Below are 113394 nucleotides of genomic sequence, written 5' to 3'. Positions count from 1 at the left end.
CAAGCTGCTGGAGACGGTCAACTACCTGGAGCACTACGGGCTGCTGCGGCAGAAACTCGACAGTGGCCGCTACGAGCGCTGCACGCCGGAGCACAGCTGGAACTCCGACCACATCGTCACCAACCTGTTCCTGTACCACCTGCAGCGGCACAGCGATCACCACGCCAACCCGACGCGGCGGTACCAGACGCTGCGCAGCATGGATGGCGCGCCGAACCTGCCCAGCGGCTACGCGTCGATGATCGCGCTGACCTACTTCCCGCCGCTGTGGCGCAAGGTGATGGACCACCGGGTGATCGAGCACTACGACGGCGACATCGACCGGGTCAACGTGCATCCGCGGGTCCGCGACAAGGTGCTCGCCACCTATGGTGGGAGCACAGCATGAGCATCTACCGGTGTCCCGGCTGTGGATATGTCTACGACGAGACGAAAGGCGCTCCACGGGAGGGCTTTCCCGCGGGCACGCCGTTCGACGAGATACCCGACGACTGGTGCTGCCCGGACTGTGCGGTGCGGGAGAAGGTCGACTTCGAAAGGACACCGAGATGACCGACTACAGACAGTTCGTCTGCTTGCAGTGCGGTTTCGAGTACGACGAGGCCAAGGGCTGGCCCGAGGACGGCATCGCCCCGGGCACCCGCTGGGACGACATTCCCGATGACTGGAGTTGCCCCGACTGCGGCGCCGCCAAGTCCGACTTCGAGATGGTCGAGGTGGCCCGTTCGTGACGGTGGCCGGCGCCGCGGTGAGCGCTAGGGTCGCGCGTGTGAACACCCCGCGGGTGCCGCAGCGCATTCCCTACGCCGAGGCGTCGCGCACGTTGCTGCGGGACTCGATCCTCGACGGCATGCGTGATCTGCTGGCCACCCGCGACTGGTCTGCGATCACGCTGTCGCATGTCGCCGAGGCCGCGGGCATCAGCCGCCAGACCATCTACAACGAGTTCGGCTCGCGGCAGGGCCTGGCGCAGGCCTATGCGCTTCGCCTCGCCGACCGCCTGGTGGACCGGATCCACGGCGCGATCGAGGCCAACACCGGCGACATCTACGCGGCGTTTCTGCAGGGTTTCCGCGACTTCTTCACCGAATCGGCCGCCGACCCGTTGGTCATCTCGCTGCTGACCGGCGAGGTCAAGCCCGACCTGCTGCAGTTGATCACCACCGACAGTGGGGCCATTCTGACCCACTGCTCAGCGCGGTTGACGGCGATCTTCGCCGACAGCTGGCTGCGGTGCTCCGATCAGGACGCCGGAATCCTGGCCCGCGCGATCGTGCGGCTGGCGATGAGCTACATCTCGATGCCGCCAGAGGCAGATCACGACGTCGCCGCGGACTTGGCTAGGCTGCTAACGCCGGCGGCCGAACACTACGGTGCGATCGCCACCGATTAGCAACGTTGCTGCCGGGCTGACTACCCTGTCCGCAGGCTTGACAACTGCGCGCACCGCGAGCAACCCCCCGAGGAAGAAGAACATCATGACGACGACTGAGCAGCGGATGACCGTTGACGTCCGCAACGGCATCGACTACAAGGTGGCCGACCTGTCCCTGGCCGAATACGGCCGCAACGAGATCCGGCTGGCCGAGCACGAGATGCCGGGCCTGATGGAGCTGCGCCGCGAGTACCACGACGTGCAGCCGCTCAAGGGCGCGCGGATCTCGGGTTCGCTGCACATGACCGTGCAGACCGCGGTGCTCATCGAGACGCTGACGGCCCTCGGTGCTGAAGTTCGATGGGCGAGCTGCAACATTTTCTCCACCCAGGACCACGCCGCGGCGGCCGTCGTCGTGGGTCCGCACGGCACCGTGGAGGAGCCCAAGGGCACCCCGGTGTTCGCCTGGAAGGGTGAGACGCTCGAGGAGTACTGGTGGGCCGCCGAGCAGATGCTCACCTGGCCGGATGAGCCCGCCAACATGATCCTCGACGACGGCGGCGACGCCACCATGATGGTGCTGCGCGGCGCGCAGTACGAGAAGCAGGGCGTGGTGCCGCCCGCCGAGGACGACGACTCCGCCGAGTGGAAGGTCTTCCTGTCGGTGCTGCGGCAGCGTTTCGAGACCGACAAGACCAAGTGGACCAAGATCGCAGAGTCGGTCAAGGGGGTCACCGAGGAGACCACCACCGGTGTGCTGCGGCTGTACCAGTTCGAGGCTGCCGGTGAGTTGCCGTTCCCGGCGATCAACGTCAACGACTCGGTGACCAAGTCCAAGTTCGACAACAAGTACGGCACCCGGCACTCGCTGATCGACGGCATCAACCGCGGTACCGACGTGCTGATCGGCGGCAAGAAGGCGCTGATCTGCGGCTACGGCGACGTCGGCAAGGGCTGCGCGGAATCGCTTGCCGGGCAGGGTGCGCGGGTCGCGGTCACCGAGATCGACCCGATCAACGCACTGCAGGCGCTGATGGACGGGTTCGACGTGGTGACCGTCGAGCAGGGCATCGGCGAGGCCGACATCGTGATCACCTCGACGGGCAACAAGGACATCATCACCCTCGAGCACATGCGGGCGATGAAGGACCAGGCGATCCTGGGCAACATCGGCCACTTCGACAACGAGATCGACATGGCCGCGCTGGAGCGCTCGGGTGCCAAGCGGCTCACCATCAAGCCGCAGGTCGACCAGTGGACCTTCGACGACGGCAAGTCGATCATCGTGCTGAGCGAGGGACGGCTGCTCAACCTGGGCAACGCGACCGGGCACCCGTCGTTCGTGATGAGCAACAGCTTCTCCAACCAGGTGATCGCCCAGATCGAGCTGTGGACCAAGAACGACGAGTACGACAACGCGGTGTACCGGCTGGCCAAGCACCTCGACGAGAAGGTCGCCAAGATCCACGTCGAGGCGCTGGGCGGCACGCTGACCAAGCTCACCAAGGAGCAGGCGGAGTACATCGGCGTCGACGTCGAGGGCCCGTACAAGCCCGAGCACTACCGCTACTGAGTGGCGGCGCGCCGAATCCGGTCGGCATCCCAACCGCGGCGTTAGTCTCGTAGGCAGCTACGCGCTGCGAGCCGAAGCCCCGAGGTAGGAGGCGCATGAGCACACCCGGACCGGACCGGTCGGTGGTGGCCCGCGGGCTGTTCACCGGTGTCAGCGCGCAGGTCCCCGACGAGCTGTACGTGCAGGTCCGGGGTAGGGGATTGACCGAGCGCACCGCACTCACCCTCGAGAAGGGTGCGCGGGCTTCGACGAACACCTACTTCGGGCGCCTGCCGGTCAGTTACTTCCAGCGGTGGACGCGGGTGACCGAGTTCGCGCTCAAGCTGGCCTACGACGCCGTCGGCCCGGCCCGTGTGTTGCTGCGTGGCTGCGACTCCCACGGTGTGGAACGCACGATCGCGGCCGCCGACCTCGACGGCGCCGGGGTCGTGACGTTGACCGCCGCGCTCGACGAATACGTCGACGGCGGCGCGATCTGGATGGACTGCAAGGCATCCGGCGGTCAGCTCAAGATCACCGACCTGCAGTGGACGGTGGCCGCACCGCGGCAGCCCCGGCCCGCGGTGATCGCGATGACGACGTTCAACCGGGCGGATGCATGCGTCGCCGCGCTGGCCGCGATCGCCGCCGACAAGGGGCTGCTCAGCGGCATCTCCGCGGTGTACCTCGTCGACCAGGGCACCGACCTGATCACCACCCGACCGCTGTTCAACGACGTCGCAACACATCTCGGCGACAAGCTGATCTATCTGCGTCAGCCGAACCTCGGCGGCAGCGGCGGCTTCACCCGCGGCATGTACGAGGCGCTGCGCAACGACGCCGATCCCAACGTCATCCTGATGGACGACGACATCCTTTGCGAACCCGAAACGCTGTTGCGACTCAACGCGTTTGCGAACCTGACCGCCAAACCCGCGATCGTGGGCGCGCAGATGCTGTTTCTGAGGAACACCCGCAGACTGCACATCCAGGCCGAACGCGCCGACATGGAGCGGCTGAGCGCTTCGCAGATGGTGCCCTACGGCATGCGCGACACCGACATGGTCAAGGAGCAGCAGAACAAGCGGGTGGACGCCCAATACAACGCCTGGTGGTCGTGCCTGATCCCGGCCGAAGTGATCGCGTCCGTCGGGCTTCCGCTGCCGATGTTCTTCACCTGGGACGACATCGAATACTCCGTGCGCGCAGGCGCGGTCGGCTTCCCGACGGTCTCGCTGCCCAACGCCGGGGTATGGCACGCGGAATTCCACCTCAAGGACCGCGACGACATCAAGGGTTACTTCGGCATCCGCAACGCGATGATCACCTACGCGCTGCACAACGAGATGAACCTGGTGAAGACCACCTGGTGGCTGTCGCGCAAGATCCTGGAGAACCTGGTGTCGATGCAGTACGGCCTGGGCTACACGATGATTCGCGGTGTCGAGGACTTCCTGGCCGGTCCCTCGGTGCTGCGCGACGGCGGCGTCACCGCGTTGGCCGCGATCCGCGAGGACCGTTCGCGCTACGCGGAAACAAAGGTGCATCCGGCCGTTGAAATCACAGACATGACAGGCACATTGGTGAACATCGCGCCGCCGCACCGGCGGGTGAAGCGCGACCGGTTGCGCTTTGTGCTGCACAACCGGCTGCTGCGCCAGTGGTTCGGCTGGACCAAGGGCGGGCCCGTCGCGGTCCCGGCGGAGAGCAACGTCTGGTGGCATGTCGGGATGTACGACTACGCGGTCGTCACCGACGCGTCGCAGACCGGCGTGCGGGTGCGGCGCAGGGACAAGGCGAACCTGACGCGGCTGACCTGGCGACTGGTCTTGGTCCTGTACCGGTTCGCCACGCAGGCCACCGCCGCCCAGACACGTTGGCGCGAAGCGCTTCCCGAGCTGTCCAGCCGGGAGAACTGGGAGCGGTTGTTCGGCGACTCGGCCGGGCGTTAACGCAGCCGGAACAGCATTTCACCGGCCCGCGGTACCACCAGGGTGTCGGGGTCGGCCTCATAAGCCGCCACGTCGACCGAAGCCGGGTCGAGATAGCCCAGATTGGCTGCGTGGCAGACGTCCTCGGGAATCATCGTGGCCAGCGTGACCCGCACCCGCAGGCGTTCCTGCCCGGTGCCGGCGTCGTAGCTGCCCGCCCCCCGCAGATGTGTCGAGTGGGCGAGCACGCCCCACGGCACCGACTCGAACCTGTCCCAATGTTCGACGAAGTAGTCGCGGCAGTGGTAGCCGATGTCGTAGATCTCCGGATGGGAGGCGCTCAACTCGCTGACATGCGGGGCGTAGAGGATGACCTCGCCGTCGTCGGCGACCACGGGTTCCACCTTGTAGAAGCCCTTGGCCGCGGTCCAGATGTCGTCGTACATCGGCGGGACGATCGAAAACACCCGGGGCACCGGTTCATCCAGATAGGTGACGTGAGTGGCCGCGCACACCTGGGCCGCCGACGCCCACGACGCCCTGGTGTCACCGAACGACAGTGAGTGCAGGCCGCTGGTGCGCACCGGTGAGGTCACCGCCGCGCCGACCGCGCCGTCGGTCGCGCCGTCGGCGGTTTCGGCGGCCACCACGCACAACGCCAACTTCTCGCCAGGAATCAGCGCGGCACCGTCGTCGATCAGCGCGCGCACCGGTGTGATGCCGGTGGTGCCGATGATCTCCGCCGAGGTGATCAACGCGCCCAGCCAGTGCGAGACGTCGATGATCCGCTGGCCGCCAACGCCGGGGAAGAAGTACTTGTTGCCGCCGGAGATCCCGACCACCTCGTGGGGCAGCACCGGCCCGACCACCACGGCGACGTCGTGGTCGACGACGGCCCGGTTGAGCAGCACCGGCACGTCCAGGCTCATCCGGCCCTCGGACAGTTCGGCGATGCGCGCGGCGGAGATGGTGCCGAGGTCGACGAAGGTCTGCGGCTTCCACCATTCGTGGTTGACCACCGCGGTGCCCGGATACGTCTGTTCGAGGCGGCCGGGCGAGTAGCCGAGATGGGCGGCCAGCGCCTCTTCGCTCATCTCGGCGTGGGTGCCCAGCGCGATCAGCACCGTCAGCCGGCTCACCCGACCGTGCAGCGTGCCGTGCACGGCACGCAACAGAAGCGGCAGCGGACACGTGCGCGTTGCGTCCGGCACCAGCAGGCAGACGCTGCGCCCGTCGAACGGGTAGGCGCCGAACTGCTCGTGGATGAACCCGGCGACCTCGTCCTCGCTGAGAACGGTTGTCGCGTCGCCGATCCGTGCGGCGGAGTCGGCCAGCCCGGGCGGTACCTCACCGATCAGCGTCATGGGTCGATCCTTCTGCCCGCTCGACGCGTTGGCAAGACGGGTCGGCACGGCGCGTCGCACAATCGTGCGGTGACCGGAAACGAGGTCCGGCGACTGGACCGGCAGCGCGACGGCAGGCCGGCGGCACCGGTGCGCATCGCCCACCTGGGCCCCGGCCATTTCTTTCGGGCGCACCAGGCCTGGTTCACCGAGCACGCCCCCGACCGCGCGGACTGGGGCATCGCGGCGTTCGCCGGGCGCTCCGGCGCGGCCCGCATCCTTGCCGCGTGGGTGTGCCACCTGCGCGGGTCGGGCGCCCCGGTGCGCGACGTGGCGGCCGGGCAGTTCACCACCCTGGCCGCCGGTGATCTGGACGATGCGGTGGCCAGGGTGCTGGTCGGGCTCGGCGTCGACGACGTCGGCCTGCGCGACGAGGTCGCGATGCTGGCGCGCGAACTGGGCGGCGCGAACTAGAGTTCTCAACATGGTGTTCCCCGACGACTTCGGCGACGACCAGCCGCGGGTCGACCGGGTCACCGCGCAGCTCGCCGGCGTGGGCCGGCTGGGCGTCGCGTTCTCGGGCGGAGTGGACTCCGCGACGCTACTCGCCCTGGCCATCCGCGCGCTGGGGCCCGCGCGGGTGCTCGCGATCATCGGGGTCTCGGCCAGCCTCGCCGCCGACGAGCGGACCGCGGCCCACGACGTCGCCCGCTTCCTCGGTGCCTCGGTGGCCGAGATCGTCACCCACGAAGGAGAGCGGCCCGCCTACCGCGCCAACGGCCCGGACCGCTGCTTTCACTGCAAGGACGAGTTGTTTGCCCGGATCGGCAGCGAGGTGTGCACACAGTATCGGCTCGACGCGGTGGCCTACGGGGAGAACGCCGACGACGTCGCGCGCCCGGACCGTCCCGGTGCGCGCGCGGCGATCGAGCATCGCGTGCTTCGGCCGCTGGCCGACGCCGGTCTGGACAAGGCGGCGGTGCGTCGCATCGCGCGGGCGATGGCGCTGCCGTGTGCGGACAAGCCCGCGGCGCCGTGTCTGGCGTCGCGGATTCCCCACCACGAGCCGGTGACCCCCGAGAAGCTGGCGCAGGTCGAGACCGCCGAACGGGCGCTGAGGTCGCTCGGGTTCACCGACTGCCGGGTGCGCCATCACGGCGAGATCGCCCGGGTGGAGTTGCCGGTAGACGACATCGCCCGCGCCACAGGCGATCTGCGCACCCAGGTGTGCCAGGCCGTCACGTCCGCGGGCTTTCGGTTCGCCACCGTCGACCTGAGCGGAATTCAATCGGGCGCTTTCACCCTTCCGCTGGTGGCCGTGCGCGGTGACTGAGCCCGAGATCGAGTTGGACCTCGACCGTACGCACAGACGCGGCTATCCAGAGGCCGTGCTGTGCGAGGGGAAGACCCCCGCGCAGGTGGCGTCGATCGCGGCGGCGCTACACGCGCACGCGGCCAGGGCGCTGTTCACTCGCGCCACCGCCGAACACGCCCGCGCGGTGCTGGGCGAGTTGCCGGACGCCTTCTACGCCGAGGATTGCGGGCTGCTGGCCTGGCCCGCGGACCCGCCGGCGCCGACCGGCGGCCTGGTGCTGGTGGTGGCCGCGGGCACCTCGGATCACCCGGTCGCGCGCGAGGCGCTGCTGACCGCACACCATCTGGGCCGGCGCGCCGAGCTGATCATGGACGTCGGCGAAGGTGATCGTGGTGGTGGCGGGCATGGACGGGGCGCTACCGGCCGTGGTCGCCGGGCTGGCGGCGCTGCTGGGCATGCTGAACAGCTGCGCGCCCGGTGTCGGCGTGGTCAACATCGACAATGGCTACGGTGCAGGGCATTTAGCGGCCCAGATTGCCGCACCTGGCTGAGACCCGATTGCGATTTCGGCGTGAAAACCAGCGCTGAGTGGAGGAAATCACGCCGAAATCACTCGCGGGGCCACCTCGCCCCGCGCCGGAGTCCACGCGCCGCGGCCGCCGCACTCGCCTCGTCGAGCACCTGCCGCACCGGCGCCCCACGTCGCCGCGCGAGCGCCGCCGCGTCGTCGAACTCGGGGGTGGCCACGTCGATGACCCCGTCGCGCAGCCCCAGCTTGATCCGGATCTGCCCGTCGGGCAACTCGACCGCGAGCACCTCGCGGTCCAGCGCGTTGCGTACCACCTCGGTTACGCGCACGCCCAAAGTGCCTGTGAGCGCGAAAATCTCGGCACGCAGCCGATCGCGAGTCGCCTCGGTCGCCAGCACGCTGAGGGTGTGTGCGGGCCTGCCCTTCTTCATGACGATCGGCACCAACCAGGCGTCGGCGGCGCCGGCGTCCAGCAGCGCGGCCAGCACGGTCGGCCACACGCGCGTGTCGAGATCGTCGATGTTGGTCTCCAGCACCGACATCGTCGAAACACCCGCGCCCGCGGTGTCGGCCAGCGGATCGCCGAGCACGACGCGAACCACGTTGGGCCGACCGGAGATGTCGCGGCTTCCCGCGCCCACCCCCACCGCGGCGACGGTCATCGACGGCATGGGGCCGCACCGCGTCGCCAGCCCGGTGATCAACGCCATCCCTGTCGGTGTCGCGAGTTCTCCTGTGCCGCCGGACAACACCTGCCAACCGCGCGCGAGGTCGAGCACGGCGGGCGCCGGCACCGGCAGCTCACCGTGAGCAGAGGTGACCCGTCCCGATCCCATTAGCACCGGGCTCGCCGTCACAGTGGTGACGCCCAGGTCGGTCAGCGCCGCGGCGACCCCGACCACGTCGGCGATGGCATCCCAGGAACCCACCTCGTGAAAGACCACTTCATCGGGCGCCCGGCCGTGCACGCGTGCCTCGGCCTCGGCGAGCCGGGCGAACACCGCCAGGGCGCTCTCGCGGATGTCCGCGACCAGTCCGGCCCGCCCGATCAGCGCGCGGATCTCGGCCCAGGCCCGGTGCGGGTGGCTCTCGGTGGCGCTGGTGACCTCGGCGCGCACGGCCCGCAGGCCGGCCCGATGGGTGGTGCGGACGTCGATGCCGACCTCGCCGGGCACCACGGCCGTCACCGCCGCGCGCACCGACTCCGGCGCGGCTCCGGCGTCGATCAGCGCACCGAGCAGCATGTCGCCCGCGACCCCCGCGGTCGCGTCGATCCATGCGATACGGCCGGAAGCTCTCACCTGTCGTCAGAACATGTCGTAGAACGAGATCGCGCCCACCGCGAAGATCGCGACCGCGGAGATCAACAGGTAGGCCGTGAACATCCGGCCGTCCCTGATCCGCGGATCGGTCTCCTTGAACGACAGGTACACGCACGCGATCGAAACCGCCACCAGGTAAAGGGCGTTGAGAATCCCGCCGAGCACCACCAACGCCAGCGGTGATGCCGCCACCACGCCCAGCCCGCCCCACAGGATCGGCTGAACGACCATCAGGATGCGCAGCCATCGGTCGCGCGCCTTGGAGTCGGTCCAGTCGAACACGTTGAAGACCGCGAGCGCGTTGGCGACCTGGCGGCTGAGGCTGGGCACATTGGCCAGGATCGTCTTGTAGAGGGCCAGAGCGGCGAAACCCAAGAACACCACACCGACCCAGTCGCCCATCACGTCGGTGAAGATGCGCGAGATCGTGGTGATCACTTCGCTTCCCGCGGGCACCAGCCCCTGCGGGTGAAGCACGGCCGCACCGAGCACATAGAACGACGCGGTCGACGTGGTGTAGATGACCCACGCGACCCAGACGTCCTTCTTCATCACGGCGATCCAGCCGCGGGCCCGGGCCACCCAGGCCTCGGAACCGTCGTTGGGACCCGTCCAGGCGGCGTAGCCCTTCTCGACACACCAGAACGAATACGACGTGATCTCGCCGGCGCCGACACCGGTGAGCCCGAACATCGCCAGCGCCACACCCATGGTGCCCGCCGCGAGTTGGAACTGCATACCGTGCGCAAGGTCGGAGATGCTCCAGGCGAACGGGGTGATCTGGATGCCGAACACCAGCACCACCACTGCCGCGGTGACGATGACGACCAGCACTGTCGACACCTTCTCGACGATCCCGTAGCGGTTGGCGATGTGAATCGCGATGGCGACCAACACCATCAGCAGCACCCAGAACGCGATCGACGCGGTGGTCGGGGAGTCGCCGCCGATCGGCACCAGCAGCGACAGCGCGAGCGCGGCCGCGCTGAGCACACCGGCCTGGCTGGTGAGGAACTGCAGGAACATCAACACCGCGAGATAGGAGACCCAGCCCCGCTTGGCGAACCTCGGGGGCACCCGGTTGTAGCCCTCGATGGCCGACTGTCCGGTGGAGATGGACCCAGCGGGCCACCTCGATCTGGACGGCCACCTTGACGAACGTCGAAACGAACACCAGCCACAGCAACAGGAAGCCGACCTCGGCGCCGAGCGTGGTCGCGGTGATCAGCTCACCCGAACCCACCACCGCGGCGCTGGTGATCATGCCGGGCCCGAGGAAGCGGACGCTGGGTCCCCAGCCCTTGGGGGGTTCCTTGATCTTCGCCGGATCCAGCGCGTAGGGGTCGCCGACGGCATCGCGTGCGCGCATCGGCTCGGAGGCTGTCGTCAAGGCCAACTCCTCACGTAGGTCGAGACCGTCGACGACGATGGGTGCCGGCGGACAATTGGACGATAGTTCGCCCATGCCGCTCGCGCGGTTCAATTCTCGCGGGCACATCCCGCCTTGTCACCGCAGGATCTTGGCCTTGATCAAGTCGAACTCCTCCGGGGTGATGACGCCCTCGTCGAGTAGTCGTTTGGCGTCGGCGATCTCCTGAGCGGGGGAGCGTCCGGTGGCCTCGAGCTCGGCGTCGCTGGTCAGGTGCGCCGCACGCGCGTCGGTGCGGGCCCGCACGGCCATCTCCTGCCCGCGCACGCTGAGGTACACCAGCGCCGTCAGATAGGGCAGGACCACCAGAAACAAGACCCACAGGGCTTTCGTCCAGCCCGGGCTCTGGTGATCACGCACGAAGAGATCGACCAGGATGTTGAACAGGATGAGCAGGTAGGCGATGAAGAGGAAGACCAGCACCGCAATCCAGAAGACCTGCCAGATGTCGTTCCACATATGACTCCTAGTTCACCGCCGGACGCGGCCGGGACACGTCATGGTCGGGTCAGCTTACGTTTCGGTTGCGCGGTCACGGAGATGATGCGGTCTATGGTGATGTACCGCTCGGGATCTATCCGGCAACACTCGAGGAGCATCTCTTGGCCACCGCGTCCAGCACCGACTGACGGTCGCCATGTTCGACTCGCTGCTGGACGTGCTCGGTCACGCGTGGTGGGCCTATCCGCTGATCCTGATCTTCTGCACCTTCGACGCCGTCATCCCCGCGCTGCCCAGCGAGACCGCGCTGCTGACCGGGGGCATCCTCGCGGCGGACGGCGCGATGGCGCTCTGGGGAGTGATCGTGATGGCGGCCGTCGGGGCGTTTCTCGGCGACAACCTCGCCTACTGGATCGGTCGTTCCGGTGAACGCTGGGCGCGGCGCCTGATCGGTCGGGGTGAGAAGGGCCGGCGGCGGATGGACTGGGCGCAAGCGGAGTTGGCCAAGCACGGCGGAGCGCTGGTGATCGTGGCCCGCTTCATCCCCGGTGGTCGCACCGCGACGACGATCGCCTGCGGGGTGCTGCGCTTCCCCTATCGGCAGTTCCTGGCGTTCGATGCGATCGGGGCCGTGCTGTGGGCGACGATCACCACCCTGATCGGCTATGTCGGCGGCCGTGCGTTCGCCGACAACTCGCTCGCGGCATTTCTGGTGTCGTTCGGTGTGGCGCTGGCCCTCGGCGCGGTGGTTGAGTCGATCCGATGGCTTCGTCGGCGACGGGCCCCCGACACCACGAGCGCAAAGGACGCGTGATGACCGACTACGGGCACGACCTTCTGTTCGGCACCTTCGTCACACCGGTCAACGATCCCGCGCGGCGCGCCGTCGAGCGGTCCGTCGTCGCCGACCGCGCGGGGCTGGATCTGGTGACGTTTCAGGATCATCCGTACGTCGCGAAGTTCCACGACACGTGGACGTTGATGTCCTACGTGGCCGCTCGGACCGAAAACGTCCGCCTCGCAGTCAATGTCACCAATCTGCCGCTGCGACCGCCGGCGGTGCTGGCCCGCGCGGTGGCCTCGCTGGATCTGCTCAGTGGGGGACGGGTCGAACTGGGCCTCGGCGCCGGGGCGTTCTGGGACGGCGTCGTCGCGATGGGCGGGCCCCGCCGTACACCGGGGGAGTCGATCGAGGCGCTGCAGGAAGCCATCGCCATCATCCGGGGCATCTGGGACGTCGACGCGTCGGGGCCGTTGGTTGTCGACGGCCACCATTACCGCGTGCAGGGTGCCAAGCGCGGCCCGGCACCCGCCCACGACGTCGGGATCTGGGTGGGCGCATACAAACCGCGCATCTTGCGGGTGGTCGGTCGCGTCGCCGACGGCTGGCTGCCTTCGGTGCAGTATCTGCCGGGCGGCATCACCGACCTGGCGGAGATGAACCGGCACATCGACGAGGCGGCGGCCCAGGCCGGACGGGAACCCCGCGCGATCCGCCGTCTGCTCAACATCGGGGGTCGGTTCTCGGCCAACGGATCCGGCTTCCTGGACGGCCCGCCCCGGCAGTGGGCCGAGGAACTCGCCGACGTCGCACTCGGCTATGGCATCAGCGGCTTCGTGCTCGCCTCCGACGACACCGAGGTCACCGAGCGATACGCCCAGGACGTCGCACCCGCCGTGCGTGAGCAGGTGGCCGCCGAGCGCGGCTGACCCGTCAGGCCTTCACGGTGGCGCCCCTGGCGACACCCGCGGCCGCATACACCTGGTCCTCGTTGAGCGTCTCGTGGACCAGCAGCTCCGCGACGATACCTTCGAGTCGGTCTCTGTTGTTGCGCAACAACTCTCGCGCCTCCGCGTAGCAGTCGTCGATGAGTCGGCGGACTTCCTGGTCGACGGCGCCCAGCATGGAGTCCGAAATGCCTGCCATCCGTGGATCACCCTCACGCGGCAGCACCGACACCGGGCCGACGCGGTCGGACATGCCCCATCTGCCGACCATGCCGCGCGCGACGTTGGTCGCGGTCTCCAGGTCGCTCTCGGAGCCGGTGGTGACCACGCCGTAGATCTCCTCCTCGGCTGCCATCCCGCCCAGCGCCCCGATGATGCGCCCGCGCAGGTAGTCCGCGGTGTATCCGTAGCGGTCCTCGTCGGGGGTGGACAGGGTGACGCCCAACGCATGACCGCGCGGGATGATCGACACCTTGCGCACCGGGTCCGCGCCCGGTTGCAGCATGCCCAGCAGCGCGTGGCCGGCCTCGTGGTAGGCGGTGCGGCGACGTTCCTCCTCGGGCAACACGATGTGGCGGGCGGTGCCCAGTTGTACCTTCTCGAGCGCGTCGAACAGATAGCGGTCCGTGACGTGGGTCAGCCCGTCGCGCGCGGCGGCCAGCGCGGCCTCGTTGACCAGGTTGGCCAGGTCCGCGCCGGTCATTCCGGGTGTCGCGGCGGCGACCTTGTCGAGGTCGACGTCGTCGGCCAGTGGCACCGAACGGGTGTGCACTTCGAGGATGGCGACGCGACCCTTGCGGTCGGGCGGGTTGACGGTGACCTGGCGGTCGAACCGTCCCGGTCGCAGCAGCGCGGGGTCGAGAATGTCGGGTCGGTTCGTCGCGGCGAGCACCACCACACCCTCGGACCCGCTGAAGCCGTCCATTTCGGTGAGGATCTGGTTGAGCGTCTGCTCACGTTCGTCGTGTCCACCCACGGTGGCCGCGTTGCTGCGGGAGCGGCCGATGGTGTCGATCTCGTCGATGAAGATGATCGCGGGGGCGACCTTGCGGGCCTCCTCGAACAGTTCGCGCACCCGGGAAGCGCCGACGCCGACGATCATCTCGATGAACTCGGCGCCGCTGGCGGAGAAGAACGGCACGTTGGCTTCGCCGGCCGTCGCCCTGGCCAGCAGCGTCTTTCCGGTGCCCGGCGGGCCGGTCAGCAGCACCCCCTTGGGCACCTTGGCGCCGAGCTTGCGGTACTTCTCCGGATTGCGCAGATAGTCGACGATCTCGTTGATCTCGGCCTTGACCTCGTCGATGCCCGCGACGTCGTCGAAGGTCGCCCGCACCGATTCCGGGTCGACGGGCTTCTTCTTGCGGGTGCTCACGCCGAACATGCCGGTTCCGCCGCCCATCTTCTGGGCGCGCCGGAACAGCCAGAACCAGAACCCGACCAGCAACAGGATCGGCGCAAACGAGATCAACAGGTTCCAGAAGATGCCCCGGTCGTTGGTCAGGGGGGTCGCCGAAACCTTTGTGCCGCCGTCCTTTAGCTGGGTGAGCAGATCGTCCCGGGCATACGTCGGGCGCTCGGTGGTGAATCGCTCGTAGGTCTTGGCGGGGTCGTCCTGGTCGGGTACGGGCCTGGGTTCTCGCAGGGTGCCCTCGATGGTGTCGCCCCGCGAGAACACCTCGGCGACGTTGTGCTGGTCCACCTGTGCGGTGAACTCGGTGTAGGCGATCTGGGTCGGTCCGCCCAGCGAATCCTGGACCGACAACATGCTGAACACCAGCAGGTAGCCGAGTCCGAGGTAAATCAGGATGATCCACCAGCGTGGTCGCGGACGGTCGCCGTCGGCGCCCTCGCCCTGGGTCGGCAGCCCCTCCGTGCGCCACGGTTTGGGGTCGGCCCTGTCCGAAGGTGCGGACGCTTCTGCCTTGCGTGCGCCGTTGGACCGCGGTGACTCGTTCATCGTCTCCAAATTAGTCGGGTTTTGCCGCCTGCCGGAGGTGAGCGTCGTCTTCCCGACGCTCGGCCGCGCGAGGGGGTGTCAACGCGCTTCGGTGGTGGCCCTGCGGCGGGCCCGCCTCGGGCTGATCGACTCTGCCCGCAGGTAGCCGCTCAGGCCCAGCGCGGTCACGATCGCACCGGCAATCGACGCCGTCGCGCCCGCGGGCTCACCGACGAAACCGACCACCCACGGCGAAACGAACAGCGCAAAGCCCACGATCGCGAGCGTCATGTAGTCACGCGTCGCGTCCGCGGCCAGAAGCGACCAAAGGCCGATCACCGCCGCCATCCCGCCCAGCCCCACGTTGACGACGACGCCGGCGGTGCTGGCGGGCATCACGATGGCCGCGAGCACCGTGGCCACGCCGACGCCCAGGGCCGCTCGGCTGAGCCATGCGATCGGACCGCGCTCGGCACTGCCTGCGGGTTGCGCGCCCGGTGCGACAAGCCCTGCGGGCGGTATGGAACGCAGCCAGCCCACGCCGCCGAGAACCATCGCGGCAAAGCCCGCCACCCAGGCCGTCCACGCGGCGCCGCGATCGGTGACGAACGCTTCGCCCAGAAATGGCATGAGGAACGTCGCCACGCCGACCACGAGCAGGCCGAAGTAGCTCGGCGCGCGGTTGCGAACCAGCAGTGACAGCAATGCGAAGAACGCGATGAATGCGCCGAACCCGAGTGTGAGGCCGGCGCCGACTGCCGTTTCGGTGACCGTGAGAGAGCCCGCCACCGCGGCGGCGCCGGCTGCCAGGCCCAGGCCGCTGATCCACGATCTCGCCGATGGGGCTGCTCTGTCATGTCGCGTCATATACGTCTCGTCCTCCTTGTGACAATTAGTTGGTATTATCCAACTATAAACGATTTAGTTGGGGAAAGCCCAACTATTGTGGCAGGAGAGACCATGGCGGAACGCGAACTGGGCGAAGACCGCTCGATCTACGAGGCGATCAGGCAGATCGCGCGGTGGTCCAACCGTCCGGACACGCGCGTCAAGCTGCTCGGTCGGGCCGGACAGGATCTCTCGCCGATCGACGTGGACCTGCTACGCGCGATCGTCGCGGCCGGCCCGGTGCGGGTCTCGGATCTCGCGCAGTGGCAGGGCGTGGACAAGTCGACCATGTCCCCACAGGTTCGCCGGCTCGAGCTGCGCGAGCTCATCCGGCGCCGGCCGGACCCTGTCGACAAGCGCGCCGTTCTGCTCGCCGCGACCGCGAAGGGACAGCGGACGTGTCAGCGCATGGACATCGCAGGCACCCAGGTCATCGCGCAGGCCTTGGAGCAGTGGCCCGGCCGTGATCGGCAGCTGCTGGCCACACTTCTCAGCCGGTTCGCCGACGATCTCACCGCATCGGACCAACCCCGACGGTCGACCCGATGAGCACTGCTCTGACCGCCGCCCGTCTGTAGCGGATAGGTCAGGGCGCTTCTCACCGTCGAAGCCTCGTCGAAAATGACGTGAGGGTCGTGATACGTCGCCGACCACGACCATGGTGTCGATCTCGCGAATCGCGAACCTGCCGCTAGGGTCACAGCCGTGCTGATCGCGATCGAAGGCGTCGACGGTGCGGGCAAGCGCACGCTGACTGCCGGCCTGCGCGCCGCGCTGGAGGCGGCCGGCAAGTCGGTCGCCAGCCTCGCGTTCCCCCGGTACGGCATCTCGATAGAAGCCGATCTCGCCGCGGAGGCGCTGCACGGCGCACACGGCGACCTGGCCGAATCGGTACACGCGATGGCGGTGCTGTTCGCCCTCGACCGGGCGGGCGCCCGCGACGAGATCGCGCGCCTGAGCGCCGGCAACGACGTCGTCATCCTGGACCGCTATGTCGCATCCAACGCCGCCTACAGCGCCGCCCGGCTGCACCAGGGCGCCGACGGCGAGGTTGTCGAATGGGTGCGCCGACTCGAATACGACCGCCTGGGCCTACCGCCGCCGGCCGCCCAGGTGTTGTTGGCGGTACCCGCCGAGCTGGCCGCCGAACGCGCCGACAACCGGGCTCGCGAGGAGGCCGACCGGGTCAAGGACGCCTACGAACGCGACGACGGTCTGCAGCGACGCACCGGCGAGGTGTACCGGCAGCTGGCCGCGGCCGGCTGGGGCGGCCGGTGGCGTACCGCCGAAGCGGACGTCGACGCCGCCGTATTGGCCACCGAGCTGCTTCAATAGCCGACTTCCAAGCCGACTCGCGGGCGTGCTACCCGGGTTTTATCGCGATTCGGTGACACCATGGACACCATGAGGCAAAGGATTCTGGTTGTCGACGACGACCCGTCGCTGGCTGAGATGCTCACCATCGTGCTGCGGGGAGAGGGCTTCGACACCGCGGTCATAGGTGACGGGACGCAGGCCCTCACGGCGGTCCGCGAGCTGCGGCCCGACCTGGTGCTGCTCGACCTGATGCTGCCCGGCATGAACGGCATCGACGTATGCCGGGTGCTGCGCGCGGACTCGGGCGTGCCGATCGTGATGTTGACGGCCAAGACCGACACCGTCGACGTGGTACTGGGCCTGGAGTCGGGCGCGGACGACTACGTGATGAAGCCGTTCAAACCCAAGGAACTCGTGGCGCGTGTTCGAGCAAGGCTGCGGCGCAACGAAGACGAGCCCGCCGAGATGCTCTCGATCGGCGACGTCGACATCGACGTGCCCGCCCACAAGGTCACCCGGCAGGGCGAGCAGATCTCGCTGACTCCGCTGGAATTCGACCTGTTGGTGGCGTTGGCGCGGAAACCGCGGCAGGTGTTTACTCGTGATGTGCTGCTCGAACAGGTGTGGGGGTATCGACACCCCGCGGACACCCGTTTGGTGAACGTGCATGTCCAGCGCCTGCGGGCCAAGGTCGAGAAGGACCCGGAGAACCCGCAGGTGGTGTTGACCGTTCGAGGAGTGGGGTACAAGGCCGGACCTCCGTGATCGCACCGCTCGCCGCTCGGCGGTGGCCGTGATCTTCAGTTCCAGACGGCGGATCCACCGCCGGTCGGCCCCGCTTGTCCGGGGCCTCGGCGCGCTGGGCCGCGCGCTCGGTCTGGCCTGGCGCCGCTCCCTGCAGTTGCGGGTGGTGACCCTGACCCTCGGGCTGTCGCTGGCCGTCATCCTGGTGCTCGGCTTCGTGCTGACCAGCCAGATCACCGATCGCATCCTCGAGGTCAAGGTGCGCGGGGCCACCGAGGAGGTCGACCGCGCCCGCGCCACGGTCAGCGGCATCGTCGGTGGGGAGGAGACCCGCTCGCTGGACAGCAGCCTGCAACTGGCCCGCAACACGCTGATCGACCGCACCGCCGACGCCAGCCCCGGGCTGGCGGGCACCTTCGACGCGGTGTTGGTGGTGCCCGGTGACGGGCCGCGCGCGGCGACCGCGGCGGGCCCGGTGCAACAGGTGCCCAACGCACTGCGGGAATTCGTCAAGGCCGGTCAGGTCAGTTATCAGTACGCCACCGTGCACACCGACACCTTCTCCGGGCCCGCGCTGATCGTCGGCAGCCCGACTACAGCTTCCACGTCGTCGGTGACCAATCTCGAGCTGTACCTGATCTTCCCGCTGAACAACGAGGAGTCCACGATCGCGCTGGTGCGCGGCACGATGGCCACCGGTGGGGTGGTGCTGCTGGGTCTGCTCGCCGCGATCGCCCTGCTGGTCGCGCGCCAGATCGTGCTGCCCGTGCGCTCGGCGTCGCGCATCGCCGAGCGGTTCGCCGAGGGCCACCTGACCGAGCGCATGCCGGTGCGCGGCGAGGACGACATGGCCCGGCTGGCGGTGTCGTTCAACGACATGGCCGAAAGCCTGTCGCGCCAGATCACCCAGCTCGAGGAGTTCGGCAATCTGCAGCGCCGCTTCACCTCCGACGTCAGCCACGAGTTGCGCACCCCGCTGACCACGGTGCGGATGGCCGCCGACCTGATCCACGACAACAGCGAGGAACTCGACCCGGCGCTGCGCCGCTCGACCGAGCTGCTGGTCAGCGAGCTCGACCGGTTCGAGTCGCTGCTCAACGACCTGCTGGAGATCTCGCGTCACGACGCCGGGGTGGCCGAATTGTCGGTCGAATCGGTGGACCTGCGCGCCACGGTGCAAAGCGCACTGGACAACGTCGGGCACCTCGCCGCCGACGCCGAGGTCGAACTCGTGGTCGACGTGCCCGCCGACGAGGTGATCGCCGAGGTGGACGCGCGCCGGGTGGAGCGCATTTTGCGCAACCTCATCGCCAACGCCATCGATCACGCCGAACGCAAGCCGGTGCGGATCCGGATGGCCGCCGACGAGGACACCGTCGCGGTCACCGTGCGCGATCACGGGGTCGGGCTGCGCCCCGGTGAGGAGAAGCTGGTCTTCAGCCGGTTCTGGCGGTCGGACCCGTCGCGGGTGCGCCGTTCCGGCGGTACCGGGCTGGGGCTGGCGATCAGCATCGAAGACGCCCGGCTGCACCAGGGCCGGCTGGAGGCCTGGGGGGAGCCGGGCAAGGGCGCGTGCTTCCGACTCACCCTGCCCTTGGTGCGCGGCCACAAGGTGACCACCAGCCCGTTGCCGCTCAAACCCATGGAGCCCGAACAGGATTCGCGATCCAATAGACCCAATGGCAACCGCGAACCGGCGCAGGAGAGCGTGTGAAACCCCTGCGACTGTTGTTCGTATGGCTGCTGGTGTTGGGCCTGGCGGGCTGCGCAGGCGTGCCCAGTTCGTCTGCGCCACAAGCCATCGGCACCGTCGACCGGCCCGCGCCGCCCAGTCTGCCCAAGCCGACGCCGGGCATGGACCCCGACGTGTTACTGCGCGAATTCCTCAAGGCCACCGCCGATCCGGCCAACCGGCATCTGGCCGCCCGGCAGTTCCTCACCGAATCGGCCTCGCGGGAATGGGATGACGCGGGCAGCGCGCTGCTGATCGACAACGTGGTGTTCGTCGAGACCCGCGGGCCCGACCGGGTATCGGTGCGCATGCGCGCCGACATCCTCGGATCGCTCTCCGACATGGGCGTTTTCGAGACCGGTGAAGGCGCGCTGCCCGATCCGGAGCCGATCGAACTGGTCAAGACGCCCGACGGGTGGCGCATCGACAAGCTGCCCAACGGGGTCTTTCTGGATTGGCAGCAGTTCCAGTCCACCTACAAGCGCCACACGCTGTATTTCGTCGACCCGACCGGGAGCACGGTGGTGCCCGACCCGCGCTATGTGGCGGTCTCCGATCCCGATCAGTTGGCCACCGAACTGGTGAGCAAGCTGATTGCCGGGCCACGTCCCGAGATGGCCGACACCGTGCGTAACCTGCTCGGGCCGCCGCTGAAGCTGCGCGGTCCGGTGACCCGTGCCGACGGCGGCAAGATGGGGGTCGGACGCGGGTACGGCGGCGCCCGCGTCGACCTGGACAACCTGTCGACCACCGACCCGCACAGCAGGCAACTCCTTGCGGCGCAGATCATCTGGACGTTGAACCGGGCCGGGGTCAGCGGGCCGTACGTGATCAACGCCGACGGCACCGCGCTGGACGACCGGTTCGCCGACGGCTGGGAGACCTCGGATGTGGCCGTCACCGACCCCGGTGCGGTGTCCGGCGCGGCGGCGGGCCTGCACGCGCTGGTGGGCGGTTCACTGGTGGCGTTGGACGGTCAGCGCGCGCCCCCGGTCCCGGGCGCGTTCGGCGCGATGCCCGGGCAGTCGGCGGCCACGGTGTCGCGCTCCGGGCAGGAGGTGGCCTCGGTGGTCACCGTGCGGGCGGGTGCACCCGACATGGCGTCGTCGCTGTGGGTCGGTCCGCTCGGCGGGCAGGCCGCGCAGGTGTTGGACGGGCGCAGCATGTCACGGCCGAGTTGGGCGCTCGACGACGCGATCTGGGTGGTGCTCGACGGCATCAACGTGGTGCGGGTGATTCAGGACGCCTCCGGACGGCCGGCCCGCCTGCCCGTCGACACCGCGATCGTGGCGAACCGGTTTCCCGGCGTGATCACCGAGCTTCAACTGTCGCGCGACGGGACCCGCGCGGCGATGGTCATCGAGGGCCAGGTGGTGCTCGCCGGAGTGCAGCAGACCCCCGACGGCGGATACGCGTTGACCTATCCGCGGCGACTGGGCTTCGGCATGCGCAACACCGTGGTCTCGTTGTCCTGGCGCACCGGTGACGACATCGTCGTCAGCCGCACCGACCCGCGACACCCGGTGTCATATGTCAACCTCGACGGCGTCAACTCCGACGGGCCCAGCCGCAACCTGCTGATGCCGGTCACCACCGTGGTCGCCAATCCCTCGACGGTCTACGTCGCCGACGCGCGCGGGGTGTTGCAGCTGTCGGGTTCGGCCGTCGACGACGATCCCGGCTGGGTGGAGGTCGGTCCGCTGATGGTGGCCGGCGCAGTGCCCGTGCTCCCGGGGTAGGCGCCCCAAGTATTGAGCAGCTGTCAGAGTCGAGCGCGATGATCGGGGCATGCTCGACCTCGTGCTGCCGCTGCAGTGCGGAGGGTGTGGCGCCCCCTCCACCCGGTGGTGCCGGGCATGCGCGCGCGAACTCGTCGTCAGGCCCGATCAACCCCATGTCGTGAGCCCCCGGGTGGATCCGGGCGTGCCCGTGTTCGCGCTGGGCCGCTATGTCGGCCCGCGTCGCGCCGCGATCGTCGCGGTCAAGGAACACGGGCGAGCCGACCTCGTCGACCCGCTGGGCCTCGCGCTGCACGGCGCGCTGGCCAACCTGCTGCGCTGGGGCGTGCTCGGCGCACCGTTGACGGTGGTGGCCGCCCCGACCCGTCGGTCGTCGGCCCGACGCCGGGGCGGCGATCCGGTCACCCGCATCGCCCGCGCCGCCACCGAGGGCCTGACCGGTGTCACCGTCGCGCAGGTGTTGCGCATGCGGGCCTTCGTGGTCGACTCCGTCGGCCTGTCCAGCGTTGACCGCCAACGCAACATCGCCGGCCGGGTGCGGATCACCCGACCCGTCGCGGGGGAGATCGTGGTCGTCGACGACGTCGTCACCACCGGCGCGACGGCCGCCGAATCGGTGCGCGTCCTGCAGGCCGCGGGCGCGTCGGCGGTGGCGGTCCTTGCGATCGCGAACGCCTGAAAGTGAAGAACTGGAAACGGACCAGTGAATCACTGGCACTACCGGATGAACACGGCTACCGTCGGCATCAAGCACCGTGAATGCCTCACGGCGGCGCGCATCATGTTCATCATGTAGCGCCACTTTCGCCGACCAACGGTAGGAGGTGAGCAGTCGACACCTTGCACCGGCGGGCGGCGCAGACATGCCAGCCCCTCGGCGCGTTTTGGAAGTAAGCCGGGCACGCGCACGCGTGCGGACGCAAAGAGAAACGAGTTGTCAAGCATGTCAACCCATTCCCTGGATTCTGACCGCACGATGGTGGTCGAGGACGTCAAGCCCGAACCCGATTCCGAGCCGCGCGCCGAAGTCGCGGTCACGGGTCGCAACGTCGAGGTTCCCGACCATTTCCGCACCTATGTCTCCGAGAAGCTGGCTCGTCTGGAACGTCTCGACCGCACGATCCACCTGTTCGGTGTCGAACTGCACCACGAGCGCAACAGGCGCCAACGCAAGAACTGTCAGAACGTCGAGATCACCGCGCGCGGTCGCGGCCCGGTGGTGCGAGCGGAAGGCTGCGGCGACAGCTTCTACGCCTCGTTCGAGTCGGCGCTGGACAAGTTGGAGGAACGACTGCGCCGCGCGAAGGACCGCCGCAAGATCCACTACGGCGACAAGCGGCCGGTGTCGGTGGCCGAGGCCACCGCGATGACGCCGCTGCCCGACCTGACCGGCGGTTCGGCCGACTCTGGGGTCGGCGGGGCCCAGTCTCAGGTCGACGGCTACGAACCCGGGCGCATCGTGCGGATCAAGGAACACCCGGCCACCCCGATGACCGTGGACGACGCCCTGTCGCAGATGGAACTGGTCGGCCACGACTTCTTCCTGTTCCACGACAAGGAAAGTGACCGGCCGTCGGTGGTCTACCGCCGCCACGCCTACGACTACGGATTGATCCGGCTGGCCTGATTCGGCACGTCTGACCGGCCCGGCTTGCGCGGTCGGGCCGGCAAGGCGCGCACGTCACCTACCATGGGTTGAGCTCATCGATTCCAACCCATAGGGGAACAAGCGTGCTGGATAGGTTGCTGCGCCTCGGCGAGGGCCGCATGGTCAAACGGCTCAAGGGGGTGGCCGACTATGTGGACTCCCTGTCCGACGACATCGAGAAGCTTTCCGACGCCGAACTGCGGGCCAAGACCGACGAGTTCAAGAAGCGGGCGGAGGGCGGCGAAAGCCTCGACGACCTGCTGCCCGAGGCGTTCGCGGTGGCCCGCGAGGCGGCCTGGCGGGTGCTGGGCCAAAAGCCGTTCAAGGTGCAGATCATGGGCGGCGCGGCGCTGCACTTCGGCAACGTCGCCGAGATGAAGACCGGTGAGGGCAAGACCCTGACCTCGGTGCTGCCGGCCTATCTCAACGCGTTGTCCGGCAACGGGGTCCATATCGTCACGGTCAACGACTACCTGGCCAAGCGCGACAGCGAGTGGATGGGCCGCGTGCACCGGTTCCTCGGCCTGGACGTCGGGGTCATCCTGTCGCAGATGACGCCCGATCAGCGTCGCGAGTCCTACGCCGCCGACATCACCTACGGCACCAACAACGAGTTCGGCTTCGACTACCTGCGCGACAACATGGCGCACTCGCTGGCCGACCTGGTGCAGCGCGGCCACAACTTCGCGATCGTCGACGAGGTCGACTCCATCCTCATCGACGAGGCGCGCACCCCGCTGATCATCTCCGGCCCGGCCGACGGCGCGTCGAACTGGTACACCGAGTTCGCGCGGATCGCGCCGCTGATGGAGAAGGACGTGCACTACGAGGTCGACATCCGCAAGCGGACCATCGGCGTGCACGAACTCGGCGTCGAGTTCGTCGAGGACCAGCTCGGCATCGACAACCTCTACGAGGCCGCCAACTCGCCGCTGGTCAGCTACCTCAACAACGCGATCAAGGCCAAGGAGCTGTTCCAGCGCGACAAGGACTACATCGTGCGCGACGGCGAGGTGCTCATCGTCGACGAGTTCACCGGCCGCGTGCTGGTCGGCCGCCGCTACAACGAGGGCATGCACCAGGCCATCGAGGCCAAGGAGCATGTCGAGATCAAGGCCGAGAACCAGACGCTGGCCACGATCACGCTGCAGAACTACTTCCGGCTCTACGACAAGCTCGCCGGCATGACCGGCACGGCCCAGACCGAAGCGGCCGAGCTGCACGAGATCTACAAGCTCGGCGTGGTGCCGATCCCGACCAACAAGCCGATGGTGCGCAGGGATCAGTCCGACCTGATCTACAAGACCGAAGAGGCCAAGTACATCGCGGTCGTCGATGACGTCACCGAGCGTTACGAGAAGGGCCAACCGGTCCTGATCGGCACCACCAGCGTGGAACGCTCCGAGTACCTGTCGCGGCAGTTCACCAAGCGCCGCATCCCGCACAACGTGCTCAACGCGAAGTACCACGAGCAGGAGGCGTCGATCATCGCCGAGGCCGGCCGCCTCGGCGCGGTCACGGTGGCCACCAACATGGCCGGTCGCGGCACCGACATCGTGCTCGGCGGCAACCCCGACTTCCTCACCGACAAGCGGCTGCGTGACCGCGGCCTCGATCCGGTGGAGACACCCGACGAGTACGAGAAGGCCTGGCACGAGGTACTGCCGCAGGTCAAGGCCGAATGCGCGAAGGAGGCCGAGGACGTCATCGCCGCGGGCGGCCTGTACGTGCTGGGCACCGAACGGCACGAGTCGCGCCGCATCGACAACCAGTTGCGGGGCCGGTCCGGCCGCCAGGGCGACCCGGGCGAGTCGCGGTTCTACCTGTCGCTGGGCGATGAGCTGATGCGGCGGTTCAACGGCGCGACGCTGGAGAGCCTGTTGACCCGGCTGAACCTGCCCGACGACGTGCCGATCGAGGCCAAGATGGTGACCCGCGCGATCAAGAGCGCGCAGACCCAGGTCGAGCAGCAGAACTTCGAGGTCCGCAAGAACGTCCTCAAGTACGACGAGGTGATGAACCAGCAGCGCAAGGTCATCTACGCCGAGCGCAGGCGCATCCTGGAGGGCGAGAATCTCGCCGAGCAGGCCCACAACATGCTCGTCGACGTGATCACCGCCTACGTCGACGGCGCCACCGCGGAGGGCTACGCCGAGGACTGGGATCTCGAACAGCTCTGGACCGCGCTGCGCCAGCTGTATCCGGTCGGCATCGACCACCACGACCTCATCGACTCCGACGCGATCGGCGAGCCCGGCGAGCTGACCCGCGAGGAGCTGCTCGAGGTGCTGATCGCCGACGCCGAGCGGGCCTACGCCGACCGCGAGAAGCAGCTCGAGGAGATCGCGGGCGAAGGCGCCATGCGCCAGCTCGAGCGCAACGTTCTGCTCAACGTGCTCGACCGGAAGTGGCGCGAGCACCTCTACGAGATGGACTACCTCAAGGAGGGCATCGGGCTGCGGGCCATGGCGCAGCGCGATCCGCTGGTGGAGTACCAGCGCGAGGGCTACGACATGTTCGTCGGCATGCTCGAGGGCCTCAAGGAGGAGTCGGTGGGCTTCCTGTTCAACGTGGCGGTGGAGCCCGCGCCCGCACCGGCGGTGGCGCCGGTCGCCACCCCGCAGGGGCTCGCCGAGTTCGCCCAGGCCGCAGCGGCCAAGGCGGCCGAGCAGGGCGGCGTCGCCACCAAGGAACGGCCCGCCCCGACGGGGTTGCGCGCCAAGGGAATTGACGACGAGGCACCGCCGCCGCTGACGTACTCCGGGCCGTCCGAGGACGGGTCGGCGCAGGTGCAGCGGTCCGGTGGCGGCGGTGGTAAGCACGCGGCGCCCGGCGGCACGCGCAAGGAGCGCCGGGAGGCCGCGCGGCAGCAGGCCAAGGCCGCCAAGGCCAGCCGCAGGCGGTAAGCCGACCTCAGCCCAGCTGCAGCGCGACCAGCCGCCAGCGGTCGCGGTGCAGTTCGATGCGTGCGGCCAGGGCATGCACGCGCCGACCGCGGGTGTAGGTGCCGAACACCTCGCACTCGGGCACGCACAGCGGTCCGTAACCGTCGACCGTGCGCACCCGCAGCCGACGCAGCGTCGCAGTCGGCGTCTTGGCCCTGGTCGGCCGCGTCATGGCGATGACGCTGTCCAGCAACGCCGGCGCCAGCAACGGACGAAGCTGCGCGACGGGCCTGCGGCGGTCGATCACCTCGAGCACCCGGCGCAGCGCGGCGTCGGCGAACATCACCGCGGTGGGCGGTGGTGCGGCTTCCCGGACCGCGGGCCGGGCTACCCGCGGTGCGCGGGCCGCGCGCCTGCGCAGCGGTGTCACCGACCGGCATGCGGCGGTGCCGATCACCGGCGGCTCATAGTCGATCACTGGGGCGACCAGGGCGGATTGTTCGGATGGGTGCTGCGGGACTGACATTGGTTACTCTCCAGCTGTCGACGTGGCGGGGCGACGTCTGCTGGAGAGTCACAGACCCGTCCATGATCGCACGGTTCGCGGGGGTGTCGATGCACCCGTGATGCGCGCAGGCCGCACCTGCGGATAACGTTGCGTGAGAGGCAAACCGCGGCCGGGCCGCATGAGGACACGGGGAGGAGCGGCGTCGCGATGGTGGCCAGGTTGTCGGCGGCGGACGCATCCTTCTTCCAGCTGGAGAACACGTCGACGCCGATGTACGTCGGTTTGTTGGCGATCCTGCGCAAACCGCGCAGCGGGTTGAGCTACGAGACCCTGCTGCGCACCGTCGAACAGCGGTTGCCGCAGATCCCGCGCTACCGCCAGAAGGTGCGAGAGGTGACGTTGGGCCTGGCGCGCCCGGTGTGGGTCGACGACCCCGACTTCGACATCACCTATCACGTGCGCCGCTCGGCGCTGCCCTCGCCGGGCAGCGAGGCCCAACTGCACGAACTGATCGCGCGGCTCGGCTCGCGGCCGTTGGACAAGTCGCGACCGCTGTGGGAGATGTACCTGATCGAGGGGCTGGCCAAGGGCCGCATCGCGCTGTACACCAAATCTCATCAGGCCCTCGTCAACGGCATGACGGCGCTGGAGATCGGACACGTCATCGCCGATCGCACCGCCAAGCCGCCGGAGTTCGGCGAGGACATCTGGATCCCGGCCCGCGAACCCAGCGACGGTCAACTGCTGCTCGGCGCGGCGGGGGAATGGATCACCCGGCCCGCCGACCAACTCGGCGCGGTGCGCTCGGCGGTCACCGATCTGGCCGCCAGCGGGGGCCAACTGCTCGACGTCGGGCGCCGATTCGTCGAGGTCGCCCGCACCGTCGCGCGCGGCACCGCGCCGAACAGCCCGCTGAACACGACCGTGTCGCGCAATCGCCGATTCACCGTGGCCGGCCACCAACTCGACGACTACCGGCTGGTGCGGGCCCGCTACGACTGCGACGTCAACGACGTGGTGCTTGCGGTGGTGGCCGGCGCGCTGCGCAACTGGTTGCTGTCGCGCGGGGAGCCGGTGACCTCGACGACGATGGTGCGCGCGATGGCGCCGATGGCGGTCTATCCCGACGCCGACCTGGACACCTCGGGTCCGGGCCAGGCGATGAGCGAGGTGTCACCGTTTCTCGTCGACCTGCCGGTCGGGGAGGGGAACCCGGTGGTGCGACTGTCCCAGGTCGCGCACGCCACCGAATCGCATCCGACCGCCGCCAGCCTGGTGGACGCCAGAACCATCGTCACACTGTCCGGTTTCGCCCCGCCGACCTTGCACGCCATGGGAATTCGTGTCGCGACCAGTTTCTCGGCCCGACTGTTCAATCTGTTGATCACCAATGTGCCCGGCGCGCAGAAGCAGATGTATGTCGCGGGGGCCAAACTGCTCGAGACCTATGCGGTGCCGCCGCTGCTGAGCAACCAGGTGCTCGCGATCGGGGTGACGTCCTACAACGGCATGCTCTACTACGGCATCCACGCCGACCGCGAGGCGATGAGCGATATCGACGTGTTGCCAGGGCTGCTGCGTGAGTCGGTGGAAGAACTGATAGAGGCCGCCACGTGAGCCGGCGCCACATTTGCGGGATTGACGGTTCAGGGTCGGGCGGGGTCGAATGACTACCTGATGACACTGCGCAGTGAAAACGAGAAGACCGACGAGGCCGATGAGACCACGGGGGAACTGAGCCCGCCGTCCGATCAAGTCGTCACCCACCCTGTCCTCGATCTACCCATCGACGAAGAGGTCTACCTGCGCTCCCGTGGCGTGGACTGGGTCGTCTTCGGGGTGACCGCCGTCATCGCGGTCGCCTTCCTGGCGTGGGGGTTCGTCAGCACCGAGTCGCTGGCCGAGGCGTCCGGCAGCGCGCTGGGCTGGGTGATGAACAACACCGGCTGGCTGTTCGTCCTGACGGCGTCGGGCTTCGTGCTGTTCGTGCTGTGGTTGGCGATCAGCCGGTACGGCAACATCCCGCTGGGCCGTGACGACGACGAACCCGAATTCCGGACGGTGTCGTGGATCGCGATGATGTTCTCCGCCGGCATGGGCATCGGGCTGATGTTCTTCGGCGTCAGCGAGCCGCTGTCGCACTTCGTGACGCCGCCGCCGGGCACCGGCGAGCCGGGCAACCCGGAGGCCGTGCAGACCGCGATGGCCACCACGCTGTTCCACTGGACGCTGCACCCGTGGGCGATCTACGCGGTGGTGGGCCTGGCGATCGCCTACGGCGTCTATCGCAAGGGCCGGCTGCAACTGATCAGCGCGGCGTTCGAGCCGCTGCTGGGGCCGCGCGCCAACGGCGGGTGGGGCAAGGTCATCGACATGCTGGCGATCTTCGCCACGCTGTTCGGGTCGGCCGCGTCGCTGGGGCTCGGCGCACTGCAGATCCGCAGCGGCCTGCAGATCTTCGCGGGCATCGGCGCCACCGGCAACGCGATCCTGATCGGCATCATCGCGGTACTGACGTGCTGCTTCGTGCTGTCCGCGGTGTCGGGGGTGGCCAGGGGCATCCAGTGGCTGTCCAACATCAACATGGTGCTGGCGATACTTCTGGCGACCTTCCTGTTCGTGGTCGGCCCGACGGTGTTCATCCTCAACCTGATCCCGACGTCGGTGGGCAGCTACTTCCAGGATCTGGCGATGATGTCGGCCCGCACGGGCGCCGAGGGCGCCGACGTGAACACCTGGCTGCAGTCGTGGACGGTCTTCTACTGGGCCTGGTGGATCTCCTGGACCCCGTTCGTCGGCATGTTCATCGCCCGCATCTCCCGGGGCCGCACTATCCGGCAGTTCGTCGCCGGGGTGTTGCTGGTACCGAGCCTGGTGTCGCTGGTGTGGTTCTGCGTGCTCGGCGGGTCGGCGATCAACCAGCAACAATCGGGCGTCGACCTGGCCGGCGAGGGCAGTCTCGAGGAGCAGTTGTTCGGCACGCTCACCCAGTTCCCGTTCGCCGCGGTGGCCACCGTGCTGGTGATGGTGTTGGTGGCGATCTTCTTCGTCTCCGGCGCCGACGCCGCCTCGGTGGTGATGGGGGCGTTGTCCGAGCGCGGCACCATCAAGCCGACCAGGCCGACGGTGATCTTCTGGGGCGTCGCGACCGGCGCGGTCGCGGCGGTGATGCTGCTGGTCGGCGGGGAGGATGCGCTCACCGGTCTGCAGACGATCACGATCCTTGCCGCGGTGCCGTTCGTGGTGGTGATGGCCGGGTTGGCGGTGGCGCTGGTCAGGGACCTGCGTCGCGATCCGATGGTGGTGCGCCGCCAGTACGCGATGGAGGCGGTCAACGACGCGGTGATCACCGGTGTCACCAAGCACGGCGACGACTTCGTGATCGCTGTGCAAAAGGATCCCGACGCCGACAAGTAACCTCGCTTCGTGCGCGTCTACGTCCCGGCCACCCTGGCCATGCTGCAACGGCTCGTCGCCGACGGGTCGCTGCACGCCCGCAGCGGGACGGCGTTCGCGGTGACACCGACGCTGCGCGAGTCCTACGCCGCCGGCGACGACGACGAGTTGGCCGAGGTCGCGCTGCGTGAGGCCGCCCTGGCCTCGCTGCGACTGCTCTCCCACGACGACGGGGCGGCCGGCCTGCCGCCGCGGCGTGCGGTGCTGGTCGCCGACGTCGCCGAGGCCGAAGCCAGACCGGATCTCGACGATGCGGTGGTCCGGCTGTCGGGCCCGGTCGGGCTCGACGACGTGGTCGCGGTCTACGTCGACAACGCCGACGCAGAGGATGCGGTGTCGGCTGCGGTCGAGGCGATCGACGCGGCCGACCTCGGCGACGACGATGCGGATTTCGTGGTCGGCGACGCTCAGGACCATGACCTGGCCTGGTATGCCACCCAGGAACTGCCGTTCCTGCTCGACCTGCTCTGATTTCGGGGGCGAGTGTTGAGTTGTGCGACGCGAGTCGCCCCGCGCGTGACACCACGCGACATTCGCGCCCAAATTTTGCGTCGTCAACGACTTCCCCGACTGGATACGGGACCGTAGGTTACGGTACCGTAGGTTGTTATGGCCAAGAATTCCGTCAAGGTCTCGGCCAACGTCGCCGACACTGTTCGGCCGACCGTCGCAGGCAGGCGCCATCCCGTGTGGCATACGTTGCGCCGGGTCGCCGAGCGGATCACCACGCCGCTGTTGCCCGATGACTACCTCAAGCTGGCCAACCCGCTGTGGTCGGCGCGTGAGCTCCGCGGCCGGGTGCTGGCGGTGCGGCGCGAGACCGAGGATTCGGCCACGCTGGTCATCAAGCCAGGGTGGGGATTCTCCTTCGACTACCAGCCCGGCCAGTACATCGGCATCGGCGTGCCGGTCGAGGGCCGGTGGCGCTGGCGGTCCTATTCGCTGACCTCACCGGCGATCAAGGGCAGCCGCACGATCACGATCACGGTCAAGGCCATGCCCGAAGGCTTCCTGTCGACCCATTTGGTCGGTGGCCTGGCGCCCGGCACGATCGTGCGCCTGGCCGCCCCGCAGGGCAACTTCGTCATGCCCGATCCCGCTCCCGCCAAGGTGCTGTTCATCACCGGCGGCTCGGGCATCACGCCGGTGATGTCGATGCTGCGCACCCTGGCACGCCGCGGGCAGGTCACCGATATTGTTCACTTGCATTCCGCCCCAACGAAATCCGAGGTGATGTTCGCCTCGGAACTGACGCAGCTGGCGGATACCCACGACGGATATCGGCTGCGGCTGCGGCAGACCCGCACCGAGGGGCGCCTCGACCCGGCGCGACTGGACGACGAGGTGCCCGACTGGCGTGAGCGCCAGACCTGGGCGTGCGGGCCCGAGGGCATGCTCGAGGCCGTCGAGAAGCTGTGGTCGGCCGACGGTCGTTCCGACAGTCTGCACCTGGAGCGCTTCGCACTGTCCAAGGTCGCGGTGCACGGACAGGGCGGCACGGTGGAGTTCGCGCGCAGCGGCAAGTCGATCACCGTCGACGCGGCGACACCGCTGATGGACGCGGGCGAGACGGCCGGAATCCGGATGCCGTTCGGCTGCCGGATGGGCATCTGTCAGTCCTGTGTGGTCGGTCTGCTCGAGGGGCATGTCCGCGATCTGCGCACGGGCGCGGAGCACGAACCCGGATCACGGGTACAGACGTGTGTATCTGCGGCTTCGGGCGATTGTGTGCTCGATGTGTGAGGTTTACCGCCCAGTAACCTACGGGTACGTAGGTTACGGTAGCGTAGGTAAGCGAAGGGAGGCTGCCGATGGCAATCACTGACGTTCCCGAATTTGCACATCTGTCCGATGCGGACATCGAGGGACTGGCCGTCGAACTCGACGCCATCCGCCGCGACATCGAGGATTCCCTCGGCGAGCGCGACGCCCGCTACATCCGGCGCGCCATCGCGGCCCAACGGGCCCTGGAGGTGGCCGGGCGGGTGATGCTCGCGGCGAGTTCACGGCGTTCGGCGTGGTGGGCAGGCACCGTCACACTCGGCGTGGCCAAGATCATCGAGAACATGGAGATCGGCCACAACGTCATGCACGGCCAATGGGATTGGATGAACGATCCCGAGATTCACTCCTCGACGTGGGAGTGGGACATGAGCGGTGCGGCCAAGCACTGGCGCTTCACCCACAACTTCATGCACCACAAGTACACCAACATCCTGGGCATGGACGACGACGTCGGCTACGGCCTGCTGCGGGTGACCCGCGACCAGAAATGGAAGCCGCACAACATCTTCAACCTCGCGTACAACACCATGCTCGCGACGTTGTTCGAGTGGGGCGTGGGTCTGCAGCATCTGGAGCTGGGCAAGATCTTCAAGGGTCGCGACGACCGTGCCGCGACGCTGGTCCGGCTCAAGGAGTTCTCCACCAAGGCCGGCCGACAGGTGGTCAAGGACTACGTCGCCTATCCGGCGCTGACGTCACTGTCGCCCTGGGCCAGCTTCGCGTCGACGCTGAAGGCCAATGCGGTGGCCAACATCATCCGCAACCTGTGGTCCAACGCGGTGATCTTCTGCGGTCACTTCCCTGACGGCGCAGAGAAATTCACCAAGACCGACATGGTGGGTGAGACCAAGGGCCAGTGGTACCTGCGGCAGATGTTGGGCAGTGCGAACTTCGAGAACGGCCCGGTGCTGCGGTTCATGAGCGGCAACCTGTGCCACCAGATCGAGCATCATCTGTATCCGGATATTCCGAGCAACCGGCTCTACGAGGCGTCGATCCGGGTGCGCGAGGTGTGCGACAAATACGATCTGCCCTACACCACCGGCTCATTCCTGGTGCAGTACGGCAAGACGTGGCGCACCATCGCCAAACTCTCACTGCCGGACAGGTTCCTGCGTGACACCGCAGACGACGCGCCCGAGACTCGCAGCGAGCGGATGTTCGCCGAACTGGAGCCGGGCCAGCGGCGGGGGCTCAAGTCGGCGATCGCCGCCGTGCGGTCCCGTCGCCGCCAGAAGCGCTCGCAGCCCGCACCCGGCCTGGCCGCCTGACTCTGACGGCGTCCACCTCAGTAGGGGGCGGCGTCGTGCAGCGCGGTGAGCAGTCGCCGCGCCGCGGCCGCACGTGCGGCGGCCGGCCCGTCCAGCGTGTCCAGTGCGCACTCCGGATCGGCGGGCGGGCCCATGTGCCCGCAGCCGCGCGGACAGTCCGTGATCGCCTCGGCGAGATCGGAGAACGCCAACAGCACGTCGTCGGGTTCGATGTGGGCCAGGCCGAAGGACCGGATGCCCGGCGTGTCGATGACCCATCCGCCGAAGCTGAGCGGAAGTGCCACCGACTGGGTTGAGGTGTGCCGACCCTTGCCGATATCGGTCACCTCGCCGATCGCCCGGTCCGCTTCGGGCACAAGACGATTGACTAATGTCGACTTGCCGACACCGGAGTGCCCCAGCAGCGCGGTGACCTTACCGGCCAGCAGCGGCGCGACGGAGTCGAGCGGGTCGTCGCGGCCGGCGGTGGTGATGGTCAGGTCGAGGCCGGTGAACTCCGCGGCGAACGGCTCCGGCGGCGCCAGGTCCGTCTTGGTCAGGCACAGAATGGGTTGTAGCCCACCGACATAAGCTGCGATCAGCGCCCGCTCCACCAGACCGGTGCGCGGTGGCGGGTCGGCGAGGGCGACGACGATCAACAGCTGATCGGCGTTGGCGGCGACCACACGTTCGGTGGGATCGGTGTCATCGGCGGTGCGCCGCAACACGGTTCGACGTTCACCTCGCCGCACGATGCGCGCCAGGGTGTCGGGCCTGCCGGACAGATCCCCGACGAGGCTGACATCATCGCCGACCACGATCGGTGTGCGGCCCAGCTCCCGGGCCCGCATGGCGGTGACCCGCCGATTGGGGTCGCGGTCGATCGCGCAGCCCCACCGGCCGCGGTCGAGGGTGACCACCATGGCCTCTTGCGCGTCGGCGTGGTCGGGTCGGATCTTGGTGCGCGGCCGCGAGCCTCTGCCGGGCCGGACCCGGACGTCGGACTCGTCGTAGTCGCGCAGCCTCAATCACCCGCCAGCAATTCGGCCCACATCTGCGGAAACTCGGGCAGCGTCTTGCCGGTGGTGGCGATGTCCTCCACCTCGACGCCGGGCACCCGCAACCCGGCGATGGCGCCGGCCATCGCCATCCGATGATCGGCGTAGGAACGCCACAGTCCGCCACGCAACGGGCGCGCGGTGATGACAAGGCCGTCGGCGGTCTGTTCGCACTGGCCGCCCAACCCGTTGATCTCGGCCGACAGCGCCGCGAGGCGGTCGGTTTCGTGACCGCGCAGGTGAGCGATGCCCGACAATCTGGACACCGAACCCTCGGTGGCCAGTGCGGCGAGCACCGCGACGGCCGGGGTCAACTCACCGGTGTCGTGCAGGTCCACGTCGAAGCCGTCGTAGGCCGCGCTGCCCTGCACCTCCAGATACGAACTTCCTTGGCGGACAATCGCACCGACCTTCTTCAGGATCGCGAAGACGTCCCTGGTCGGCTGGATGCTGACGCGGGGCCAACCGGTGATGCGCACGATTCCGCCGCTGACCACCGCCGCCGCCAGAAACGGTACGGCGTTGGACAGGTCGGGTTCGATCACCCATTCCCGCGCGGCGATCGGGCCCGGCGCGACCCGCCACCGGTTGGCCCGGTCGTCGTCGACGTCGACGCCCGCCTCACGCAGCATCGAAACCGTCATGGTCACGTGTGGTGCCGACGGGACCGACGCGCCGCTGTGCACCACCGTCAACCCGTCGGTGAACGCCGCGCCGGACAGCAGTAGCCCCGACACGAACTGCGAGGACGCCGATGCGTCGATCTCGACCGTGCCGCCCGCGACCCCACCCGCGCCGCGCACCGCGAACGGCAGTCCGTCGCCGTCGACGTCGACGCCCAGTTCCCGGAGCGCGTCGAGCAGTGTGGCGATCGGGCGCACCCGGGCTTGCTCGTCGCCGTCGAAGGTGACCGACTCGGTGCCCAACGCCGCCACCGGAGGCACGAAGCGCAGCACGGTGCCCGCCAGTCCACAATCGACGGTGGCTCCCGGTTTCGGGCTGATCGCGCCGCTGACCGTCAGTTCGGCGGCGTTGCCCTCGATCGCCACACCGAGTGTCCGCAGCGCGCCGATCATCAGGTCGGTGTCGCGGCTGCGCAGCGCTCCGCGGATCAAGGACGGGCCCTGGGGGGTGGCCAGCGCGGCCAGCACCAGCGCGCGGTTGGTCAGCGACTTGGAGCCCGGAATGGTGACCGTGGCATGCACGGGGTTCGACACCGACGGTGCCTGCCAGCGCGGTTGGCGCTGCTCGGGATGGTGCGTGCTCACGAGTCCATCCTGCCTTGTCGGTTTCGCGTGTCACCATGGGACATATGTGTGGGCGATTCGCGGTGACCACCGATCCGGCGTTGTTGGCCGAGAAGATCAAGGCAATCGACGAGAGCACGGCAAGCACAGCGAGCAGCGCCCCCAACTACTCCGGCCCCAACTACAACGTCGCGCCGACCACCTCGATCAGCACCGTGGTCAAGCGGCACAGCGAACCCGAGGACCGGTCGACCCGACGGGTGCGGCTGATGCGGTGGGGGCTGATCCCGCCGTGGGCCAAGACCGCCGAGGACGGTGGGCCCGACACCAAGGGCGGGCCACTTCTGATCAACGCGCGGTCGGACAAGGTGACCAGTTCGCCGGTGTTTCGTACCTCCGCCAAGAGCAGGCGGTGCCTGGTCCCGATGGACGGCTGGTATGAGTGGCGCGGCGAGAAGGGGGCCAAGACACCGTTCTACATGTACGGCGCCGACGGCGAACCGCTGTTCATGGCGGGCCTGTGGTCGACGTGGCGCCCGAAGGGCGCGCCCAGGGACACGGCGCCGTTGATGAGCTGCACGATCATCACCACCGATGCGGCCGGCCCGCTCGCCGAGATCCACGACCGGATGCCGTTGTCGATCAGCGAGTCCGAATGGGACCGCTGGTTGGACCCCGACGCACCCATCGACGAGGGGCTGCTGCGTGGCCACGGCGACCTCGATCGCATCGAGATCCGCGAGGTGTCGCGGCTGGTGAACAACGTCCGCAACAATGGTCCGGAGTTGATCGAACCGGTTGAGCCGACGCCCGAGCAGGCCACCCTGCTATAGCGGAACTAGGATTAACTTGTGTCGGTCGGCCGCCGGTCGGGTCTTTTCAAAAGGCGGCCCCAGACCGACGAATCAGCATTAACATAGACCTGTGCTCACCGCAGTACGCAAGGTTCTCGATTTCGAGATGACGATCGCCGAATGGATCGGCACGGCGGCCCTCCTGGCCGCGCCGTACCTGGTTGTCGGGGTGTTGTGGACCGCCGTTCACTTCGACGAGATCGGCGGGCAGGGCGTGGACCGGGTGGTGTCGATCCTCGGCACGGTGGTGTCGTGGCCGGTGCTGCTGTTCTCCACGGTGTGCATGACATGACCGACTGCCGTATCGAGATCGGTCGACGAACCGCGCGGTGGGATCCCGAGCAGAGGGTCACCGTCGCCGAGGCAATGGACTTCTGGGCCTTCGCCGCCGGTGCGGCCAACGTGATCATGCAGTTGTCCAGGCCCGGTGTGGGCTACGGCGTCGTCGAGAGCAAGGTGGATTCGGGCAACCTGCTCAAGCACCCGTGGAAGCGGGCCAGGACCACCTTCCAGTACCTGGCGGTGGCCATCCTGGGCACTCCTCAGGACCGCGCCGCGTTTCGGGACGCCGTCGACGTCGCGCACCGGCAGGTCCGCTCCGGGCCGGACAGTCCGGTGCGGTACAACGCGTTCGACCGGGATCTGCAGATGTGGGTCGCGGCATGCCTTTTCGTGGGCATGGAGGACACCTATCAGCTGTTGCGCGGCGAGATGACGGCCGAACAGTCCGAGCAGTTCTACCGGTCGGCGTGGACGCTGGGCACCACGTTGCAGGTCGGCGAGGACCAATGGCCGCCCACCCGTGGGGATTTCGACGTATATTGGACCCAGGCCTGCGCTCAGGTGCAGATCGACGACCGGGTCCGCGCCTACCTGATGGATCTGGTCAACCTGCGAATGATTAATCCCGTTCTGGGCCTTCCGTTTCGGCCGTTGCTGAAGTTCCTCACCACCGGTTTCCTTGCGCCGGTGTTCCGGGATGCGATGGGACTGAAGTGGAGCGGCTTTCGGCAGCGGCAGTTCGAAATGCTGTTCCTGCTCGTCGCCTTCGTCAACCGGTTTCTGCCGGTGTTCATCCGCCAGGGCGGAAGTTACGTGCTGCTGACCGACGTCCGGCGTCGGATCAGGGGCCGGCGCGCGCTGATATGAACACCCTGCGGCGGATGCTGAGCCGACGGGTCAGTGTCGAGGCGATGATCGAGACCGCGATGTGGCTGTCGATCCCCTATCTGCTCATCGGCCTGGTGTGGGCGTTCTTCGACGCCGAACAGGTGCGGTTGGTCGAGACTCAACTGCAGCGCCTGCTGCCCGCGGGGGCGGAGATCTTCGCGTTCGTGGTGACCGCGGGGACCTGGCCGGTTCTGCTGCTCGGCGTGGATCTCTGCGTCGTCTGACCGCGTTGACAGAGGATTCCTCTGTACGAATAGAATATTTCTCGTGTCAACGGTGAATCGGGCTCGCCCCGATGCGCGCACCCGACTGCTTGACGTCGCGCGGCGCCGGTTCGCGGTCGACGGTGCGCTGTCGGCCACCCTCGACGAGGTGCGGCGCGAGGCCGGCGTCAGCGTCGGCGCGCTCTACCACCACTTCCCGGACAAGTTGTCGCTGGCCACGGCGGTGTACGCGCAACTGATCGGCGAGTACCAGGCCGGGTTCGTCGACATGCTGCGCGAGCACGACACCGCCGAGGGTGGGATCCGCGGCGGCGTGGCCTACCACCTGCGGTGGGTCACCGCGCATCGTGGGGAGGCCGCACTGCTGCTCGGTTCGCGACTCGACAGCGCAGCGCTACAGCAGTCCAACAACGCCTTTTTCGCCTCCGTGCGCGACTGGTGGCGGCCCCACCACACCTACGGGGTGTTGCAACCGCTGCGCACCGCCGTCACGGCCGCGCTGTGGCTGGGCCCGGCCCAGGAGTTCAGCCGCCAGTGGGTCGCGGGCGCCGAGCCGGCGATGCCCCGCGGCGTCATCGACACGTTCGCCGATGCCGCGTGGGCGGCGTTGCGCACCAACGATATTGAGGAGACGGCCGAGTGAACACTTCATCGCAGTCGCTGTATCGGACGATGGTCGCCGACGGCGACGATCCGGCCGCTCCCGAGCGCGTGCACGTCGAGCGCCGCGGCGACCGGGCCGTGGTGACCCTCGCCGAACCCGACCGCCGCAACGTGCTGTCCGCCCCGCTGGTGCGTCAGTTGCGACGCGCGCTGGCCGACCTGGACGCCGATCCCGATCTGCGCTGTGTCGTGCTGACCGGCGCCGACCCGGGCTTCAGTGCGGGCGGGGACCTACAGATGATGCGTTCGGCCGTCGAAGCGCTGACGGCCCCCGAAGGCGTCGCCGACGTGTGGCGGTGGATCCGCCGCGAGTTCGGCGGGATCGCGCGGCTGATCGCGGGCTCGGACACCGTGTTCGTCGCGGCGCTCAACGGCGCGGCCGCCGGCGTCGGGCTGGCGTGGGCGCTGACGTGCGACATCGTCATCGCCAGTGAACGCGCCGTGATCGTGCCCGCGTTCGGCAGGCTGGGCCTGATCCCCGAGGTGGGCACGAGTTGGGCGCTGACCCGTCGGCTGGGCTACCAGGGCGCGCTGGCGTTCTACCTGCGCGGCGACCACATCGACGCCGAAGCCGCCCACCGAATGGGCCTGGTGCAGGAGGTCGTCCCGCACGAGCGCCTGCTCGAGGCCGCCGACCGATGGTGCGCACGGGTGGCCGACATGCCCGCGCACGCCGTTGCGATGGCCAAACCGCTGCTGCGCGCCGCCGCGGATGCGAACTGGGCCGACGCGCTGACCCTCGAAGAGTTCGCCGAGCCGACCTGCTTCACCACCGGTGCGTTCGCCGACGGCGTGCACACCACGCTCGGCGGGCGCTGAGTGGCTACGGGCCGGTGTACCCCGGGGGGTTGGGGGAGTCCACCCACAGGTCCACCCCCAGTTCCCCGCCCGGCACGCAGTCGTACACCGACAGGTCGGTGACGCCGCTTTCCAGAAGCACGTCCTCGCACAGCAGCGCGTTGCCGGAGTACTCGCGGGCGGGCTTGTTGAGCACGACATAGGCGGCGTCGGCGTAGACGTCGGGCTTGCGGGCCTTGGCCATCGCCTCGTCTCCGCCCAGCAGGTTCTGCACCGCCGCGGTGGCCACCAGGGTGCGCGGCCACAGGGTGTTCGACGCGATGCCCGCATCCCGCATTTCCTCAGCGATTGCCAACGCGCACAATGACATCCCGTATTTGGCCATCATGTACGCGGTGGGCTTGAGCCATTGCTGCTCCAGTCGGATCGGCGGCGACAGCGTGAGAATGTGCGGATTCTCGCGGCCCACCATGTGCGGAATACAGGCCTGCGACACCGCGTAGGTGCCGCGCACCTGGATGCCGTTCATCAGGTCGAAGCGCTTGAGCGGCACCTCGGTGATCGAACCGAGGTTGATCGCCGAGGCGTTGTTGACGCAGATGTCGATGCCGCCGAACTGCTCGACGGTCTTGGCCACCGCCGACGTCACCGAGTCCCCGTCGCGGATGTCGCCCACGATCGGCAGCGCCTGCCCGCCGGCCTCCTCGAGTTCCTTGGCCGCGGTGTACACGGTGCCGGGCAGTTTGGGGTGCGGCTCGGCGGTTTTCGCGATCAAGGCGATGTTGGCGCCGTCGGCGGCCGCGCGCTTGGCGATCGCCAGCCCGATACCGCGACTGGCGCCGGAGATGAACATGGTCTTCCCTGAGAGCGACATGCGCTCACCCTAGTCGCGCGGCACGGCTAGCCGGGAGCACGGATGTCGGCGGTGACCGCGCCGGTGAGCCGGATCAGGTCGTGCGGATGCAGCGCGACGTCCCAGCCGCGCCGGCCCGCACTGCACAGCACGCGATCCCACCGCAGTGCCGACGCGTCCACGACCGTCGGTAGCCGCCTGCGCTGGCCCAGCGGCGATATCGCGCCGGCGACGTAGCCGGTCGTCCGTTCGGCGGCCGCCCGGTCGGCCATGGCGGTCTTGGCCACCCCCAGCGCGCCGGCCACGGCCTTCAGCGACAGCCTCGAGGACACCGGCACCACCGCGACGCCGAGCCCGTCCGGCAGGGTGACCACCAGCGTCTTGAACACCTGGCCGGGGTCGACCGCCGCGACGCGGGACAGCTGTTCGGCGGCCTCCTGGCCGAATGACTCGGCACGGGGGTCGTGGCGGTAGTGCAACACCTCGTGGGGCACCTCAGCAGCCAGCAGGGCCGCGATGGCGGGGGTTGCTGCGCGCGCCACGGACCTCAGCGTAGTGGGGCAGCGGCCGGGAACAACTTCGCCTGTCCACGCTGTTGTTGCCACACGAAGGGGGCTGTGGCGCGCTGCGGCCCGAGCGGAGTCGGGATCAGGCTCTACGATCGACGGAAGGGGTGCTAGGTGTCTGCACTGGCCGTGGACCGTCCGCTGGATGTACTGGGCCTGGTTGGCGCCGCAACAGAAGGGACGGTGTTCGCCGCAATGACCGAGATCGACGGGTCGCCGGTCGCAGACGAACCGGAAGAGACCGACGCCGAATTGACCGCGCGGTTCGAGCGCGACGCGATTCCGCTGCTCGACCAGCTCTACGGCGGTGCGCTGCGGATGACCCGCAACCCGGCCGACGCCGAGGACCTGTTGCAGGAAACGATGGTGAAGGCCTATTCGGGCTTCCGGTCGTTCCGCAAGGGCACCAATCTCAAGGCGTGGCTGTACCGGATCCTGACCAACACCTACATCAACAGCTACCGTAAGAAACAGCGTCAGCCCGCGGTGTATCCGACCGAGGAGATCACCGACTGGCAGTTGGCGGCCACCGCCCAGCATTCCTCGACCGGGCTGCGGTCGGCCGAGGTGGAGGCGCTGGAGGGCCTGCCCGACAGCGAAATCAAGGAAGCCCTTCAGGCTCTGCCCGAGGACTTCCGGATGGCGGTGTACTACGCCGACGTCGAAGGGTTCCCGTACAAGGAGATCGCCGAAATCATGGACACGCCGATCGGCACCGTCATGTCCCGGTTGCACCGGGGCAGGCGCCAGCTTCGTGAACTGTTGGCCGGAGTGGCCCGCGACCGCGGGTTGATCCGCGGCACGGTCGACACCCCCGAGGGGGTCTCGTCATGAGCGACGACGAGCGCTGGACCCCTCCGATCGGTCCCGTCGATCCCGAGCACCCGGACTGCGCCGCGGTCATCGCCGAGGTATGGACGCTGCTGGACGGCGAGTGCACCGCCGAGACCCAGGACAAGCTGCGCCAGCACCTCGAGGACTGCCCGACCTGCCTACGGCACTACGGCGTCGAGGAACGGGTCAAGAAGTTGATCGCCAACAAGTGCCGCGGCGAGAAGGCGCCCGACAGCCTGCGTGAGCGGCTACGCATCGAGATCAGCCGCACCACGATCATCCGCCGCAGCTAGGCGTTAGCGCACCGACTTCGAGCCGGCGTTGGGCCGCTTGCCGTGGTTGGCCTTGGAGTGCTTGCGGTCACGCTTCTTGCGGCCACGCTTGGCCATGATGGTCCTCCGTGAGTCGTGGGGATTGCCAGGTCCGCGAGCGAGCGGACGCGTTCGGCACATCATCTCATGGCCCGGCGCGGCCGCCGCGGGTCAGGGGTGTGGTTCGATATATCCCGTTGGCAGCCGAGATACAAGCTCCGAAGGGGTGAAGATGGCCGAGGACGTTCGCGCTGAGATCGTGGCCAGTGTGCTCGAGGTCGTGGTTAGCGAGGGCGATCAGATCGGTGAGGGCGACACCCTGGTGCTGCTGGAATCGATGAAGATGGAAATCCCGGTGCTCGCCGAGGTCGCGGGCACCGTCAGCAAGGTCAGCGTGTCCGTCGGCGACGTCATCCAGGCCGGCGATCTCATCGCCGTGATCAGCTGACGCGCAACCGCGCGCCCGAAGTGAGCCCCGATGTCCACCCTCGGTGACCTGCTCGCCGAGCACACCGAGCTGCCCGGTAGCGCGGTGGACCACCTGCACGCGGTGGTCAGCGAATGGCAGCTGCTGGCCGATCTGTCCTTCGCCGACTACCTGATGTGGGTGCGCCGCGACGACACCGCGCTGGTGTGCGTCGCCCAGGTGCGGCCCAACACGGCGTCCACGGTGCTGCTGTCCGACGCCGTCGGCACGATCATCGACGCCGACGCGATGCCGGTGGTGACCGACGCCTTCAACTCCGGCCAGATCGTGCGACAAACCCCTGCCGGGCAACACGATTCGATCGGCCTGAACGTGGAGGCGGTGCCGGTGCGATGCGGCGGCGACGTGGTCGCGGTGCTGACCCACCAGACCGCGCTGGCCGAGCGCAACACCAGCCCGCTGGAGAGCGCCTACCTGGACTGCGCGGGCGACCTTCTGCTCATGCTCTCGGAGGGCACCTTCCCCAACGTCGGGGATCTGGCGATGTCGAGGTCGAGCCCCCGCGTCGGCGACGGTTTCATCCGGTTGAACGAAACCGGCGCGGTCACCTTCGCCAGCCCGAACGCGATCTCGGCCTATCACCGCATGGGCATGCCCGCCGAACTGGAGGGCCACGATCTGGTCAGCATCACCCGCCCGCTGATCTCCGACCCGTTCGAGGCCGAGGAACTGGCCGAGCACGTCGGTGACTCGCTGGCCGGTGGCTCCAGCATGCGCATGGAGGTCGACGCCGGTGGCGCGGCCGTGCTGCTGCGCACGCTGCCGCTGGTGGTGCACGGCAAGCCGGTCGGCGCCGCCGTGCTGATCCGCGACGTCACCGAGGTCAAGCGACGCGACCGCGCGCTGCTGTCGAAGGACGCGACGATCCGTGAGATTCATCACCGGGTGAAGAACAATCTGCAGACGGTGGCCGCCCTGCTGCGGCTTCAGGCCCGCCGCACCAACAACGCCGAGGGTCGCGAAGCGCTGATCGAATCGGTGCGGCGGGTGTCGTCGATCGCCTTGGTGCACGACGCGTTGTCGATGTCGGTCGACGAGGAGGTCAACCTCGACGAGGTGGTGGACCGGATTCTTCCGATCATGAACGACGTTGCGGCACCGGACAATACGGACACCCCGGTGCGCATCACCCGCGTCGGTGACCTGGGTGTGTTCGACGCCGACCGTGCCACCGCGCTGATCATGGTGATCACCGAACTCGTCCAGAACGCGATCGAGCACGCCTTCGACCCGTCGACCGACGGCTGCGTGACGATCCGGGCCGAACGGTCAGCGCGCTGGCTCGACCTCGTGGTGCACGACAACGGCCGCGGTCTGCCGTCGGATTTCAGTCTGGAGAAGGCCGACCGGCTCGGGCTTCAGATCGTGCGCACGCTGGTGTCGGCGGAACTCGACGGCACCCTGGACATGCACGACGTGCCCGACGGGGGAACCGAGGTGGTGCTGCGGGTGCCGATTGGCAGACGGGCCCGGTTGGCCCAGTAGTCAGGCCCAGTAGTCAGGCCGTGTCGCATTGGCGCAATTGACGGTTACTGCCGCAATTCGTAGCTAATTGAATTGGCACGAAGTACGGCCCCGACATTGTCGGGGCCGTAATCGTTGTATGTGAAGCGATATGGATTGTGGCGAGGTCAGACGCCGCTGCGTGCGCGGGTGCGCGCATTGCGCCGCTTGAGTGCGCGCCGCTCGTCTTCGCTCATTCCACCCCACACGCCGGCGTCTTGCCCGGACTCTAAAGCCCAGGTCAGGCACTCGGTGGTCACAGGGCACCGGTTGCAGACGAGCTTCGCGTCCGCGATCTGCGCGAGAGCCGGGCCGCTGTTGCCCACCGGGAAGAACAGTTCCGGGTCCTCATCGCGACAGACGGCCTTGTGGCGCCAATCCATTCGACTAATCTCCTTATCGTGTGCGCAGCAGGGCGCACGATTTTTTGTTCGGCTGTTAACGCGTGCACAGGAAATGTTTCTGCACTGTTGCATCGATGCTTTCACAGGCTGAACAGATGTCAATAGAGTTCACTTAACAAGTGCGCAATGTCACTACCCCATGGTGTTCGCGAACACCTCACCGCGCTGTACTAGACTGATCCGGACCTGCGCCCAAATTCTGCGGCGATCCCATTATCTTGACTGGTCAACGGTACTTTTTGCGGGCGGTGCAAGCACGCCCAACGCATCCGGGACCGCGGTGAACGTCATCGTCTCGCGGGTTCCGATGTAGTCGCCGTCGATCTGGCACGCGACCGGTGTGGTGCTTGTCACCGTCAGCCAGGGCAGGTCGTCGTCGCGGATCAGATGCTTGGCCTCGATGCGGGGCCGCCGCGACAGCATGCGGCGCGCCAGACGCAGATTCGCCCAGATGTTCATGCTCGTGACGGCGAACACGCCGAGCCCGCAGTCGAACGTCGTCGTCGGGTTCGTCCACACGGGTCGGGCGTTGGCGTAAGTCCATGGGCTGGCGTTCGATACGAACGCGAAGTGCACCCCCGAGACGGGCTCACGGCCGGGCAGTTGCACGGTCAGCGTCGGCTCCCGGCGCACGCTGGACAGCATCTCCCGAATCGCGACGCGGATGTAACGCGACGCGGTCACCGTCCGGCCCTTGTCGCGCTGCGCCTCCACGGCGGCCACCACGTCGCCGTCGACTCCCATGCCCGCCGTGAACCCCGCCCAACGCTCACCGCAGTCCATCAGGCCGATGCGGCGCCAGACCTTGCGGCGCCGGTAGCCCGACAACAGGTCGATGAGCTGGTTGGTGGCCTCGATCGGGTCCTGGCTGATGCCCAGCGCGCGCGCGAACACGTTGGCCGACCCGCCGGGCACCACGCCGACCGCGGGGGACTGCCCGGCCGGTCCGCCGCCCTCGAGAATGCCGTTGACGACCTCGTTCACCGTGCCGTCGCCGCCGTGCACGATCAGCACGTCGACGCCGTCCCGCGCCGCATCGCGGGCGATCTCGATGGCGTGGCCACGGTGGTCGGTGTGCACGACCGTCAGCTTGACCCGGCTCTCCAGGGCGTGCGCCAACAGGTCTCGGCCGGCCGGGGTCGTCGAGGTCGCATTCGGGTTGACGATCAGCACGGCGCGCACGGGGCGTCAGCTTATCGGCAGGACGCGCCCGCCCCCTCGCGCCTGCCGTCAGCGCTTGGCGTAGGTGAAGAACCCGCTTCCGCTCTTGCGGCCGAGCTGACCGGCTTCGACCTTGCGCAACAGCAGCGCGGGGGGAGCGTAGAGCTGCTCCTTGGTCTCGGCATACATCGATTCGGCGACGGCGGCCGTGGTGTCAAGGCCGATGAGGTCGGCCAGGGCGAGCGGGCCCATCGGGTGGTTGCAGCCACCGACCATCGCCTTGTCGATGTCCTCCGGGCTCGCGAGCCCCGCGTCGGCCATGCGGATGGCCGACAGCAGAAACGGGATCAGCAGCGCGTTGACGACGAATCCGGCCCGGTCCTTGGCCGTGACCGTGGTCTTGCCCAACTGGTCGGCGGCGAAATCCCTGGCCCGGCGCAGGGTTTCGGCCGAGGTGAGTTCGCACGGGATGAGTTCGACGAGCGGCATCACCGGGGCCGGGTTGAAGAAGTGCAGGCCGATGACCCGCTCCGGCCGTTCGGTGGCGGCCGCCAATTGCATGATCGGGATGGAGGACGTGTTGCTGGTGATCAGCGCCTCGGGCCGCAGGATCTTGCCCAGGGCGTGGAAGATCTCGGTCTTGACGGCCAGGTTCTCGATCACCGCCTCGACCACCAGATCGCGATCGGCCAACTCGGCCAATTCCACGGTGAAGCGGACGCGCTTGCGTATCGCGTCGCGCTCCTCGCCGGTGAGCTTCTGCTTGCGCACCGCGGTGTCCAACGAGGCCTCCAGGCGGCGGGCACTGGCTTCGGCCAGCGCCTCGTCGACCTCACGCAGCAGCACATCGCACCCCGCGCGAGCCGCGACCTCCGCGATACCGCATCCCATGATGCCGCCACCGATGATCCCTACTGCCTTTTCCACGTTTGTCCCTTCGGAGGTTCGTCTGGTGCCTGCACGGAAGCGCGCGTGAAGGCGATGGTAGCGGTGCCCAGCCCCGGGGTCGGTACCCTACGGGGCGTGACCGTTCCCGCACCGGCGACCGTGCGCCAGGCCGCCGTCCTGGTGATCTTCGAGGGCGCCGCCGGCGTGCTGGCCGCGCTGGCCTACGTGGTGAGCGGCCTGCGGGGCGAAGACCAGCCGGGGATGAACTTCTTCGGCACCGCGGGTTGGTTCGCCGTCATCGGTGGCGGGGTGGCGGCGGCGGGGTTGGCGTTGTGGACCGGCCGTCGGTGGGGCCGCGGGCTGGCGGTGTTCGCGCAGTTGCTGCTGTTGCCGGTGGCCTGGTACATGGCCGTCGGATCGCATCAATGGCTCTATGGCGGGCTGGTCGCGGCCCTGGCGGTGGTCACGTTGGTGCTGCTGTTCAGCCCCGCCACGCTGCAGTGGGTCGGCGCTCAGGACTCGTCGGCCAGCGCCGACAGCGCCGGGCCCGACACCCGATAGGTGATCCACTCGTCCTGTGGTTGCCCGCCCACGGCGTCGTAGAGCGCGATCGCGTCGACGTTCCAGTTCAACACCGCCCACGACATCCGGCTGTAGCCGTGGTGCACGCATTCGCGCGCCAGCGTCGCCAGTAGCCGACGGGCCAGCCCGCGCCGGCGGAAAGCCGGGCGCACGTAGATGTCCTCCAGGTAGATGCCCGCGACACCGTCCCAGGTGGAGAAGTTGCGGAACCACAGCGCGGCGGCGGCCACCTGCCCGTCGACCTCGGCCAGATGGCCGTAGACCGTGGGGTCGGCGCCGAAAAGTGCCTGGCGCAGCTGCTCTTCGGTGACCGTGCACTTGTCGGCGGCGTGCTCGAACTCGGCGAGCTCGCGGACGATCGCCACCAACTCGGCCTCGTCGCCGGGCCGCACCCGGCGGATCAGCTCGCTCACCGGTCGACGCCGAGGGCGGTCAGCATCGTGGTGAACTTCGTTGTGGTTTCGGCGAGTTCGTCGTCGGGTTCCGATTCGGCGACGATGCCGCCGCCGGAGTGCAGGTGTGCGGTGCGGCGGTCGGCGGACAGGTGCGCGCACCGGATGGACACCACCCAGCGGCCGTCGCCGCGCCGGTCGCACCAGCCGACCGCGCCCGCGTAGAACCCGCGGTCGCCCTCCAGTTCGCCGATCAACTCCGCCGCAGCGGTCGTGGGCGAGCCGCCGACCGCCGGTGTCGGATGCAGTGCTATCGCCAAATCGAGTGCGCTGGTTGATCTTTCCCGCAGAGTTCCGGTGATCACCGTGGACAGGTGCCACACCGCATCGGTCTTGCGCAGCTGCGGTTCCGGCGACACCTCCAGTTCGGTGCACAGTGGCTCCAGTGCCTCCCGGATGGCGTCGACGACGAACTGATGCTCGTGGCGGTCCTTGCTGGAGTTGGCCAGTGCCGCGCCGCTGGCCTCGTCGGCATCGGGGTCGGGCAGCCGGGGTGCCGAGCCCGCGAACGGCGCGCACATCACTTGGTCGTCGCGGCGGGTCACCAGCAGTTCGGGGCTGGCGCCGACCAGCGCGGCGCCCGAGTAGCCGCCGCCCGCCGCGGTGAGATCGACCAGATACCCGTTGGCGGCGGGGTCTGCGGCGATCAGGCGATGCAAAATCGTGCGCGCGTCCAGTGGTCCGTCGGCGGCCAACCGCAACGATCGGGCCAACACCACCTTCTGCAGCTCGTCGTCGGGATCGCGGACCCGGCGCAGCGCCGCCCGGACGCGATCGCGATGTTGGTCGGGGTCGGGCAGCATGTCGGTGATCTGCACGGCGGGCAGTCGGCGCAACGGCGCCTCCGGCAGCGCGTTGAGGAACTGGACCGCCTGCGGGCGCATCAGAGCGGCCGGTTTGGACAGGTCAAAAGGCAACGCCCCCAGTACGATCGGAGCACTGTGCGATGCCAGTGCCGCCCGCGCGTCGGCGATCGAGGGAAACGCGGTGTGCACGCCGTCGGCGACCACGGCGCCCCCGGCCGCGAGGATGAACGACGGTTCGCGGGTCATGTCGGCAGGCACGGGTGGGAGAAACCCGTGCGTCCCAGTGCGCTGATCTGACGGATGCCGTGCTCGAACCCGCACACCGCGATCGCCCCGGCCACCATCGCCAGCCGGATGCCGTCGCCGACGGGCAGTTCGGCCCACCGGGTCAACACGGCCCGGGAGAAGTGGCCGTGCCCGACGAACACCACGTCGCGGTCGGCCATGTGGGACAGCGCCATCTCCACGGCCCGGTCGGCGCGGGCGCCGACCTGCTCGACGCTCTCGCCGCCCGGGCATCCGTGGGTCCAGACCAGCCAGTCCGGCACCGTTTGCCGGATCTCGGCGGTGGTGAGCCCCTCGTAGTCGCCGTAGTCCCACTCGGCCAGTGACTCGGACACCTCGTCGACGGTCAGGCCCGCCAACTCGGCGGTGTCCAACGCGCGCCGGCGCGGGCTGCTGATCACCAGCGGGTGGCGAAGTTGCAGGTCGGTGAACGCCTCGGCGGTTTCTTTGGCCTGCGCGCGGCCGTTCTCGGTGAGCTCGAGGTCTGTGCTGCCGGTGTGACGACCGCTCTTCGACCACTCGGTCTCGCCGTGTCGAAGAAGGAACAGCCGATGATCAAGGACAGTCACCCTGGCGATTCTGCCCCACACCGGCCCCTACGGGGACATGCGTGCCAGGATGAAACTGTGACGCACATACTTGCGGTCGCCAATCAAAAGGGTGGGGTAGCCAAGACGACGACGGTCGCGTCGTTGGGCGCGGCGATGATGGAGCAGGGCAGGCGGGTCCTGCTCGTCGACCTTGATCCGCAAGGGTGTCTGACGTTTTCGCTCGGGCAGGACCCCGACAAGCTGGCGGTGTCGATCCACGAGGTGTTGCTCGGCGAGGTGGAGCCCGACACGGCGGTGATCGACACCTCGGAGGGGATGAAACTGCTGCCCGCCAACATCGACCTGGCGGGGGCCGAGGCGATGCTGTTGATGCGGGCGGGCCGCGAGTATGCGCTCAAGCGGGCGCTGGCCAAGCTCACCGACGACTACGACGTGGTGATCATCGACTGTCCACCGTCGCTGGGTGTGCTCACCCTCAACGGGTTGACCGCCGCCGACGACGTCGTCGTCCCGCTGCAGTGCGAGACGCTGGCGCACCGCGGGGTCGGTCAGTTCCTGCGCACCATCACCGACGTTCAACAGATCACCAACCCCGACCTGAAGCTGCTGGGCGCCCTACCGACGCTGTACGACGCGCGCACCACCCACAGCCGCGACGTGCTGCTCGACGTCGCCGACCGCTACGACCTGCCGGTGCTGGCCCCGCCGATACCGCGCACGGTGCGGTTCGCCGAGGCCACGGCCTCGGGTGCGTCGGTCCTGGCAGGACGCAAGAACAAGGGCGCGATCGCCTACCGCGAGCTGGCCGCCGCGCTGCTCAAGCACTGGAAGAACGGCAAGCCGCTGGCGACCTACACCCCCGAGATCTAGTGATTCGTGTGCGTTTCGTTGCGCTCACCGCAACAGGACGCACACAAATCGCTCATCCCAGGGCGACCACTTCGTCGCCGCGCTGTTCGAGCACCGTGGCACCCGCCACGGCGGGGACCACGGCACCGGAGACCTGGGGGCGGGCCACCGGGATGTGGTGATCGCCGCGGCCGGTGTCGGCGTCGAACACGTCGTAGCCGCCGGTGACCGGGACCAGCAGCCGGCCCGCCATGATCGTCGCGGGCCCCAGCGGTTTGTCGGTCCCCGACGGCGCGATCGAGTACTTGTAGCGAATTCCGTTGGCGTCGAACACCAGCACGCTGTAACCGGTCCACCAGGTGATCAGATCGCCGGCCCGCGACACCGTGGCCGCCGGAGTCGGCGGTCGGGGCAGCGGCGTGCTGGCGATCGTCTCGCCGGTCTCGTCGACGATGTTCACCGTCGGCGCCGGTGTCGGCACGTAGACGGCGGTGGTGGTGTCGGACACCGCCACCACCCGCGCGCCGGACTCCTCGGTGACGTCGGCCAGCGGCACATACCTCAGTTCGGGGGTGTCCTCCTCGTCGGAGGGACGCAGCAGCGTCAGGCGCAGATCCCGCTGGTTGGGGCAGGCCTCCAGCACCGATACGGCCGAGGAGCTGGCCGCGGCCGACAGCAGCCGGCAGACCGGCAGGGTGGGAATGTCTGGTTTGATCCGGGCGTCGATGTCGCCGTAGCTGAGCATGCGGACCATGTCCGAACGCCACAGTTCCAGGCGGCTGTCGCCGGCCGACAACACCGTGGTGCCGTCGGAGGACAGCGTCACCTGATTGTCGGCGTAGCTGGTGCGGGCCGGCCCACGCACACCCGTCTCGGCGTCGATGGTGCTGACCTGACCGCAGCCGCGGCTGTCCGGGTACACCGCGACCGCGTACTGATACACCCAGCTGACCCCGCACAACTGGAGGTCACGTGCGTAGCTCCACAGCGTCTGTCCGGTCGCCGGATCGCGGCCCTCGACATCGCTGCCGTTTCCGGTGACCACACTTCCCGTCACCACCAGCGGCCGCGTCGTCGCCGGGCTCGGCGCGCTCCAGCGCTGCTCCAGCGTCGCGGGAACGGTCCCGGCCGGGACGAGGTCGGGGATCGGTTCGGTGGCCGGACGACTGATCGTGGCCCTGGCATCGCTGGTCCACCAGATCAGCGCGGCGACCACCGCCACCACGGCCGCGATCGCGATGGCCGCCACCACATCGGCCCGGGTGCGGCGTTCGGGTCTGACCATCGACGCGGCGGGGGCCCGCTAGCTCGTGGTGGCCGCGGCCTTGCGGGGACGGCGGCGGCGGCGCTTGCGCGGGCCGGTCGACGTCGCCTCGCCCGTGCTCTCCTCGGCGGCGGCCGGCGTCTGCTCGGTGGCGGTCGGCTGGGGATGCCCACCGGCGGGCTTGCCACCGCGGGTGCGCCGACGGGTGCGGGTGCGCGGCCGGGCGGGGCGGTCGGCGGATTTCTCCGGGGCGCGCCTGGCCTGCTTGCGCGGTTGCCCGACGGCGCTCTTGGCGTCGGCCGGGATGCCCAGTTCTTCGTAGAGATGCGGTGAGCTCGAATAGGTTTCGGCAGGTTCGGGGCAACCCAGGCCCAGCGCCTTGTCGATCAACGCCCAGCGGGTCAGCTCGTCCCAGTCGACCAGGGTGACCGCGACACCGGTCTTGCCCGCGCGGCCGGTGCGGCCGATGCGGTGCACGTAGGCCTGTTCATCCTCGGGGATCTGGTAATTGATGACGTGGGTGACGTCGTCGATGTCGATGCCCCTGGCCGCGACATCGGTCGCGACCAGCACGTCGATCTCGCCGGTGCGGAACGACTTCAACGCCTTCTCGCGGGCCACCTGCCCCAGATCGCCGTGGACGGCGCCGACCTTGAAGCCGCGCTCGGCGAGTTCGTCGGCGACCTTCTGCGCGGTGCGCTTGGTCCGGGTGAACACCATCGTGGCGCCGCGGCCCTCGGCCTGCAGCACACGGCTGACCAGTTCGACCTTGTCCAGCGCGTGGGCGCGGTAGACGAACTGCTCGGTGGTGTCGTGGGTGGCCGCCGAGTGCGGCGCCTCGGCCCTGATGTGGGTCGGCTGGTTCATGAACGTGCGGGCCAGCGTGATGATCGGATCGGGCATCGTCGCCGAGAACAGCATGGCCTGCCGGTTGTCGGGGATCTGGTTGAGGATGCGTTCGATGTCGGGCAGGAATCCGAGGTCGAGCATTTCGTCGGCCTCGTCGAGCACCAGCATCGACAGCCCACCGAGTTGCAGGTGACCCTGCTGGGCCAGGTCCAGGAGCCGGCCGGGGGTGCCGACGACGACGTCGACGCCGTTGGCCAGCGCGGCGATCTGCGGCTCGTAGGGCCGGCCGCCGTAGATGCTGGTCACGGTCAGCTTGCGGTCACCGGCGGTGAGGTACTTGGCGGCCACCGCGAGGTCGCTGGACACCTGCATGCACAGCTCGCGCGTCGGGACGACCACCAGGGCGCGCGGCACGCCGTTCAGCGGCCGTTCCTCATCGGTGGTGATGCGCTGCAGGATCGGCACACCGAACGCCAGCGTCTTGCCCATGCCGGTGCGGGCCTGACCGATCAGGTCGTCGCCCGCCAGCGCGAGCGGCAGTGTGAGTTCTTGAATAGCAAACGGGTGTTCCTTGCCGTCCTCGGCCAATGCGCGCACTATTTCGTCGCGTACTCCGAGTTCAGCAAAGGTTGGATTGAGATGCGTCATACGTGGGAGACGAGCCTTTCAATTGTCAAATCCTCATGGCGTCCACGCGCGCACGAGTTCGACGAAGCTATGCCGGGGCCCAGCGCTGAGGTAGGCGGGCCGACTCGCTGCACGCACATTTCTTAGGCTGCGGCTGATGTCATACAGATAGGTCATACAGATTTTGGCGCCACGGCCTTCCCCCATGATAGCGGACGGCCCTCGCCCGGCGGGCGACGCGCCGCGTGCCGTCTAGAGTTGGGCCATGAGTTCGACTCCGCCGGCTCCGGGGCGATTGAGCGAACCGGCGACGTCAGGCGTGTCCGCCGACCACCCCGGCATCAACGAACTGTTCGCACTGCTGGCCTACGGCGAGGTGGCGGCCTTCTACCGGCTCACCGACGAGGCGCGGATGGCGCCCAATCTGCGCGGCCGAATCAACATGGCGCTGATGGCCGCCGCGGAGATGAACCACTACGAGGTGCTTCGGGACGCGTTGGGGCGCAGGGGAGTCGACGTCGTCCCCGCGATGACGAAATACGCTCCGGCACTGGAGAATTACCATCGGCTGACCACCCCGAGCACGTGGCTCGAGGCGTTGGTGAAGACCTACGTCGGCGATGCGCTGGCGGCCGATCTGTACCTGGAGATCGCGGACGCGATGCCCGGGGAGGTCGCCGACGTCGTCCGTGCGGTGCTCTCGGAGACCGCGCATTCGCAGTTCGTGGTCGCCGAGGTGCAGGCCGCCGTAACGGCCAGCGAGAGGCAGCGGCATCGGCTGGCGCTGTGGTCGCGCCGACTGCTCGGCGAAGCGATCACCCAGGCCCAGTACGTGCTGGCCGATCACGAGGAGTTGGTCGACCTGGTGATGTCCAGCGGCGAGGGGCTGTCGCAGATGACCGAGTTCTTCGACCGGCTTCAGCGCACCCACGCCTCCCGCATGCACGAGCTCGGGTTGGCCTGAGCGCCGACGGTCACTTCGTGCAGGTAGTGATCATCGTGTTGGCGTTCTGCGCGACCAGCACCGCGCCTGCCGCGTCGGTGATCGAGCAGTTGAGCTGACCGGCCACGCTGGTCGCGGTGACCGAGCTCAGCTCCACACCCGGGTCGAGCACCACGGTCTTCGTCCATGGCAGCGCGACGTTGACGTCGGTCTGCAGGGCGCCCTGGGCGTCGGTGTAGATCACCGTCACCAAGTCGATGAGCTGGCGGTTGCCCGTCACCTGATAGGTGACGGTGCGCGGGGCGGGCGCCGGGGGCGGCGGGGCCGCCTGCTGCGTGGGGACCGGGGCGGGCGGCGCCTCGGCCGTCGGGCTCACGGTGGTGACGGTCTCCGGGGGCAGCGAGGGCATCGCGGGTGCGGGTGCCACGGCGGCCGCCGGTGCCGAGGTGGTGGCTGCCGGGGCTTCGGACGACACGGGTGGCGCCGCGGTGTCGGTGGCCGACACCGAACCGCTGTCGCCGCCGCCGAGGATCACTCCGGTGGTGCCGACGGCGACGAACAGGATGGCGCCGGCGATCCCGGCGATCCACATCCAGCGCCGGTCGATGCGGGCCTCGTCGTACTCGGTGTCGGTGAGCGGCGCGGAGCCGGGCGGGTTATCGAAGTCCCGGTAGGTCTCGTAGTCCCGGTACTCGTGCAGGCCCTCGTAGTCGAACTCCCCGGTGTGGTCGTCGGCGAAGCCGTCGATCCGTTCGGTCGGTGTCAACGAGTACGGTGAATATGCGGTGTATGGCCTGTTCATCAGTGGTTTCCCCGGTTGTCTGGCTGGTTGAATCTGATGCTAGCGAGGCAGAAGTGACGGGTGAGGTTGACGCGCTGGCCCCCGGGTCACGGTCCGGACTCGGTTCGATTGCCGATTGGGACCGGCCCCTCGCGGGCCGTTCGCTGACGGCGCAGTCACCGCCTCGGCGCGGTCGCCGTGGCGTCCATTAGCCTTTGACGAAGATCGAGTCGACGAACGAAAGGGTTTACCCGTGGAGGTCAAGATCGGTGTCACGGACAGCCCGCGAGAGCTGGTCTTCAACAGCACGCAGACACCCACCGAGGTGGAGAAGCTGATCACCGATGCGCTGAGCAAGGACGCGGGCGTGTTGAGCCTGACCGACGACAAGGGTCGGCGCTTTCTGGTGCAGACGTCGAAGATCGCCTACGTGGAGATCGGCGCCGCCGATGTGCGCCGTGTCGGCTTCGGCGTCGGACTCGAACCCGCTAAGACCGGGTAAGCGGCACGTGTGACAGGCCGCCCCAGGCGAACTGCACGGTGCCCTCGACCGCGTCCTCCTTGGAGATCGGCCGGTCGTTGTTCAGCCAGTACCGCGCGGAGTCGACGCTGATCGCGACCAGGCCCACCGCGATCATCCTGGCCCGGTGCGCCTCCAGCCCGGAATCGCGGCTGATCAGGTCGAACACCGCGTCGGTGCACGCTTCGGTGGCCACCTTGACCTGCGCGGCGACCTGCGGTTCGGACACGTAGTCGTTCTCGAAGATCAGCCGATAGCCCTGGCCGTCGTGTTCGATGAAGTCGAAGAACGCCTGCACCGCCGCGCGCAGCCGCTGCCGGTTGTCGGTGGTGGTGCGCAGCGCCTGGCGCACACCGGACACCAGGTTATCGACGTGACGCTGCAGCACCGCCAGGTACAACTCCAGCTTCGACGAGAAGTGCTGGTACAGAACGGGTTTACTTACACCGGCGCGTTCGGCGATCTCGTCCATGCCCGCGGCGTGATATCCGCGGTCGACGAAAACCTCGCTGGCGGCTGCGAGTAGCTGCCAGCGACGCTCGTCACGCGGCAATCGATTGCCGCGTCGGTGCGCCGTGTCACCGTTGGCCGGCCGCGCGCCGCGCGTGGCCGCGGTATTGGCGAGATCGCTCATCAGGTCCTTCGTCCAAGCGTGGTTTCGCACAGACACTACTACCGTTGGCTAACGTTGCACGTCAGCCGGTCCGGCGATTGGTGGCGCGCCGGAAGTCCGTGCGTGCCCGGCTGTGTCATCCTGTTTTGGTGGCCTACGACTCGGGGAGCCGCGGGGGTGGTCGCGTGCCCGCGCTGCGCAACGAGTGGCGCGAGCCGTTGCGCGCACAGCGGGATCCGCTCGCGGAGGGGTCCGGACGCGTCAGGACCGACCGGCGCGAGCACCGCCGGGTGCGCAAACAGACCCGGCTGGGACGTTTCGTCTCCACCTACGGCTGGCGGGCCTACGCGTTGCCGATCCTCGCGGTGTGGACCGCGGTCGCGTTGTACGTGACGTTCAGCGGAACCGCGCAGCCCCGACACGACGAAGCCGAGGGACCGGTTCAGGGGCCGCCGACGATCGGGGTGGCCAGCACCGCGATCATCGGGGCGCCGCCGAAGGGGTTGACCGAGTTCGACGCCAGCCTGCCCACCGGGATCCTGCCCGACGGCGGCCCGTTCACCCAGGCCGGCGCCAAGACGTGGCGGATCGTGCCGGGCACCGCGCCGAAGGTCGGTGAGGGCACCGCCAAGGAGTTCACCTACACCGTCGAGGTCGAGGACGGCATCGACACCACCACGTTCGGCGGCGACGACGGCTTCGCCCGGATGGTCAGCGAGACGCTGGCCAACCCGAAGGGCTGGACACACAATCCGCAGTTCGCGTTCACCCGCATCGACGGATCGGCGGGGCGCGAGCCGGACTTCCGGATCTCGCTGAGCACGCCGATGACCGTCCGCGAGGGCTGTGGTTATGACATCCAGCTCGAGGCGTCCTGCTACAACCCGGCCTACGTCGACGGGCAACCGCGCGTGTTCCTCAACGAGGCTCGTTGGGTGCGTGGCGCCGTGCCGTTCCAGGGCGACGTCGGCTCCTACCGGCAGTACCTGATCAACCACGAGGTGGGCCACGCCATCGGCTATCAGCGACACGAGCCGTGCGGAGCCGACGACCACCTGGCGCCGGTGATGATGCAGCAGACGTTCTCCACCAACAACAACGACGCCGCCCGGTTCGACCCGCAGTCGGTCAAACCCGACGACAAGACCTGCAAACCCAATCCCTGGCCGTACCCCATCGCCTGAGCTCTCAATTCCGGCTAGCGACCGCGTATGTACGTCGAAAACGCGGAATTGACGGCATTTCGCGGTCGCTCACGGGCCCGGGGGTGTGCCGCGGGAAGCCCCGAGGCCTCGTTGCTGTTGAATTCGTTACCTGCTGTGATGGACAGTGGACGTCAATCAAGGAGATTTTTTCGGTGTCGACACCGTTGCCGCCGCTGGTGGAACCGGCGGCCGAACTCACCCGCGACGAGGTCGCGCGCTACAGCCGTCATCTGATCATCCCGGACCTCGGCGTGGATGGGCAGAAGCGCCTCAAAAACGCCCGCGTCCTGGTCATCGGCGCCGGCGGACTGGGTTCGCCGACCCTGCTCTACCTGGCCGCCGCGGGGGTGGGGACGATCGGGATCGTCGACTACGACGAGGTCGACCTGTCGAACCTGCAGCGCCAGGTCATCCACGGCCAGTCCGACATCGGCCGGTCCAAGGCGCAGAGCGCGCGCGATTCGATCCGCGAGATCAACCCGCTGGTCGAGGTGCGTCTGCACGAGTTTCGGCTGGAGCCCGAGAACGCGGTCGAGTTGTTCGGGCAGTACGACCTGATCCTCGACGGCGCGGACAACTTCGCCACTCGGTATCTGGTCAACGACGCCGCCGCGCTGGCGGGCAAGCCGTACGTGTGGGGCTCGATCTACCGGTTCGAGGGCCAGATCTCGGTGTTCTGGGAGGACGCGCCCAACGGCCGCGGCCTCAACTACCGCGACCTGTACCCCGAACCGCCGCCGCCGGGGATGGTGCCGTCCTGCGCCGAGGGTGGCGTGCTGGGCATCCTGTGCGCATCGGTGGGCTCGGTGATGGGCACCGAGGCGATCAAGCTGATCACCGGCATCGGTGAGCCGCTGCTGGGCCGGTTGATGGTCTACGACGCGCTCGACATGAGCTACCGCACCATCAACATCCGCAAGGACCCCTCTACGCCGAAGATCACCGAGTTGATCGACTACGAGGACTTCTGCGGCGTGGTGTCCGAGGAAGCCGCTCAAGCAACTCTCGACGCCACGATCACACCGCGCGAACTGCGCGAGCTGATGGACTCGGGCAAGCCGCTGGCGCTGATCGACGTGCGGGAACCCGTCGAGTGGGAGATCAACCGCATCGACGGCGCCGAACTCATCCCCAAGGGGGAGTTCGAGTCCGGCGAGGCGCTGGCCCGGCTGCCGGTCGACCGCACCCCGGTGTTCTACTGCAAGACCGGTGTGCGCTCGGCCGAGGTGCTGGCCATCGCCAAGCAGGCCGGCTTCTCCGATGCGATGCACATGCAGGGCGGAATCGTCGCGTGGGGAAACCAACTCGAACCCGACATGGTCATGTACTAACCGCTGGTTTGCCAGCGTTCCGCTTAGTCTGAGGTGGTGACTGTCGAGCGGCCGCCGGATCATGTGCTGGCCGGGTTCGGTTTGACCGGTGTAGAGCCGGTTCCGCTTGGCTCCGGCTGGGAGGGTGGCTGGCGCTGCGGCGAGGTGGTGTTGTCGATGGTCGCCGACCACGCCCGCGCGGCATGGTCGGCGAAGGTCCGCGAAACGTTGTTCGTCGACGGCGTACGACTGGCCCGGCCGGTGCGCTCCACCGACGGCCGGTACGTGGTGGCGGGCTGGCGCGCCGACACCTTCGTCGCGGGCACCCCGGAGCCACGCCACGACGAGGTGGTCTCGGCCGCGGTCCGGCTGCACGAGGCCACCGCCAAGCTCGAGCGGCCGCGGTTTCTCACCCAGCCACCCGTGGCACCGTGGGCCGACGTCGACGTGTTCATCGCCGCCGACCGGGCCGCCTGGGAGGAACGACCGCTGCATTCGTTGCCGCAGGGTGCCCGGGTGTCGCCGGGTTCGGCCGACGGACAACGTTCACTGGAGCTGATCAACCAGCTCGCCGCGCTGCGCCGGCCGACGAAGAGCCCCAGCCAGCTGGTGCACGGCGACCTCTACGGCACAGTGCTTTTCGCGGGCACCGCCGCCCCCGGCATCACCGACATCATTCCGTACTGGCGCCCCGCCTCGTGGGCCGCGGGCGTAGTGGTCGTCGACGCGCTGTCGTGGGGCGAGGCCGACGACGGGCTGATCGAGCGGTGGAGTCCGCTGCCCGAATGGCCGCAGATGTTGTTGCGCGCGTTGATCTTCCGACTCGCGGTGCACACTCTGCATCCGCGGTCGACGGCCGCCGCGTTCCCCGGTCTGGCCCGCACCGCGGCGCTTGTCCGGCTCGTGCTGTAGTCCGGGCCCCTTCCACCGCGAGCAGACGCAAAATCGCCGGAACTACGGCGTGTCGCGCGCACTTTGCGTCTGTTCGCGATCAGAAATCGTGACGGTACTCGCTCAACCGCACGCGGCCCTCGTGCGCCAGCACCCCTTCGGCCCGCAACAACTCCAGTTGCCGGGTCATCAGGTGGCGGGCCGGCCGGCCCGATGCCGTGATCACCCGGTGCCACGGTAGATCCGAGGAGTCGGTGCGCATGATCCAGCCGACGATGCGGGGGCTGGAAAGCCCTGCGGCCTCGGCGATGTCGCCGTAGGTCGATACCCGACCGCTCGGGATCGCGGCGACCAGCGCGCGCACGGTCTCGATCTGTTGGTCGGTGACGGCCGGCATCGTCAGCTCCCGGCGATCCGCCCGCGGATGACGTGCGCGGTGTCGGCGGGAAGCGCCTGGGCGACCATGTGGTCGCAGTCGAACTCGGTGAGCGTGAAGTCGCCGCGGTCGGCCAGTCCGGCGAGCAGTTCCTCGGTGACGTAGGGCGGGTCGGTTCGGCCCGCCCGCACCACGGTCACGGGAATGTCGGCGGGCGGCACCGCCATGGGCCGTGCGAGTTCGCTCCAGTACGACATCATCGCCGGAATGCTCATCCGCCAGCCCACCCGTCCGTCGGGCAGCTGCACGAGGTGTTCGTCGAGTTCGCGGTCCAACTCGTCGGGGGCGACATCGCCCCATGAGCCGTGCGCCTTCTCGGCGCGGGCCTCGGCGCGGTCGGTGTAGTCCGGCGAGGCCAGCATGTCCTCGGCGATACCGCGCATCCATTCCCCGTCCAGGCCGACCGCGGGGTCGAGCAACACCAGCGCCGCGACCAGATCCGGTCGGGCCGCGGCGAGCGCGAGTGCCACCGCGGCGCCGAAGGAATGCCCGACCGCCACCACGGCGCCAACCGCCTCGGCGTCGAGCAGGCCGGCCAGCGCGGAGGCGTTGGCGTCGATCGTCCACGGCGCGGCCCACGGGGAACGACCGTGCCCCAGCAGGTCCGGCGCAATGACCCCGACGTCGGGCAGGTGCCGGGCCGCCAACGTCTGCCACCGCAGGCCGTGGCCGGTCAATCCGTGAATAGCCAGCACCTGCGGTGGCGCGGGCGGGCCGAAACGGTGTACATGCAGGCGCCTGGTCACCCCTGTGATGCTGCCAGCAGCGACGATCGGTGGCTTGTCGGACCCCCGTGGTGTCATTCGGAACATGTCCGCGCCGCACACCGAACTGACCCCGACCGCGCTCACCGACCCGGGCCTGCGCGGTGTGGTACGCGTGGTCGGCGGACCGGGAACCGGCAAGACCACACTGTTGACTCAGACCGCGGCCGCGCACATCGCCGCGGGGGCCGACCCGGAATCGGTTCTGCTGCTGACCGGTTCGGCCCGCCTCGGCGCCCACGCCCGCGCCGCGATCACCTCGGCCCTGCTGCAGGCCGGTGACCGGGCCGTCGTGCGTGAGCCGTTGGTGCGCACCGTGCACTCGTATGCGTTCGCGGTGCTGCGGTTGGCGGCGCAGCGCAAGGGGGACCCGCCGCCACGGCTGATCACCAGCGCCGAGCAGGACGGCATCATCCGCGAATTGCTCGCCGGTGACCTCGAGGACGGTGATCGTTCGCCGGTCAAGTGGCCGACGCAGCTGCGGCCCGCGCTGAGCACCGCCGGGTTCGCCACCGAGCTGCGCGATCTGATCGCGCGCTGCGCCGAGCGCGGCGTGGATCCGCTTGAGCTGCAACGCATCGGCCGGCTCTCGGGCCGCCCGGAGTGGTTGGCCGCGGGGCAGTTCGCCCAGGCCTACGAACAGATCATGTTGCTGCGCGCCGCAGTCGGGATGGCCGCGCCCCAGGCGACGGTGCCCGCGCTGGGGGCCGCCGAACTCGTGGGCGCGGCGTTGGAAGCCCTGGCCACCGACGCTGACCTGCTCGCCGGCGAGCGTAGCCGCATCGACCTGCTGTTGGTCGACGACGCCCAGCACCTGGATCCGCAGGCGGGCAGGCTGGTTCGGGTGCTGTCGGCCGGCGCGAACCTCACCGTCCTCGCCGGTGACCCCAATCAGTCGGTGTTCGGTTACCGCGGCGCGGACCCCGCGCTGCTGCGCGGCGAGGAACCGGCCATCACGTTGACGCGGTCGCGCCGCTGCGCCCCGGCGGTCGCGCGCGCGATCACCGGGATCGCCGAGCGGTTGCCGGGCGCCGCCGAGGCCCGTCACCTCGACGGCGCCGACGCGCCCCCCGGTTCGGTGTCGGTGCGCATCGCCGCGTCACCGCACGCGGAGTCGGCGCTGATCGCCGACGCGCTGCGCCGTGCACACCTCGTCGACGGTATGCCGTGGTCGCAGATGGCGGTGGTGGTGCGTTCGGTGCCGCGCCTGGGCGCCGCGCTGGCCCGCACGCTGTCCGCCGCGGGCGTTCCCGTGGATGTGCCCACGCCCACCGCGCCGCTGTCCGAGCAGCCCGCGGTCCAGGCGCTGCTCACCGTCCTGGAGGCGACGGTCTCCGAACTCACCGGGGCGCAGGCGCTCTCGTTGATCACCGGTCCGATTGGGCGCGTCGACCCGGTCTCGTTGCGACAGTTGCGCCGCGCACTTCGCCGCGCCGACGGGTCGGTGCCGCCTCGCGAGTTCGCCGACCTGCTCGTCGACGCGCTGCAGCGCGAACCCGAGGGCCTGTCGGCCGAACATGCGCGTCCGCTACGCCGGGTCCGGGCAGTGCTGACCGCGGCGCGGCGCAGCGCGGCAGGCGACGGCGATCCGCGCTACACCCTCTGGCAGGCGTGGCACCGCTCGGGTCTGCAGCGTCGCTGGCTGTCGGCCGCCGAGCGCGGTGGCACGGCCGGCGTCCAGGCCGATCGCGACCTCGACACCGTCACCGCGCTGTTCGACGTCGCCGAACAGTACGTGAATCGCACCGCGGGAGCATCGCTGCGCGGTCTGATCGACCACATCTCGACGCTGGGGCTGGCCACGCCGCCCCGCGACGAGGGCAATCCGCAAGAGGCGGTCGCAGTGCTCAGCGCACACGCGGCGGTGGGCCGCGAGTGGGACGTCGTCGTCATCGCCGGTGTGCAGGAAGGTCTGTGGCCCAACACCGTTCCGCGTGGCGGCGTGCTGGGCACCCAGCAACTCGTCGACGTGCTCGACGGCGTGGCCGACGCGGGCGAACGTGGCTTGTCGACCAGGGCGCCGCTGATGGCCGAGGAGCGTCGGCTGCTCATCGCGGCGATGGGCCGGGCCCGAAGCAGGCTGTTGGTGACCGCGGTCGACACCGACAGCGCCGACGAATCGATGCTGCCCTCGTCGTTCTGCCACGAGCTGGCCGCACTGGCCACCGACACCGCCCCCGGCCTCGAGATGCCGGTCAGCGCGCCGCGCCTGTTGGCGCCCGCAGCGCTCGTCGGCCGGCTGCGTTCGGTGCTGTGCGCCCCACAGGGGGCCGTGGACGAGAAGGTACGTATCTGTGCGGCGACACAATTGGCACGGCTGGCCGCAGCGGGGGTCGCCGGTGCCGACCCTGGGCAGTGGTATGCCACCACGTCGCTGTCGACCGAGGAGCCGCTGTGGGACGGTGACGGCCATACCGTGACGCTGTCCCCGTCGACCCTGCAGACGCTGCACGACTGCCCGCTGCGCTGGCTGCTCGAACGCCACGGCGGCACCGACCGACGTGACGTGCGTTCGGCGGTGGGCTCGCTGCTGCACGCCCTGCTCGCCGAGTCCGGCAGGACGGAAAGCCAACTGGTCAACGACCTCGAATCGGTGTGGGACAAGCTGCCGTTCGAGTCGGCGTGGTATTCGGCCAACGAACTGGCCCGGCACCGCGGAATGCTCTGGACGTTCGCGCAGTGGCGGACCCAGACCCGTGACGAGCTCACCGAGGTCGGCACCGAGGTCGACATCGACGGCGTCGTCGACGGTGACGGGGCGGGTGCGCAGGTGCGGATCCGCGGACGTGCCGACCGCCTGGAGCGCGACGGGGCCGGACGGCTGGTGGTGGTCGACATCAAGACCGGCAAAAGCCCGGTCACCAAGGACGATGCGCAGCGCCACGCTCAACTGGCGCTGTATCAGCTGGCGATCGCCGAAGGGCTTGTCGAGCCGGAGGCCTCACCAGGCGGCGGCCGGCTGGTGTACCTCGGCAAGACCGGCGCCGGGGGTGCGACGGAACGCGAACAGGACCCGTTGACTTCGGAGGCGCAGGCCCAGTGGCGCGAAGTGGTAGGCCAGGCCGCCGCGGCCACCCAGGGGCCGCAGTTCCTGGCGCGGGTCAACGACGGCTGCACGCATTGCCCGGTGCGGGCGATCTGCCCGGCCCAGACGAATTCGGGGGATCGGTCATGACGGCTCGCTACAGTCCCGCCGAACTCGCCTCCGCACTCGGTCTTTTCGCGCCCACCGACGAACAGGCCGCGGTGATCGAGGCGCCGCCGGGGCCTCTTGTCGTCATCGCCGGTGCCGGAGCGGGCAAGACCGAGACGATGGCGGCCAGGGTGGTGTGGCTGGTCGCCAACGGTTACGCCCGGCCCGCCGAGGTGCTCGGTCTGACGTTCACCCGCAAGGCCGCCGGGCAGCTTCTTCGCCGAGTCCGGATGCGGTTGGCCCGGCTGGCGGGTGCGGGCCTGGTCGCCGACGCGGTGGGCCCGCTCGACGATCCACCGACGGTGAGCACCTACCACGCCTTCGCCGGAAACCTGCTGCGCGAGCACGGGTTACTGCTGCCGGTCGAACCCGAGACCCGGCTGCTGAGCGAAACCGGACTGTGGCAGCTGGCGTTTCGTGTGGTGTGTGAACATCCGGCGCTGGACACCGACAAGACACCGGCGGCCATCACGTCGATGGTGCTGCGGTTGGCCGGCCAGCTGTCCGAACATCTCGTCGACACCGCCGAGCTGCGCGACACCCACGTCGAGTTGGAACGGCTGGTTCACAGCTTGCCCGCGGGGCCCTATCAGCGCGATCGCGGCCCCAGCCAGTGGCTGCTGCGGATGCTGGCCACGCAGACCGACCGCACCCAGCTGGTGCCGCTGATCGAGGAACTGCACCGGCGTATGCGCGCCGACAAGGTGATGGACTTCGGCATGCAGATGGCTTCGGCGGCCCGACTGGCCTCGGCGTTCCCTCACGTCGGTGAGCAACTGCGAGCCCGCTATCGCGTGGTGTTGCTCGACGAGTATCAGGACACCGGCCACGCCCAACGCGTCGCGTTGTCGTCGTTGTTCGGCGGGGGTGTGGACGAGGGCCTCGCGCTGACCGCGGTGGGCGACCCGATCCAGTCGATCTACGGCTGGCGCGGGGCCTCGGCCACCAATCTGCCGCGGTTCACCACCGACTTCCCGCGCGCGGACGGCAGCCCGGCGCCGACGCTGGAACTGCGGACCAGCTGGCGCAATCCACCGAGGGCGCTGCATCTGGCCAATGCGGTGTCGGCGCAGGCGCGCCGCCGGTCGGTGGCGGTGCGGGCGCTGCGACCCAAACCCGACGCCCAACCCGGCACCATCCGGTGTGCTCTGCGGTCCGACGTGGTGGCCGAACGGAACTGGGTGGCAGAGCGATTGGCGGAGATCTACCACGGTGCGCACAGCCGGGGCGCCGCGGCACCCAGCGCCGCCGTGCTGGTGCGCCGGAACGCCGACGCCGCGCCGATGGCCGATGCGCTGGTCGCACGCGGTGTCCCGGTGGAGGTCGTGGGCCTGGCGGGTCTGCTCGCGGTGCCCGAGGTCGCCGACGTGGTGGCGACGCTGCGGTTGGCGGCCGACCCGACCGCGGGCACCGCCGCGATGCGGGTGCTCACCGGCCCGCGCTGGCGGTTCGGGGGACGCGACATCTCGGCGCTGTGGCGGCGCGCGGTCGAACTCGGCCGCGGCGCAGACCCGACGCCGGCCAGTGCGGCGGACCGGATCGTGGCCGAGGCCGCCCCCGACGCCGACACCACCTGCCTGGCGGACGCGATCAGCGATCCGGGGCCCGCGACGGGATATTCGGCGGCGGGGTATGAGCGCATCGGCGCCTTGGCGCGCGAACTGTCCGCGCTGCGCGCCCATCTCACCCATCCACTGCCTGACCTGATCGCGGAGGTGCGCCGGGTCATCGGGGTGGACACCGAGGCCCGTGCCCGGCAACCGGTGTCGGCGGGCTGGTCGGGCACCGAGCATCTGGACGCGTTCGCCGACGTGGTGGCCGACTTCGCGGGCCGTCCCGGCGCGGACATCGCGGCGCTGCTGGCCTACCTGGACGCCGCCGAAGTAGTGGAGAACGGCCTGGCCCCCGCGGAGGTCAACGTCGCCGACGACCGGGTGCAGATCCTCACCATCCACGCCGCCAAGGGGCTGGAGTGGCAGGTGGTCGCCGTTCCGCACCTCAGCAGCAGGGTGTTTCCGTCCACGGCGACGACGCGGACCTGGCTGACCGACGCGGGTGACCTGCCGCCGCTGTTACGCGGCGACCGGGCCACCCTGTCCGAGCACGGGGTACCGGTGCTCGACACCTCCGACGTCACCAACCGCAAGCAGCTGTCCGACACCATCTCCGAGCACAAGAAGAGCCTCGATCAGCGCCGCATCGACGAGGAGCGCAGGCTGCTGTACGTCGCGATCACCCGTGCCGAGGACACCCTGCTGATCTCCGGCCACCACTGGGGCGCCGCCGACACCAAGCCGCGCGGCCCCTCGGAGTTCCTCGCGGAGATCAAGGAGGTCATCGAGCAGTCGGCCGCCGAGGGCGATGCCTGCGGGGTCGTCGACGAGTGGGCACCGGAGCCCGCCGCCGGTGAGCAGAACCCGCTGCGCGACAACGTCACCGAGGCGATGTGGCCGACCGACCCCGCGGGCTCGCGGCGCGACGACGTCACCCGCGGCGCCGAACTCGTCGCGTCGGCGATGACCGGTGGCCTCGACTCCGACCCCGCCGATGCCGACGGCGGCGAGAGCTGGGCATCCGACGTCGAGGCCCTGCTCGCCGAACGCGACCGCGCCGCCGACCGTCCCGCGCCTGCGCTGCCCCCACAACTGTCGGTGAGCACACTGGTGGAGTTGAGCCGTGACCCCGACGGGGTTGCGCAACGGCTGCATCGCCGGCTGCCGACCCGGCCCGACCCGCACGCCCTGCTGGGCACCGCTTTTCATGATTGGGTGCAGCGGTTCTACCACGCCGAGCGGCTTTTCGACCTGGACGATCTGCCCGGCGCCGTCGACCACGACGCCGGCGTGGCCGAACAGCTCGGCGAACTGCAGGCCGCGTTCGCGGTGTCGGTCTGGGCGGCCCGCACCCCCATCGATGTGGAGGTGCCGTTCGACATGGTCATCGGGGGCCGGGTGGTGCGCGGACGTATCGACGCCGTGTTCGCCGACGAGGACGGCGGGGCGACAGTCGTCGACTGGAAGACAGGCGATCCGCCGGACACACCGGAAGCCAAGCAGCACACCGCCATCCAGCTGGCCGTGTACCGGATCGCGTGGGCTGCGCTGCACGGTTGCCCGGTGAACTCGGTGCGCGCGGCGTTCCATTATGTGCGCAGCGGCCAGACGGTGGTCCCCGACCGGCTGCCCGACGCCGAGGAGCTGGCCGAACTGCTGGAGGCCGCCTAGGAGTTGCGGTGGATCTTGAGCGCCTCGACGATCATCGGGATCTGCAGCGGCAGACGGGCGATGGCCACGATCCGCATGGGAAGCGACTTGGCCGGGTCCCTGAACCACAGCCGCACCATGTTCACGTTGGCCGGGAACACCGAGACGAACAGCGCCGCGGCGGCCAGCGCGCCGATCCGCCTGGTCCGACGCACCAGCAGCAGAGCACCGACGGCCAACTCGGCGACCCCCGACGCGTAGGTGTAGAGGCGCGCGCTTCCGGGCAACTCCGCCGGGACGATCTCGTCGAACGGTTTGGGAGCCAGAAAATGCAGGCTGCCGATGCCGAGCAGCATCGCCGCCATCCGGTACGCCCGCGACGGTTTGACGATCTGCTGCAATTCGGCAGGGGGAGAGGCCATGGTTACATAATGACGTGCGCAGACTCGGGCCGATGACGGGTGGCTAAAGCAACGCTGAGGCGTCGACTCCGCCGGTTCGACCAGTCGCTGGACAATCTGCCGGTCCACGCGCTCACCGAGACGGTGCAGATTCCCACCGCCACGGTCAGCCCGACGCAGCGCATCGTGCGCCGGGTCATCTACGCGACGCTGGCGTTGTTCGCCGCCGTGCTGATCGTCTACATCGACCGTGACGGCTACCGCGACGTGCAGGACAACCAGCTGTCCTTCCTGGACTGCCTTTACTACGCGACGGTGTCGCTGTCGACGACGGGCTATGGCGACATCACCCCGTTCACCCCGACCGCGAGGCTGATCAACGTCCTGGTGATCACGCCGCTGCGGATCGCGTTCCTCATCGTGCTCATCGGGACGACGGTCGAAACCCTCACCACACAGTCGCGGCAGGTGTACCAGATCCAGCGATGGAGGAACAAAGTGCGCAACCACATCGTCATCGTGGGCTACGGCACGAAGGGCAGAACCGCCGCGGCCGCGCTGGTCGGCGACGAGGTGGCGCCCGCCGACATCGTGGTCGTCGACGACCAGCCCACCGCGCTGGACCGCGCCAAGAGCTCCGGACTGGTCACCGTCCGGGGTGACGCCACCAGTTCCGAGGTGCTGCGACTGGCCAGCGCCCAGCACGCCAAGGCCATCATCGTGGCGCCCAACAGCGACGACACCGCCGTGCTCGTCACGCTCACCGCCCGGGAACTGGCCCCCAAGGCCAAGATCATCGCCGCGGTACGCGAGACCGACAACCAGCATCTGCTGCGGCAGTCCGGCGCCGACTCGACGGTGGTGACCGCCGAGACCGCGGGCCGGCTGTTGGGCATCGCGGTGCAGACCCCCAGCGTGGTGGAGATGATGGAGGACCTGCTGACCCCCGACGCCGGCTTTGCGATCTCCGAACGCGAGGTCACCCCCAAGGAGGTCGGCGGATCACCGCGTCACCTCACCGACATCGTGCTCGGCGTGGTCCGCGGCGGGGACCTGCTGCGCGTCGACGACGAACGGGTCGACGCGCTGGAGTCCGGCGACCGGTTGCTCTACATCCGCAGCGCGGACGCCGACCGATGAGCTCACGCGATTTCTCGCTGCGCAACGTCCCGCTGCTGTCACGGGTCGGTGCCGACCGCGCCGACACGCTGCGCACCGACGTCGACGCGGCGATCGCCGGGTGGTCCGACGCGCTGCTGCTGCGGGTCGACCGGCGCAATCAGGTGCTGATCTCCGAGGGGCGGGTGGTTCTGGGCGATGCGGGCGTGCTCGGGGACAAACCGCCGCAGAGCGCGGTGTTCCTCGGCCGACTCGACGACGGCAGGCATGTGTGGGCCGTGCGCGCGGAGTTGGCCGCGCCCGAGGACCCCACCGCGGTCACCGAGGTGCTCGATCTGCGCCGGGCGGGCCAGATCTTCGACGACCTGAGCGCGCAACTGGTGGCCACCGCCACCGCGCTGCTCAACTGGCACGACAACGCCCGGTTCAGCACGGTCGACGGCGCACCGACACGGCCGAGCAAGGGCGGCTGGTCACGGGTCAACCCGCTCAACGGCTACGAGGAGTTTCCCCGCATCGACCCCGCGGTGATCTGTCTGATCCACGACGGCCACGACCGCGCCGTGCTGGCCCGCCAGACGCTGTGGCCGCAGCGGTTGTTCTCGCTGCTGGCCGGGTTCGTGGAGGCCGGGGAGTCGTTCGAGTCCTGCGTCGTGCGCGAGGTCGCCGAGGAGATCGGGCTGACGGTCACCGACGTCCGCTATCTGGGCAGCCAGCCCTGGCCGTTCCCCAGGTCGCTGATGGTGGGATTCCACGCCATCGGCGACCCCGAGCAGGAGTTCGCGTTTCACGACGGCGAGATCGCCGAGGCGGCGTGGTTCACCCGCGACGAGATCCGCGAGGCGCTTCAGGCCGGCGACTGGAGCGCGCAGAGTTCGTCGTCGCGGCTGTTGCTGCCGGGCTCGATCTCGATCGCGCGGGAGATCATCGAGTCCTGGGTCGCCGCCGGCTAAGACCCCCTACCCGATTTTTCGCCAAACGGACAAACGGGCGTGAAAGTGCGAGTAGGCCACGCTATTTCGTCGCTCTCGAAGAGCGCACCTATGACGCCAGTTTGGCCTTGACGTCCTTGGGGGTGGGGTTCGTCAGCGTCGACCCGTCGGCGAACTTCAGCGTCGGCACGGTCTGGTTGCCGCCGTTGACCGACGACACGAACTTCGCAGCTTCGGGGTCGGCTTCGATGTCGATCTCGGTGAAAGTGATGCCCTCGGACTCCAACACCTTCTTGAGCCTGATGCAGTAGCCGCACCACGGCGTGGTGTACATGGTCACCTGGGAAGTCACTTGCGTAGCGCTCATAGTGCCTCCAACGTATCCGACCACCCGAACATGCCCGGCCGCACGTCGGTGGATTTGTCGGTCGGCGCTGCCATGATGGAGCCCATGTCGGTAGAGGCGGCGGGCGTGCAGGGTTCACAGATCCTCGACGACCTCGACGACGAGCAGCGCGAGGCCGTCCTGGCCGCCCGCGGGCCGGTGTGCGTGCTGGCGGGCGCCGGAACGGGCAAGACCCGCACCATCACCCGCCGCATCGCCCATCTCGTCTCCTCGGGGCACGTCGCCCCCGGGCAGGTGCTCGCCGTGACGTTCACCCAGCGCGCGGCGGGCGAGATGCGCGCCCGGTTGCGTGCCCTGAGCAGCGACTGGTCCGGGGTGTCGGCCGACGCAGTTCAGGCGATGACGTTTCACGCCGCGGCCCGTCGCCAATTGTCCTACTTCTGGCCGCGTGTCGTCGGCGACACCACCTGGCAGCTGCTGGACACCAAGTTCTCGGTCGTCGCGCAGTCCGCGCACCGGGTCGGCCTGCAGGCCAGCACCGACGACGTACGCGACCTCGCCGGCGAAATCGAGTGGGCGAAGGCCTCGTTGATCACCCCGGAGGGCTATGCCGAGGAGGTCGCGCGAACCGGTCGCGACATCCCGTTCGACGCGCAGAAGGTCGCGGCCGTATACGCCGGCTACGAGACGCTCAAGACCCGCCGCGAGGGCATGACGCTGCTCGACTTCGACGACCTGCTGCTGCACACCGCGGCCGCCATCGAGAACGATCCGGCCGTCGCGCAGGAGTTCCGCGACCGGTACCGGTGTTTCGTCGTCGACGAATACCAGGACGTCACACCGCTACAGCAGCGGGTGCTCGACGCCTGGCTCGGCGACCGCGACGATCTGACCGTCGTCGGCGACGCCAACCAGACCATCTACTCGTTCACCGGCGCCAGCCCGCGCTATCTGCTCGACTTCTCCCGGCGCTTCCCCGACGCCGCGGTGGTCCGCCTGGAACGCGACTACCGGTCCACTCCGCAGGTGGTGTCGCTGGCCAACCGCGTCATCGCCGCCGCGCGCGGCAGGATGGCGGGCAGCAAGCTGCACCTGATCGGCCAGCGCGCGCCCGGTCCGGAGCCCACCTTCGCCGAACACCCCGACGAGGTCGCCGAGGCCACCGCGGCCGCCAAGAGCATCAAGCGGCTCATCGAGGCCGGTACCGAACCCGCCGAGATCGCGGTGCTCTACCGGATCAACGCTCAGTCCGAGGTCTACGAGGAGGCGCTGACCGAGGCGGGCATTCCATTTCAGGTCCGCGGCGGCGAGGGGTTCTTCAGCCGGCAGGAGATCCGCCAGGCGCTTGTCGCGTTGCAGCGGGCCGCCGAACACGACGTCGAGCACCCGCTGCCCGAGGTGGTGCGGGCGGTGCTCGAACCGCTCGGGCTGACGGCCGAGGCGCCGGCGGGCACCAAGGCGCGCGAGCGGTGGGAGGCACTGACCGCGCTGGCCGAACTCGTCGACGAGGAAGTCGCACAACGCCCGTCGCTGGATCTGCGCATGCTGCTCGCCGAGCTTCGCCAGCGCGCCGACGCCCGGCATCCACCGGTGGTGCAGGGTGTCACGCTCGCGTCGCTGCACGCCGCCAAGGGGTTGGAATGGGACGCGGTGTTTCTGGTCGGCCTGGCCGACGGCACCCTGCCGATCTCGCACGCCCTGGCCCACGGCCCCGACAGTGAGGCGGTCGAAGAGGAGCGCCGGCTGCTCTATGTCGGGATCACCAGAGCGCGAAAGCATTTGGCGTTGAGCTGGGCGTTGTCCCGCGCACCCGGCGGGCGGCAGAGCCGAAAACCGTCGCGGTTTCTCAACGGCATCGCACCGCAGTTGTCCGCCGAGCGCGCCCCCGCGCGGCCGCGCCGGTCCCGCGCTGCTCCGCCGCGCTGCCGGGTGTGCAACAGCGCGCTCACCTCGCCACCCGCGATCATGTTGCGCCGCTGCGAATCGTGCCCGTCCGATATCGACGAGGAACTGCTCGGCGCGCTCAAGGAGTGGCGATTACGCACCTCCAAGGAGATGAGCGTGCCCGCCTACGTGGTGTTCACCGACAACACGCTGATCGCCATCGCCGAGACGCTGCCCACCGACGACGCCGCTCTGGTCGCGATTCCCGGCATCGGCGCACGCAAGCTCGAGCAGTACGGCGCCGATGTCCTTGCGATGGTCAAGAGCCGCCAAACGTCGTAAAAATCGTGCCAAATGTGCAGGTCAGAAAATCGCTTGTGCGTCGTGGCTGTTACGCTTATCGTCGTCACCGCACATGTGATTCCGCGTGCGAAAGGAGGGTGTCCGAGATCATGGCCAGCATCAACGCGTTCATCGGCGTAGCCAACTCGGTCGACGGCGTCGCTGCCGGCACTGCGTGGACCCTCCCGGTTGCCGCTGCCCATCCCGCGCGCATGGCGCATGCCGCCGCGGGCGCCGCAGCCGCCATCGCGCCGCCGCGTAAGCGCCGCACCACCGCCGCGACAGGACGGTCCGTGGATCGGGGCACCATCTAGGTAAGCCCCGCAAAAGCCGAAGAGGCCACGGACCCGAAGTCACCGGATCCGTGGCCAGATTCTTTTAGAGGAATCTTTCCGACCTCCGACACCTGGTCACGGATCCCGCAGAAGACAGATGCAATCCGACGACCAGGAAGCAGAGGACTGGCCATGTCAAGCCGGACATGCCGAAAGAAGACGAAGCTGGCGGTGCCGTGTCACATCGGCGATCCCGATCTGTGGTTCGCCGAGAATCCTGCCGAGCTCGAACGCGCCAAGGCGTTGTGCGCTGGTTGCCCGATCCGCCGCGAGTGCCTGGCCGCCGCGTTGGATCGTCAAGAGCCGTGGGGAGTTTGGGGCGGCGAGATCCTCGAGCGCGGCTCGATCATCGCCCGTAAGCGTCCGCGTGGCAGGCCCCGCAAGGACACCGTGGGCAACCCGGCAGCCGCCTAGGGGTGTCGCCGAGACTGCTGAAGAGCAGTCTCGGCGGCCCGCCCGGGCTAGGCGGCTTCTTCGGCGAAACCCGGAATCAGCTCGGTGGCAAGTCTTCTGGCGGGGATGCGCGCATCGAGCTGACAAGCGATCGCGACGTTCGAGGCGATCACCCGCATCGGGATCGCCAGTTTGGCCGGGATGTCCATCTGCCGGGCGGCCTTGATCTGAGACACCGACCGGTCCATGTCGATGGCCGTCATCTTCTGCAACCATCTGCGCGTGTAGTGGAACACCTCGACCTCGAGGGGTTCGACGTACTGGCGCATCATGTCTTCCATATCCCGTTGCGACACATATTCGCCCTTCTGGACAAAACCGATGTGCTGCATGGTGGTCAACAAGTTGTCGTAGTCCTTGTTGAGCGCATAGCGCGTGGCCAGGCCGATCTCGATGGGAATGCCCCCGGGCATCGGCGCCACCGCGCCGAAGTCGATGACGCCCATCTTGCCGTCGGGCAGCAGCATGAAGTTGCCCGGATGCGCGTCGCCGTGCATCATCTCCAGCCGCCGTGGTGCGTCATAGGTCAGCTCGAATAGCCTGGCGCCCATCAGATCCCGCTGTTCCTGGGTGCCCTCGCGGATGATCACCGACATCGGAATGCCCTCGATCCATTCCTGGATCACCACCTTCGGGGCGCTGGCCACGATGTGCGGAACCAGGAAATGCTGATGTCCCGCATAGGCTTTGGCGAACGCGCGCTGGTTGTCGGCCTCCAGCCGGTAGTCCAGCTCCATCTCGGTGCGCTCGATGAGCTCGTCGACCACACCCTGCACGTCGGCGCCGGGGGAGAGCTGCTTGAGCACGCTGACCATCCGCTGCATGGTCTTCAGGTCGGCGCGCAGCGCCTCGTCGGCACCCGGGTACTGGATCTTGACCGCCACCTCGCGTCCGTCCGACCACACCGCCTTGTGCACCTGACCGATGCTGGCCGACGCCACCGGGGTGTCGTCGAAGGACGAGAACCGCTCGCGCCACTTGGTCCCCAACTGGGCGTCCAGCACGCGGTGCACCTTGGCCGCGGGCAGCGGCGGCGCCTCGCGTTGCAGCTTCGTCAGCGCTTCGCGGTAGGGCTTTCCGTACTGCTCGGGAACCGCGGCCTCCATCACCGACAGCGCCTGGCCGACCTTCATCGCCCCGCCCTTGAGCTCACCGAGCACGGTGAACAGCTGTTGGGCGGCCTTGTCCATCAGTTCGGCGTTGACCTCGTCTTTCGACTTGCCGGTCAGCCGTTTGCCGAAGCCCAACGCGGCCCGGCCGGCCATTCCGACCGGCAGGCTGGCCAGCTTGGCGTTGCGCGCGGCCCGGCCCCGCTTGATGTCACTCACGCATCCATCATCCATGACGGCGGTGCGAACGCCGCACCTACTTGGCAACGCGTGTTTTCAACACGAGCAGTGCGGGTGCCGCGACCAACGCCGCGCCACGACCGAACCGAGGTTGACGTCGAACTCCAGGGTGGTGTCCAGCGTCGGCGGCGGCCCAGCCCAATCGGCCCGGCCGCCGACGACCGCGCGGATCACCCGGTCGACCTGGTTGAGCGCCAGCGCGGCCGTCGCCAGCACCGTCGCCCGGTCGGCGCTGCCGACGGTGTCGCGTAGCTGCGCGGCCACGGCGGGCCATGCCCGGTCGCGATCGCTGCGATGAAGGTCCGCGCATCCCAGACAACTGGTCACGCCGGGGATGACCAGCGGTCCGACCAGGCCGGTGCCGTCGCGCACCCGGACGGGAAGATGCGGCACCTGGGCGGCGTGCAGGTCACGGACCAGCCGCGGATCGCACACCAGATAGTCCGCGAGCACCACCAGGTCGGTCGGCTGCGACGGCGCACCGGCGTGGGCGCGGTCGCTGCGGGTGATCCGAGCGCCCGAGCAGCGCAGCGCCCCCGCCAACAGATCCGACAGCGGTCCGCGGCCGTGGATACGCACGCAGGCGGCATGGGGCCGCCGGCTGCCGGTACGCGTGAGCACACCGGCGTCGGCCAGCGCCGTGACCAGGTCGGCGACCGACGCGGCGTCGGCGCCGTCGACGCGCGCCTGCACCTCGGCCAGCGTCACCCCGGTCTGCAACAGGCGCAGCAGCTCGGCCAGCTTGGCGGCGGTCATCCCGGGCGGTGGACGCACCAGCACCGCGCGGCGCGGATCCCACCCCACCTGCACGGCGCCGTCGGGACGCAGCAACACCGGGGTCGCCGGGTTCAGGGCAAACCGCCGCATGCGACGACTCTGCCACTGCGCGGGTCACCGCCGGCGGCAGTTATCCACAGGCTCAGGGCGTGGGGTCGTCGCCATCCTCGGAGCTGCCGGAATCGTCCTTCTCCAGATCGGCGATGGCCTGCTCGATGGCGCTGTCCATGCCGGTCGTGTCGCCGGCGATCATCCGGTCGATGAATCCGGCGGGCTCGTCGAGGTCGTCGGCGCGCGGCAGCAGGTCGGGGTGTTGCCACACCCCGTCGCGCGCATCGGCGCCCACCGCCTCGGTCAGCCGACGCCACAACACCGCGGCCTCCCGAAGCTTGCGCGGCCGCAGCTCCAGGCCGACCAGCGTCGCGAAGGTCTGCTCGGCGGGTCCGCCGGTGGCCCGTCGCCTGCGCAGCATCTCGGCCAGGGCGCCGGTGCCGGGGATGCGCTCACCCAATGCATCGGAGACGACCGTCTCCACCCAGCCCTCGATCAGGGCCAACAGCGTCTCCAGCCGCTCCAACGCGGCGGCCTGCTCGGGGGTGGCCTTCGGTTCGAAGATGCCCTGGTTGAGCAGTTGTTCCAGTTGAGAAGGATCGGTCAGGGCCGCGGGATTGAAACCCTGCGCGAGTTCCTCGATGCCGCTCATGTCGATCTTCATGCCCCTGGCGAACGCCTCGACCGCGTTGAGCAGCTGGGTGGACAGCCACGGCACGTGGCTGAACAGCCGGTGGTGCGCGGCCTCTCGCGCGGCGAGGAAGGTGATGATCTCGCTGCGCGGCTGTTCGAGCCCCTCGGACAGCGACTCGATGTTGTCGGGCAGCAGGGCGGCCACTCCCTTCGGGCCGAGCGGAAGCCCGATGTCGGTGGAGGTCATCACTTCTCGTGACAACTTGCCGAGCGCCTGACCCAGCTGTGAACCGAACGCCATCCCGCCCATCTGGGTCATCATCGACATCAGTGGGGCCGCCATGCTCGTGGCCTCTTCGGGGAGCGCCTGGCCCCACACCGCCGAAATCTGCTCGGCCACCGGATCACACAACCGCTTCCAGGTGTCCAGCGTGTTGTCGATCCAGTCGCTGGGCGTCCACGCCACGGACTTGGTGGTGCCCGCGGGCAGCGCGGTCGCACCGTCGAGCCACGTCTCGGCCAGGTGCACCGCGTCGGCGATCGCCGAGCTCGTCGACTCGGCGATGGGCGCGACGAAACCGATGGAGTTCGACGCGAGTTTGCGCGCCAGGTCGTAGTTGACCGGACCCGATGCCGTGCCGCCGGCCATCGCGCTGCCGGCGCCGCTGAACATCTCGCCGAGTCGGCTGAAGATCTGCCCCAGCTGCGACATGTCGAATTCCGAGCCGCCGGGACCGAACGGATCCGAACCCGACTCACGATCCTTTCGCTTGTCGCGCTCGGGGTCGTCCCCAGGGGAGAAGCCGAAAGGCAGGTCAGCCATGGCCTCAACGGTACTCATCGCGGCCGTCTCATGTGGCTCGGCAGGTCACGCTGAGAGTGAACCCTTACATTGGGCGACGTGAACAGGCGGATTCTGACGCTGCTCGTCGCGATCGTCCCGATCGTGGTGTTCGGGGCGTTGATGTCGATCGGGACGGTGCCCTATGTGTCGCTGGGCCCCGGACCGATGTTCGACACGCTCGGCGAGGTGGACGGCAAGCCGGTCGTCGAGATCGACGGCACCTACGTGCACCCGACGTCGGGACAGCTCAACATGACGACGGTGTCGCAGCGCGACGGGCTGACGCTGGGCCAGGCCATGGCGTTGTGGATGACCGGTCGCGAGCAGTTGGTCCCCCGCGAACTTGTGTATCCGCCCGACAAGACCAGAGACGAGATCGAGGAGGCCAACACCACCGACTTCCGCCAGTCCGAGGACAGCGCCGAATACGCCGCGCTGCACTACCTGGACTATCCGATGGCCGTATCGGTGGAATCGGTCAACGAGGACGGCCCGTCGGCGGGCAAGCTGGCCGACGGCGACGCGATCGACGCGGTCAACGGCACGCCGGTGGCCAACCTGGAGGAATTCCAGGCGCTGCTCAAGGACACCAAACCCGGCGACACCGTGGTGCTGGACTACCGGCGCAAGGACGCGCCCGCGGGTGTCGCCACCATCACGCTGGGCAAGCACCCCGAACGCGACCAGGGCTACCTGGGCATCGGGGTGCTCGACGCGCCGTGGGCGCCGTTCTCGGTCGAGTTCAACCTGGAGAAGATCGGCGGCCCGTCCGCCGGGTTGATCTTCAGCCTGGCGGTGGTGGACAAGTTGACCATCGGCGACCTCAACGGCGGCAAGTTCGTCGCCGGGACCGGCACCATCACCGGGGACGGCAAGGTCGGCCCGATCGGCGGCATCACCCACAAGGTGGTGGCGGCCCAGGAAGCCGGCGCGGACCTGTTCCTGGTGCCCGCCGACAACTGCGCGGAGGCCAGGACGGTCGACAGCAACGGCCTGGAACTGGTCAAGGTGGAGACGCTGGAGCAGGCGGTCGACGCCCTCGAGACGCTCTCCGACGGTGGTGACCGCCCCCAGTGCTGAGCTGTCGCCACCGGATTTGCGTACAGTTCGTTTGCGTACAGTTATGGCACGTCGGGTGGCGGCGTATGAATTGGTGAGACTGGAGTCAATCGAGTGGGTATGCGGCCCGCGGCAGCACGGATGCCGACACTGACACGACGCAGCCGAATTCTCATCGCGGCCGCTGTGGTCGTCGTGGTGTTGTTGTTGATCGGCCCGCGGTTGATCGACGCGTACGTGGACTGGTTGTGGTTCGGCGAACTGGGCTACCGCTCGGTGTTCACCACCGTGCTGCTGACCCGTCTGGTCGTGTTCGCCGTCGCCGCCGTGGTGATCGCGGCGATCGTGTACGCCGGGTTGGCGCTGGCCTACCGCACCCGGCCGGTGTTCGTGCCGACCAGCGGCCCCAACGACCCGGTCGCGCGGTACCGCACCGCGGTGATGACCCGGCTGCGGCTGGTCGGCATCGGCATTCCGGTGTTCATCGGCGTCCTCGCGGGCCTGGTGGCCCAGACCTACTGGAACCGCGTGCAGCTGTTTCTGCACGGCGGCAGCTTCGGCGTCGACGACCCGGAGTTCGGCAAGGATCTCGGGTTCTACGCCTTCGATCTGCCGTTCTACCGTCTGGTGTTGAGCTACCTGTTCGTCGCCGTCTTCCTGGCGTTCCTGGCGAACCTGGTGGGCCACTACCTGTTCGGCGGTATCCGGCTGTCGGGCCGGGCCGGGGCGCTGAGCCGCTCGGCGCGCATCCAGCTTGTCACGCTGGTCGGGGTCCTGATGCTGCTCAAGGCGCTGGCCTACTGGATGGACCGCTACGAGTTGCTCAGCCACACCCGCGCCGGTAAGCCGTTCACCGGTGCCGGGTACACCGACATCAACGCGGTGCTTCCGGCGAAGCTGATCCTGATGGCGATCGCCGTCATCTGCGCGGTGGCGGTGTTTTCCGCGATCGTCCTGCGCGACTTGCGGATTCCGGCCATCGGCGTGGTGCTGTTGCTGTTGTCGTCGCTGGTGGTGGGGGCGGGCTGGCCGCTGGTGGTCGAGCAGTTCAGCGTCAAACCCAACGCGGCGCAGAAGGAAAGCGAATACATCAGCCGAAGCATCGCGGCCACCAGACAGGCGTACGGGCTGACCGACGAGGTCGTCACCTACCGCAACTATCCGGGCAACGCACCGGCCACCGCCCAGCAGGTGGCCGCCGACCGGGCCACCACCTCGAACATCCGGGTGCTCGATCCGACGATCGTCAGCCCGGCGTTCACCCAGTTCCAGCAGGGCAAGAACTTCTACTATTTCTCCGACCACCTCAACATGGACCGGTACCGCGGCCGGGACGGCGAGTTGCGCGATTACGTGGTGGCCGCGCGTGAACTCAACCCGGACCGGTTGATCGACAACCAGCGCGACTGGATCAACCGGCACTCGGTCTACACCCACGGCAACGGCTTCATCGCCTCGCCGGCCAACACGGTGCGGGGCATCGCCAACGACCCCAACCAGAACGGCGGCTACCCCGAGTTCCTGGTCAACGCCGTGGGCCCCGACGGCAACATCAACCAGGGCCCCGCGCCGCTGGACCAGCCGCGCATCTACTACGGCCCGGTGATCTCCAACACTCCGGCCGACTACGCGATCGTCGGCGAGAACGGCCCGCCACGCGAGTACGACTTCGAGACCAACACCGAGACCCGCAATTACACCTACACCGGCAAAGGTGGCGTGGCGGTCGGCAACTGGCTGGCGCGCAGCGTGTTCGCCGCCAAGTTCGCCGAGCGAAACTTCCTGTTCTCCAACGTGATCGGCGAGAACAGCAAGATCCTGTTCAACCGGGCCCCGTCGGATCGGGTGGAGGCGGTGGCGCCGTGGCTGACCACCGACACCACCGTGTACCCGGCGATCGTGAACAAACGGATGGTGTGGATCGTCGACGGCTACACCACCCTGGACAACTACCCGTACTCCCAGCTGACCACGCTGTCGAGCGCGACCGCCGACTCCAACGAAGTGGCGATCAACCGGTTGCAGCCCGACAAGCAGGTGTCCTACATCCGCAACTCGGTGAAAGCCACCGTCGACGCCTACGACGGCACGGTGACGCTCTACGCCCAGGACGAGTCGGACCCCGTGCTGCAGGCCTGGATGAAGGTGTTTCCCGACACCATCAAGCCCAAGAGCGACATCTCGCCCGAACTGCAGGAGCATCTGCGCTACCCCGAGGATCTGTTCAAGGTGCAGCGCGCGCTGCTGGCCAAGTACCACGTCAACGATCCGGTGACGTTCTTCTCGACGTCGGATTTCTGGGACGTTCCGCTCGACCCGAACCCGACCGCGAGCAGCTTCCAGCCGCCGTACTACATCGTGGCGAAAAACCTTGCCACCGAGGATAAGTCGGCTTCGTTCCAGCTCACCAGCGCGATGAACCGGTTCCGCCGCGACTTCCTGGCGGCCTACATCAGCGCCAGCTCCGACCCGGACACCTACGGCAAGCTGACCGTGCTGACCATCCCGGGTCAGGTCAACGGCCCGAAGCTGGCGTTCAACGCGATCAGCACCGACACCGCGGTCAGCCAGGACCTCGGCGTGATCGGTCGGGACAACCAGAACCGCATCCGGTGGGGCAACCTGCTGACCCTGCCGGTCGGCGAGGGCGGCCTGCTCTATGTCGCGCCGGTGTACGCCTCGCCGGGCACCAGCGACGCCGCCTCGTCGTATCCGCGGCTGATCCGGGTGGCGATGATGTACAACGACAAGGTCGGCTACGGCCCGACGGTGCGCGATGCGCTCATCGAACTGTTCGGCCCGGGGGCCGACGCCACCGCCACCGGTCCCGCGCCGGCCGGGACGCTCAGTGGGGCTCCGGAGGCCGCACCCGCCACCGACGGCGAGTCGCCCGCGGCGCAACCGCCCGCCGAGCAGTCCGTTCCGCAGACACCCGCTCCCGCTGCGGCGTCACCGGGCGTCCCGACCCAGCTGTCGGGCGCCAAAGCCGCCGCGCTCCAAGAGGTCAACACCGCCCTCGACGGGCTGCGCCAAGCTCAGCAGGGCGGCAACTTCGCCGAGTTCGGCGAGGCGCTGCAACGTCTCGACGATGCGATGGAGAAATACCAGTCGGCTCGCTAACCCTGCGCGGGCGACCGCTAATGTGCGTCGATACACCGTCGAAGACGCACATTCGGGGTCGCTCGCGCTGCGTTGGAGCCCGCGATTTGGAAGCGGCGTCGGCCTTCGGTAGCCTGGGATTCACCCAACGCGGGGTGGAGCAGCTCGGTAGCTCGCTGGGCTCATAACCCAGAGGTCGCAGGTTCGAATCCTGTCCCCGCTACTAGAGGAGCCGGCCCTCGGAGGAAACTCCGGGGGCCGGTTTCATTGCAATTGCAGTTTCCGCAGTTTCGCCGCAGGCCCATCGGCACCATCTCGGCCCTCGACGCGCTGCGGGGCGAGGTAGGGAGGCGGCCAGGTGCGACACGACGCCCGGACGCCGGTGCTGATCTCGCTGATCCTCACCATGGCCCTGGTCGCGATGGACACCACGATCCTCGCGACCGCCGTCCCGCAGGTGGTCGGCGACCTCGGCGGCTTCGATCAGGTCGGCTGGGTGTTCTCCGTCTACCTACTGGCGCAGACGGTGACGATTCCGATCTACGGCAAGCTGGCCGACCTCTACGGCCGCAAGCCGATCCTGATCATCGGCGTGGTCGCCTTCCTGATCGGGTCGGCGCTGTCGGCGGCCAGCTGGAACATGTTGACGCTGGCGATCTTCCGCGGCATCCAGGGGATCGGCGCCGGGTCGATCTCGGCGACCGTGCAGACGGTGGCCGGCGACCTCTACACCGTCGCCGAGCGCGGCCGCATCCAGGGCTACCTGGCCAGTGTGTGGGGGATCTCGGCGGTCATCGCCCCCGCGCTGGGCGGGCTGTTCGCGCAGTACCTGTCCTGGCGGTGGATCTTCTTGGTGAACCTGCCGATCGGCGTCTTCGCGCTGTACCTCATCGTGCGCGATCTGCATGAGGACGTCGAACGGCGGCCACACCGCATCGACTATGCGGGCGCTGCGCTGGTGTTGATCTCCGCCGGGCTGTTCATCTTCGGTCTGCTGCAGGGCGGGGTGATGTGGCCGTGGAACTCCGCACCGAGCATCGCCACGTTCACCGCGGCCGGACTCGGCGCCGTCGCGTTGATCCTCGTCGAACGCCGTGCCAGCGAACCAGTGCTGCCGACGTGGCTGCTGACCCGTCGGCTCACCGCGGCCTCGTTCGCCGCCACCGCCACCGCCGGGATGATCGTGATCGGGCTGTCGGTGTACCTGCCCAACTGGGGGCAGACGGTGCTGGGCCTGTCCCCGATCGCGGCGGGCTTCGTGCTGGCCGTCATGAGCATCACCTGGCCCATCACATCGGGATTCTCCGCGCGGCTCTACCTGCGCATCGGCTTCCGTGACACCGCGTTGGTCGGCGCGGTCGCCGCGGTCGCCGCCGCGGCCGGCCTGATCCTGCTGGACGCGGAATCGCCCGTGTGGCAACCGGTCGCGTTCACCGCGCTGATGGGTGTCGGGATGGGCCTGCTGTTCTCGCCGTTGATCGTCGGCCTGCAAAACACCGTCGGGTGGGAGCAGCGCGGCACGGTCACCGGTGGGTTGATGTACTCGCGGTTCCTCGGCCAGAGCATCGGCGCGGCAGGTTTCGGCGCCATCGCCAACACCGTATTGCGCCACCACGACGGGCAGTCCGACGCGGTGGCGATGGACGCGGCCACCCACGCCGTCTTCGTGGGCCTGCTGGTGGCCGCCGCGATCACAATCGCGCTGTTGCTCACCGTGCCGCGCAAGTTCCCGATCCACCGCGTCGAGGCGGGGCCTGCCGCCCCGCAAAGCTAGCCGTCCACAGCGAACGCGGATGAGTTAGCTTTAGGCGCGTGAACGTGTTGGCAGCGGCCTTGGCCGATCGGTTGTCCAGCTGCGATAACGCGCTGGTCGTACTGGACGACGGCGATTGGGTGCGCCATCCCTGGCCCGAGGTGCACGCCCGGTCGCAGAACGTCGCCGACTGGTTGCTCGACGACGACGTCGACGCGCTGGGATTGGCGGGCGACCCCTCGGTCGAGCTGATCGCCGCCATCTTCGGCGCCTTCCAGGCGGGCGTCGCGGTGTCGATCGCTCCCGGCCCGGTGCGCGGCGCGGACGCTGTCCAGTGGGCGCAGTCGACGCTGGCGCGGTTCGAGGGCATGGGCGTCAGCCACGTCCTGAGCCGAGGCGCCTACTTGGAGCAGCTGTCGATTGCCGACGCGCGACCACTGGTCAAGGAACTCGACGCAGTGGCGCCGCTGAAGCGCTCGAGCACCTTCCGACCACCGGAGACCTCGCCATCGGTGGCGCTGTTGCAGGGCACCGCCGGGTCGACGGGAGTCCCGCGCACCGTGCAGCTTTCGCCGGATGCCGTGCTGGCCAACCTGCGTGGCCTCAACGCCCGTATCGGGGTGACACCCGAGGACGTGGGCTGTTCGTGGTTGCCGCTCTACCACGACATGGGGTTGAGTTTCGTGCTCGCCGGCGCGCTGGGCGGCGTCGACCTGTGGCTGGCGCCGACGGCGGCGTTTCAGGCCTCGCCGTTTCGCTGGCTGAACTGGCTCAGCCACAGCCGCGCGACGATCACCGCGGCGCCGAACATGGCCTACGGGCTGATCGGGAAGTATTCGCGGCGGGTCACCGACGTCGACCTGGGGCCGCTGCGCTTCGCGCTCAACGGCGGCGAGCCCGTCGACTGCGAGCTCACGGCACGGTTCGCCACCGAGATGGCCCGCTTCGGCCTCTCTCCAGGGGCTTTGGCGCCGTCCTACGGGCTGGCCGAATCAACCTGCGCGGTAACGGTTCCCGAGCCCGGCACCGGACTGGTGGTCGACGAGGCCGGTTACGCCGTGCTCGGCGAGCCGATCGACGGGATGCAGGTGCGCATCGAGGCGAGCGACGACGCGAGCCGCGTCGGTGAGGTGATGATCCGCGGCACCTCGATGATGTCGGGATACCGCGGCGATGCCCCGCACGATCCCGAGGAATGGTTTTCCACCGGCGATCTCGGCTACCTCGTCGACGGCGGCCTGGTGGTGTGCGGGCGGGCCAAGGAACTCATCACGGTGGCGGGCCGAAACATCTTCCCCGCCGAGGTCGAACGCGTGGCCGCCGCAGCGCCCGGGGTGCGCGAGGGTGCGGTCGTGGCCGTCGGCGTCGGCGAGAAGTCGATCCGTCCCGGCGTCGTGGTGGTCGCCGAGTTCCGCGGCCGCGACGAGGCCGACGCCCGCACCGAGGTCGTCGGTCGCGTCGCCTCCGAATGCGGCGTCGTCCCAGCGGATGTGGTGTTCGTCCGGCCCGGCACGCTGCCCAGGACCACGTCCGGCAAGCTGCGCAGGCTCGAGGTCAAACGCGGCCTGGACGCCGGCCAGTTCTAGCCGCGACGTTTCGTGCGCGGTCACCGCATTTTGACGACGACCTTGCCCTTGGCGGTGCGGTCCTCCAGCGAGGCGATCGCATCGGCGGCGCGCTCGAGCGGGTAGACGACCGGCTCGGGCGCGGACACCTTGCCCGACGCCAGCAGCGGTTCCAGCTCCGCCCACTGCTCGTGCAGATATCCGGGATGGGTCAAACTCCATGCGCCCCAACCAACTCCGACGGTGTCGAGGTTGTTCAGCAGCAGCCGGTTGACCTTGACCGTGGGGATCTCGCCGCCGGTGAAGCCGATGACCAGCAGCCGCCCACCCGGTGCCAGCGACCGTAGCGAGTCGGTGAACCGATCGCCGCCGACGGGGTCGACGACGATGTCCACGCCGCGCCCGTCGGTCAACTCCTTGATCGCGTCCTTGAAGCCGTCGGCCAGCACCACGTCGGAGGCGCCCGCCGCCTTGGCCACCTCGACCTTGTCCTCGGTGCTGACCACCGCGATGGTGCGCGACGCCCCCCACGCCGGCGCCAGCCGCAGCGTCGAGGTGCCGATCCCGCCCGCGGCGCCGTGCACCAGCACGGTTTCGCCCTCGGCCAGCCGGCCCCTGGTCCGCAGCGCGTGGTGCATGGTGAGGTCGTTGAACAACAGCCCCGCGCCGGCCTCGAACGACACCCGGTCCGGCAGCGTGAACACCCGGTCGGGTTGCAGCGCGACCACCTCGGCCATCGCGCCGCACAGCATGGTCAGCCCGCACACCCGGTCACCCGCGGCCACGTGCGCGCCGTCGGGCGCACTGCGCACCACGCCGGCGACCTCGGCGCCCGGCGTGTACGGCAACTCCGGCTTGTACTGGTAGAGCCCGCGCGACTGCAACGCGTCGGGAAACGCCACACCGGCGGCGTGCACGTCGACGAGCACCACCCCGTCGCCGTCGGGTTCGTCGAGTTCGACGACCTTGGCCGCCTGGGGACCGTCGAGACTGGCAATCTGTATCGCGCGCATAGCGGCCCTTTCTGAGGTGGACTGCCCCCATTTAACCCGTCGCCCGGCACGACTCACGACGAGGTGGTGACGCCCGTGCTGGTCGAGGCGCTATAAGCTCACTTACGCGGCAATGTCGCCGGACGGAATGGGAGCGCGCATGGGTCGTGGTCAGGTCGCTCGGGTAGCAGCGAAAGGGTTCGCCGCGGCGTCGCAGTTGCCGCCCGGCAGGCCCGTGCAGGTGCGCTCCAAGGACGGGCTGCGCCTGCACGCCGAGGTGTTCGGTCCCGAGGACGGATACCCCATCGTGCTCGCCCACGGCATCACCTGCGCGATCCGGGTGTGGGCCTGTCAGATCGCCGACCTGAGCCGCGACTACCGCGTCATCGCCTTCGACCACCGCGGCCACGGCCTCAGCGCGGCGCCGCGCCGGCGTCGCGACTACACGCTCGATCACCTCGCCGGTGATCTGGACGCGGTGCTCGACGCCACCCTGGCGCCCGGTGAGCGGGCGGTCGTCGCCGGGCACTCGATGGGCGGCATCGCGATCTCGTCGTGGGCCGAGCGCTACCCCGAGCAGGTGGCCGAGCACGCCGACGCCGTCGCGCTGATCAACACCACCACCGGCGACCTGCTGCGCCACGTGCAGTTGATCAACGTGCCCGCGCCCCTGGCCGGGGCCCGGGTGCGCGCGGCGGGCGCGCTGCTCAAGACGTTCGGCGCGGCGCCGCTGGTGCGTGCGGTGGACCGGCCCAGTCGCCGGCTGGTGTCGATGATGGCGGTGGGCCGCGACGCCGACCCGGCGATCGCCGAGTTCGTCTACGAGCTGTTCACCGGCACGCCCGCCGCGGGCCGCGGCGGCTGGGCCCGCACGCTCGTCGAGCATCTGGGGCCAAGGCACATCGGGCTGCACAATCTCACCGTGCCCGCGCTGGTCATCGGCAGCGAGAAGGACCGCATCCTGCCGATGGTGTCCTCGCGTCGCATCGCCGAGGAGGTGCCCAACCTCGCGCAGTTCGTCGAGATGCCCGGCGGGCACTGCGCGATCCTCGAACATCCCGACGAGGTGAACAAACACCTGCGCCGGCTGGTCGAGTCGGCGGGCGTGCAGCGTCGCGCCAGTTCCTAACCGCCCGCGGCAAGCTCGCGGTGTACCTCGTCGGCCGCGCGTCGCCCCGACCGGATCGCGCCGTCCAGAAAGCCCGTCCACTGGTCAGCGGTTTCGGTTCCGGCCCAATGGATCCCGTCGACCGGTCGGCGAAGCCACGGCCCGTAGGTCGTCCACGATCCGGGCGGCACCGCAGCGGTCGGACCCCCTGGGGCGAAATCCTCTGCGCTCCAACGATGGTCGAGATAATCGATCGGCTCCAGCGCCGCCTCGCCGAACAGCTCGGCGAAGCCGGCCAGCGCGCGCTCACGGCGTTCGGCGGGCGGTAGCGGGTCAAACCCCTTCGCGTCGACGAAACCCAGCAGCACCCCTGGCCCGTCTTCGGGGCTGACGTCGAAGGTGATGAACACCGGTCCCTGATCGGAAAGCGCTTCTCCCGAGCAGCCGTTCGCGCGCCAGAACGGCGTCGAGTAGGCCGCGTACGCCTTGCTCAGATTGCCCTGCGGCCAGTGTTGTGCGAGCTTGCCGTACTCGGGCGGCAGGTCGGGCACGAATTCGATGCGGCCGCGGTGCTCGGGCGGTATCGCGACGACGACGGCCTTGGCGGCGAGAGCCCCCTTGTCGGACACGACGGTGAACGAGCCGTCGGCGTGCCGTTCGATGCTGCGCACCACCGCGTCGAGCACCACCCGCGGACCCAGTTCCTCGGCCATCCGCACCGCGATCTGCTGGGTGCCGCCCGGAAAGCGGTCCTGCTGTGCACCGCCGGCCACATCCAGCATCCGGCCCAGGCCGCCGGCGGCCTTGACGTAGCGCACCGCATGCAGCATCGACACCGCGTCGAGCTCACATCCCCACGTCACCCGCGTCATGATCGCCATCAGGTCGCGGGTGCCGGCGCTGGCGTGCACCGACTTCAGCCACCCGTCCAGCGATTCGGCGTCCAGCGCGTCGGCCCCGGGCGCGTTCCACGGTTCGTCGACCGGCACTCGCCGACAGACCCGCTCGAAACGCCACTGGATGCGGGACACGTCGAGCAACTCGATGATCGACAGTCGCGGGATGGTGCTGCGATACGACCGCACCCGGCCCCGCCAGCGGATCAGGTTCTTTCCGCGGCTGTAGGTCGGCACCGTCGGGCAATTCAGCTCGGCGGCCACCTCGAGCACGGCGTCCTGGGTGGGACCGACGAACGTCGCGCCCAGGTCCACCGGGACGCCGGCGATCGTCGTCGTCGACGACCGGCCGCCGACGCGGTCGCGGCCCTCGAGGATCACCACTTCGTGGCCGCGTTTGACCAGGTCGCGGGCCGCGGCAAGCCCCGCGAACCCGGCTCCGACGACGACGACGTCGGTACGGGGTGGGATGCTCACGCGATTAGGCTCTCACGACATGCAGGTCATGACGGCGTTGTTCGGGCCGACGGATGCGATCGATCGGACCCGCGCGCTGCGTGAGGCGGGCGCCTGTGGCGTGTTCACCTTCGAGGGGCCACACGACGTGTTCACCCCGCTGACGCTGGCTTCCACCGTCGGTGGCATGGATCTGATGACCAACGTCGCGATCGCGTTCCCGCGTAACCCGATTCAGCTCGCCCACCAGGCTTACGACCTGCAGCTGCTGGCCGAGGGCAGGTTCACGCTGGGGCTGGGCACGCAGGTGCGCGCCCAGATCGAGAAGCGCTACGGCGCCGAGTTCGATCGCCCGGTCGCGCGGATGACCGAACTGGTCGCGGCGCTGCGGGCGATCTTCGCGACGTGGCACACCGGCGAGCGACTGGACTTTCGCGGCAGGTACTACCGCCACACCCTGATGACCCCGACGTTCAACCCGGGGCCCAACCCGTATGGGGCGCCGCCGATCTATGTGGGCGCGCTCGGCCCGGTGTTGACGCGGGCGACCGCCGAGGTCGCCGACGGGCTGCTGGTCATGCCGTTCGGGTCCAAGCGCTTCCTGCACGAGGTGACGATGCCCGAGGTGCACAAGGGACTGGCCGCCGCCGGACGCGACCCGGCCGACTTCGCGGTGATCCCCGAGGTCATCGTGTCGGTGGCCGGAGAGGACGTCGACCACGCCGCGGTGCGTCGCCTGCTGGCGTTCTACGGCTCCACCCCCGCTTACCGGCCGGTGCTCGACGCCCACGGCTGGGGGGAACTCCAGCCCGAGCTGAACGCCTTGTCCAAACAGGGTCGCTGGGACGACATGGCCGGGCTCATCGACGACGAGGTGCTGCACACCATCGCGGCGTGCGGCACGCCGGCCGAGGTGGCCGCGCACATCCGCGACCGCGTCGCGGGGGTCTCCGAACGGATCTGCCTCTACCAGCCCGGACCGATCGCGGTGGACTCCCTGGCGCAGATCGTCGACGCACTCGGGTCCTGACCCATATCGTGGTACTGAGCAGGACCAAGGAGGTTTCGACATGGGTGGCCAGAAGCGAGCGGACAACGGTGAGTACTTCGATGTCCTGATCATCGGGGCCGGCATCTCGGGCATCGGGGCCGCGTACCGCATCAAGGAGAAGAATCCGAACCTGTCGTATGCGGTACTGGAGCGACGGGCCCGCATCGGCGGCACCTGGGATCTGCACACCTATCCGGGGATCCGCTCCGACAGCGACATTTTCACCCTGAGCTTCCCGTGGGAACCGTGGACCCGTCCGGAGAACGTCGCCGACGGCGAAGACATCCGCGAGTACCTCACCCAGACCGCCCGCAAGCACGGCATCGACCAGCACATCCGGTTCGACACCTACGTCACCTCTGCCGACTGGGATTCGGCCACCGACACCTGGACGGTGCAGACCGAGACCGACGGCACGCCGAAGACCTACCGCGGCCGGTTCCTGTTCTTCGGCACCGGCTACTACAACTACGACGAGCCCTATCAGCCGGATTTCCCCGGCCTCGACACGTTCGAGGGTGAGGTCGTGCATCCGCAGCACTGGCCGGAGTCGCTGGACTATGCCGGCAAGAGACTGGTCGTCATCGGCAGCGGCGCCACCGCGGTCAGCATGATCCCGACACTGACCGAGCGGGCCGGCCACGTCACGATGCTGCAGCGCTCGCCGACCTACATGCTCTCGGCGCAGCGGATCAACCCTGCGGTGCAGGCGATCCGCAAGGTGTTGCCGGGCAAGATCGGCTACCACGGCGCCCGGCTGTACAACACCATCTTCACGGTGCTGCTCTACGGGATCGCCAGGGCCTTTCCGAAGTTCTCGCGCTGGTTCATCCGCAGCGCGGCCAAGCGCAACCTGCCCCGCGGCTATCCCGTCGACGTGCACTTCAACCCGCACTACGACCCGTGGGACCAGCGGTTGTGCGCCATGCTCGACAACGACTTCTTCGAGGCCGTCAGCGACGGCCGCGTCGAGGTGGTCACCGACCACATCGACCACATCGACGCCACCGGCATCGTGCTGCGGTCCGGGCGGCGCCTGGACGCCGACATCATCATCACCGCGACCGGTATCCAGTTGCAGGCGCTGGGCGGGGTGCGGTTGAGCATCGACGGCGCCGAGGTCAAGCCGCAGGAGCGGTTCGTCTTCAAGGAACACATGCTCGAGGACGTGCCCAACGCCGCGTGGTGCATCGGCTACATCAACGCCTCGTGGACGCTGCGTGCCGACCTCACCGCGCGCGCGGTGGCGAATCTGTTGGCCCACATGGATGCTCACGGCTACACCCACGCGTATCCGCACCTCGGTGACAAGCCGATGGCCGAGAAACCCGCGTGGAACATCAACGCCGGCTATGTGCAGCGCGCCCTGCATGCGCTGCCCAAGTCGGGCACCGAGCGGCCCTGGAACGTTCGGCACAACTACGTGCTCGACGTCGTCGACCACATGGTCGCCCCGATCGACGAGTCGATGGTGTTCGGTCGGGTCCCCTCCGTGATTTCGGCGTGACGGGTCGCGGTGAGCGCGACTGCGCACGCCGAAATCGCACGGTAGCGGGTTAGCGCACAGGAGGTTGCCGTTGCCGTTGCCGTCATCTTGATCGTCGGCGTGTTCTTCGCGGGGATGGGGTGTTACGCGCTGGCCGCCCCGGCGGCGCTCGTCCACCCGTTCGGCGTCACCCTCGACGGAGCGACCGCACGCGCCGAGGTCCGCGCGGTCTACGGCGGGTTCGGTCTGGCGATCGCGGGGGTGCTGGGATACGCGGCGGTCACCGGCGGTGACGTCGGCGCCGGGATCGTGCTGGCCGTCGGTGCGGCGCTGGGCGGGATGGCGTTCGGCAGGCTCGCTTCGGCGGTGCTGGACACCCGCACGAAGTTCTACCCGAACTGGTTCTACTGCCTGGTCGAAGTCGTCGCGGCCGCCGCTCTCCTACTTGCGATTTAGGCGTGACGGGTCGCGCTGAGCGCGACTGCGCACGCCGAAATCACTACTACTACGGCGCGACGGTGAGCCAGTCGGCGAAACCCGACGGGTCGTGGCGGCCCAGGGCGCCGTGCTCGAAGAGCCCCCAGCCCTCGACGGACTTCCCGCCTTCGGTGCAGATGGCGTGGCCGACGTGGTCGATGACGCCGAAGCCCGCACGCCCGACGATCGCCGGGTCGGTCATGTCGTAGGTCAACCGCTCGGTGAACTTCTCGCCCTTCCACATGCCGTGCAGCCAGTCCGAGTCGCCGCCGTAGCCGCCGCCGACGTGGATCGGGACCGCCAGCTTGGAGGTCACGTCGAAGTGCACGGGGGCGCCGTCGGGGGTCGTCGCGTCGATGGTGGCGCCCGTCGGGATCCGGGTGCCCGACGTGTAGTGGATCTTCACCCGCGGCCAGCCCAACTGCTCGACGCGGCCGTCGCGCCAGATTCGGGTGCAGTCGTTGAGGCTGCGGAAACCGCTGGGTTCCTCCTGGATGATCAGGCAGATCGCGAAGTCGTCGAACGCCATCGGCACGTACAGCCACCACATGCCCTCGAACGGCGGATGCGCGGGCCGGCCCGCGGGTTCGGGTTCGCCGACGGGCCGGATGCCCCACGACCGGTCGCGGGTGCCGATCCACACCTCGGGATCCACGGCGATGTCCTCACCGTCGATCGCGATGACCCCGCTCCAACTGCCCACCTGCGCGAATCGTTGCGCGTCCAGGGTGACGCGGGTGCCTGAGCGCAGCACGTGGCGTTGTTCCTGGACGGCGTCGAACAGCCCGTTCCAGGTCAGGTCGACGGCGATGCCCTCGGTTTCCTCGAGGATCACCCGAAGCTTGCGCAGCGGTTCGCTGACCTCCACGCGGTAGCCCAGCACGTGCTGGTTGAGGCGGTCGGAGTCGATGGCGTCGGACAGGTGCACCGCAGTCTGGGTGTCGTCGCGCCGCACGAGCACGAACGCGTCCTTGACCCCGAGGTTGGGGTAGTACCCGATGCCGGTGATCACGAAGATGTCGCCGGTGCGGTCGTGGGCGTTGAGATAGGCCCGGTCGTAGAAGTTGCGGTCGGATGACCCTGGCCACGAGATCGGCTGCGGTAGTTGGTGTATCGGGAACTCGTCGGTGGGTCCGAGCATTAGGCGTCATCTCCAATGAGTCGGTTGAGCAAAGAGCCGTGATAGAACAGCGATTCGACGTCGTCGGGTTTCTCGATCTCGCCGAACCGCACCCGCCTGGCGCTGGTCCTCATGAACACGCACGCCCAGATCACCCCGGAGTAGACGTAGAACCAGTGCAGATCGCCCAACTCGACACCGGTGCGGGCGGTGTAGGTGGCCCTGACGTCGTCTTCGCGCATGAAGTCCGGCAGGCCCGGTAGGCCCGCCAACCCGGCAAGCTCCTGAAAGACCATGTGCGCAAAGATCATCCACGCCGCGTCCATTTCACGCGGCCCCAGTGTGGCCATCTCCCAGTCGAGTACGGCCGCGGGCCGGTAGCCGTCGTACAAGACGTTGCCGACGCGGGAGTCGCCCCAGATCAGGACGGGGTCCGCGGCGGCGGTGTCGGTCGGCCAGTTGGCCTCCAGCCACGCCAGCGCGCGTTCGACCAACGACGACCGGCCGATGTCGGGTACCGCGAAGTCATACCAGGACGTCAGCCAGTTCAGGTTGCGCCGCAACGCGTTTGAATCCGATCCGTCGTCGAGGAATGCGAACGCGCGTTCGGGTTCGGGTATGGAATGCAGCTTCGTGATCACCTCGACGGTGAGGTCCTGCAGCTCGCGTTGCCGGTCGGCGGGGGAGTCGGCGAACCAGTTGTCGCCGAACGTGTACGGCATCACGTCGGGTGGTACGCGGCCCTCGACGTAGTCCATCAAAAAGAACTGGCTGCCCAGAACCTTGCCCGTGGGCTCCAGCCACCGCACCGTCGGCACCGGGACATCGGTGCGCTCGCCGACCAGCCGGATCACGTCGAACTGGTGATCCATTCGGTAGGACTCGAAGACCGGGACGTCCTGGGCGGTGGGGGCCACCCGGGCCACCCACTTCTGCTCGTGCGGCCGGCCGTCCTGCTGCCAGCGCCCCGACAGGATGATGGTCTCCGACGACATGCCGTTGGCGTCGACGCCGCTCTCGACGGTGATCTGCGGGGTCGCCCCGCCGGGCAGCACCGTCGACAGCCACCGCGACATCACCGCGGGCAGCGTGCTGAGGTCCCGACTCGATTGCTCCAGACGGCTGATGTCTTCGACAGCCGGTTCGCTTGCCATCAGTACTGTTCCTTCGGCCGATAATTACGATACGGTGGGTAGCGATATGAAAGCAGACCCGTCATCGGTTGACAAGCCCGAGGCGCACAAGCCGGCCAGTTCGGCCGGGCGGCCCCGCGATCCGCGTATCGACGCTGCCATTCTGCGCGCCACGGCGGATCTGCTCTCCGAAATCGGCTATTCCCACCTGACCATGGCCGCGGTGGCCCAGCGCGCGGGCACCACCAAGACCGCGCTGTACCGGCGGTGGTCGAGCAAGGCCGACCTCGTGCACGAGGCCGCCTTCCCGGCCGCGCCTACCGCGATCGAGACGCCGCCGGGTGACATCACCGCCGACATCCGCGCGATGATCGCCGCGGCCCGCGACGTGTTCACCAGCCCGGTGGTGCGTGCCGCGCTGCCCGGCTTGATCGCCGACATGGCCGTCGACGCGCAACTCAACGCCCGGGTGATGGACCGATTCACCGGGCTGTTCGTCGCGGTGCGTACCCGACTGGCCGACGCCGTCAGCCGCGGCGAGGTGCACGGCGGCGTCGATCCCGACCGCCTGCTCGAGGTGATCGGCGGTGCGGCCCTGCTGCGGATCCTGCTGCGCCCCGACGAACCCCTTGGTGACGACTGGGTCGACCAGACCACCGCCATCGTGGTGCACGGTGTGGTGGCATAGCAGGCGATGACTCGGATACAGCGGTTCCCCTCGGACTGGACCAGGGCACTGGTTCTGGTGCCCCATCCCGACGATCCCGAATACGGTTGCGCGGCGGCGGTGGCCAAGTGGACGTCTTCGGGCAAGGCCGTGCACTACGCGTTGGCGTCGAGAGGCGAGGCGGGCATCGCGGGCATGGCGCCCGAGCAGGCCGGCCCGATCCGGGAGCAGGAACAACGGCGCTCAGCGGCCATCGTCGGTGTCGAGGACGTGCGGTTCTGGGACTTTCCCGACAGCGAGATCCGCAACACCGCGCAGTTGCGCGCGAAGATCGCCGCGACCATCACGGAGTTGGCGCCCGACGTGGTGATCACGATCTACAGCGGACCGCAGTGGGCACCCGGTGCGCCCAATCAGCGTGACCACATCGAGTTCGCGAACGCCGTTGCGCAGGCCTATGAGTCGTTGCCGGTTCCGCCGCGGTGGTTGTTCGAGAACGGCCCGCAGATGACGCACGGGGAGACCGTCGACGGGTTCGTGGAGGCGGCGGTCGCGTCGCTGGCCGCACACGAGGTCTACCTGTCGGTGCTCGACCCCGACACCCCGGTGCAGACCCAGGCGCGTAAGCAGGTCGAGATGGCCACCCCGCCGTGCGAGGAGTTCGGCGGCGCGCCCACCGTCGGCTTCATCCTCATCTCCGGCGCGAGCGTGCGCGTCTGAGGGCGACACGCCGCGAAAAATACGGAGAGCACGCACGCTCGCGGCAAAGCGTCAGCGTTCGATCTGGCTCTTGTTGCGCTCGCTCACCGCCCGCAACTGCTCGCTCAAACCGGCGAAGTCACGAAGTTGGGCGTAGGCGATCGTCTCCTCGGCCGCCAGCGCCGGATCGATCACCGGGGCCGCACCGGTGGTGTAGATGTCCTTCAGCCCCAACATGATCGGGGCCGGCACCTCGGCGATCTGGCTTGCCAGTTCGATGGCCCGCTCGAGCAGTCGGTCATGGGCGACGACCTCGGTGACCAGCCCGATGCGCTCGGCGCGTGCCGCGTCGACGACCTCGCCGGTCATCGACAGTCGACGGGCGGTGCCCAGGCCCACCAGCCGGGGTAGACGCGCCGTCATCCCGCCGCCGGGCAGGATCCCGACGCGGGCGTGGGTGTCGGCGAAGACGGCCCGTTCGGAGGCGATCAGGAAATCGCAACCCAGTGCCATCTCGAGGCCGCCGGTGAACACCGCGCCGTTGATCGCGCCGATGATGGGCGTGCGCATGGCGGCGGTGGCCGCGATGCAACTCTGCGACCGGAACTCGTCGAAGTACGCCGCGCCGCCGCGTTGGGCCTCCTTGAGGTCCACACCCGCGCAGAACGCCGGATCGGCCCCGGTGAGCACCACCGCACGCACCGACTCGTCGGCGTCCGCCTCGGTCAACGCGGTGTATGCGGCGCGCATCAGCCCACCGCTCAACGCATTTCGCGCTTCCGGTCGGTTGAGCGTGAGCAGACGTACGGGGCCGTGGTCGTCGACGAGGACGAGTGATCCGGTGGTCATGGATTGAATGTAGCGGGCCGGCGCCCGGAGGCGTACATTCTATTACGAGACCGTATCGTAAATGAAGGGGAGCAGGCGTGGACGATGTGCTGGTGGTGGGGGCCGGTCCAGCCGGCCTGGCGACGGCCTGCGGGCTGCGCAGCCACGGGGTACCGGTCCGGGTCATCGACAAGGCGGCCGGACCGGCCACCACCTCCCGGGCGAACTTCCTGCACGCGCGCGGATCGGAAGTACTCGACCGCCTGGGCGCGCTCGGTGACCTGCCACAGCGATCGGTGCGCGCGATGTCCATCACGACCTATCTCGGTGACAAGCCGGCCATGCACATCGAATTCGGCGATCCGGGCATGCGCACGGCTGCGCCGCCGATGGTCATCTCTCAGGCGGAAGTGGAAGCGGCGCTTCGTGACCGCCTGGCCGAACTCGGCGGCACGATCGAGTGGGACACCGAACTGGTCGGCGTGAGCCAGGGTGACGACGGGGTCAGCGCCGCCACTGGCGGCGGGACGATGCGGGCGAGGTGCCTTGTCGGATGCGACGGCGCCGCGAGCACCGTGCGACGCGCGGCCGGCATCGAGTTCCCCGGGGTCAAGCTCAGCGAGCGGTTTCTGCTCGCCGACGTCCGCCTCGACTGGGATCTCGACAGATCCGGCACGACGGGCTGGATCCACCGCGACGGCATGCTCGGGGCAATGCCGATGCCCGGCGGGCTGTGGCGCATCATCGCCTACGACCCGGCCGAGGCGCCCGAGAAGTCAACCGACGCCGAGATCATGGCGAGGTTGGCGGCGATCCTGCCGGAACGCACCGGGCGCGAGGTCCGCATCGACGACGCCGTGTGGCTGTCGATGTTCAGGGTGCACCGGCGACTCGCCGCGACATACCGGCGCGACCGGGTGTTTCTGGTGGGCGATGCGGCCCACACCCACGCGCCGTTCGGCGGGCAGGGCATGCTGACCGGACTCGGCGACGCCGAGAACCTCGCGTTCAAGCTCGCCCTCGTGCTCGACGGTCGCGCCGACCCGGTGTTGCTGGACACCTACGAAAGCGAGCGCAGGCCCCTTGCCACCGAGGTGCTGCGCAGCACCAGCGCGGTCACCAAGGTCAACATCGCCCAGGGTCCCCTCGGCCGGTTCATCCGCGACCGCGTCGTCGTGCCCCTGATCAGCCGCCCGCGGGTACAGCGCTGGGTGACGTTTCGCACGTCGCAGTTGTGGGTCAGCTATCGCCGCGGCCCGCTCGCCGAGCGGTCGTGCCGCAAGCCCCGGCCCGGTGATCGTGTGACGGGACTGTCTGGTGCGATGCTGCGCGGCGGGTGGGGTCTGGTCTCCCGTGACGACACGCTGTGGCGGTGCGCGACCCGGCACCTGGGGGACCGAGTCGCCGTCCTCGACCACCCCGCGGGCGGCGATGCGCTTCTGGTACGCCCCGACGGCCACTTGGCTTGGCGCGGACGCGATCCCAAACGTCTCGACCGATGGTTGCAGCGGGCGCTACGCACCGGCAGGGTGCGATGAGCGGTCCGGCGCCCGCCCGCGGACGTCCACGCGACCCCTCGATCGACCGCGCCATCCTGGCCGCCGCCCTCGACCTGTTCATCGAACGCGGCATCACCGGGATGAGCATCGAGCAGGTGGCCAAGCGGGCCGGCGTGGGCAAGCCCACCGTCTACCGGCGATGGTCGAGCAAGGAACAGTTGGTGGCCGACGCGATAGAGGCCCATGTGGGCGCGGATCTGGACTGGCCCGACCGCGACGAGATCGCGACAGTCCCGCCGAAGTTGTTGGTCAGGCGCAACATCGCCGCGGCCGCCGCCACTGCCGCCGATCCGAAGTTCCGCGCCCTGGTCGCGCAGATCTTCGGGTCCGCGGTGACCCATCCGCTGCTGATGCAGACCTATTGGGACCACTACATCGCGCCGCGCCGCGACCTCACGATCGCGATGCTGAGGCGCGCCGCAGCCGACGGCGGCGTCGACGAGGACGCCGACCTCGACGTGCTGGTCGACATGCTGGCAGGCGCAATCACCTACCGGGTGCTGCAACCTGATCCGCCGACGGCGCGGCAGATGCGTGGCTATCTGGAGTCAGCCTATCGACAGGTCGGCCTACTCGATTCCCGGTGAGCACAACCGGAGTCAGCGCAGGAACTGGTCGGCGTTGTTGGCCAGATCCAGCAGCGGCTGCGGCAGCGCACCGAGCGCGAAGGTCACCGCGGCGGTGACCGTGACCACGGCGGTGCTCAGCACGCTGGGCATCACCACGACCGGGGCGTCCTCGGGCGGGTCGGTGAAGAACATCATCACGATCACCCGCACGTAGAAGTACGCGGCCACCGCGCTGGCGATCACGCCGATCACCACCAGCGGTATCGCGCCACCCTCGCCTGCGGCCTTGAACACCGCGAACTTGGCGACGAAGCCACTGGTCAACGGGATACCGGCGAAGGCGAGAAGGAACAGCGAGAATACCACTCCGACAACGGGATAGCGACGGCCCAGGCCGGCCCAGCGGGCCAGACCCGTGTCCTCCTCGCCGAGGCGGTTGCGGACCAGGCCCACCACCGCGAACGCGCCGACCGAACTGAACCCGTAGGCGAACAGGTAGAACAGCGTCGAGGACACACCGGCCTCGTTCACCGCGATCATGCCGGTGAGGATGAACCCGGTGTGCGCCACCGCCGAATACGCCAGCATGCGCTTGACGTCGGTCTGCGTCACCGCGCTGATGGTGCCGACCACCATCGTCAGAATCGCGATGCCCCACATCACCGGAAGCCAGTCGCCGCGCAGTTCGGGCAGCGCGACGTAGAACACCCGAAGCAGCGCGCCGAATGCCGCGATCTTGGTTGCCGCGGACATGAACGCCGTGATCGGCGTCGGAGCGCCCTGGTAGACGTCGGGAATCCAGGAGTGGAACGGTACCGCGCCGACCTTGAACAGCACGCCCACCAGCAGCATGCCGGTGCCCATCAGCGCCAGTGAGGTCTTGCCGGAACCCTGCACCACCGCATCGGCGATTCCGCCGAATTCGAAGGTTCCCGCGTAGCCGTAGAGCAGCGCCACCCCGTAGAGGAAGATCGCCGACGAGAATGCGCCCAGCAGAAAGTATTTCAACGCCGCTTCCTGCGACAGCATACGCCGCTTACGAGCCAGCCCGCACAGCAGATACAGCGGCAGCGACAGCACCTCGAGTGCGATGAACAGCGTCAGCAGATCGTCGGATGCCGGGAACAGCAGCATGCCGCCGACGGCGAACAACGTCAGCGGGAAGACCTCGGTCTGGATGACGCCGGCCTTCTTGGCCACCTTCTCGTCGACCGATCCCGGCACCGTCGAGCCCTGCGGGGTGAACCCGTCCAGCCCACCGGCATGGTCGACTTCGTCGGCGCCCGCCGGGATGCGTCGTTCGGCGATGAGCAGGATGCCCAGCACGCCGATGAGCAGGATCGTGCCTTGCAGGAACAGTGCGGGCGCGTCGATGACGATCGAGCCCATCACCGCCGAGAATCCGACCGCGCCGTCTTCGAGGTCTCTGGCGATCAGCACCACCGCGACGAACGCGGCGGTCAGGCCGCCGAGACTCAACACGAGTTGAGTGGTGTATCGATGTCGCCGGGGGAGCAGCGCCTCCACCAGGACGCCGGCGACGGCTGCCCCGAGGATGATGAGCATCGGGGACACGAGCCCGTATTCGACGACGGGCGTGGGGATATTCATCGCGTCGGACCCTCCGCGATCTTCGGTGTCGGGTCGGGCTGGTCAATTGTGGTCAGCGTGTGGGTGACCGCGGGGTTGATCACGTCCAATGCCGGTTTGGGATAGACACCCAACACCAGCAGCAGCGCGATCAGCGGTGCGACGACGACGAGTTCGCGCGGCACCAGATCGCGAATCCTGTTCTCGCCCTCGGCAAGCTCGGCGGGCACCGGCCCGGTCATCATCCGCTGGTACATCCACAGGATGTAGACGGCGGACAGCACGAGCGCGGTGGCGGCGAACACCGCGAACACCGGGTAGCGGGTGAACGTGCCCATCAGCACCAGGAATTCGCTGACGAACGGCGCCAGCCCGGGCAGCGACAGCGTTGCCATACCGGCCACCAGGAAGGTGCCCGCCAGCACGGGCGCGACCTTCTGCACGCCCCCGTACGCGGCGATCAGGCGACTGCCTCGGCGCGATACCAGGAATCCGGCGATCAGGAACAACGCGGCCGTCGACAGGCCGTGGTTGACCATGTACAGCGTCGACCCGGACTGGCCCTGGGTGGTCATCACGAAGATGCCCAGGATGATGAACCCGAAGTGCGAGATCGACGTGTAGGCGATCAACCTCATCACGTCGGTCTGGCCGATCGCCACGATCGCGCCGTACACGATGCCGATCACCGCCAGCGTGATGATCAACGGCGCGAAGTACTTCGACGCGTCGGGGAACAACTGCAGGCAGTAGCGCAGCATGCCGAACGTGCCGACCTTGTCCATGACGGCCATCATCAGCACCGCGCTGGCCGGGGTCGCCTCCACCGCCGCGTCGGGCAGCCAGCGGTGGAACGGCCACAGCGGCGCCTTGACGGCGAACGCGAACATGAAGCCGAGGAAGATCATGTTCAGCACGGCCGGGTTGACGACGAACTCACCGGCCGACACCGCCGCGACGATCTCGCGGAAGTCGAAGGTGCCCGCGGCGAAGGCATCGCTCTGTGCGGTCACCACGTACAGGCCGATCACCGCGGCGAGCATGATCAGGCCACCGAACAGGTTGTACAGCAGGAACTTCACCGCCGCCTTGGACCGGCCGGAGCCGCCGAAGCCACCGATGAGGAAGTACATCGGGATGAGCATCGCTTCGAAGAAGACGTAGAAGAGCAGAACGTCGAGGGAGATCAGCGACATGATGACCATGCCCTCGACGGCCAGCGTGAGCGCGAAGTAGGCGTGCGTAGAACGCCCACCCCAGCCCAGCTTGTCGCCGACGTCGTTCCAGCCCGCGATGATCAGCAGCGGCACCAACACCGCGGTGAGCGCGACGATCGCCAGCGCGATGCCGTCCAGGCCCAGCACATAGCCGGTCCCGAACGACGGTATCCACCTGTGCGATTCGACGAACTGGAACTGCTCGCCACCCGGTTCGAAATTCACCGCGAGCACCGCGGTGATGACCAGCACCAGAATCGACACCGCCAGCGCCAGCCACTTGGACAGGACGCGCAGCGACGCGGGCAGCAGGATCACCACGGCCGCACCGACCACCGGGACGGCCCACAGCACCGTCAACCACGGAATTGAAGTCACCACAGTTGCACCGCCAGGATCGCGGCGACCACCAGGACGGCGCCGACCAACATCGACAAGGCATACGATCGCGCGTAACCGGTCTGCAGCTTTCGGGTCGCGGTCGACGCGCGCGAGACCATGGTGGCCAGGCCGCTGCCCGCGCCGTCCACGACCTCTTCGTCGATCTCGACCAGTCCCGCGGCGACCAGTTGGCCCGGCCGCATGAACACGTGCTCGTTGAAGGCGTCCCCGTACAGATCGCGGCGGGCCGCCTCGGTCAACCCCGAACCGGCGGGCGGCTCTTCGGGTATCGGTCTGGTGGCGTACATGCGGTAGGCGATCGCGATGCCCACCGCGACGACGGCCAGGATCACCGTGGTCACCACCCACACCGGGGCGACGTGGTGGATCTCGTGGGCGCCCACGACCGGTTCCAGCCAGTGTTCGAGCGTCCCGCCGATCGCCAGCGCGCCGCCGGAGACCACCGAGCCGACCGCCAGCAGCACCATCGGCCACGTCATCACCTTCGGCGACTCGTGCGGATGCGCATCAGGAGCCCAACGTTTCTCACCGAAGAACGTCATCAACATGACCCTGGTCATGTAGAACGCGGTGATCCCCGCGCCCAGGATGGCCGCGCCGCCGAGGATGATTCCCTTCGCCCCGCCCGCGCCGAGTGCGGCCTCGATGATCCCGTCCTTGGAGAAGAAGCCCGCCAGCGGCGGCACCCCGATGATCGCAAGGTAGCCGAGCCCGAAGGTGGCGAAGGTGACGGGCAGGGCCTTGCGCAGACCGCCGTACCGGCGCATGTCGACTTCGTCGTCCATCGCGTGCATCACCGATCCGGCCCCGAGGAACAGCCCCGCCTTGAAGAAGCCGTGGGTCAGCAGGTGCATGATCGCGAAGGCATAGCCGGCGGGGCCAAGGCCCGCCGCCAGCATCATGTAGCCGATCTGCGACATCGTCGACGCGGCAAGCGCTTTCTTGATGTCGTCCTTGGCGCAGCCGATGATTGCGCCGAACAGCAGTGTGACCGCGCCGACGATCACGACGCCCAGCTGAGCGCCCGGCGCGAGGTCGAACACCGGACCGGACCGCACGATCAGATACACACCCGCAGTGACCATGGTCGCCGCGTGGATGAGCGCCGAAACCGGTGTCGGGCCCTCCATCGCGTCGCCCAACCACGACTGCAGCGGAACCTGCGCGGACTTGCCGCACGCCCCCAGCAGAAGCAGCAGGCCGATGGCGGTCAGCACGCCCTCGCCGACGTCGGGTGCGGCGGCGAAGACGCCTTCGTAGGAGATCGAACCGATCTGGGCGAACATCACCATCAGCGCGATGATCAAGGCCATGTCACCGACACGGTTGACGACGAACGCCTTCTTCGCCGCGGTGGCGGCCGACGGCTTGTGCGCCCAGAACCCGATCAGCAGGTAGGACGCCAGACCGACGCCCTCCCAGCCGACGTACAGACCGAAGTAGTTGTCGGCGAGCACCAGCAGCAGCATGGCGGCCAAGAACAGGTTCAGGTAGGCGAAAAACCGGCGCCGCCCGGGATCGGAGGCCATGTAGCCGATCGAGTAGATGTGAATCAGCGATCCGACGCCGGTGATCAGCAGGACAAAACACATCGACAGCTGGTCGAGTTGCAGACCGAAGTCCACCTGCAGCCCGGCCGCGGGCACCCAGCTGAACAGCGCCTCGTGCATCACGCGGTGCTCGGCGGCGCGGCCCAGCATCCCGACGAACAGCACCGCGCCGACGACGAACGAGCCGATCGAGGCCGCACAGCCCAGCAGGTGTCCCCAGCGGTCCGTGCGTCGCCCGCCCAGCAGAAGTATCGCCGCTCCCAACAGTGGGAGGGCGATCGTCAGCCACACAGGAGTTGTCATCGCGCCCTTAGTGTTTGAGCAGGTTGGCGTCGTCGACCGAGGCCGACCGGCGCGTGCGGAAAATGGTCATGATGATGGCCAGGCCGACCACCACCTCGCAGGCGGCGACCACCATGGTGAAGAACGCCACCACCTGGCCGTCGAGTTGGCCGTGCATGCGGGAGAACGTGACGAACGCGAGGTTGCAGGCGTTGAGCATCAACTCGACACACATGAACATGACGATGGCGCTGCGGCGCAGCAAGACTCCGGCCGCGCCGATGGTGAACAACAGCGCGGACAGGTACAGGTAGTTGTCGGGATTAATGTCGTGCTCCTCGCATGCGCCTCTCGATCACCTCAGTGTCACTCCTCGTCGCCACCGGTGTGCTCCACGATCCGCATGTGCAGCAGTGGGCTGACGGACAGCTCGGCCGGCGACCCGTCGGGGAGTCGGGCCGCCAAGTCGACGGCGTTGTTGCGCGCGTAGACACCGGGATTGGGCAGTGTGGTGGGATGCCCACCGGCCCGGAAGCGCTCCTCGGCGAGTTCGCGCTGGGTCTTGCGACCGCCGATGCGTTCGCGGTGTGCCAGCACCATGGCACCGAGGGCGGCGGTGATCAGCAGCGCCCCGGTCATTTCGAATGCCCACAGGTAGCGCGTGAAGATCAGGGCCGCCAGCCCCTCCACGTTGCCGTTCTCGTTGGCCTGCGCCAACCCGGTGAACCCGGCCTGCGACACGTTGCCGATCCCCGCGATGACCAGCACGCCGAAGCCCACCCCGACGACGATCGCCGCAACCCGCTGGCCGCGAATGGTTTCCACCAACGACTCCGCGGAGTCGACGCCGATGAGCATCAGCACGAACAAGAACAGCATCATCACCGCGCCGGTGTAGACCACCACCTGCACGACGCCGAGGAACAGCGCGTCCTGCGCGATGTAGAAGATCGCCAACATGATCATCGCGGCGGCGAGGAACATCGCCGAATACACGGCTTTCGGCGAGGCCACCACACCGATCGCGGCCAGCACCGCGAGGCTGCCGAGAATCCAGAACAACACCGCTTCCGACGTGGTGGTCTGCCCAGCGGTGTCGGCGGCCATCGCCGCCAGCAACCCCACGCTCACCGGGCGTCCTCGGTGATCGGCTTGATGTTGCCGAGGTAGTAGTCCTCGTCGGTGCTGCCCGGCGCCATCGGATGCGGCGGGGCCTGCATGCCCGGCTCCAGCGGGGCGAGCAGTTTGTCCTTGCCCCAGATCAAGTCGGCTCGGTTGTCGTCGGCCATCTCGTATTCGTTGGTCATCGTCAGCGCCCTGGTCGGGCAGGCCTCGATGCACAGGCCGCACCCGATGCACCGCAGATAGTTGATCTGGTAGACGCGGCCGTAACGCTCACCGGGCGCGTACCGCTCCTCCTCGGTGTTGTCGGCGCCTTCGACGTAGATGGCATCTGCCGGGCACGCCCACGCGCACAGCTCGCAGCCGATGCACTTCTCCAACCCGTCGGGATAGCGGTTGAGTTGGTGTCGGCCGTGATAACGCTTGGCGACCGGCCCGGGATTCTCCGGATACTGCTCGGTGACCGGCTTTTTGAACATCGTTGAAAAGGTGACCGCGAAACCCGCGATCGCATCGAAGAACTTACGCATCGGCTCTCTCCTTTGTGGGCCCTGCGTTGTGATGACCGCCGGCCTCCCGCCCGGGCAGAGGCGGCACCGGGAACGTTCCGGAGTCCAGGGCTTGGGTCGGGATCTTCCGAATCGTTCTGGCCCGCGCCACCCGCCAGGCTGTGAGCAGTGCGATCGAGACGACGACGATGCCCGCTGTGATCAGCCAGGTCACCGCCTCGTCGACCCCCTCGTTGCGCATGCTGCGGGTGATCGAGACGATCACGATCCAGGCCAGGGCCACCGGAATGAGGATCTTCCACCCCAACGCCATGAACTGGTCGTAGCGCATCCGGGGCAGCGTGGCGCGCAGCCAGAAGTACATGAACAAAAACATCCACACCTTGGCGACGAACCACAGCAGCGGCCACCATCCGGTGTTCGCGCCGTCCCACATGTTGATGGGCCACGGGGCGTGCCAGCCGCCGAGGAACAGCGTGGTCACCAGCGCCGAGACCGTCGTCATGTTGACGTATTCGGCCAGCATGAACATCGCGAACTTGATCGAGGAGTACTCGGTGTGGAAGCCGCCCACCAGTTCGCCCTCGGCTTCGGGCAGATCGAAAGGCGCGCGGTTGGTTTCGCCGACCATCGAGATCACGTAGATGACGAACGCGGGCAGCAGCGGGAAGACGAACCAGAGCCCGTCCTGGGCGGCGACGATGCCCGACGTCGACATCGTGCCCGCGAAGATGAAGACGGCGACGAACGACAGCGCCATCGAGATCTCGTAGGAGATCACCTGCGCGCTCGACCGGATACCGCCGAGCAGCGGATAGGTGGAACCGGATCCCCAGCCCGCCAGCACGATCCCGTAGACGCCGATGGAGGTGGCGGCCAGGATGTAGAGCACCGCGACGGGCATATCGGTCAACTGCAGCGCGGTGCGGTGCCCGAACACCGTCACCTCACCGCCCATCGGGATCACCGCGAACGCGATGAACGCGGGCACCGCGGCGATGACCGGTGCGGCGAGGTAGACGAACCTGTCCACATTGGCCGGGATCAGGCCCTCTTTGAGCGCCAGCTTGACACCGTCGACCAGCGACTGCAGCAGCCCCATCGGGCCGACCCGGTTGGGCCCGAACCGCATCTGCATGCGGCCCAGCAGTTTGCGCTCGATCAGGATCGCCGCCAGCACGGTCAGCATCAGGAACGCGAAGATCCCGACGGCCTTGATGACGATGAGCCACAACGGGTCGTGGCCGAACAGCGTCGGATCCGGATGCGTCATGAGCCGGCCCGCCCGATCGCCACGACGGCGCCGATGGTGACGCCGAGTTGTGAGTGCACCGCCGAACCGGGGGAGTTCAGCGGCAGCCACACCACGCGGTCGGCCATCTCGGTGATCTGCAACGGCAGCGTGACCTCGCCCCGCTCGGTGCGGATGCTCACCAATTCGCCGTCCGCCGCGCCGATTTCACCCGCGGTGGTCGCCGACATCCGCGCGGTCGGCCGCTGGGCGGTACCGGCCAGATGCGGTTCGCCATCCTGCATACGGCCCGCGTCGAGCAGCATGCGCCACCCGGCGAGCACGGCTTGACCCTGCCCGGGTTGGATGGGCGAGGCCGCATGCACCCGTGGCCCGTCGGGTCGCTGACCCGCCCAGAACCCGAGCCGGGCCATTTCCTCCCCGACAACCTCGGCGCTGGGCACGTTGAGGTCGACGCCGAATTCGTCGGCCATGATCTGCAACACGCGGCGGTCCGGTATGGCGTTGGTCTCCAAGGACGGTTCGAACGGGCGGATCCGCCCTTCCCAGTTCATGAACGCGCCGCTTTTTTCGACCACCGGCGCGACGGGGAACACCACGTCGGCCCGTTCGGTGACCGCGCTTTCGCGCTGTTCCAGACTCACCACGAACGGCGCGGCCTCGACGGCCGCCAGTGCGGCGTCGGGGTCGGGCAGGTCGGCCAGTTCGACACCGCCGACGACGAGCGCCCCGAGCTCACCGCCGCGGGCCGCCTCGATGATGCCCGCGGTGTCGCGGCCGGGGGTGCTGGGCAGGTCGGCGACGTGCCAGGCCGCGGCGGTCTGTTCACGCGCGGTGGCGTCGTCGACGGGTCGGCCGCCGGGCAGCAGGCCGGGCAGCGCACCGGCCTCCAACGCGCCGCGCTCGCCGGCCCGCCGCGGGACCCACGCCAGCCGGGCGCCCGTCGCGGCCGCCAATCTGGCTGCGGCCGAGAGCGCCCCGGGTGAGGTGGCCAGTCGTTCACCGACCAGGATGACGGCGCCTGCCATCTTGAGCAGGGGCTCGTCGGACAGGCCGTCCAGCGCCGCCGACTCACCGCCGGGCGCACTTGCGATCAAGCGCCCGCTCATCTTGGCCAGTCCGCGGCTGGCGAACGGGGCGACCGACAGCACTTGAAGCGCGTTCTTGCGCACGGCCTTACGCAGCCGCAGGAACACGATCGGCGATTCCTCTTCGGGCTCGAACCCGGCCAACAGCACCGCGGGAGCCTTTTCCAGGTCGGTGTAGGTGACCGTCATCGGCTTGCCCGCGACATGCGCGGCAAGGAACTCCGCCTCCTCGGCGCTGTGCGGACGCGCGCGGAAGTCGATGTCGTTGGTGCCCAGCACCATCCGCGCGAACTTCGAGTAGGCGTAGGCATCCTCGACACTGGCCCGTCCGCCGACCAGCACACCCGCGCTGCCGGCGGCCGCGGTGAGGCCGGCGGCCGCCACGCTGATCGCCTCCGACCAGGAGGCCGCCCGCAACTTGCCGTCGTCGTCCCGCACCAGTGGCGTGGTGATGCGGTCGCCCTGGGTGGTGTAGGTGAACGCCCAGCGGCCCTTGTCGCAGTTCCACTCCTCGTTGACCTGTGGATCGTCACCGGCCAAGCGCCGCATGACTTTTCCGCGCCGGTGATCGGTGCGCTGCGCGCATCCCGACGCGCAGTGCTCGCACACGCTGGGGCTGGACACCAGGTCGAACGGCCTGGCCCGGAACCGGTAGGCCGCGCCGGTGAGCGCGCCGACCGGGCAGATCTGCACGGTGTTGCCGGAGAAGTAGGACTGGAACGGTTCCCCGGGGGCGATGCCGACCTGCTGTTGCGCACCGCGCTCGAGCAGGTCGATGAACTGGTCGCCGGCGATCTGGTCGGAGAACCGCGTGCAGCGCGCACACATCACGCAGCGCTCCCGGTCCAGCAGCACCTGCGTCGAGACGTTGATCGGTTTGGGGAACGTCCGTTTGACGTCTTCGAACCGTGTCTCGGGCCGGCCGTTGGACATCGCCTGGTTCTGCAGCGGGCACTCGCCGCCCTTGTCGCACACCGGGCAGTCCAGAGGGTGGTTGATGAGCAGGAACTCCATCACCCCCTCCTGCGCCTTGTCGGCGACCTCGGAGGTGAACTGCGTACGCACCACCATGTCGTCGGTGCACGTGATGGTGCACGACGCCATCGGCTTGCGCTGGCCCTCGACCTCGACCAGACACTGCCGGCACGCGCCCACCGGATCGAGCAGCGGGTGGTCGCAGAACCGCGGGATCTGCACGCCGATCAGCTCCGCCGCGCGAATGACCAAGGTGTCCTTGGGCACAGTGACTTCGACGTCGTCGATGGTGAGGGTCACCATCTCGACGGGTGGGGCGTCTCGAGTCGGATCGGTCACCGTCATCGTGTGAGCCCCTTCTCTGCTCGCGCAATGAACGCGTGTGTCGTCACACGCCCACCCCCTCGGTTGCCATCAGCGTCGACGCGTGCGGATCGAACGGGCAGCCCCCCGACAGGTGTGCGACGTACTCGTCGCGGAAGTACTTGATCGACGAGATGATGGGCATGGCAGCCCCATCGCCCAACGCGCAGAACGCCCTTCCGTTGATGTTGTCGGCGATGTCGAGCAGCTTGTCGATATCGGCGGCGGTGCCCTTACCCGTCTCGAGGCGCTCGTAGATCTGCGCCAGCCAGTAGGTGCCCTCCCGGCATGGCGTGCACTTACCGCAGGACTCGTGGGCGTAGAACTGAGTCCAGCGGCGCACCGCACGCACCACGCACGTGGTGTCGTCGAAGATCTGCAGCGCCTTGGTGCCGAGCATGGACCCCACGCCTGCCACGCCCTCGTAATCCAGTGGCACGTCGAGATGTTCGTCGGTCAGCAGCGGGGTCGACGAGCCACCCGGCGTCCAGAACTTCAGGCTGTGCCCGGCGCGGACCCCACCGGCGTACTCGAGCAACTCGCGCAGCGTGATGCCCAGCGGCGCCTCGTACTGCCCGGGCCTGGCGACGTGGCCCGACAGCGAGTACAGCGTGAAGCCCGGGGACTTCTCGGTGCCCATCGACCGGAACCAGTCCACCCCGTTGAGCAGGATGGGAGGCACGCTGGCAATGGATTCGACGTTGTTGACCACCGTCGGGCATGCGTACAGACCGGCCACGGCGGGAAACGGCGGGCGAAGCCTCGGCTGGCCGCGACGGCCCTCCAGCGAGTCCAGCAGCGCGGTCTCTTCGCCGCAGATGTAGGCGCCGGCGCCCGCATGCACCACCAGTTCCAGATCGAAGCCCGATCCCATGATGTTCTTGCCGAGATAACCCGCCTGGTACGCCTCGGCGACCGCGGCCTGCAGCCTGCGCAGCACGGGCAGCACCTCACCGCGCAGATAGATGAACGCGCGGTGCGCCCGGATCGCGTAGGCCGCGATGATCACGCCTTCCACCAAGAAGTGCGGCGTCGTCAGCATCAGCGGAATGTCTTTGCACGTGCCGGGTTCGGACTCGTCGGCGTTGACCACCAGGTAGTGCGGCTTGGCTGCGGCGCCGCTGTCGCCCTGCGGGATGAACGACCACTTCGTACCCGTCGGGAAGCCGGCCCCGCCCCGGCCCCGCAGGCCGGAATCCTTCACCGTCGCGATGACGTCGTCGGGATCCATGCCGAGGGCGCGCTCCAGCCCGCGGTAGCCGTCGTGGCGACGGTAGGTCTGCATCGACCATGGCTCTGGTTCGTCCCAGAACCGGCTCAACACGGGAGTCAGTGGTGTCATTCAGTCGAATCCGTTGCGTTCGGGTCGGTTTCGGGTGTGTTCGATTCGGGCGGGACATTCGCTGACGGTCCCGGGGCGCGCTGATCGCGCGTCGAGTCCACGGCCACCGCCTCGGTCGCCTCCCCGGCCGAATCCGTGGCGGCGCCATCGGTGACCGGTGCCGACATACCCTTCTCCCGGGCGGTCCGCAGTCCGACCAGCGTGGCGTCGCCGGGGTTGCCCTGCCCGGCGTCGGCGCCGGCTTCGTCGAGGCCGGCAAGGATCCTGGCCGTTTGTTTGAACGTGCACAGCGGTGCGCCGCGCGGCGGCACGGGTGGTTGACCGGCCCGCAACTCGTCGACGAGTTCGCGCGCCGACGCTGGCGTCTGGTTGTCGAAGAACTCCCAGTTCACCATCACCACCGGGGCGTAGTCGCAGGCGGCGTTGCACTCGACGTGCTCGAGGGTGACGCGGCCGTCATCGGTGGTCTCGCCCACGGGGATGCCCAGATGGTCTTGTAGCGCTTCGAGAATCGCGTCGCCGCCCATGATCGCGCACAGCGTGTTGGTGCAGACCCCGACGAGGTATTCGCCGGTGGGTGTGCGGCGGTACATCGAATAGAACGTGGCCACCGCGGTGACTTCGGCGTCGGTAAGCCCCAACTGGGCTGCGCAGAACGCGATTCCGGCCGGTGTCAGGCAGCCGTCCTCAGCCTGGACCAGATGCAGAAGGGGCAGCAGCGCCGAGCGCGCCTCGGGATAGCGCCCGATGACCTTCTCGGCGTCGCCCGTCAGACGTGCGGTGACGTCGGCCGGATATGTCTTGGGCCCGTGGATCGGTGGACCGGGCTCGTCGGGACGCTGGCCCAGTTCCAGAAACACAGTCACCGGTGCCGTCTCCTCTTCGCGCAAGCGCTCATCAGCGTTGTCTCCTCTTCGCGCAAGCGCTCATCAGCGTTGTCTCCTCTTCGCGCAAGCGCTCATCAGCGGTCCACTCCGCCCATTACCGGGTCGATCGACGCCACCGCGGTGATCAGGTCGGCGACCATGCCGCCCTCGCACATCGCGGCAACGGCCTGCAGGTTGTTGAACGACGGATCCCGGTAGTGCACCCGGTACGGGCGGGTGCCGCCGTCGGAGACCATGTGCACGCCCAACTCGCCGCGCGGCGACTCGACCGCGACGTAGGCCTGGCCGGGTGGGACGCGGATGCCCTCGGTCACCAGCTTGAAGTGATGGATCAGGCCCTCCATCGAGTGCCCCATGATCTTGGCGATGTGCTTGGGCGAGTTGCCGAAACCGTCGGGCCCGACCTCCAGGTCTGCGGGCCAGGCCAGCTTCTTGTCCTCGATCATCACCGGTCCGGGCTTGAGCCGGTCCAGGCATTGCTCGACGATCTTCAGCGACTCGTGCATCTCCTTGACCCGGATCAGATAGCGGCCGTAGGAGTCACAGCCGTCGTCGGTGATGACGTCGAACTCGTAGTTCTCGTAGCCGCAGTACGGCTGCGCCTTGCGCAGATCGTGGGGCAGGCCGGTGGACCGCAGGCACGGACCGGTGATGCCCAACGCCATGCACCCCGCGAGGTCCAGGTAGCCGATGCCCTGGGTGCGGGCCTTCCAGATGAGGTTCTCGTTGAGCAGGTCCTCGAGGTCCTTCAACCGCGTCGGCATCAGCTTGAGCAGGTCACGGATCTGGGGGATGGCCTCGTCGGGCAGGTCCACCGCCACCCCGCCGGGGCGGACGTAGGCGCTGTTCATCCGCAACCCGCTGACGGTCTCGAAGACGTTGAGCACCAGTTCGCGTTCCCGGAAGCCGTAGAACATCGCGCTCATCGCGCCCAGTTCCATGCCGCCGGTGGCCAGCGCCACCAGATGCGACGAGATGCGGTTGAGCTCCATCATCATCACCCGGATGACGCTGGCCCGCTCGGGGATCTCGTCGGTGACGCCGAGCAGCTTCTCGACGCCGAGGCAGTAGGCCGTCTCATTGAAAAACGGTGAGAGGTAGTCCATTCGGGTCACGAAGGTGACACCCTGGGTCCAGTTGCGAAACTCCAGGTTCTTCTCGATACCGGTGTGCAGATAGCCGATGCCGCAGCGGGCCTGCACGACGGTCTCACCGTCGATCTCCAGGATCAGCCTCAGCACTCCGTGGGTCGATGGGTGCTGCGGACCCATGTTGACGATGATGCGTTCCTCGGCGCGCGCTTCGGCGTTCTCCCGTGCCGCGGCCACGACCTGATCCCAGTCCTGGCCACCGACCACGACCACCGTTTCGGTGCCGCCCGACCCCGAGGGGTTCGACGGCGTGGGGGATGCGCTCATCAGTTGTAAGCCCTCCGCTGATCGGGCGGCGGAATCTCGGCACCGTGGAACTCCACCGGGATGCCGCCCAACGGGTAATCCTTGCGTTGTGGGTGACCCACCCAGTCATCGGGCATTTCGATGCGGGTCAGGGCGGGATGTCCGTCGAAGATGATGCCGAAGAAGTCGTAGGTCTCCCGCTCGTGCCAGTCGACGGTGGGATAGACCCCGAACAGCGACGGGATGTGGGGGTCGGCGTCGGGGGTGGCGACTTCCAGGCCGATGCGACGGTTGTGGGTGATCGACATCAGCGGGTAGTAGGCGTGCAATTCGCGCCCGCTGTCGCCGGGGTAGTGCACCCCGCTGACGCCCAGGCACAACTCGAAGCGCAGTCCGGGGTCGTCACGCAGGGCCTGGGCGACGGTGGGCAGTTGGCCGCGGTCCACCTCCAGCGTCAGTTGCTCGCGGTAGACCACCACCCGCTCGATGGACTCGGCGTAGGTCTCCGGCCCGAGGGCGGTCTCCAGCTTGTCGACGACGTCGTCGAAGTAGCCACCGTAGGGCCGGGGTGAACCGCCCGGCAGCGCCACCGGGCGCACCAGGCGGCCGTAGCCCGACGTGTCGCCGGTGTCGGTGTTGCCGAACATGCCGCGGCGCACGCCGATGACCTCGGACGGTCCGATATCGGCCTGCGGGCGGTTTCCGTTCGCGCCCATGGTCGTTGGATCATCGCTGGTCATCGGAGCAACCCTTTGAGCTCGATGGTCGGGGTGACCGCCAGCGCTGCCTCCTCGGCCGCCCGGATCGCCTCTTCGCGGTGGACGCCGAGCGGCATCTCCTGAATCTTGTCGTGCAACTTCAGGATTGCGTGCAGAAGCATCTCGGGACGCGGTGGGCAGCCCGGCAGGTAGATGTCCACCGGCACGACGTGGTCGACGCCCTGTACGATCGCGTAGTTGTTGAACATCCCGCCCGAGGACGCGCATACCCCCATCGCGAGCACCCATTTGGGCTCGACCATCTGGTCGTAGATCTGCCGCAGCACCGGTGCCATCTTCTGGCTGACCCGGCCCGCGACGATCATCAGGTCGGCCTGCCGCGGGGTGGCCGAGAACCGCTCCATCCCGAAGCGCGCGATGTCGAAACGCGGACCCGCGGTGGCCATCATCTCGATCGCACAGCACGCCAGCCCGAAGGTCGCCGGCCACAGCGAGCCCTTCCGGATGTACCCGGCAACCGTTTCGACGGTGGACAGCAGGATGCCGCCGGGCAGTTTCTCCTCTATACCCATTCCAGGCCTCCCCGGCGCCACACGTACGCGTAGGCCACAAACACCACGACCATGAACAACAGCATCTCCACCAGCGCGAACAGCCCGAGACTGTCGAAGGCCACCGCCCACGGATAGAGGAAGACGATCTCGATGTCGAAGATGATGAACAACATCGCGGTCAGGTAGTACTTGATCGGGAACCGCTGGCCGATGGGCTGACCGGACGGGCCGCCGTGGGGTACCGGCTCGATACCGCACTCGTAGGCCTCCAGCTTGGCGCGGTTGTAGCGCCGCGGCCCGACCAACAACGCGATGCCGACAGACCCGACGGCGAACGCAGCAGCGATCGCGCTGAGCACCAGTATCGGCGTGTACAAATCCATACCTAGCAAACGCTCCCTCGTGGGCTGTCCTTGTGAGCTTACCCACACCCTATCGGGCAATGAAACGCACGCCACATATTTTGGTTAGGATCGCTACTGACCGGGTGCGGCGATGTTGTCATGCCTTGAACAGGCAAGCGTCGCACCGAATTTGGCGTTTTCGGTTACTGCACGGGCGCGCGCAAGAGGGCCACCACGGCCTCGCCCAACCGGATCGGGTCGATCGGATGGGGAACTGCGGCTTCGGCGCGTGACCAGTGGGCCAGCCAAGCGTCGTCGGCCCGTCCGGTGAGCACCAGCACCGGTGGGCAGTCGGCAATCTCGTCCTTCAACTGCTTGGCGATCCCCATGCCGCCGACGGGTGCGGCCTCCCCGTCGAGGATGGCCAGATCGAAACCGCCCTCATCCATCTTCCGGATCACCATCGGACCGGTGGCGACCTCTTCGTAGGTCAGCTCGGGCAAATCCGGGTGCACCCGCTTACCGAGCGCCAGTCGCACTTGCTCACGGGTTCGGGGATTGTCGCTGTAGACGAGGATCCGCAAGCGACGCGATGACTCGACCATGCGCTGATCGTACGGGCACCCGGTCGGAGGGAACATGACGTCACCCGAGATCGTCGGGTCGCCTCAGGTGGGAACCCGCTCGGGCATCGTCGATCCCGACGTCTACGACTCGAGCAGCGGCTGGATCTGGGCGGGGTCGAAGTACTCGTCGATGCGGCTGATCAGCCCGTCGGCGTCCACCGCGATGACGATGCACACCCGCATCGCGATCGACCCGCCGTTTCTTCCGTTGGCGTGCAGGATGTGCTGCTGCACGAACCCGCCGTCGAACATCCGGCGGTCGAGGATCTCGTAGCGGCGGTCGGTGGTCGTGGCGACGAACCAGTCGATGATCCGCAGCGCCCGGTCCTTGTCACGGTCCCGGTCGGCGACCTTCCAGACCACGACGTCGTCGCTCCACATCTGCCGCACGGTCGCGATGTCGCCGCGTTCGATCGCGGCGAACAGCTGGTCGGCGACCTCGGTGATCGCGATGCCGGACATCTGGTGATCCTCTCTTGACCTCAAGTCGGGTTGAGGTGCCAGCCTGGTCTGCATGGACGCCACCCCCACCTTCTCCCGATTCGACGACGCCTACAAGACCCGCACCGCACCGTGGGTCATCGGCGGGCCCCAACCCGCGGTCGTCGCCCTCGAACGGGCCGGCCGGATCAGCGGCTCGGTGCTCGACGTCGGTTGCGGCACCGGCGAGCACACCATCCTGCTGACCAGCCTGGGTTACTCCGTGCTGGGCGTCGACGCCGCGCCGACCGCGATCGCGCAGGCCCGTCGAAACGCCGCGGACCGTGGCGTAGACGCCCGTTTCGAGGTCGCCGACGCGATGGACCTGGGCGCCGGCCAGCGCTACGACACCATCGTGGACAGCGCGCTGTTTCACATCTTCGACGACACCGACCGGCCCCGCTACGTCGCGAGCCTGCACGCCGCGTGCCGGCCCGGTGGACTGCTGCACGTGCTGGCGCTGTCGGACAAGGGCCGCGGGTTCGGCCCGCAGGTCAGCGAACGGGTGATCCGCGAGGCCTTCGGCGACGGCTGGGTGCTCGAGGCGCTGGACCAGACCACCTACCGCGGCGTCGTGCACGAACCGCACGCCGAGTCGCTGGGGCTGCCGGTCGGCACGGTGGTCGACGAACCCGCATGGCTGGCTCGCATCCGCCGCCGATGAGATCACCGGTAGCCGGGGTGGGCCACGTCGAGCCGGCGGCCCACCAGCGT

112 protein-coding genes, 1 tRNA gene and 1 pseudogene (2 of these 114 only partly in view) are annotated in these 113394 nt (G+C 68.5%); 63 read left to right on the top strand and 51 right to left on the bottom strand.

The features are described from left to right. The 6 genes from ABQE89_RS07575 to ABQE89_RS07550 all read left to right on the top strand — a co-directional run. A protein-coding gene (locus tag ABQE89_RS07575; RefSeq protein ID WP_448415709.1) for an alkane 1-monooxygenase crosses the window boundary here: on the top strand, positions 1-388 show its 3' end. 764 nt of this gene lie to the left of the window's left edge; only the last 388 of its 1152 coding nucleotides appear in the window; its start codon lies off the left edge, out of view; it ends in the stop codon at positions 386-388. Next, a complete protein-coding gene (locus tag ABQE89_RS07570) occupies positions 385-552 on the top strand; it encodes a rubredoxin (protein WP_448415674.1) in 168 nt (55 codons plus the stop codon). The genes ABQE89_RS07575 and ABQE89_RS07570 overlap by 4 nt, the downstream gene beginning before the upstream one ends. Beyond that, complete coding sequence (locus ABQE89_RS07565) at positions 549-731, top strand: rubredoxin (protein WP_448415673.1); 183 nt, start codon at positions 549-551, stop codon at positions 729-731. Before ABQE89_RS07570 ends, ABQE89_RS07565 begins: the two co-directional genes overlap by 4 nt. A gap of 17 nt (positions 732-748) precedes the next feature. Then, on the top strand, positions 749-1393 hold the full coding sequence (gene alkX, locus ABQE89_RS07560) for a TetR family transcriptional regulator AlkX (protein WP_448415708.1): 645 nt from the start codon (positions 749-751) through the stop codon (positions 1391-1393). 85 nt (positions 1394-1478) lie between these two features. Further along, complete coding sequence (gene ahcY / locus ABQE89_RS07555; RefSeq protein ID WP_448415672.1) at positions 1479-2948, top strand: adenosylhomocysteinase; 1470 nt, start codon at positions 1479-1481, stop codon at positions 2946-2948. A 95-nt stretch (positions 2949-3043) separates the two neighbouring features. Beyond that, entirely contained in the window at positions 3044-4879 is a 1836-nt protein-coding gene (locus tag ABQE89_RS07550; RefSeq protein WP_448415671.1) for a glycosyltransferase, read from the top strand. On the opposite strand, the gene ABQE89_RS07545 is transcribed toward ABQE89_RS07550, so the two are convergent. Next, positions 4876-6222 carry a lactate racemase domain-containing protein gene (locus ABQE89_RS07545; protein WP_448415670.1) on the bottom strand — a complete coding sequence of 449 codons (1347 nt, stop codon included), beginning with the start codon at positions 6220-6222 and terminating at the stop codon, positions 4876-4878. The genes ABQE89_RS07550 and ABQE89_RS07545 overlap by 4 nt on opposite strands. A 69-nt stretch (positions 6223-6291) precedes the next feature. On the opposite strand from ABQE89_RS07545, the gene ABQE89_RS07540 reads away from it, so the two are divergent. The 3 genes and pseudogenes from ABQE89_RS07540 (at position 6292) to ABQE89_RS07530 (ending at position 8067) form a co-directional block, all read left to right on the top strand. Beyond that, positions 6292-6675 (top strand): hypothetical protein, encoded by a 384-nt coding sequence (locus ABQE89_RS07540; RefSeq protein WP_448415669.1) that lies wholly within the window; start codon positions 6292-6294, stop codon positions 6673-6675. Between the two features lie 10 nt (positions 6676-6685). After that, the gene (gene larE, locus ABQE89_RS07535; RefSeq protein WP_448415668.1) at positions 6686-7534 is read left to right on the top strand and encodes an ATP-dependent sacrificial sulfur transferase LarE; all 849 of its coding nucleotides are present in this window, start codon (positions 6686-6688) and stop codon (positions 7532-7534) included. Then, a pseudogene (locus ABQE89_RS07530) lies at positions 7527-8067 on the top strand (nickel pincer cofactor biosynthesis protein LarB). Before larE ends, ABQE89_RS07530 begins: the two are co-directional and overlap by 8 nt. Positions 8068-8125: 58 nt before the next feature. Here the strand turns inward: ABQE89_RS07530 and larC are convergent. Together larC and ABQE89_RS07520 are read right to left on the bottom strand one after the other, a co-directional pair. Continuing rightward, positions 8126-9346, bottom strand: a complete 1221-nt coding sequence (gene larC, locus ABQE89_RS07525; protein ID WP_448415667.1) for a nickel pincer cofactor biosynthesis protein LarC — start codon at positions 9344-9346, stop codon at positions 8126-8128. 6 nt (positions 9347-9352) lie between these two features. Then, complete coding sequence (locus ABQE89_RS07520) at positions 9353-10483, bottom strand: Nramp family divalent metal transporter (RefSeq protein WP_448415707.1); 1131 nt, start codon at positions 10481-10483, stop codon at positions 9353-9355. A gap of 35 nt (positions 10484-10518) precedes the next feature. On the opposite strand from ABQE89_RS07520, the gene ABQE89_RS07515 reads away from it, so the two are divergent. Further along, positions 10519-10707, top strand: a complete 189-nt coding sequence (locus ABQE89_RS07515; RefSeq protein WP_448415666.1) for a hypothetical protein — start codon at positions 10519-10521, stop codon at positions 10705-10707. A 167-nt stretch (positions 10708-10874) separates the two neighbouring features. On the opposite strand, the gene ABQE89_RS07510 is transcribed toward ABQE89_RS07515, so the two are convergent. Further along, the gene (locus tag ABQE89_RS07510) at positions 10875-11255 is read right to left on the bottom strand and encodes an SHOCT domain-containing protein (protein WP_448415665.1); all 381 of its coding nucleotides are present in this window, start codon (positions 11253-11255) and stop codon (positions 10875-10877) included. A gap of 178 nt (positions 11256-11433) precedes the next feature. Between ABQE89_RS07510 and ABQE89_RS07505 the strand changes: the two genes are divergently transcribed. Continuing rightward, positions 11434-12051: a DedA family protein gene (locus ABQE89_RS07505; protein WP_448415664.1), complete on the top strand. Its 618-nt coding sequence runs from the start codon at positions 11434-11436 to the stop codon at positions 12049-12051. Continuing rightward, positions 12051-12947: an LLM class flavin-dependent oxidoreductase gene (locus ABQE89_RS07500; protein WP_448415662.1), complete on the top strand. Its 897-nt coding sequence runs from the start codon at positions 12051-12053 to the stop codon at positions 12945-12947. The genes ABQE89_RS07505 and ABQE89_RS07500 overlap by 1 nt, the downstream gene beginning before the upstream one ends. A gap of 4 nt (positions 12948-12951) precedes the next feature. Here the strand turns inward: ABQE89_RS07500 and ftsH are convergent, their stop codons facing one another. After that, entirely contained in the window at positions 12952-14922 is a 1971-nt protein-coding gene (gene ftsH, locus ABQE89_RS07495; protein ID WP_448415660.1) for an ATP-dependent zinc metalloprotease FtsH, read from the bottom strand. Positions 14923-15000: 78 nt separating this feature from the next. Further along, a complete protein-coding gene (locus tag ABQE89_RS07490) occupies positions 15001-15768 on the bottom strand; it encodes an SPW repeat domain-containing protein (protein ID WP_448415658.1) in 768 nt (255 codons plus the stop codon). Between the two features lie 93 nt (positions 15769-15861). Between ABQE89_RS07490 and ABQE89_RS07485 the strand changes: the two genes are divergently transcribed. The 8 genes from ABQE89_RS07485 (at position 15862) to secA (ending at position 25875) form a co-directional block, all read left to right on the top strand. After that, a complete protein-coding gene (locus tag ABQE89_RS07485; protein ID WP_448415655.1) occupies positions 15862-16338 on the top strand; it encodes a MarR family winged helix-turn-helix transcriptional regulator in 477 nt (158 codons plus the stop codon). Between the two features lie 156 nt (positions 16339-16494). Then, positions 16495-17124, top strand: a complete 630-nt coding sequence (locus tag ABQE89_RS07480) for a dTMP kinase (protein ID WP_448415653.1) — start codon at positions 16495-16497, stop codon at positions 17122-17124. 60 nt (positions 17125-17184) lie between these two features. Next, complete coding sequence (gene mtrA, locus ABQE89_RS07475) at positions 17185-17871, top strand: two-component system response regulator MtrA (protein WP_014814652.1); 687 nt, start codon at positions 17185-17187, stop codon at positions 17869-17871. Between the two features lie 28 nt (positions 17872-17899). Next, positions 17900-19564, top strand: a complete 1665-nt coding sequence (gene mtrB / locus ABQE89_RS07470) for an MtrAB system histidine kinase MtrB (RefSeq protein WP_448415651.1) — start codon at positions 17900-17902, stop codon at positions 19562-19564. Next, positions 19561-21321, top strand: a complete 1761-nt coding sequence (lpqB, locus tag ABQE89_RS07465; RefSeq protein ID WP_448415649.1) for an MtrAB system accessory lipoprotein LpqB — start codon at positions 19561-19563, stop codon at positions 21319-21321. The genes mtrB and lpqB overlap by 4 nt, the downstream gene beginning before the upstream one ends. A 49-nt stretch (positions 21322-21370) precedes the next feature. Further along, positions 21371-22000 (top strand): ComF family protein, encoded by a 630-nt coding sequence (locus tag ABQE89_RS07460; protein WP_448415647.1) that lies wholly within the window; start codon positions 21371-21373, stop codon positions 21998-22000. Positions 22001-22264: 264 nt separating this feature from the next. After that, a complete protein-coding gene (hpf, locus tag ABQE89_RS07455) occupies positions 22265-22948 on the top strand; it encodes a ribosome hibernation-promoting factor, HPF/YfiA family (protein WP_448415645.1) in 684 nt (227 codons plus the stop codon). A 104-nt stretch (positions 22949-23052) separates the two neighbouring features. After that, a complete protein-coding gene (gene secA, locus ABQE89_RS07450; protein ID WP_448415643.1) occupies positions 23053-25875 on the top strand; it encodes a preprotein translocase subunit SecA in 2823 nt (940 codons plus the stop codon). A gap of 7 nt (positions 25876-25882) precedes the next feature. Here the strand turns inward: secA and ABQE89_RS07445 are convergent, their stop codons facing one another. Continuing rightward, positions 25883-26380: an Rv3235 family protein gene (locus ABQE89_RS07445; protein ID WP_448415641.1), complete on the bottom strand. Its 498-nt coding sequence runs from the start codon at positions 26378-26380 to the stop codon at positions 25883-25885. A gap of 189 nt (positions 26381-26569) precedes the next feature. Here ABQE89_RS07445 and ABQE89_RS07440 point away from each other — a divergent pair, with 189 nt between their 5' ends. The 5 genes from ABQE89_RS07440 (at position 26570) to ABQE89_RS07420 (ending at position 32874) form a co-directional block, all read left to right on the top strand. Beyond that, positions 26570-27979 (top strand): WS/DGAT/MGAT family O-acyltransferase, encoded by a 1410-nt coding sequence (locus ABQE89_RS07440; RefSeq protein ID WP_448415639.1) that lies wholly within the window; start codon positions 26570-26572, stop codon positions 27977-27979. 60 nt (positions 27980-28039) lie between these two features. Next, positions 28040-29779 (top strand): BCCT family transporter, encoded by a 1740-nt coding sequence (locus tag ABQE89_RS07435; RefSeq protein ID WP_448415637.1) that lies wholly within the window; start codon positions 28040-28042, stop codon positions 29777-29779. A 9-nt stretch (positions 29780-29788) separates the two neighbouring features. Then, complete coding sequence (locus ABQE89_RS07430) at positions 29789-30289, top strand: DUF6912 family protein (RefSeq protein ID WP_448415634.1); 501 nt, start codon at positions 29789-29791, stop codon at positions 30287-30289. A gap of 138 nt (positions 30290-30427) precedes the next feature. Further along, a complete protein-coding gene (locus tag ABQE89_RS07425) occupies positions 30428-31561 on the top strand; it encodes a ferredoxin reductase (protein WP_448415632.1) in 1134 nt (377 codons plus the stop codon). Between the two features lie 68 nt (positions 31562-31629). Beyond that, complete coding sequence (locus tag ABQE89_RS07420) at positions 31630-32874, top strand: fatty acid desaturase family protein (RefSeq protein WP_448415630.1); 1245 nt, start codon at positions 31630-31632, stop codon at positions 32872-32874. Between the two features lie 17 nt (positions 32875-32891). Here ABQE89_RS07420 and rsgA read toward each other — a convergent pair whose 3' ends face one another. Then, entirely contained in the window at positions 32892-33881 is a 990-nt protein-coding gene (gene rsgA, locus ABQE89_RS07415; protein WP_448415628.1) for a ribosome small subunit-dependent GTPase A, read from the bottom strand. After that, complete coding sequence (gene aroA / locus ABQE89_RS07410; RefSeq protein ID WP_448415626.1) at positions 33878-35179, bottom strand: 3-phosphoshikimate 1-carboxyvinyltransferase; 1302 nt, start codon at positions 35177-35179, stop codon at positions 33878-33880. The genes rsgA and aroA overlap by 4 nt, the downstream gene beginning before the upstream one ends. Positions 35180-35223: 44 nt before the next feature. Between aroA and ABQE89_RS07405 the strand changes: the two genes are divergently transcribed. From ABQE89_RS07405 to ABQE89_RS07380, 6 genes are all read left to right on the top strand, one after another. Beyond that, entirely contained in the window at positions 35224-35991 is a 768-nt protein-coding gene (locus ABQE89_RS07405; protein WP_448415624.1) for an SOS response-associated peptidase, read from the top strand. Positions 35992-36082: 91 nt separating this feature from the next. Next, positions 36083-36304 carry a hypothetical protein gene (locus ABQE89_RS07400; protein ID WP_448415622.1) on the top strand — a complete coding sequence of 74 codons (222 nt, stop codon included), beginning with the start codon at positions 36083-36085 and terminating at the stop codon, positions 36302-36304. Further along, positions 36301-37161, top strand: coding sequence for an oxygenase MpaB family protein (locus tag ABQE89_RS07395; RefSeq protein ID WP_448415620.1), 861 nt, complete (start codon positions 36301-36303; stop codon positions 37159-37161). Before ABQE89_RS07400 ends, ABQE89_RS07395 begins: the two co-directional genes overlap by 4 nt. Positions 37162-37175: 14 nt before the next feature. Continuing rightward, positions 37176-37406 (top strand): hypothetical protein, encoded by a 231-nt coding sequence (locus ABQE89_RS07390; protein WP_448415618.1) that lies wholly within the window; start codon positions 37176-37178, stop codon positions 37404-37406. Positions 37407-37458: 52 nt separating this feature from the next. Continuing rightward, positions 37459-38049, top strand: a complete 591-nt coding sequence (locus ABQE89_RS07385) for a TetR/AcrR family transcriptional regulator (protein WP_448415706.1) — start codon at positions 37459-37461, stop codon at positions 38047-38049. Between the two features lie 29 nt (positions 38050-38078). Beyond that, positions 38079-38888, top strand: a complete 810-nt coding sequence (locus ABQE89_RS07380) for an enoyl-CoA hydratase/isomerase family protein (RefSeq protein ID WP_448415705.1) — start codon at positions 38079-38081, stop codon at positions 38886-38888. A gap of 4 nt (positions 38889-38892) precedes the next feature. Here ABQE89_RS07380 and ABQE89_RS07375 read toward each other — a convergent pair whose 3' ends face one another. Next, positions 38893-39741, bottom strand: coding sequence for an SDR family oxidoreductase (locus tag ABQE89_RS07375; protein WP_448415616.1), 849 nt, complete (start codon positions 39739-39741; stop codon positions 38893-38895). 26 nt (positions 39742-39767) lie between these two features. Then, positions 39768-40262, bottom strand: a complete 495-nt coding sequence (locus ABQE89_RS07370) for an aminoacyl-tRNA deacylase (protein ID WP_448415614.1) — start codon at positions 40260-40262, stop codon at positions 39768-39770. Positions 40263-40481: 219 nt separating this feature from the next. Between ABQE89_RS07370 and ABQE89_RS07365 the strand changes: the two genes are divergently transcribed. After that, positions 40482-41120: a sigma-70 family RNA polymerase sigma factor gene (locus ABQE89_RS07365; RefSeq protein ID WP_448415704.1), complete on the top strand. Its 639-nt coding sequence runs from the start codon at positions 40482-40484 to the stop codon at positions 41118-41120. Then, positions 41117-41413 carry a mycothiol system anti-sigma-R factor gene (gene rsrA / locus ABQE89_RS07360; protein ID WP_448415613.1) on the top strand — a complete coding sequence of 99 codons (297 nt, stop codon included), beginning with the start codon at positions 41117-41119 and terminating at the stop codon, positions 41411-41413. Before ABQE89_RS07365 ends, rsrA begins: the two co-directional genes overlap by 4 nt. A 3-nt stretch (positions 41414-41416) precedes the next feature. On the opposite strand, the gene ABQE89_RS07355 is transcribed toward rsrA, so the two are convergent. Continuing rightward, positions 41417-41509: a 50S ribosomal protein bL37 gene (locus tag ABQE89_RS07355; RefSeq protein WP_003882799.1), complete on the bottom strand. Its 93-nt coding sequence runs from the start codon at positions 41507-41509 to the stop codon at positions 41417-41419. A gap of 154 nt (positions 41510-41663) precedes the next feature. On the opposite strand from ABQE89_RS07355, the gene ABQE89_RS07350 reads away from it, so the two are divergent. Both ABQE89_RS07350 and ABQE89_RS07345 read left to right on the top strand, forming a co-directional pair. Then, positions 41664-41879, top strand: a complete 216-nt coding sequence (locus tag ABQE89_RS07350) for a biotin/lipoyl-binding carrier protein (protein WP_043414713.1) — start codon at positions 41664-41666, stop codon at positions 41877-41879. Positions 41880-41909: 30 nt separating this feature from the next. Further along, positions 41910-43403 carry a two-component system sensor histidine kinase PdtaS gene (locus ABQE89_RS07345; protein WP_448415611.1) on the top strand — a complete coding sequence of 498 codons (1494 nt, stop codon included), beginning with the start codon at positions 41910-41912 and terminating at the stop codon, positions 43401-43403. A gap of 146 nt (positions 43404-43549) precedes the next feature. On the opposite strand, the gene ABQE89_RS07340 is transcribed toward ABQE89_RS07345, so the two are convergent. From ABQE89_RS07340 to ABQE89_RS07330, 3 genes are all read right to left on the bottom strand, one after another. Beyond that, positions 43550-43804: a WhiB family transcriptional regulator gene (locus ABQE89_RS07340; protein WP_448415609.1), complete on the bottom strand. Its 255-nt coding sequence runs from the start codon at positions 43802-43804 to the stop codon at positions 43550-43552. A 234-nt stretch (positions 43805-44038) separates the two neighbouring features. Next, entirely contained in the window at positions 44039-45007 is a 969-nt protein-coding gene (locus ABQE89_RS07335) for a diacylglycerol/lipid kinase family protein (protein WP_448415607.1), read from the bottom strand. 48 nt (positions 45008-45055) lie between these two features. After that, entirely contained in the window at positions 45056-45913 is an 858-nt protein-coding gene (locus ABQE89_RS07330) for a 3-hydroxybutyryl-CoA dehydrogenase (RefSeq protein WP_448415605.1), read from the bottom strand. Between the two features lie 96 nt (positions 45914-46009). Between ABQE89_RS07330 and ABQE89_RS07325 the strand changes: the two genes are divergently transcribed. Further along, positions 46010-46435: a hypothetical protein gene (locus tag ABQE89_RS07325; RefSeq protein WP_448415603.1), complete on the top strand. Its 426-nt coding sequence runs from the start codon at positions 46010-46012 to the stop codon at positions 46433-46435. On the opposite strand, the gene ABQE89_RS07320 is transcribed toward ABQE89_RS07325, so the two are convergent. The 3 genes from ABQE89_RS07320 to ABQE89_RS07310 are packed head-to-tail and all read right to left on the bottom strand — an operon-like array spanning position 46387 to position 48568. Then, a complete protein-coding gene (locus ABQE89_RS07320; RefSeq protein WP_448415601.1) occupies positions 46387-46869 on the bottom strand; it encodes a GNAT family N-acetyltransferase in 483 nt (160 codons plus the stop codon). The two genes, ABQE89_RS07325 and ABQE89_RS07320, sit on opposite strands and share 49 nt — an antisense overlap. Beyond that, positions 46866-47960: an isochorismate synthase gene (locus tag ABQE89_RS07315; protein ID WP_448415599.1), complete on the bottom strand. Its 1095-nt coding sequence runs from the start codon at positions 47958-47960 to the stop codon at positions 46866-46868. The genes ABQE89_RS07320 and ABQE89_RS07315 overlap by 4 nt, the downstream gene beginning before the upstream one ends. Next, on the bottom strand, positions 47957-48568 hold the full coding sequence (locus ABQE89_RS07310) for an acid phosphatase (RefSeq protein WP_448415597.1): 612 nt from the start codon (positions 48566-48568) through the stop codon (positions 47957-47959). Before ABQE89_RS07310 ends, ABQE89_RS07315 begins: the two co-directional genes overlap by 4 nt. Positions 48569-48625: 57 nt before the next feature. Here ABQE89_RS07310 and ABQE89_RS07305 point away from each other — a divergent pair, with 57 nt between their 5' ends. Continuing rightward, the gene (locus ABQE89_RS07305; RefSeq protein ID WP_448415595.1) at positions 48626-49420 is read left to right on the top strand and encodes a ParA family protein; all 795 of its coding nucleotides are present in this window, start codon (positions 48626-48628) and stop codon (positions 49418-49420) included. Between the two features lie 52 nt (positions 49421-49472). Here ABQE89_RS07305 and ABQE89_RS07300 read toward each other — a convergent pair whose 3' ends face one another. Together ABQE89_RS07300 and ABQE89_RS07295 are read right to left on the bottom strand one after the other, a co-directional pair. Continuing rightward, positions 49473-50684 carry an Rv3212 family protein gene (locus tag ABQE89_RS07300; RefSeq protein ID WP_448415593.1) on the bottom strand — a complete coding sequence of 404 codons (1212 nt, stop codon included), beginning with the start codon at positions 50682-50684 and terminating at the stop codon, positions 49473-49475. A gap of 18 nt (positions 50685-50702) precedes the next feature. Next, positions 50703-52160, bottom strand: coding sequence for a DEAD/DEAH box helicase (locus tag ABQE89_RS07295; protein WP_448415591.1), 1458 nt, complete (start codon positions 52158-52160; stop codon positions 50703-50705). 244 nt (positions 52161-52404) lie between these two features. Between ABQE89_RS07295 and ABQE89_RS07290 the strand changes: the two genes are divergently transcribed. Further along, positions 52405-53103 carry a ferritin-like fold-containing protein gene (locus tag ABQE89_RS07290; protein ID WP_448415589.1) on the top strand — a complete coding sequence of 233 codons (699 nt, stop codon included), beginning with the start codon at positions 52405-52407 and terminating at the stop codon, positions 53101-53103. Positions 53104-53113: 10 nt separating this feature from the next. Here the strand turns inward: ABQE89_RS07290 and ABQE89_RS07285 are convergent, their stop codons facing one another. Continuing rightward, on the bottom strand, positions 53114-53884 hold the full coding sequence (locus tag ABQE89_RS07285) for an MmpS family transport accessory protein (RefSeq protein ID WP_448415587.1): 771 nt from the start codon (positions 53882-53884) through the stop codon (positions 53114-53116). Between the two features lie 232 nt (positions 53885-54116). On the opposite strand from ABQE89_RS07285, the gene ABQE89_RS07280 reads away from it, so the two are divergent. Then, on the top strand, positions 54117-54365 hold the full coding sequence (locus ABQE89_RS07280) for a DUF3107 domain-containing protein (protein ID WP_448415585.1): 249 nt from the start codon (positions 54117-54119) through the stop codon (positions 54363-54365). On the opposite strand, the gene ABQE89_RS07275 is transcribed toward ABQE89_RS07280, so the two are convergent. Further along, entirely contained in the window at positions 54352-55017 is a 666-nt protein-coding gene (locus ABQE89_RS07275; RefSeq protein ID WP_448415583.1) for an HTH-type transcriptional activator FasR, read from the bottom strand. The two genes, ABQE89_RS07280 and ABQE89_RS07275, sit on opposite strands and share 14 nt — an antisense overlap. A 128-nt stretch (positions 55018-55145) precedes the next feature. Here ABQE89_RS07275 and ABQE89_RS07270 point away from each other — a divergent pair, with 128 nt between their 5' ends. From ABQE89_RS07270 to ABQE89_RS07260, 3 genes are all read left to right on the top strand, one after another. After that, the gene (locus tag ABQE89_RS07270; RefSeq protein WP_448415581.1) at positions 55146-56180 is read left to right on the top strand and encodes a DUF3152 domain-containing protein; all 1035 of its coding nucleotides are present in this window, start codon (positions 55146-55148) and stop codon (positions 56178-56180) included. 173 nt (positions 56181-56353) lie between these two features. Further along, a complete protein-coding gene (gene moeZ / locus ABQE89_RS07265; protein WP_448415579.1) occupies positions 56354-57532 on the top strand; it encodes an adenylyltransferase/sulfurtransferase MoeZ in 1179 nt (392 codons plus the stop codon). Between the two features lie 36 nt (positions 57533-57568). After that, positions 57569-58423: a TIGR02569 family protein gene (locus tag ABQE89_RS07260; protein ID WP_448415577.1), complete on the top strand. Its 855-nt coding sequence runs from the start codon at positions 57569-57571 to the stop codon at positions 58421-58423. A gap of 79 nt (positions 58424-58502) precedes the next feature. Here ABQE89_RS07260 and ABQE89_RS07255 read toward each other — a convergent pair whose 3' ends face one another. Continuing rightward, positions 58503-58799, bottom strand: a complete 297-nt coding sequence (locus tag ABQE89_RS07255) for an MGMT family protein (RefSeq protein WP_448415575.1) — start codon at positions 58797-58799, stop codon at positions 58503-58505. A 2-nt stretch (positions 58800-58801) separates the two neighbouring features. Then, positions 58802-59584, bottom strand: coding sequence for an alpha/beta fold hydrolase (locus ABQE89_RS07250; protein ID WP_448415573.1), 783 nt, complete (start codon positions 59582-59584; stop codon positions 58802-58804). A 64-nt stretch (positions 59585-59648) separates the two neighbouring features. On the opposite strand from ABQE89_RS07250, the gene ABQE89_RS07245 reads away from it, so the two are divergent. Beyond that, on the top strand, positions 59649-62777 hold the full coding sequence (locus ABQE89_RS07245) for an ATP-dependent helicase (RefSeq protein WP_448415571.1): 3129 nt from the start codon (positions 59649-59651) through the stop codon (positions 62775-62777). Further along, positions 62774-66019: an ATP-dependent helicase gene (locus tag ABQE89_RS07240; protein WP_448415569.1), complete on the top strand. Its 3246-nt coding sequence runs from the start codon at positions 62774-62776 to the stop codon at positions 66017-66019. Before ABQE89_RS07245 ends, ABQE89_RS07240 begins: the two co-directional genes overlap by 4 nt. Here the strand turns inward: ABQE89_RS07240 and ABQE89_RS07235 are convergent. Beyond that, a complete protein-coding gene (locus ABQE89_RS07235; protein WP_448415567.1) occupies positions 66016-66420 on the bottom strand; it encodes a DoxX family protein in 405 nt (134 codons plus the stop codon). The genes ABQE89_RS07240 and ABQE89_RS07235 overlap by 4 nt on opposite strands. 39 nt (positions 66421-66459) lie before the next feature. Here ABQE89_RS07235 and ABQE89_RS07230 point away from each other — a divergent pair, with 39 nt between their 5' ends. Both ABQE89_RS07230 and nudC read left to right on the top strand, forming a co-directional pair. Continuing rightward, the gene (locus ABQE89_RS07230) at positions 66460-67539 is read left to right on the top strand and encodes a potassium channel family protein (protein WP_448415565.1); all 1080 of its coding nucleotides are present in this window, start codon (positions 66460-66462) and stop codon (positions 67537-67539) included. Further along, entirely contained in the window at positions 67536-68471 is a 936-nt protein-coding gene (nudC, locus tag ABQE89_RS07225) for an NAD(+) diphosphatase (protein ID WP_448415563.1), read from the top strand. The genes ABQE89_RS07230 and nudC overlap by 4 nt, the downstream gene beginning before the upstream one ends. Before the next feature lie 88 nt (positions 68472-68559). Here the strand turns inward: nudC and ABQE89_RS07220 are convergent, their stop codons facing one another. Continuing rightward, positions 68560-68817: a mycoredoxin gene (locus tag ABQE89_RS07220; protein ID WP_448415561.1), complete on the bottom strand. Its 258-nt coding sequence runs from the start codon at positions 68815-68817 to the stop codon at positions 68560-68562. Between the two features lie 75 nt (positions 68818-68892). Between ABQE89_RS07220 and ABQE89_RS07215 the strand changes: the two genes are divergently transcribed. The 3 genes from ABQE89_RS07215 (at position 68893) to ABQE89_RS07205 (ending at position 71771) form a co-directional block, all read left to right on the top strand. Further along, positions 68893-71022 carry an ATP-dependent DNA helicase UvrD2 gene (locus ABQE89_RS07215; protein WP_448415703.1) on the top strand — a complete coding sequence of 710 codons (2130 nt, stop codon included), beginning with the start codon at positions 68893-68895 and terminating at the stop codon, positions 71020-71022. Between the two features lie 110 nt (positions 71023-71132). Further along, positions 71133-71336, top strand: coding sequence for a hypothetical protein (locus tag ABQE89_RS07210; protein ID WP_448415559.1), 204 nt, complete (start codon positions 71133-71135; stop codon positions 71334-71336). A gap of 153 nt (positions 71337-71489) precedes the next feature. After that, on the top strand, positions 71490-71771 hold the full coding sequence (locus tag ABQE89_RS07205; protein ID WP_448415557.1) for a WhiB family transcriptional regulator: 282 nt from the start codon (positions 71490-71492) through the stop codon (positions 71769-71771). A gap of 47 nt (positions 71772-71818) precedes the next feature. On the opposite strand, the gene ABQE89_RS07200 is transcribed toward ABQE89_RS07205, so the two are convergent. The 3 genes from ABQE89_RS07200 to ABQE89_RS07190 are packed head-to-tail and all read right to left on the bottom strand — an operon-like array spanning position 71819 to position 75443. Next, positions 71819-73153, bottom strand: a complete 1335-nt coding sequence (locus ABQE89_RS07200; protein ID WP_448415555.1) for a macrolide-binding ATPase MABP-1 — start codon at positions 73151-73153, stop codon at positions 71819-71821. A gap of 42 nt (positions 73154-73195) precedes the next feature. Then, positions 73196-74026, bottom strand: a complete 831-nt coding sequence (locus tag ABQE89_RS07195; protein ID WP_448415553.1) for a bacteriocin biosynthesis cyclodehydratase domain-containing protein — start codon at positions 74024-74026, stop codon at positions 73196-73198. A gap of 52 nt (positions 74027-74078) precedes the next feature. Continuing rightward, complete coding sequence (locus ABQE89_RS07190; RefSeq protein ID WP_448415551.1) at positions 74079-75443, bottom strand: zinc-dependent metalloprotease; 1365 nt, start codon at positions 75441-75443, stop codon at positions 74079-74081. Between the two features lie 78 nt (positions 75444-75521). On the opposite strand from ABQE89_RS07190, the gene ABQE89_RS07185 reads away from it, so the two are divergent. From ABQE89_RS07185 to mbtM, 5 genes are all read left to right on the top strand, one after another. Continuing rightward, positions 75522-76544, top strand: coding sequence for a YlbL family protein (locus tag ABQE89_RS07185; RefSeq protein ID WP_448415549.1), 1023 nt, complete (start codon positions 75522-75524; stop codon positions 76542-76544). Positions 76545-76637: 93 nt separating this feature from the next. After that, complete coding sequence (locus tag ABQE89_RS07180; protein ID WP_448415547.1) at positions 76638-79643, top strand: UPF0182 family protein; 3006 nt, start codon at positions 76638-76640, stop codon at positions 79641-79643. A gap of 128 nt (positions 79644-79771) precedes the next feature. Continuing rightward, positions 79772-79845: transfer RNA gene (locus tag ABQE89_RS07175), tRNA-Met, on the top strand. A 135-nt stretch (positions 79846-79980) separates the two neighbouring features. Beyond that, complete coding sequence (locus tag ABQE89_RS07170) at positions 79981-81396, top strand: MDR family MFS transporter (protein ID WP_448415545.1); 1416 nt, start codon at positions 79981-79983, stop codon at positions 81394-81396. A gap of 47 nt (positions 81397-81443) precedes the next feature. Then, positions 81444-82961 (top strand): long-chain-fatty acid--ACP ligase MbtM, encoded by a 1518-nt coding sequence (gene mbtM, locus ABQE89_RS07165; RefSeq protein ID WP_448415702.1) that lies wholly within the window; start codon positions 81444-81446, stop codon positions 82959-82961. 20 nt (positions 82962-82981) lie between these two features. Here the strand turns inward: mbtM and ABQE89_RS07160 are convergent, their stop codons facing one another. Next, the gene (locus ABQE89_RS07160) at positions 82982-83953 is read right to left on the bottom strand and encodes an NADPH:quinone oxidoreductase family protein (RefSeq protein WP_448415543.1); all 972 of its coding nucleotides are present in this window, start codon (positions 83951-83953) and stop codon (positions 82982-82984) included. 139 nt (positions 83954-84092) lie between these two features. Here ABQE89_RS07160 and ABQE89_RS07155 point away from each other — a divergent pair, with 139 nt between their 5' ends. Beyond that, positions 84093-85061, top strand: coding sequence for an alpha/beta fold hydrolase (locus ABQE89_RS07155; protein ID WP_448415541.1), 969 nt, complete (start codon positions 84093-84095; stop codon positions 85059-85061). On the opposite strand, the gene ABQE89_RS07150 is transcribed toward ABQE89_RS07155, so the two are convergent. Further along, the gene (locus tag ABQE89_RS07150) at positions 85058-86413 is read right to left on the bottom strand and encodes a flavin monoamine oxidase family protein (protein WP_448415539.1); all 1356 of its coding nucleotides are present in this window, start codon (positions 86411-86413) and stop codon (positions 85058-85060) included. The genes ABQE89_RS07155 and ABQE89_RS07150 overlap by 4 nt on opposite strands. 19 nt (positions 86414-86432) lie before the next feature. Between ABQE89_RS07150 and ABQE89_RS07145 the strand changes: the two genes are divergently transcribed. The 3 genes from ABQE89_RS07145 to ABQE89_RS07135 all read left to right on the top strand — a co-directional run bounded on the left by ABQE89_RS07145 (position 86433) and on the right by ABQE89_RS07135 (position 89385). Next, positions 86433-87422 carry a TIGR03617 family F420-dependent LLM class oxidoreductase gene (locus ABQE89_RS07145; RefSeq protein WP_448415538.1) on the top strand — a complete coding sequence of 330 codons (990 nt, stop codon included), beginning with the start codon at positions 86433-86435 and terminating at the stop codon, positions 87420-87422. A gap of 40 nt (positions 87423-87462) precedes the next feature. Next, a complete protein-coding gene (locus ABQE89_RS07140; RefSeq protein ID WP_448415536.1) occupies positions 87463-88950 on the top strand; it encodes a flavin-containing monooxygenase in 1488 nt (495 codons plus the stop codon). Between the two features lie 87 nt (positions 88951-89037). Continuing rightward, positions 89038-89385 (top strand): DUF4345 family protein, encoded by a 348-nt coding sequence (locus tag ABQE89_RS07135; protein WP_448415534.1) that lies wholly within the window; start codon positions 89038-89040, stop codon positions 89383-89385. Positions 89386-89434: 49 nt separating this feature from the next. On the opposite strand, the gene ABQE89_RS07130 is transcribed toward ABQE89_RS07135, so the two are convergent. Further along, positions 89435-90547 (bottom strand): Rv3169 family protein, encoded by a 1113-nt coding sequence (locus ABQE89_RS07130; RefSeq protein WP_448415532.1) that lies wholly within the window; start codon positions 90545-90547, stop codon positions 89435-89437. Then, positions 90547-91680: a phosphotransferase family protein gene (locus ABQE89_RS07125; RefSeq protein ID WP_448415530.1), complete on the bottom strand. Its 1134-nt coding sequence runs from the start codon at positions 91678-91680 to the stop codon at positions 90547-90549. Before ABQE89_RS07125 ends, ABQE89_RS07130 begins: the two co-directional genes overlap by 1 nt. A 46-nt stretch (positions 91681-91726) precedes the next feature. Between ABQE89_RS07125 and ABQE89_RS07120 the strand changes: the two genes are divergently transcribed. Both ABQE89_RS07120 and ABQE89_RS07115 read left to right on the top strand, forming a co-directional pair. Continuing rightward, on the top strand, positions 91727-92347 hold the full coding sequence (locus ABQE89_RS07120) for a TetR/AcrR family transcriptional regulator (RefSeq protein WP_448415528.1): 621 nt from the start codon (positions 91727-91729) through the stop codon (positions 92345-92347). A gap of 6 nt (positions 92348-92353) precedes the next feature. After that, the gene (locus ABQE89_RS07115; protein ID WP_448415526.1) at positions 92354-93046 is read left to right on the top strand and encodes a PIG-L deacetylase family protein; all 693 of its coding nucleotides are present in this window, start codon (positions 92354-92356) and stop codon (positions 93044-93046) included. A gap of 51 nt (positions 93047-93097) precedes the next feature. Here the strand turns inward: ABQE89_RS07115 and ABQE89_RS07110 are convergent, their stop codons facing one another. After that, entirely contained in the window at positions 93098-93874 is a 777-nt protein-coding gene (locus ABQE89_RS07110) for an enoyl-CoA hydratase (protein WP_448415524.1), read from the bottom strand. A 77-nt stretch (positions 93875-93951) separates the two neighbouring features. Here ABQE89_RS07110 and ABQE89_RS07105 point away from each other — a divergent pair, with 77 nt between their 5' ends. Then, a complete protein-coding gene (locus ABQE89_RS07105) occupies positions 93952-95391 on the top strand; it encodes an FAD-dependent monooxygenase (RefSeq protein ID WP_448415522.1) in 1440 nt (479 codons plus the stop codon). Continuing rightward, on the top strand, positions 95388-95999 hold the full coding sequence (locus ABQE89_RS07100; RefSeq protein ID WP_448415520.1) for a TetR/AcrR family transcriptional regulator: 612 nt from the start codon (positions 95388-95390) through the stop codon (positions 95997-95999). Before ABQE89_RS07105 ends, ABQE89_RS07100 begins: the two co-directional genes overlap by 4 nt. A 12-nt stretch (positions 96000-96011) precedes the next feature. Here the strand turns inward: ABQE89_RS07100 and nuoN are convergent, their stop codons facing one another. The 16 genes from nuoN to ABQE89_RS07020 form a co-directional block, all read right to left on the bottom strand. Beyond that, positions 96012-97592 (bottom strand): NADH-quinone oxidoreductase subunit NuoN, encoded by a 1581-nt coding sequence (nuoN, locus tag ABQE89_RS07095; RefSeq protein WP_448415518.1) that lies wholly within the window; start codon positions 97590-97592, stop codon positions 96012-96014. After that, positions 97589-99166 (bottom strand): NADH-quinone oxidoreductase subunit M, encoded by a 1578-nt coding sequence (locus ABQE89_RS07090; RefSeq protein WP_448415516.1) that lies wholly within the window; start codon positions 99164-99166, stop codon positions 97589-97591. The genes nuoN and ABQE89_RS07090 overlap by 4 nt, the downstream gene beginning before the upstream one ends. After that, positions 99163-101043: an NADH-quinone oxidoreductase subunit L gene (gene nuoL / locus ABQE89_RS07085; RefSeq protein ID WP_448415514.1), complete on the bottom strand. Its 1881-nt coding sequence runs from the start codon at positions 101041-101043 to the stop codon at positions 99163-99165. The genes ABQE89_RS07090 and nuoL overlap by 4 nt, the downstream gene beginning before the upstream one ends. A gap of 7 nt (positions 101044-101050) precedes the next feature. Then, a complete protein-coding gene (gene nuoK / locus ABQE89_RS07080; RefSeq protein ID WP_448415701.1) occupies positions 101051-101350 on the bottom strand; it encodes an NADH-quinone oxidoreductase subunit NuoK in 300 nt (99 codons plus the stop codon). Positions 101351-101388: 38 nt separating this feature from the next. Next, the gene (locus ABQE89_RS07075; protein ID WP_448415700.1) at positions 101389-102129 is read right to left on the bottom strand and encodes an NADH-quinone oxidoreductase subunit J; all 741 of its coding nucleotides are present in this window, start codon (positions 102127-102129) and stop codon (positions 101389-101391) included. Between the two features lie 20 nt (positions 102130-102149). Next, positions 102150-102674, bottom strand: a complete 525-nt coding sequence (gene nuoI / locus ABQE89_RS07070) for an NADH-quinone oxidoreductase subunit NuoI (protein ID WP_448415512.1) — start codon at positions 102672-102674, stop codon at positions 102150-102152. Next, complete coding sequence (nuoH, locus tag ABQE89_RS07065) at positions 102667-103926, bottom strand: NADH-quinone oxidoreductase subunit NuoH (protein ID WP_448415510.1); 1260 nt, start codon at positions 103924-103926, stop codon at positions 102667-102669. Before nuoH ends, nuoI begins: the two co-directional genes overlap by 8 nt. Then, positions 103923-106313 (bottom strand): NADH-quinone oxidoreductase subunit G, encoded by a 2391-nt coding sequence (locus ABQE89_RS07060; RefSeq protein ID WP_448415508.1) that lies wholly within the window; start codon positions 106311-106313, stop codon positions 103923-103925. Before ABQE89_RS07060 ends, nuoH begins: the two co-directional genes overlap by 4 nt. Before the next feature lie 43 nt (positions 106314-106356). Next, positions 106357-107673: an NADH-quinone oxidoreductase subunit NuoF gene (gene nuoF / locus ABQE89_RS07055; RefSeq protein ID WP_448415506.1), complete on the bottom strand. Its 1317-nt coding sequence runs from the start codon at positions 107671-107673 to the stop codon at positions 106357-106359. Next, positions 107670-108539: an NADH-quinone oxidoreductase subunit NuoE gene (gene nuoE / locus ABQE89_RS07050; RefSeq protein WP_448415504.1), complete on the bottom strand. Its 870-nt coding sequence runs from the start codon at positions 108537-108539 to the stop codon at positions 107670-107672. The genes nuoF and nuoE overlap by 4 nt, the downstream gene beginning before the upstream one ends. A 95-nt stretch (positions 108540-108634) precedes the next feature. After that, positions 108635-109978: an NADH dehydrogenase (quinone) subunit D gene (gene nuoD / locus ABQE89_RS07045; protein WP_448415502.1), complete on the bottom strand. Its 1344-nt coding sequence runs from the start codon at positions 109976-109978 to the stop codon at positions 108635-108637. Further along, entirely contained in the window at positions 109978-110697 is a 720-nt protein-coding gene (locus tag ABQE89_RS07040) for an NADH-quinone oxidoreductase subunit C (RefSeq protein ID WP_448415500.1), read from the bottom strand. The genes nuoD and ABQE89_RS07040 overlap by 1 nt, the downstream gene beginning before the upstream one ends. Beyond that, positions 110694-111248, bottom strand: a complete 555-nt coding sequence (locus tag ABQE89_RS07035; protein WP_448415498.1) for a NuoB/complex I 20 kDa subunit family protein — start codon at positions 111246-111248, stop codon at positions 110694-110696. The genes ABQE89_RS07040 and ABQE89_RS07035 overlap by 4 nt, the downstream gene beginning before the upstream one ends. Continuing rightward, a complete protein-coding gene (locus ABQE89_RS07030; protein WP_448415496.1) occupies positions 111239-111613 on the bottom strand; it encodes an NADH-quinone oxidoreductase subunit A in 375 nt (124 codons plus the stop codon). The genes ABQE89_RS07035 and ABQE89_RS07030 overlap by 10 nt, the downstream gene beginning before the upstream one ends. A gap of 164 nt (positions 111614-111777) precedes the next feature. Then, on the bottom strand, positions 111778-112179 hold the full coding sequence (locus ABQE89_RS07025; RefSeq protein ID WP_448415494.1) for an Rv3143 family two-component system response regulator: 402 nt from the start codon (positions 112177-112179) through the stop codon (positions 111778-111780). Positions 112180-112281: 102 nt separating this feature from the next. Further along, entirely contained in the window at positions 112282-112662 is a 381-nt protein-coding gene (locus ABQE89_RS07020) for a nuclear transport factor 2 family protein (RefSeq protein ID WP_448415492.1), read from the bottom strand. A 52-nt stretch (positions 112663-112714) separates the two neighbouring features. Here ABQE89_RS07020 and ABQE89_RS07015 point away from each other — a divergent pair, with 52 nt between their 5' ends. Continuing rightward, the gene (locus ABQE89_RS07015) at positions 112715-113344 is read left to right on the top strand and encodes a class I SAM-dependent methyltransferase (protein WP_448415490.1); all 630 of its coding nucleotides are present in this window, start codon (positions 112715-112717) and stop codon (positions 113342-113344) included. 2 nt (positions 113345-113346) lie between these two features. Here ABQE89_RS07015 and ABQE89_RS07010 read toward each other — a convergent pair whose 3' ends face one another. Then, a protein-coding gene (locus ABQE89_RS07010) for a DUF6285 domain-containing protein (protein ID WP_448415488.1) crosses the window boundary here: on the bottom strand, positions 113347-113394 show its 3' portion. It continues 285 nt past the right edge of the window; the window shows 48 of its 333 coding nt (coding positions 286-333); the start codon falls outside the window, past its right edge; its stop codon occupies positions 113347-113349.

The organism is Mycolicibacterium sp. XJ1819, assembly GCF_053483675.1.
This window is presented reverse-complemented; position numbering and strand designations above follow the sequence as displayed.

Coding starts and splice junctions, on each gene's coding strand:
- ABQE89_RS07570 (WP_448415674.1), top strand. CDS start 385: ATGAGCATCTACCGGTGTCCCGGCTGTGGATATGTCTACGACGAGACG.
- ABQE89_RS07565 (WP_448415673.1), top strand. CDS start 549: ATGACCGACTACAGACAGTTCGTCTGCTTGCAGTGCGGTTTCGAGTAC.
- ahcY (WP_448415672.1), top strand. CDS start 1,479: ATGACGACGACTGAGCAGCGGATGACCGTTGACGTCCGCAACGGCATC.
- ABQE89_RS07550 (WP_448415671.1), top strand. CDS start 3,044: ATGAGCACACCCGGACCGGACCGGTCGGTGGTGGCCCGCGGGCTGTTC.
- ABQE89_RS07545 (WP_448415670.1), bottom strand. CDS start 6,222: ATGACGCTGATCGGTGAGGTACCGCCCGGGCTGGCCGACTCCGCCGCA.
- larE (WP_448415668.1), top strand. CDS start 6,686: ATGGTGTTCCCCGACGACTTCGGCGACGACCAGCCGCGGGTCGACCGG.
- ABQE89_RS07510 (WP_448415665.1), bottom strand. CDS start 11,255: ATGTGGAACGACATCTGGCAGGTCTTCTGGATTGCGGTGCTGGTCTTC.
- ABQE89_RS07505 (WP_448415664.1), top strand. CDS start 11,434: ATGTTCGACTCGCTGCTGGACGTGCTCGGTCACGCGTGGTGGGCCTAT.
- ABQE89_RS07500 (WP_448415662.1), top strand. CDS start 12,051: ATGACCGACTACGGGCACGACCTTCTGTTCGGCACCTTCGTCACACCG.
- ftsH (WP_448415660.1), bottom strand. CDS start 14,922: ATGAACGAGTCACCGCGGTCCAACGGCGCACGCAAGGCAGAAGCGTCC.
- ABQE89_RS07490 (WP_448415658.1), bottom strand. CDS start 15,768: ATGACGCGACATGACAGAGCAGCCCCATCGGCGAGATCGTGGATCAGC.
- ABQE89_RS07485 (WP_448415655.1), top strand. CDS start 15,862: ATGGCGGAACGCGAACTGGGCGAAGACCGCTCGATCTACGAGGCGATC.
- mtrA (WP_014814652.1), top strand. CDS start 17,185: ATGGACACCATGAGGCAAAGGATTCTGGTTGTCGACGACGACCCGTCG.
- ABQE89_RS07460 (WP_448415647.1), top strand. CDS start 21,371: ATGCTCGACCTCGTGCTGCCGCTGCAGTGCGGAGGGTGTGGCGCCCCC.
- hpf (WP_448415645.1), top strand. CDS start 22,265: ATGTCAACCCATTCCCTGGATTCTGACCGCACGATGGTGGTCGAGGAC.
- ABQE89_RS07445 (WP_448415641.1), bottom strand. CDS start 26,380: ATGTCAGTCCCGCAGCACCCATCCGAACAATCCGCCCTGGTCGCCCCA.
- ABQE89_RS07440 (WP_448415639.1), top strand. CDS start 26,570: ATGGTGGCCAGGTTGTCGGCGGCGGACGCATCCTTCTTCCAGCTGGAG.
- ABQE89_RS07435 (WP_448415637.1), top strand. CDS start 28,040: ATGACACTGCGCAGTGAAAACGAGAAGACCGACGAGGCCGATGAGACC.
- ABQE89_RS07425 (WP_448415632.1), top strand. CDS start 30,428: ATGGCCAAGAATTCCGTCAAGGTCTCGGCCAACGTCGCCGACACTGTT.
- ABQE89_RS07420 (WP_448415630.1), top strand. CDS start 31,630: ATGGCAATCACTGACGTTCCCGAATTTGCACATCTGTCCGATGCGGAC.
- ABQE89_RS07405 (WP_448415624.1), top strand. CDS start 35,224: ATGTGTGGGCGATTCGCGGTGACCACCGATCCGGCGTTGTTGGCCGAG.
- ABQE89_RS07395 (WP_448415620.1), top strand. CDS start 36,301: ATGACCGACTGCCGTATCGAGATCGGTCGACGAACCGCGCGGTGGGAT.
- ABQE89_RS07390 (WP_448415618.1), top strand. CDS start 37,176: ATGCTGAGCCGACGGGTCAGTGTCGAGGCGATGATCGAGACCGCGATG.
- ABQE89_RS07380 (WP_448415705.1), top strand. CDS start 38,079: ATGGTCGCCGACGGCGACGATCCGGCCGCTCCCGAGCGCGTGCACGTC.
- ABQE89_RS07375 (WP_448415616.1), bottom strand. CDS start 39,741: ATGTCGCTCTCAGGGAAGACCATGTTCATCTCCGGCGCCAGTCGCGGT.
- ABQE89_RS07365 (WP_448415704.1), top strand. CDS start 40,482: ATGACCGAGATCGACGGGTCGCCGGTCGCAGACGAACCGGAAGAGACC.
- rsrA (WP_448415613.1), top strand. CDS start 41,117: ATGAGCGACGACGAGCGCTGGACCCCTCCGATCGGTCCCGTCGATCCC.
- ABQE89_RS07355 (WP_003882799.1), bottom strand. CDS start 41,509: ATGGCCAAGCGTGGCCGCAAGAAGCGTGACCGCAAGCACTCCAAGGCC.
- ABQE89_RS07350 (WP_043414713.1), top strand. CDS start 41,664: ATGGCCGAGGACGTTCGCGCTGAGATCGTGGCCAGTGTGCTCGAGGTC.
- ABQE89_RS07345 (WP_448415611.1), top strand. CDS start 41,910: ATGTCCACCCTCGGTGACCTGCTCGCCGAGCACACCGAGCTGCCCGGT.
- ABQE89_RS07340 (WP_448415609.1), bottom strand. CDS start 43,804: ATGGATTGGCGCCACAAGGCCGTCTGTCGCGATGAGGACCCGGAACTG.
- ABQE89_RS07315 (WP_448415599.1), bottom strand. CDS start 47,960: ATGACCCGCGAACCGTCGTTCATCCTCGCGGCCGGGGGCGCCGTGGTC.
- ABQE89_RS07300 (WP_448415593.1), bottom strand. CDS start 50,684: ATGGTCAGACCCGAACGCCGCACCCGGGCCGATGTGGTGGCGGCCATC.
- ABQE89_RS07295 (WP_448415591.1), bottom strand. CDS start 52,160: ATGACGCATCTCAATCCAACCTTTGCTGAACTCGGAGTACGCGACGAA.
- ABQE89_RS07290 (WP_448415589.1), top strand. CDS start 52,405: ATGAGTTCGACTCCGCCGGCTCCGGGGCGATTGAGCGAACCGGCGACG.
- ABQE89_RS07285 (WP_448415587.1), bottom strand. CDS start 53,884: ATGAACAGGCCATACACCGCATATTCACCGTACTCGTTGACACCGACC.
- ABQE89_RS07275 (WP_448415583.1), bottom strand. CDS start 55,017: ATGAGCGATCTCGCCAATACCGCGGCCACGCGCGGCGCGCGGCCGGCC.
- ABQE89_RS07255 (WP_448415575.1), bottom strand. CDS start 58,799: ATGCCGGCCGTCACCGACCAACAGATCGAGACCGTGCGCGCGCTGGTC.
- ABQE89_RS07245 (WP_448415571.1), top strand. CDS start 59,649: ATGTCCGCGCCGCACACCGAACTGACCCCGACCGCGCTCACCGACCCG.
- ABQE89_RS07240 (WP_448415569.1), top strand. CDS start 62,774: ATGACGGCTCGCTACAGTCCCGCCGAACTCGCCTCCGCACTCGGTCTT.
- ABQE89_RS07235 (WP_448415567.1), bottom strand. CDS start 66,420: ATGGCCTCTCCCCCTGCCGAATTGCAGCAGATCGTCAAACCGTCGCGG.
- nudC (WP_448415563.1), top strand. CDS start 67,536: ATGAGCTCACGCGATTTCTCGCTGCGCAACGTCCCGCTGCTGTCACGG.
- ABQE89_RS07220 (WP_448415561.1), bottom strand. CDS start 68,817: ATGAGCGCTACGCAAGTGACTTCCCAGGTGACCATGTACACCACGCCG.
- ABQE89_RS07215 (WP_448415703.1), top strand. CDS start 68,893: ATGGAGCCCATGTCGGTAGAGGCGGCGGGCGTGCAGGGTTCACAGATC.
- ABQE89_RS07210 (WP_448415559.1), top strand. CDS start 71,133: ATGGCCAGCATCAACGCGTTCATCGGCGTAGCCAACTCGGTCGACGGC.
- ABQE89_RS07205 (WP_448415557.1), top strand. CDS start 71,490: ATGTCAAGCCGGACATGCCGAAAGAAGACGAAGCTGGCGGTGCCGTGT.
- ABQE89_RS07200 (WP_448415555.1), bottom strand. CDS start 73,153: ATGGATGATGGATGCGTGAGTGACATCAAGCGGGGCCGGGCCGCGCGC.
- ABQE89_RS07195 (WP_448415553.1), bottom strand. CDS start 74,026: ATGCGGCGGTTTGCCCTGAACCCGGCGACCCCGGTGTTGCTGCGTCCC.
- ABQE89_RS07190 (WP_448415551.1), bottom strand. CDS start 75,443: ATGGCTGACCTGCCTTTCGGCTTCTCCCCTGGGGACGACCCCGAGCGC.
- ABQE89_RS07160 (WP_448415543.1), bottom strand. CDS start 83,953: ATGCGCGCGATACAGATTGCCAGTCTCGACGGTCCCCAGGCGGCCAAG.
- ABQE89_RS07155 (WP_448415541.1), top strand. CDS start 84,093: ATGGGTCGTGGTCAGGTCGCTCGGGTAGCAGCGAAAGGGTTCGCCGCG.
- ABQE89_RS07145 (WP_448415538.1), top strand. CDS start 86,433: ATGCAGGTCATGACGGCGTTGTTCGGGCCGACGGATGCGATCGATCGG.
- ABQE89_RS07140 (WP_448415536.1), top strand. CDS start 87,463: ATGGGTGGCCAGAAGCGAGCGGACAACGGTGAGTACTTCGATGTCCTG.
- ABQE89_RS07130 (WP_448415532.1), bottom strand. CDS start 90,547: ATGCTCGGACCCACCGACGAGTTCCCGATACACCAACTACCGCAGCCG.
- ABQE89_RS07125 (WP_448415530.1), bottom strand. CDS start 91,680: ATGGCAAGCGAACCGGCTGTCGAAGACATCAGCCGTCTGGAGCAATCG.
- ABQE89_RS07120 (WP_448415528.1), top strand. CDS start 91,727: ATGAAAGCAGACCCGTCATCGGTTGACAAGCCCGAGGCGCACAAGCCG.
- ABQE89_RS07115 (WP_448415526.1), top strand. CDS start 92,354: ATGACTCGGATACAGCGGTTCCCCTCGGACTGGACCAGGGCACTGGTT.
- ABQE89_RS07110 (WP_448415524.1), bottom strand. CDS start 93,874: ATGACCACCGGATCACTCGTCCTCGTCGACGACCACGGCCCCGTACGT.
- ABQE89_RS07100 (WP_448415520.1), top strand. CDS start 95,388: ATGAGCGGTCCGGCGCCCGCCCGCGGACGTCCACGCGACCCCTCGATC.
- nuoN (WP_448415518.1), bottom strand. CDS start 97,592: ATGAATATCCCCACGCCCGTCGTCGAATACGGGCTCGTGTCCCCGATG.
- nuoL (WP_448415514.1), bottom strand. CDS start 101,043: ATGACAACTCCTGTGTGGCTGACGATCGCCCTCCCACTGTTGGGAGCG.
- ABQE89_RS07075 (WP_448415700.1), bottom strand. CDS start 102,129: ATGGCCGCCGACACCGCTGGGCAGACCACCACGTCGGAAGCGGTGTTG.
- nuoI (WP_448415512.1), bottom strand. CDS start 102,674: ATGCGTAAGTTCTTCGATGCGATCGCGGGTTTCGCGGTCACCTTTTCA.
- nuoH (WP_448415510.1), bottom strand. CDS start 103,926: ATGACGCATCCGGATCCGACGCTGTTCGGCCACGACCCGTTGTGGCTC.
- ABQE89_RS07060 (WP_448415508.1), bottom strand. CDS start 106,313: ATGACGGTGACCGATCCGACTCGAGACGCCCCACCCGTCGAGATGGTG.
- nuoF (WP_448415506.1), bottom strand. CDS start 107,673: ATGACACCACTGACTCCCGTGTTGAGCCGGTTCTGGGACGAACCAGAG.
- nuoD (WP_448415502.1), bottom strand. CDS start 109,978: ATGAGCGCATCCCCCACGCCGTCGAACCCCTCGGGGTCGGGCGGCACC.
- ABQE89_RS07040 (WP_448415500.1), bottom strand. CDS start 110,697: ATGACCAGCGATGATCCAACGACCATGGGCGCGAACGGAAACCGCCCG.
- ABQE89_RS07035 (WP_448415498.1), bottom strand. CDS start 111,248: ATGGGTATAGAGGAGAAACTGCCCGGCGGCATCCTGCTGTCCACCGTC.
- ABQE89_RS07030 (WP_448415496.1), bottom strand. CDS start 111,613: ATGGATTTGTACACGCCGATACTGGTGCTCAGCGCGATCGCTGCTGCG.
- ABQE89_RS07025 (WP_448415494.1), bottom strand. CDS start 112,179: ATGGTCGAGTCATCGCGTCGCTTGCGGATCCTCGTCTACAGCGACAAT.
- ABQE89_RS07020 (WP_448415492.1), bottom strand. CDS start 112,662: ATGTCCGGCATCGCGATCACCGAGGTCGCCGACCAGCTGTTCGCCGCG.
- ABQE89_RS07015 (WP_448415490.1), top strand. CDS start 112,715: ATGGACGCCACCCCCACCTTCTCCCGATTCGACGACGCCTACAAGACC.